Annotated in this window: 105 protein-coding genes and 1 tRNA gene (2 of these 106 cut by a window edge); 30 read left to right on the forward strand and 76 right to left on the reverse strand. The window is 32.7% G+C overall.

Annotated elements, in window-relative coordinates; all coding sequences use genetic code 11:
* The 4 genes from ACM55G_RS07530 to ACM55G_RS07545 all read right to left on the reverse strand — a co-directional run.
* Positions 1-295, reverse strand: the start of a protein-coding gene (locus ACM55G_RS07530) for an NAD(P)-dependent alcohol dehydrogenase (RefSeq protein ID WP_416843285.1). The gene continues 764 nt to the left of window position 1, outside the view; the window shows 295 of its 1059 coding nt (coding positions 1-295); the start codon lies at positions 293-295; its stop codon lies off the left edge, out of view.
* A 381-nt stretch (positions 296-676) separates the two neighbouring features.
* Positions 677-1759, reverse strand: coding sequence for an efflux RND transporter periplasmic adaptor subunit (locus ACM55G_RS07535; protein ID WP_416843286.1), 1083 nt, complete (start codon positions 1757-1759; stop codon positions 677-679).
* A complete protein-coding gene (locus tag ACM55G_RS07540) occupies positions 1749-5033 on the reverse strand; it encodes an efflux RND transporter permease subunit (protein WP_416843287.1) in 3285 nt (1094 codons plus the stop codon). The genes ACM55G_RS07535 and ACM55G_RS07540 overlap by 11 nt, the downstream gene beginning before the upstream one ends.
* A gap of 10 nt (positions 5034-5043) precedes the next feature.
* Complete coding sequence (locus tag ACM55G_RS07545) at positions 5044-6429, reverse strand: TolC family protein (protein ID WP_416843288.1); 1386 nt, start codon at positions 6427-6429, stop codon at positions 5044-5046.
* Positions 6430-6592: 163 nt separating this feature from the next.
* Between ACM55G_RS07545 and ACM55G_RS07550 the strand changes: the two genes are divergently transcribed.
* From ACM55G_RS07550 to ACM55G_RS07575, 6 genes are all read left to right on the forward strand, one after another.
* Positions 6593-7630 carry a sensor histidine kinase gene (locus ACM55G_RS07550; protein WP_416843289.1) on the forward strand — a complete coding sequence of 346 codons (1038 nt, stop codon included), beginning with the start codon at positions 6593-6595 and terminating at the stop codon, positions 7628-7630.
* Entirely contained in the window at positions 7630-8337 is a 708-nt protein-coding gene (locus ACM55G_RS07555; RefSeq protein ID WP_416843290.1) for a LytR/AlgR family response regulator transcription factor, read from the forward strand. Before ACM55G_RS07550 ends, ACM55G_RS07555 begins: the two co-directional genes overlap by 1 nt.
* 165 nt (positions 8338-8502) lie before the next feature.
* A complete protein-coding gene (locus ACM55G_RS07560; RefSeq protein WP_416843291.1) occupies positions 8503-8898 on the forward strand; it encodes a hypothetical protein in 396 nt (131 codons plus the stop codon).
* A 170-nt stretch (positions 8899-9068) separates the two neighbouring features.
* The gene (locus tag ACM55G_RS07565; RefSeq protein ID WP_416843292.1) at positions 9069-10151 is read left to right on the forward strand and encodes an efflux RND transporter periplasmic adaptor subunit; all 1083 of its coding nucleotides are present in this window, start codon (positions 9069-9071) and stop codon (positions 10149-10151) included.
* A gap of 114 nt (positions 10152-10265) precedes the next feature.
* Complete coding sequence (locus ACM55G_RS07570; protein ID WP_416843293.1) at positions 10266-13436, forward strand: efflux RND transporter permease subunit; 3171 nt, start codon at positions 10266-10268, stop codon at positions 13434-13436.
* A complete protein-coding gene (locus tag ACM55G_RS07575; protein ID WP_416843294.1) occupies positions 13429-14859 on the forward strand; it encodes a TolC family protein in 1431 nt (476 codons plus the stop codon). Before ACM55G_RS07570 ends, ACM55G_RS07575 begins: the two co-directional genes overlap by 8 nt.
* 106 nt (positions 14860-14965) lie before the next feature.
* Here the strand turns inward: ACM55G_RS07575 and ACM55G_RS07580 are convergent, their stop codons facing one another.
* The gene (locus tag ACM55G_RS07580) at positions 14966-16072 is read right to left on the reverse strand and encodes an NADH:flavin oxidoreductase (protein WP_416843295.1); all 1107 of its coding nucleotides are present in this window, start codon (positions 16070-16072) and stop codon (positions 14966-14968) included.
* Between the two features lie 7 nt (positions 16073-16079).
* Positions 16080-16379 (reverse strand): ArsR/SmtB family transcription factor, encoded by a 300-nt coding sequence (locus ACM55G_RS07585; protein ID WP_416843296.1) that lies wholly within the window; start codon positions 16377-16379, stop codon positions 16080-16082.
* Positions 16380-16679: 300 nt separating this feature from the next.
* Here ACM55G_RS07585 and ACM55G_RS07590 point away from each other — a divergent pair, with 300 nt between their 5' ends.
* The gene (locus tag ACM55G_RS07590) at positions 16680-17252 is read left to right on the forward strand and encodes a hypothetical protein (protein WP_416843297.1); all 573 of its coding nucleotides are present in this window, start codon (positions 16680-16682) and stop codon (positions 17250-17252) included.
* 919 nt (positions 17253-18171) lie between these two features.
* Here the strand turns inward: ACM55G_RS07590 and ACM55G_RS07595 are convergent.
* From ACM55G_RS07595 to ACM55G_RS07615, 5 genes are all read right to left on the reverse strand, one after another.
* Positions 18172-18245, reverse strand: a tRNA-Arg gene (locus ACM55G_RS07595).
* Positions 18246-18466: 221 nt separating this feature from the next.
* A complete protein-coding gene (locus ACM55G_RS07600; RefSeq protein ID WP_416843298.1) occupies positions 18467-18607 on the reverse strand; it encodes an SsrA-binding protein in 141 nt (46 codons plus the stop codon).
* Positions 18608-18716: 109 nt separating this feature from the next.
* Positions 18717-20522, reverse strand: coding sequence for a M56 family metallopeptidase (locus ACM55G_RS07605; RefSeq protein WP_416843299.1), 1806 nt, complete (start codon positions 20520-20522; stop codon positions 18717-18719).
* A 68-nt stretch (positions 20523-20590) separates the two neighbouring features.
* Positions 20591-20959: a BlaI/MecI/CopY family transcriptional regulator gene (locus tag ACM55G_RS07610; protein ID WP_416843300.1), complete on the reverse strand. Its 369-nt coding sequence runs from the start codon at positions 20957-20959 to the stop codon at positions 20591-20593.
* 298 nt (positions 20960-21257) lie between these two features.
* Positions 21258-22475 carry an MFS transporter gene (locus tag ACM55G_RS07615; protein ID WP_416843301.1) on the reverse strand — a complete coding sequence of 406 codons (1218 nt, stop codon included), beginning with the start codon at positions 22473-22475 and terminating at the stop codon, positions 21258-21260.
* 96 nt (positions 22476-22571) lie between these two features.
* On the opposite strand from ACM55G_RS07615, the gene ACM55G_RS07620 reads away from it, so the two are divergent.
* From ACM55G_RS07620 to ACM55G_RS07640, 5 genes are all read left to right on the forward strand, one after another.
* Positions 22572-23174, forward strand: a complete 603-nt coding sequence (locus ACM55G_RS07620; RefSeq protein ID WP_416843302.1) for a DUF1684 domain-containing protein — start codon at positions 22572-22574, stop codon at positions 23172-23174.
* A complete protein-coding gene (locus tag ACM55G_RS07625; protein ID WP_416843303.1) occupies positions 23174-23827 on the forward strand; it encodes a TatD family hydrolase in 654 nt (217 codons plus the stop codon). Before ACM55G_RS07620 ends, ACM55G_RS07625 begins: the two co-directional genes overlap by 1 nt.
* A 78-nt stretch (positions 23828-23905) precedes the next feature.
* Positions 23906-24622 (forward strand): tRNA threonylcarbamoyladenosine dehydratase, encoded by a 717-nt coding sequence (locus tag ACM55G_RS07630; RefSeq protein ID WP_416843304.1) that lies wholly within the window; start codon positions 23906-23908, stop codon positions 24620-24622.
* Between the two features lie 47 nt (positions 24623-24669).
* The gene (locus ACM55G_RS07635) at positions 24670-25344 is read left to right on the forward strand and encodes an HAD family hydrolase (RefSeq protein ID WP_416843305.1); all 675 of its coding nucleotides are present in this window, start codon (positions 24670-24672) and stop codon (positions 25342-25344) included.
* Between the two features lie 51 nt (positions 25345-25395).
* Positions 25396-26241 carry a DUF2911 domain-containing protein gene (locus ACM55G_RS07640; protein ID WP_416843306.1) on the forward strand — a complete coding sequence of 282 codons (846 nt, stop codon included), beginning with the start codon at positions 25396-25398 and terminating at the stop codon, positions 26239-26241.
* 65 nt (positions 26242-26306) lie between these two features.
* Here the strand turns inward: ACM55G_RS07640 and ACM55G_RS07645 are convergent, their stop codons facing one another.
* The 13 genes from ACM55G_RS07645 to ACM55G_RS07705 all read right to left on the reverse strand — a co-directional run bounded on the left by ACM55G_RS07645 (position 26307) and on the right by ACM55G_RS07705 (position 39908).
* Complete coding sequence (locus ACM55G_RS07645) at positions 26307-28034, reverse strand: sodium:solute symporter family transporter (protein WP_416843307.1); 1728 nt, start codon at positions 28032-28034, stop codon at positions 26307-26309.
* A 123-nt stretch (positions 28035-28157) separates the two neighbouring features.
* A complete protein-coding gene (locus ACM55G_RS07650; protein ID WP_416843308.1) occupies positions 28158-30689 on the reverse strand; it encodes a PIG-L family deacetylase in 2532 nt (843 codons plus the stop codon).
* 164 nt (positions 30690-30853) lie between these two features.
* Positions 30854-31381, reverse strand: coding sequence for a hypothetical protein (locus ACM55G_RS07655; RefSeq protein ID WP_416843310.1), 528 nt, complete (start codon positions 31379-31381; stop codon positions 30854-30856).
* 166 nt (positions 31382-31547) lie between these two features.
* Complete coding sequence (locus ACM55G_RS07660; RefSeq protein ID WP_416843311.1) at positions 31548-31865, reverse strand: hypothetical protein; 318 nt, start codon at positions 31863-31865, stop codon at positions 31548-31550.
* Between the two features lie 239 nt (positions 31866-32104).
* On the reverse strand, positions 32105-32602 hold the full coding sequence (locus tag ACM55G_RS07665; RefSeq protein ID WP_416843312.1) for a hypothetical protein: 498 nt from the start codon (positions 32600-32602) through the stop codon (positions 32105-32107).
* 171 nt (positions 32603-32773) lie between these two features.
* Positions 32774-33091: a hypothetical protein gene (locus tag ACM55G_RS07670; protein ID WP_416843313.1), complete on the reverse strand. Its 318-nt coding sequence runs from the start codon at positions 33089-33091 to the stop codon at positions 32774-32776.
* A 168-nt stretch (positions 33092-33259) separates the two neighbouring features.
* Entirely contained in the window at positions 33260-34930 is a 1671-nt protein-coding gene (locus ACM55G_RS07675; protein ID WP_416843314.1) for a BamA/TamA family outer membrane protein, read from the reverse strand.
* 195 nt (positions 34931-35125) lie between these two features.
* Entirely contained in the window at positions 35126-36325 is a 1200-nt protein-coding gene (locus ACM55G_RS07680) for an AI-2E family transporter (RefSeq protein ID WP_416843315.1), read from the reverse strand.
* Between the two features lie 185 nt (positions 36326-36510).
* On the reverse strand, positions 36511-37041 hold the full coding sequence (locus ACM55G_RS07685) for a mechanosensitive ion channel domain-containing protein (RefSeq protein ID WP_416843316.1): 531 nt from the start codon (positions 37039-37041) through the stop codon (positions 36511-36513).
* Positions 37042-37054: 13 nt separating this feature from the next.
* Complete coding sequence (locus ACM55G_RS07690) at positions 37055-37639, reverse strand: Maf-like protein (protein ID WP_416843317.1); 585 nt, start codon at positions 37637-37639, stop codon at positions 37055-37057.
* Positions 37632-38552: a geranylgeranylglycerol-phosphate geranylgeranyltransferase gene (locus tag ACM55G_RS07695; RefSeq protein WP_416843318.1), complete on the reverse strand. Its 921-nt coding sequence runs from the start codon at positions 38550-38552 to the stop codon at positions 37632-37634. The genes ACM55G_RS07690 and ACM55G_RS07695 overlap by 8 nt, the downstream gene beginning before the upstream one ends.
* A gap of 71 nt (positions 38553-38623) precedes the next feature.
* Positions 38624-39151, reverse strand: a complete 528-nt coding sequence (locus ACM55G_RS07700; RefSeq protein WP_416843319.1) for a KdsC family phosphatase — start codon at positions 39149-39151, stop codon at positions 38624-38626.
* Positions 39135-39908 carry a Rossmann-like and DUF2520 domain-containing protein gene (locus ACM55G_RS07705; RefSeq protein ID WP_416843320.1) on the reverse strand — a complete coding sequence of 258 codons (774 nt, stop codon included), beginning with the start codon at positions 39906-39908 and terminating at the stop codon, positions 39135-39137. Before ACM55G_RS07705 ends, ACM55G_RS07700 begins: the two co-directional genes overlap by 17 nt.
* A gap of 198 nt (positions 39909-40106) precedes the next feature.
* Between ACM55G_RS07705 and ACM55G_RS07710 the strand changes: the two genes are divergently transcribed.
* Positions 40107-43250: a cytochrome c biogenesis protein CcsA gene (locus ACM55G_RS07710; RefSeq protein WP_416843321.1), complete on the forward strand. Its 3144-nt coding sequence runs from the start codon at positions 40107-40109 to the stop codon at positions 43248-43250.
* 305 nt (positions 43251-43555) lie between these two features.
* Here ACM55G_RS07710 and ACM55G_RS07715 read toward each other — a convergent pair whose 3' ends face one another.
* Positions 43556-44341, reverse strand: a complete 786-nt coding sequence (locus ACM55G_RS07715) for an anti-sigma factor (protein WP_416843322.1) — start codon at positions 44339-44341, stop codon at positions 43556-43558.
* Positions 44341-44871: an RNA polymerase sigma factor gene (locus ACM55G_RS07720; protein ID WP_416843323.1), complete on the reverse strand. Its 531-nt coding sequence runs from the start codon at positions 44869-44871 to the stop codon at positions 44341-44343. The genes ACM55G_RS07715 and ACM55G_RS07720 overlap by 1 nt, the downstream gene beginning before the upstream one ends.
* 239 nt (positions 44872-45110) lie before the next feature.
* Between ACM55G_RS07720 and ACM55G_RS07725 the strand changes: the two genes are divergently transcribed.
* The 5 genes from ACM55G_RS07725 (at position 45111) to ACM55G_RS07745 (ending at position 50684) form a co-directional block, all read left to right on the forward strand.
* Complete coding sequence (locus ACM55G_RS07725; protein WP_416843324.1) at positions 45111-45761, forward strand: DUF4331 family protein; 651 nt, start codon at positions 45111-45113, stop codon at positions 45759-45761.
* Positions 45762-45787: 26 nt separating this feature from the next.
* Complete coding sequence (locus ACM55G_RS07730; protein WP_416843325.1) at positions 45788-46339, forward strand: DUF4331 family protein; 552 nt, start codon at positions 45788-45790, stop codon at positions 46337-46339.
* 97 nt (positions 46340-46436) lie between these two features.
* Positions 46437-47732, forward strand: a complete 1296-nt coding sequence (locus tag ACM55G_RS07735) for a tetratricopeptide repeat protein (RefSeq protein WP_416843326.1) — start codon at positions 46437-46439, stop codon at positions 47730-47732.
* A 7-nt stretch (positions 47733-47739) separates the two neighbouring features.
* Positions 47740-49953 carry a TonB-dependent receptor gene (locus ACM55G_RS07740; RefSeq protein WP_416843327.1) on the forward strand — a complete coding sequence of 738 codons (2214 nt, stop codon included), beginning with the start codon at positions 47740-47742 and terminating at the stop codon, positions 49951-49953.
* 143 nt (positions 49954-50096) lie between these two features.
* Positions 50097-50684 carry a glutathione peroxidase gene (locus tag ACM55G_RS07745; RefSeq protein WP_416843328.1) on the forward strand — a complete coding sequence of 196 codons (588 nt, stop codon included), beginning with the start codon at positions 50097-50099 and terminating at the stop codon, positions 50682-50684.
* A gap of 77 nt (positions 50685-50761) precedes the next feature.
* On the opposite strand, the gene ACM55G_RS07750 is transcribed toward ACM55G_RS07745, so the two are convergent.
* Entirely contained in the window at positions 50762-51712 is a 951-nt protein-coding gene (locus tag ACM55G_RS07750; protein ID WP_416843329.1) for a tRNA dihydrouridine synthase, read from the reverse strand.
* Between the two features lie 89 nt (positions 51713-51801).
* Positions 51802-52299, reverse strand: coding sequence for a GNAT family N-acetyltransferase (locus ACM55G_RS07755; protein ID WP_416843330.1), 498 nt, complete (start codon positions 52297-52299; stop codon positions 51802-51804).
* 92 nt (positions 52300-52391) lie between these two features.
* Here ACM55G_RS07755 and menD point away from each other — a divergent pair, with 92 nt between their 5' ends.
* From menD to ACM55G_RS07815, 12 genes are all read left to right on the forward strand, one after another.
* Positions 52392-54053: a 2-succinyl-5-enolpyruvyl-6-hydroxy-3-cyclohexene-1-carboxylic-acid synthase gene (gene menD / locus ACM55G_RS07760; RefSeq protein WP_416843331.1), complete on the forward strand. Its 1662-nt coding sequence runs from the start codon at positions 52392-52394 to the stop codon at positions 54051-54053.
* Between the two features lie 88 nt (positions 54054-54141).
* A complete protein-coding gene (locus ACM55G_RS07765) occupies positions 54142-54483 on the forward strand; it encodes a DUF2853 family protein (protein ID WP_416843332.1) in 342 nt (113 codons plus the stop codon).
* 109 nt (positions 54484-54592) lie between these two features.
* On the forward strand, positions 54593-55447 hold the full coding sequence (locus tag ACM55G_RS07770; RefSeq protein ID WP_416843333.1) for a CvfB family protein: 855 nt from the start codon (positions 54593-54595) through the stop codon (positions 55445-55447).
* A gap of 414 nt (positions 55448-55861) precedes the next feature.
* The gene (locus ACM55G_RS07775) at positions 55862-56692 is read left to right on the forward strand and encodes a 1,4-dihydroxy-2-naphthoyl-CoA synthase (RefSeq protein WP_416843334.1); all 831 of its coding nucleotides are present in this window, start codon (positions 55862-55864) and stop codon (positions 56690-56692) included.
* A 172-nt stretch (positions 56693-56864) separates the two neighbouring features.
* The gene (locus ACM55G_RS07780; protein ID WP_416843335.1) at positions 56865-57380 is read left to right on the forward strand and encodes a PH domain-containing protein; all 516 of its coding nucleotides are present in this window, start codon (positions 56865-56867) and stop codon (positions 57378-57380) included.
* Positions 57380-58894 carry a PH domain-containing protein gene (locus tag ACM55G_RS07785; RefSeq protein ID WP_416843336.1) on the forward strand — a complete coding sequence of 505 codons (1515 nt, stop codon included), beginning with the start codon at positions 57380-57382 and terminating at the stop codon, positions 58892-58894. Before ACM55G_RS07780 ends, ACM55G_RS07785 begins: the two co-directional genes overlap by 1 nt.
* Positions 58895-58970: 76 nt before the next feature.
* Positions 58971-59921, forward strand: coding sequence for a 1,4-dihydroxy-2-naphthoate octaprenyltransferase (gene menA, locus ACM55G_RS07790; RefSeq protein WP_416843337.1), 951 nt, complete (start codon positions 58971-58973; stop codon positions 59919-59921).
* A 33-nt stretch (positions 59922-59954) separates the two neighbouring features.
* Positions 59955-60632: a metal-dependent hydrolase gene (locus tag ACM55G_RS07795; RefSeq protein ID WP_416843338.1), complete on the forward strand. Its 678-nt coding sequence runs from the start codon at positions 59955-59957 to the stop codon at positions 60630-60632.
* Between the two features lie 181 nt (positions 60633-60813).
* A complete protein-coding gene (locus ACM55G_RS07800) occupies positions 60814-62022 on the forward strand; it encodes a tetratricopeptide repeat protein (protein WP_416843339.1) in 1209 nt (402 codons plus the stop codon).
* A gap of 152 nt (positions 62023-62174) precedes the next feature.
* Entirely contained in the window at positions 62175-62468 is a 294-nt protein-coding gene (locus tag ACM55G_RS07805) for a type II toxin-antitoxin system HigB family toxin (protein WP_416843340.1), read from the forward strand.
* A 5-nt stretch (positions 62469-62473) separates the two neighbouring features.
* On the forward strand, positions 62474-62830 hold the full coding sequence (locus ACM55G_RS07810; RefSeq protein WP_314897053.1) for a helix-turn-helix domain-containing protein: 357 nt from the start codon (positions 62474-62476) through the stop codon (positions 62828-62830).
* A gap of 42 nt (positions 62831-62872) precedes the next feature.
* Positions 62873-63919 (forward strand): o-succinylbenzoate synthase, encoded by a 1047-nt coding sequence (locus ACM55G_RS07815; RefSeq protein WP_416843470.1) that lies wholly within the window; start codon positions 62873-62875, stop codon positions 63917-63919.
* A 1-nt stretch (position 63920) separates the two neighbouring features.
* Here the strand turns inward: ACM55G_RS07815 and ACM55G_RS07820 are convergent, their stop codons facing one another.
* The 48 genes from ACM55G_RS07820 to uvrA all read right to left on the reverse strand — a co-directional run.
* Positions 63921-65009 carry an AI-2E family transporter gene (locus tag ACM55G_RS07820; protein ID WP_416843341.1) on the reverse strand — a complete coding sequence of 363 codons (1089 nt, stop codon included), beginning with the start codon at positions 65007-65009 and terminating at the stop codon, positions 63921-63923.
* Between the two features lie 773 nt (positions 65010-65782).
* Positions 65783-67816, reverse strand: a complete 2034-nt coding sequence (locus ACM55G_RS07825; RefSeq protein ID WP_416843342.1) for an outer membrane beta-barrel protein — start codon at positions 67814-67816, stop codon at positions 65783-65785.
* A gap of 4 nt (positions 67817-67820) precedes the next feature.
* Complete coding sequence (locus ACM55G_RS07830) at positions 67821-69512, reverse strand: Ig-like domain-containing protein (protein ID WP_416843343.1); 1692 nt, start codon at positions 69510-69512, stop codon at positions 67821-67823.
* A gap of 400 nt (positions 69513-69912) precedes the next feature.
* The gene (locus ACM55G_RS07835; RefSeq protein WP_416843344.1) at positions 69913-70224 is read right to left on the reverse strand and encodes a histidine kinase; all 312 of its coding nucleotides are present in this window, start codon (positions 70222-70224) and stop codon (positions 69913-69915) included.
* 316 nt (positions 70225-70540) lie between these two features.
* Positions 70541-70870: a hypothetical protein gene (locus ACM55G_RS07840; protein ID WP_416843345.1), complete on the reverse strand. Its 330-nt coding sequence runs from the start codon at positions 70868-70870 to the stop codon at positions 70541-70543.
* Position 70871: 1 nt separating this feature from the next.
* Complete coding sequence (locus ACM55G_RS07845) at positions 70872-71219, reverse strand: hypothetical protein (RefSeq protein ID WP_416843346.1); 348 nt, start codon at positions 71217-71219, stop codon at positions 70872-70874.
* Between the two features lie 55 nt (positions 71220-71274).
* Positions 71275-71607 carry a YtxH domain-containing protein gene (locus ACM55G_RS07850; RefSeq protein ID WP_416843347.1) on the reverse strand — a complete coding sequence of 111 codons (333 nt, stop codon included), beginning with the start codon at positions 71605-71607 and terminating at the stop codon, positions 71275-71277.
* A gap of 35 nt (positions 71608-71642) precedes the next feature.
* Positions 71643-71795, reverse strand: a complete 153-nt coding sequence (locus tag ACM55G_RS07855) for a lmo0937 family membrane protein (RefSeq protein WP_416843348.1) — start codon at positions 71793-71795, stop codon at positions 71643-71645.
* Between the two features lie 150 nt (positions 71796-71945).
* Positions 71946-72584: a porin family protein gene (locus tag ACM55G_RS07860; RefSeq protein ID WP_416843349.1), complete on the reverse strand. Its 639-nt coding sequence runs from the start codon at positions 72582-72584 to the stop codon at positions 71946-71948.
* Positions 72585-72994: 410 nt separating this feature from the next.
* Positions 72995-73177: a hypothetical protein gene (locus ACM55G_RS07865; RefSeq protein ID WP_416843350.1), complete on the reverse strand. Its 183-nt coding sequence runs from the start codon at positions 73175-73177 to the stop codon at positions 72995-72997.
* A 205-nt stretch (positions 73178-73382) separates the two neighbouring features.
* Positions 73383-73775 carry a low affinity iron permease family protein gene (locus ACM55G_RS07870; protein WP_416843351.1) on the reverse strand — a complete coding sequence of 131 codons (393 nt, stop codon included), beginning with the start codon at positions 73773-73775 and terminating at the stop codon, positions 73383-73385.
* Positions 73776-73852: 77 nt separating this feature from the next.
* A complete protein-coding gene (locus ACM55G_RS07875; protein WP_416843352.1) occupies positions 73853-74071 on the reverse strand; it encodes a hypothetical protein in 219 nt (72 codons plus the stop codon).
* A gap of 176 nt (positions 74072-74247) precedes the next feature.
* Complete coding sequence (locus ACM55G_RS07880; RefSeq protein WP_416843353.1) at positions 74248-75018, reverse strand: DUF4382 domain-containing protein; 771 nt, start codon at positions 75016-75018, stop codon at positions 74248-74250.
* 143 nt (positions 75019-75161) lie between these two features.
* Positions 75162-75833 (reverse strand): ferredoxin reductase domain-containing protein, encoded by a 672-nt coding sequence (locus tag ACM55G_RS07885; RefSeq protein ID WP_416843354.1) that lies wholly within the window; start codon positions 75831-75833, stop codon positions 75162-75164.
* 35 nt (positions 75834-75868) lie between these two features.
* Positions 75869-76759, reverse strand: coding sequence for an MlaD family protein (locus tag ACM55G_RS07890; RefSeq protein WP_416843355.1), 891 nt, complete (start codon positions 76757-76759; stop codon positions 75869-75871).
* A gap of 31 nt (positions 76760-76790) precedes the next feature.
* Positions 76791-77567 carry an ABC transporter ATP-binding protein gene (locus tag ACM55G_RS07895; protein ID WP_416843356.1) on the reverse strand — a complete coding sequence of 259 codons (777 nt, stop codon included), beginning with the start codon at positions 77565-77567 and terminating at the stop codon, positions 76791-76793.
* 2 nt (positions 77568-77569) lie between these two features.
* A complete protein-coding gene (locus ACM55G_RS07900; RefSeq protein ID WP_416843357.1) occupies positions 77570-78328 on the reverse strand; it encodes an MlaE family ABC transporter permease in 759 nt (252 codons plus the stop codon).
* 738 nt (positions 78329-79066) lie between these two features.
* The gene (locus tag ACM55G_RS07905; RefSeq protein WP_416843359.1) at positions 79067-79279 is read right to left on the reverse strand and encodes a hypothetical protein; all 213 of its coding nucleotides are present in this window, start codon (positions 79277-79279) and stop codon (positions 79067-79069) included.
* Positions 79280-79505: 226 nt separating this feature from the next.
* Positions 79506-81908 carry a glycosyltransferase gene (locus ACM55G_RS07910; protein ID WP_416843360.1) on the reverse strand — a complete coding sequence of 801 codons (2403 nt, stop codon included), beginning with the start codon at positions 81906-81908 and terminating at the stop codon, positions 79506-79508.
* The gene (locus ACM55G_RS07915; protein ID WP_416843361.1) at positions 81901-82041 is read right to left on the reverse strand and encodes a hypothetical protein; all 141 of its coding nucleotides are present in this window, start codon (positions 82039-82041) and stop codon (positions 81901-81903) included. Before ACM55G_RS07915 ends, ACM55G_RS07910 begins: the two co-directional genes overlap by 8 nt.
* A gap of 30 nt (positions 82042-82071) precedes the next feature.
* Positions 82072-82236 (reverse strand): hypothetical protein, encoded by a 165-nt coding sequence (locus ACM55G_RS07920; RefSeq protein WP_416843363.1) that lies wholly within the window; start codon positions 82234-82236, stop codon positions 82072-82074.
* Positions 82237-82546: 310 nt separating this feature from the next.
* Complete coding sequence (locus ACM55G_RS07925; RefSeq protein ID WP_416843364.1) at positions 82547-82966, reverse strand: OmpA family protein; 420 nt, start codon at positions 82964-82966, stop codon at positions 82547-82549.
* 241 nt (positions 82967-83207) lie between these two features.
* The gene (locus tag ACM55G_RS07930) at positions 83208-83375 is read right to left on the reverse strand and encodes a hypothetical protein (protein ID WP_416843365.1); all 168 of its coding nucleotides are present in this window, start codon (positions 83373-83375) and stop codon (positions 83208-83210) included.
* 28 nt (positions 83376-83403) lie between these two features.
* Positions 83404-83877 carry a Dps family protein gene (locus ACM55G_RS07935; protein ID WP_416843366.1) on the reverse strand — a complete coding sequence of 158 codons (474 nt, stop codon included), beginning with the start codon at positions 83875-83877 and terminating at the stop codon, positions 83404-83406.
* A gap of 335 nt (positions 83878-84212) precedes the next feature.
* Complete coding sequence (locus tag ACM55G_RS07940) at positions 84213-85274, reverse strand: class I fructose-bisphosphate aldolase (RefSeq protein WP_416843367.1); 1062 nt, start codon at positions 85272-85274, stop codon at positions 84213-84215.
* Between the two features lie 49 nt (positions 85275-85323).
* On the reverse strand, positions 85324-86412 hold the full coding sequence (locus ACM55G_RS07945) for an alkene reductase (RefSeq protein ID WP_416843368.1): 1089 nt from the start codon (positions 86410-86412) through the stop codon (positions 85324-85326).
* Between the two features lie 167 nt (positions 86413-86579).
* Positions 86580-86915 carry a DUF892 family protein gene (locus ACM55G_RS07950; protein WP_416843369.1) on the reverse strand — a complete coding sequence of 112 codons (336 nt, stop codon included), beginning with the start codon at positions 86913-86915 and terminating at the stop codon, positions 86580-86582.
* Positions 86916-87313: 398 nt separating this feature from the next.
* Positions 87314-88306: a 2-hydroxyacid dehydrogenase gene (locus ACM55G_RS07955; RefSeq protein WP_416843370.1), complete on the reverse strand. Its 993-nt coding sequence runs from the start codon at positions 88304-88306 to the stop codon at positions 87314-87316.
* A gap of 567 nt (positions 88307-88873) precedes the next feature.
* Complete coding sequence (locus ACM55G_RS07960) at positions 88874-89068, reverse strand: hypothetical protein (RefSeq protein ID WP_416843371.1); 195 nt, start codon at positions 89066-89068, stop codon at positions 88874-88876.
* Between the two features lie 98 nt (positions 89069-89166).
* Positions 89167-89352: a Thivi_2564 family membrane protein gene (locus ACM55G_RS07965; protein WP_416843372.1), complete on the reverse strand. Its 186-nt coding sequence runs from the start codon at positions 89350-89352 to the stop codon at positions 89167-89169.
* 339 nt (positions 89353-89691) lie between these two features.
* A complete protein-coding gene (locus ACM55G_RS07970; RefSeq protein WP_416843373.1) occupies positions 89692-90144 on the reverse strand; it encodes a ferritin-like domain-containing protein in 453 nt (150 codons plus the stop codon).
* A gap of 290 nt (positions 90145-90434) precedes the next feature.
* Positions 90435-91082, reverse strand: a complete 648-nt coding sequence (locus tag ACM55G_RS07975; RefSeq protein WP_416843374.1) for a hypothetical protein — start codon at positions 91080-91082, stop codon at positions 90435-90437.
* An 816-nt stretch (positions 91083-91898) separates the two neighbouring features.
* Complete coding sequence (locus ACM55G_RS07980) at positions 91899-92732, reverse strand: ice-binding protein (RefSeq protein WP_416843375.1); 834 nt, start codon at positions 92730-92732, stop codon at positions 91899-91901.
* Positions 92733-92901: 169 nt separating this feature from the next.
* The gene (locus tag ACM55G_RS07985; protein ID WP_416843376.1) at positions 92902-97083 is read right to left on the reverse strand and encodes a CheR family methyltransferase; all 4182 of its coding nucleotides are present in this window, start codon (positions 97081-97083) and stop codon (positions 92902-92904) included.
* A 203-nt stretch (positions 97084-97286) separates the two neighbouring features.
* Positions 97287-99737 carry a response regulator gene (locus ACM55G_RS07990; RefSeq protein ID WP_416843377.1) on the reverse strand — a complete coding sequence of 817 codons (2451 nt, stop codon included), beginning with the start codon at positions 99735-99737 and terminating at the stop codon, positions 97287-97289.
* 93 nt (positions 99738-99830) lie between these two features.
* Positions 99831-103691, reverse strand: coding sequence for a response regulator (locus ACM55G_RS07995; RefSeq protein ID WP_416843378.1), 3861 nt, complete (start codon positions 103689-103691; stop codon positions 99831-99833).
* 5 nt (positions 103692-103696) lie between these two features.
* Positions 103697-104269 carry a chemotaxis protein CheB gene (locus ACM55G_RS08000; RefSeq protein ID WP_416843379.1) on the reverse strand — a complete coding sequence of 191 codons (573 nt, stop codon included), beginning with the start codon at positions 104267-104269 and terminating at the stop codon, positions 103697-103699.
* Between the two features lie 2 nt (positions 104270-104271).
* Positions 104272-105096, reverse strand: coding sequence for a CheR family methyltransferase (locus ACM55G_RS08005; protein WP_416843380.1), 825 nt, complete (start codon positions 105094-105096; stop codon positions 104272-104274).
* 95 nt (positions 105097-105191) lie between these two features.
* A complete protein-coding gene (locus ACM55G_RS08010; protein WP_416843381.1) occupies positions 105192-105629 on the reverse strand; it encodes a response regulator in 438 nt (145 codons plus the stop codon).
* Positions 105629-106015 (reverse strand): Hpt domain-containing protein, encoded by a 387-nt coding sequence (locus ACM55G_RS08015; RefSeq protein WP_416843382.1) that lies wholly within the window; start codon positions 106013-106015, stop codon positions 105629-105631. The genes ACM55G_RS08010 and ACM55G_RS08015 overlap by 1 nt, the downstream gene beginning before the upstream one ends.
* 181 nt (positions 106016-106196) lie before the next feature.
* Positions 106197-106751 carry a helix-turn-helix domain-containing protein gene (locus tag ACM55G_RS08020; RefSeq protein WP_416843471.1) on the reverse strand — a complete coding sequence of 185 codons (555 nt, stop codon included), beginning with the start codon at positions 106749-106751 and terminating at the stop codon, positions 106197-106199.
* Between the two features lie 495 nt (positions 106752-107246).
* The gene (locus ACM55G_RS08025; RefSeq protein WP_416843383.1) at positions 107247-107720 is read right to left on the reverse strand and encodes a hypothetical protein; all 474 of its coding nucleotides are present in this window, start codon (positions 107718-107720) and stop codon (positions 107247-107249) included.
* Between the two features lie 3 nt (positions 107721-107723).
* Positions 107724-108401 carry a peptidoglycan DD-metalloendopeptidase family protein gene (locus ACM55G_RS08030; protein ID WP_416843384.1) on the reverse strand — a complete coding sequence of 226 codons (678 nt, stop codon included), beginning with the start codon at positions 108399-108401 and terminating at the stop codon, positions 107724-107726.
* A 101-nt stretch (positions 108402-108502) separates the two neighbouring features.
* Entirely contained in the window at positions 108503-108766 is a 264-nt protein-coding gene (locus tag ACM55G_RS08035; RefSeq protein WP_416843385.1) for a hypothetical protein, read from the reverse strand.
* Between the two features lie 143 nt (positions 108767-108909).
* A complete protein-coding gene (locus ACM55G_RS08040; protein WP_416843386.1) occupies positions 108910-111318 on the reverse strand; it encodes an alpha-ketoacid dehydrogenase subunit alpha/beta in 2409 nt (802 codons plus the stop codon).
* Between the two features lie 185 nt (positions 111319-111503).
* The gene (locus tag ACM55G_RS08045) at positions 111504-114251 is read right to left on the reverse strand and encodes a gluzincin family metallopeptidase (RefSeq protein ID WP_416843472.1); all 2748 of its coding nucleotides are present in this window, start codon (positions 114249-114251) and stop codon (positions 111504-111506) included.
* A 186-nt stretch (positions 114252-114437) separates the two neighbouring features.
* The gene (locus ACM55G_RS08050) at positions 114438-115166 is read right to left on the reverse strand and encodes an LOG family protein (protein ID WP_416843387.1); all 729 of its coding nucleotides are present in this window, start codon (positions 115164-115166) and stop codon (positions 114438-114440) included.
* A gap of 141 nt (positions 115167-115307) precedes the next feature.
* On the reverse strand, positions 115308-115343 hold the final stretch of the coding sequence (gene uvrA / locus ACM55G_RS08055; protein ID WP_416843388.1) for an excinuclease ABC subunit UvrA. Its footprint extends 2796 nt past the window's final position; the window shows 36 of its 2832 coding nt (coding positions 2797-2832); its start codon lies beyond the right edge, outside the window; it ends in the stop codon at positions 115308-115310.

Here is a 115343-nt window from a genome sequence, read left to right on the forward strand (position 1 = left end):
AGGTCTTACAAGAATCTACCAAACACCCTACTGCAGCAAAATCACCCACTTTTAGTTTAGTAACTTCGTTTCCTACTTTGGTCACTTTTCCCACAATTTCGTGACCAGGAACAGCAGGATAGATCGTGTTTTCCCAGTCATTTTTTGCAGTATGTAGATCAGAGTGACAAACTCCGCAATACAAAATTTCTATTTCAATATCTTTTGCCGTAATGTTTCTGCGTTCGATATTCATTTGTTTTAAAGGGGCATCCGCTGCTACTGTACCGTAAGCTTTTACATTTGTTGTTTCCATTCGATTAAATTTTAAAGTTGTTATGTTAAATAATTTTTTATGATTCTCCGTGACAATACCCTTTTTATTTGGGCGTGACCCTTCGTAAAACTACGGGTCGTGCTGTACGTTCCTGCTTTTTTTTGAGAGGTGAAAAAAACCTCTCAAAAAAAGAGCTCCACTTCCATCACTCACGCAAAACAGAAAACGATCTCTATAATTTACAGGAATAAAAGCTATAAATTGAAGCTCTATTATTGATTATTATATATTTTCGGTTGACTGATTTTTCGGCAAGGTCTTTTTTTGACCTTGTAGGTATTTAAATTTAAAAGCCATGTTACAGGATGATAAATATTTGTGAATTACAGAATGAGCCCTTTTTTGTTGACAAAATATGACCTAATTGATAGTGGCACCTTCCTTAATCTCCTCATTTGCTTTGCTAAGCAAAATATCATTTTGCTGCAATAAATCACTGAAAACTTCGATTTGGTCATCAACTTCAAGTCCAAGACTTATTTTGATATGTTGCGCTTTATTGTTGACCACTTTTATCAAAAAGATACCTTCAGCACTGTTTACAACTGCCGATTTAGGGACTACAAAAGTTTCTTTTTTGCTATTAAGTGGTAGGAGTACTTCAGCTACCATTCCAGGGAGTAATTTTCCGTCGGAATTTATCACATCCAATTCGACACGTTCAGAACGGAGTTTGAGGTCTAGCGCTCCGGACATTCTGCTGATTTTAGCCTGAAATGTTTCTCCTCGCAAAGATACTACATTAAAGGTAATTACTTCCCCTACTTTGAGATAACCTGTAAACGCTTCAGGTACAGATACTGATAAACGAAGTTTCTTTTGGTCTTGTATCGTCAGTAGCGGAACTTGAGCTCCTTGTCCTACATATGCGCCAGTATTGACGTTACGTGCTGTTACTTTACCATTAAATGGAGCTCTTATTTGTAAATAATTTTGCATGATCTTAATTTCCCTTTGTCCAGCACGAGCCGCAGCTAATTGTGCATAGTCTGATTTTTTTTTGGATAGCGCCAATTCTAAATCATTTTTAGAAATCGTTCCCTCTACTTTACTCGTTTCAAGCAATCGTTGATACGTGCTGTTGCTGGCAGTATAAATGGCTTCTTGTGAATGCAGGCGCGACTCCGCTGCAGCTAATTGCGAACTGATCTCTGGTGCCTCCAGCTCAATAAGGAGTTGTCCTTGTTTTACATCAGAACCAATATCTACTTTAAGGTTTTTTACATAACTAGTCACTTTAGCAAATAAATCCACTTGACTAAAACCGGATAATTCGGCTGGTAAACGCAAGTCGGTGGTCAGTTTTGCTTTTGCCAAAGAAAAAGTTTCCATTTTAGGTTCTATTTCAGCAACAGGCTCTACTTTTTTATTGGAATTACAACTGCTTAGAAAAAATAGTGCTGCAAAAAAAAGCGCGGTCGATTGTAGTATTTTAATTTTCATTTTGTGATTTTAATGTTGAGATATAATGGATGCTTTCTTCGTCTTCAGGGTCTAAAGAAATAGATTGTGTACCTGCTTTTTCTTGTGCCCAAGCAAAAATTAAAGGCAATATTAGCAATACGGCAAACGTCGAAAATAATAATCCGCCAATAACCGCTCTTCCTAATGGAGAAACTTGGTCGCCTCCTTCGCCATGACCAATCGCCATAGGTAACATTCCCGCAATCATAGCCACACTGGTCATAATAATGGGACGAAGACGTAACGCTGCGGCTTCTCTTGCCGATTCTAATGCATTCCCATTTATTTTTCGCAATTGCTCGGCATTGGTAACCAATAAAACAGCATTGGCTATCGAAACGCCAACAGACATGATGATTCCCATATACGATTGTAAGTTTAAGGTAGAACCCGTGATGGTTAGCATTAATAACGACCCTAAAACTACTGCGGGAACTGTGGTTAAAATTACTAAAGAAACTTTGAACGATTGAAAATTAGCAGCCAACATTAAGAAGATTACAAAGATGGCAACTAACAATCCGACTTGTAAACTGCTTAATGTTTCGCTCAATACTTTGCTCAAACCAATAGGTTCGATAAATAAACCACGTGGCAGTTCGCCCAATGAATGTATCGTTTTAGCCACATCTGTTGTAGCCGTACCTAAATCGGTTTGGTGGATGTTAGCGGTAACTGTAATGTATGGCATAGCTCCTAAATTGTCATTTTCACCGCTTACAAAGCCAGGTGTAATTTTAGCGACATCGCTTAAAACAGGACGCAATGAATTTTTCAATACAGGAATTTCACCCATATCGGTTCTACTTTTCATTTTATTCAAAGGAACTTGCACCTGTACGGCAACCGATAAACCTGTTTTTTCATCGATCCAAGTGTTTTTCTCCGTATATCTGGAAGAAGAAGTGGAAGCAATTAACGAGCGCGAAATATCATTCATATCCACACCCAATTCGGCAGCTCGAGTTCGGTCAATATCGATATTCATCGCAGGATAATGTATTGGTTGCCCAATTTGTACATCTCTGAAATAAGATATTTTCTGAAGTTTCTCGACAATTTGATTGGCGTAAATTTCATTTCGTTTTTTATCTTTTCCAGCAATTCGGATTTCAATAGGCGTTGGCGATCCTTGACTCAAGACTTTATCCGTAAGTTCAATAGGTTCAAAAGTGACTTTTACATCAGGAAGATTTTTTTTAATTCGAGCTCTAAGATCCTCTTTAAAATCATCCATATCGGTTTCATAATCTTTCAAACTCACTTGGAAAACCGCTTCATGCGAACCCGCCATGAATAAATAGATTGGATTAATGGAGAATAAAGAAGGGTGTTGTCCCACATATACCGATGAAATTCCGATATGCTCTTTACCTACCATTTTATTTAATTCTTTCAGTACTAAAATCGCTTTTTCTTCAGTACGTTCTAAGCGTGTTCCATCGGGAGCACGCATTCTAAGCTGAAACTGACTCGAATTTACTTTTGGGAAAACATCTTTTCCAATAAAAGTAATAAACACCAGTGCAAGCAGTGTAATTCCGATAAGATACCCAAAAGTAGCGGCTTTTTTATAGGGAAAAAGACGGTCTAAGGTTTTCATAAATCGGGTTCTGAATCTTTCAAAAGCACTTATTTTTCCATCCCCATTAAAATCATTTTTTTCAATCATTACTTTCTTCTGACTGATCAAATCTTTTTCAGATTCAGGAGTTAATCCGCAAGCATTAAACTCGGCTTCATCATCTGTAATTGTTGGTTCATGTTCCGCTTTTGGATGTTCTTTCATCAACCAATTTGCCATAACGGGCACAAAAGTTTGTGACAATAAAAACGAAATCACCATCGAAAATCCAATTGCTAATGCTAAAGGTAAAAACAAGGCTCCAGGAATTCCAACCATTGTAAAAGCGGGTGCAAAAACGGCAAGGATGCAAAGTAGGATCAATAATTTTGGCAAAGCAATTTCTTGACATGCGTCCCAAATAGCCAATGCCTTGGGTTTTCCCATGTCTAGATGTTGGTGGATATTTTCTATGGTTACGGTACTTTCATCCACTAAAATTCCGATTGCCAATGCCAATCCACTCAATGACATTAAGTTGATGGTTTGCCCGAATAATTTCAAAAATAAAACTCCAGAAATAATCGAAATCGGAATGGTCAAGATTACGATTAAAGCCGCACGTCTGTCTCCAAGGAATAATAAAACCATTAATCCCGTTAACACCGCTCCGATAATTCCTTCCGTAACCAAACTTTTAACGGAATTGATTACATAAACCGATTGGTCAAATTCGTAAGATAATTTTACATCTTCAGGAAGAGTACTTTGAATTTTTGGCAATTCCGACTTTAATTTCTGAACCACATCCCAAGTCGAAGCATCTCCCGCTTTGGCAATACTAATATAAACGGAGCGTTTTCCGTTTACCAAAGCATAACCAGCGGTAATATCGGCACCATCTTTTACAGTGGCGACATCACCAAGGGTCAAGTTTTGAACACTTCCTTTAAACAACGGAATTTTCTCAAAATCTTTAACTTCTTTAATCGTATTATTGGTTTGTGTAATGTAGTTTTTATCCCCAATTCTCACGTTTCCGGAAGGAGCCGTTTGATTGTTGAGGCGTATCGCTTCCACAATTTGGTCGGGTGTCATGTTATGGGAGCGCAATAAATCAGGATCTACGTTAACCTCAATGGTTCTTGGGCTTCCGCCAAAGGGCGCTGGCGATAATAAACCTGGAATGGAAGTAAAAGAAGCCCGAACATAGACGTTTGCCAAATCTTGTAATTCGTTGTTAGACCTAATTTTACTACTCAAAACCAATTGCCCAATTGGTAATGACGAAGCATCAAAACGAATGATAAATGGCGGTTGTGTACCTGGAGGGAATACCGCTTGAATCCTATTGGAAAGCGCACTCAATTCGGCAGCTGCTTGCGCCATATTGGTGTTTTCATAATAGGTCAATTTCATAATCATCAATCCTTGGATATTCTTGGTTTCCACTGATTTTACGCCATTGGCAAAAGGAAGAATATTGACATAGTTTTTGGCAAAATATGCCTCCATTTGGTCAGGAGTGTATCCCCCAAAAGGATGTGCAATGTAAATTACAGGCAAATTCATTTTAGGGAGAATATCTATTTTAATATCTCTTATGGCACTAATTCCGAAGAAAAATAAACCAGCAACCAGTACCAATATGGAGATGGGTTTGCGGAGTGCAAAACGTATTAAATTCATATGGGTTTAATTAAAATTCATTTATAAATAAGTCAAAATTACCTGTTGCCGCTACTTTTAACAAAAACGATTGCCATACATTATTGTTGACAATATCACGATCAATTTCGGCACGATTTAAAATAAACAAGGTTTGTGTCAAATCGGTTAAAGTAGTCAGTCCGTTTTTGTATAAAGTCCATTTTTGTAAATAGGCTTGAGCTGCCGCATTTACCTGAATCGGCGCTTCGGCATAATTCTCTAATGTGATTTTGATTTTATCATCGGCAAAATTCAATTGCGATTTCAATTCTCTGTCAGCCTGTTTGTACTCTTCTTGCAAAGCTTGTGAAACAAATTTTTTAGCACTCACTTGTTTACTCATTCGAAACGGAGTAGTTAAATTCCAAGTAATTCCAACTCCAACTAAATAATTGCTGCGATCTGGATTTACACCATCCCAATAATTTCTATTGAAAGCGGTTTGGTCAGTAGCATACGACGAATCAAATCCGGAAGCTCGTGTTTGCAAAACGCCAAAAGCACTCATCGTTGGATAATAAAAACGTTTGTATAATTTAACTTGTTGATTGCTGTAATCAATCTTCGTTTTGTAAAATTGAAGTAAAGGGTGTAAACTGTCAGAAGCTTTATCAGCTACTAAAATTGCTTTAGGAATTTGATTTACAAAAATCGTATCGGTTAGAAAATCTTGTGGCGCAATGCCCATTAAATCAATCAATTTATTGTTTTGCTCTTTGACGAAATTTTTAGCCAGATTTAGCGCCATTTTGGCTTTCGAAACTTCGGCAGTGGCTAATGTAGAATCCACTCCGGCAAGTAGCCCGCTTTTAACACGAGCTGCAGCAGTTCTTTTGAAAACGTTTGCACGATCTAAATTCTTTCGCTGAGAAATCAATAATCGTTGACTAGCTAATAAATTAAGGTAAGCAGCTGCGATTTTTATTTCCTGTTGGAATTTTTCCTGTTGCAAATCATTTTCACGGCTTTGAACATCGATTTTGGCCAAATTGATTTTTTCCTGAGTTTTACCAAAAGTAAAAAAGTCCCAGTTCATGTTGACTAAATACAAGGCGCCAAAAGCAGAATTCCAGTTTTGGTCTGGAAGCGGAAGTCCGGAAGAAGCAACTCCTAGTCCTCCAAAACCGTAAAGGGGTCCATTTTGTCCGTTGACAGTTCCATAATCTTGCTGTGCAGACAAATTAAGATTAGGTAAATAATCGCGGCGAGCTTGTTTAAGCGTTTCACGGGAAGCCTTGCTGTAATTGCTTTTTGCTTTTATAGAACCATAGTTTTCTAAACCTATTTTTATAGCTTCTTTTAAAGACAAGGTTTGTGAAAAACCAGTTGCGGCAAAAATCAAGAAAAATAATAAAGTAATTTTTTTGAAATACATAAAATTGGTTGTGAAATAGTATCGCCAAAATTATTTCACTTTAACCGATATAAGGCTTCTTAAATGATGTAATGCTATTATAAATGACCAATTGAATTTGTCATTTATTGGAAATAAAGATTAAATAATTGTAGTTAATTTGCATATTATTTAAGTATTAGAAATGAATAAAAAATTTGACAACATAATGGATAACAAATGGTGGCAAGAAATTGCCGTTGTTGCCTTTTCATTTACGCTTTTTACCTTAAAAAACGATTGGATGTTATTTAGTTCTTTAGCTTCCATTTTGATGGGTGTTTTCCTCTATTTCATTTTGTACATGCACGCTCAATTCAATCGGTTTTTTTTGTTGCCAATACTATTTAAGAGACAAAGACCATTAACTTATCTATTTCTGACGCTATTAGTAGTACTAGTATTTTCGGTAGTTTTGTATGAAATAACGACTTTCGAAATGTTTAGTAAATGCCATTTGTATCAAAACTCGCATCAAAGAAGTTATGTATACCAATTAGCAAGTGTTTTGGGTACATTGGTGTGTATTTTGAGCCCGATAATAGTTTTTAAATTTTACCGTATTCATAAAAAACAAACCGATGAAACTTTATTGTTCAACCAAATGCAATTAAATGCGCTTAAAGGGCAATTGAATCCTCATTTTTTATTCAATACCTTCAATACACTTTACGGAATTAGCTTAGAATTTCCTGAAAGAACATCCGATTTGATTATGAAAGTTTCGCAATTGATGCGGTATCAACTGGAGAGTAATAGCAAACAATGCGTCTCTCTAGAAGAAGAACTAGAATTTATAAACAGTTATGTGCAACTTGAAAAAGAGCGGGTTTCCTATCGTTGTGACATTACCTACGATAGTAAAATTGATAACGAAAATGCTTATAAAGTATCTCCGATGTTGTTGATTGCTTTTATCGAAAATGCTTTCAAACACGGAACTTGTGCTATTGAAAAATGTTTTGTCAGGATCATTATTACTGTCGAAAACGGGTTGTTGCATTTGCATGTTGTCAATTCAATTCCAAAGAAAAAAACAGATGTTGTCTCGACTAAAATTGGTTTAAAAAACACCATTGAACGTTTGAAACTAATCTACGGAGACGACTATAAATTAGACATTCAAGACGATAAAAATACGTATATTATAGATTTGAAATTGCAACTTAAAAAGTTTGTATAATGAAAGAACCAAAAAAATGTATTATTATTGATGATGAGCCTGCTGCACACTATGTTTTGGTGAATTATATTAAACAAAATCCACAGCTAGAATTGGTTTTTCAGGGGTATAATGGCATTGAAGCGATGGATTATCTTCGAGAAAATAAAGTAGATTTGATGTTTTTGGATATCAATATGCCAGAAATTACAGGACTAGAATTACTTAAAATTATTCCAATACATCCTAAAACTATTTTAACAACAGCTTATTCTGAATTTGCTCTCGAAAGTTATGATTTTGGCGTAATTGATTATTTACTAAAACCCATTTATTTTCCTCGTTTTTTAAAATCCATTGAGCGGTTTTTTTCAACTGAAAATACAATCAATGAGAAAGAATTTACAATCAATTCGGTAAGCGTAAAAGTGGATGGTTATTTTATTGAAATCGAATTAGACCAGCTTTTGTTTGCACAAAGTTTTGGTAATTATGTAAAATTGCATACTATTAAAAGAACCTACTTGGCTTCAATTACCACTAGTGAATTTGAGAAATGCCTTCCAGAAAAAAACTTCATACGCATTCATAAATCCTATATCATTGCTTTGGACAAAATTGATGCGGCGGAAAAAGATTTTGTCATTATCAAAAAAGAAAAACTACCGATTGGAATTACGTATCGCAGAGAATTAATCGATAGATTGAAGAATAAAGTAATTTTATAAAAAAAGGAGAGAATTGCAGGAATTTCTCTCCTTTTTGGTTTGACAATTTATAAAATATTTTAAATTTCAGATTAATTAATGAAAACGTTTTCGTTATTTTTACTTGTTAAATCCAGCACAATTTCTTCCTTTTCTTTCAATTCTTTTATTACTTTTGGCTCCCAAATGAGAGTAATTGTATTTTTTGTATATATGTGTATCCATCTGCTAGGCGGAGGGAGTTATCTTCATGCAGATACAAATCATAGCCACATAGGCTACTCTTCAACTCCAAATCTTGAAAAAAACCAGCAAGTAAAACTTCAAAATGAAAATCAAGGTAGCATCTTAATTGAGTATATCGACTTAGATTTAGATGAGGAATACTCCAAGGGTGGCGCTATTAAAAACGGAGTTGCAAATAAATTTTTTCCAGGAAAAGACAGTTTACTTGATAGCTGGTATTTGCCAGTTTCTCAATGCTTCATTTCAAATTATTACTACAAGTGTTTTAAAATTTTCATGCCCTTTTGCGGCAATTCATCTGCTATTTATATAACAAACAGAGTTTTAAGAATTTGATATATATCCATTGGTTACCAAAGGTGTGTTTCTAAATACCTGATGTGGATGTACAGTAACCTTATCCCCTCCTGCTTGACAGTTTAGGTCTCGCCCTGACAATCTATGCCTTTTTCCATCCAATATTTTTTGAATTCACTGCGTTAAATCGCACCAATTTTATTTATACCATGAACAAAAATGCCGTTTTCACAGGCTTTATTGCCCTGTTGTGTCTAATAAGCTGTACAACAAAAAAAGAAGAAAAAGAAGAAGCCGGTAAGTTTACCGTTACCAATGCTGTAAGTATTGACACTTCGTTTACCAAGGAATATGTTTCACAGATACGTTCTGTGAGAAATATCGAGATTCGAGCTCAAGAGAAAGGATTTTTACAAAACATTTATGTTGATGAGGGGCAATTTGTAACTGCCGGTCAGTTGCTATTCAGAATTATGCCAAAAATGTATGAAGCAGAATTGCTAAAAGCAAAAGCTGAAGCGAAAGCTGCCGAAATAGAACTACAAAATGCAAAAACGCTAGCCGATAAAAATATAGTTTCCAGAAGTGAACAGTTTATCGCTCAAGCAAAGTTAGAACAAGCAAAAGCCGAAGTAGCATTAGCAAAACTTCATTTATCATTTACTGAAATCAGAGCGCCATTTGCTGGAACTATCGATAGAATTCCAAAGAAATTAGGAAGTCTTATTGAGGAAGGAGAACTATTAACCAGTCTTTCTGATAATAGTAAAATGTTTGCTTATTTTAATGTTTCGGAACCTGAATATCTTGACTATCAAAATAATGTGAAGGGAAGAGGAAACAGTACGGTACGTTTACTTTTAGCGAACAATCAACCATTGAAATACAAAGGTAAAGTTGAAGTTATAGAAAGTGAATTTGATAGTGAAACGGGTAATATTGCCTTTAGAGCCAGTTTTCCAAACTTGGATAAACTATTGAAAAATGGCGAAACAGGAAAGGTGTTAATGACTGTGCCAGTTAAGAATGCCTTAGTTATTCCTCAAAAAGCGACTTATGAAATTCAAGACAAAAAGTATGTTTTTGTAGTGAACAAAAATAATGTGGTGAATTCAAAAGAAATTACTATTACTGGTGAAATACCTGATTTATATGTGGTAGCCAGTGGTATTACTGAGAATGACAAAATTATATTAGAAGGTGTTCAAAAAGTAAAAGATGATGAGAAAATCAAATTCGAATACATAGCGCCTCAAAAGGTTATCAATCATTTGCGATTAAAAGCGGAATAAATTCAAGGGGTCAGTTTTCAGTATTAAGTGGTGATTTATTTGCTGAAACTAAAAAAAATATTAAGCTGACAACAACAAATTCCAATTTGGTTTAATCATTAAAAAATAAAATAAATGTTTAATAAATTTATTCAAAGACCTGTTCTTTCGATAGTAATATCGCTTATAATAGTCTTTTTGGGAGTCTTGGCCGTAACTAATTTGCCAGTGACACAATTTCCTTCTATTTCCCCACCAAAAGTAAATGTTACAGCTGATTACCCTGGATCGAATGGAGAGCTTATGATCAAATCTGTAATCATTCCTTTAGAAAAGGCGCTAAATGGTGTTCCCGGAATGAAATACATGACTTCGGATGCTGGTAATGATGGGGAAGCGAGTATTCAAGTAGTATTTAATTTAGGTACAGACCCAAATCAGGCTGCAATAAATGTTCAAAATCGTGTTGCTTCTGTAGTTAATAAATTACCGCCATTAGTGGTTAGAGAAGGGGTGAAGATTACTCGGGAAGAATCGAGCATGCTGATGTATGTGAATCTTTATAGTAATGATAAAAATACAGACCAAAAATTTCTTTTCAACTTTGCCGAGATTAATATCCTTTCCGAATTAAAAAGGGTAAATGGAGTAGGTTTTGCAGATGTTTTGGGTACCCGTGAGTACGCCATGAGAATTTGGTTGAAACCCGACAGAATGTTAGCTTATAAAATTTCGACCGATGAGGTGATGGAAGCATTGGCAAATCAGAGTTTGGAAGCATCTCCGGGCAAAACGGGGGAAAGCTCTGGGAAACGATCTCAGGCTTTTGAATATGTGTTGAAATATTCGGGACGATTTACAACAAAAGAGCAGTATGGAAATGTAGTTTTAAGAGCTAGCGCCGACGGTGAAATTTTACGATTAAAAGACGTTGCCAATGTTGAGTTTGGAAGCTCAATGTATGATATTTATTCGAACCTAAACGGTAAGCCTTCCGCCGCCATTGTATTGAAGCAATCATACGGTAGTAATGCAAGTCAGGTGATTAAAGATGTAAAGGCAAAATTAGCTGAAATTAAGAAAAATTCTTTTCCGAAAGGAATGGATTACGAAATCAGCTATGACGTTTCTAAATTTTTGGATGCCTCTATCGAAAAAGTAATTCACACTTTGATTGAAGCTTTTATTCTGGTGGGATTAGTAGTATTTCTTTTTTTAGGAGATTGGAGATCCACTATTATTCCGGCAATTGCAGTACCTGTTTCACTTATCGGAACGTTTGTTTTCATGCAATTCTTCGGAATTACGTTAAACCTGATTACCTTATTTGCATTGGTATTAGCGATTGGTGTCGTGGTCGATGATGCTATTGTTGTGATCGAAGCCGTGCATGCTAAAATGGAAGAAGAGCATCTATCCCCTATAAAAGCTACCAAAAAAGCGATGCATGAAATTGCGGGAGCTATTATTGCAATTACCTTTTTGATGGCTGCGGTATTCATTCCAGTTGCGTTTATGTCAGGTCCTGTGGGGATATTCTACCGTCAGTTCTCTATCACTATGGCCACTGCAATTATTCTCTCTGGTATTGTAGCGTTAACTCTTACCCCTGCACTTTGTGCAATAATGTTGAAAAACAATCATGGTAAACCTAAAAAGAGAACTCCAGTAAACCGATTTATAGATGGTTTTAATAATAAGTTTAATAGTACGGCTGGGAAGTATCAAAATGCTCTGAGGTATATTATAAATAGAAGAACAATTACTTTTATCACGCTTATAGGTTTCTGTGTAGGAACATGGATAATAAGCAGCAACGTGCCTTCTGGATTTATCCCAAATGAAGATCAAGGGATGTTTTATGCTATTATTCAGACTCCACCCGGCTCCTCATTAGAGAGAACCAATAGTGTTGCAGAAAAACTTCAAAAAATCGCAGAAACTGTCGAAGGTGTTCAATCGGTTTCGGCGTTGGCGGGTTATGAAATTCTTACAGAAGGTACGGGTTCTAACGCGGGAACTTGTTTGATAAACCTTAAAGATTGGAACGATAGAAAACATTCTGTGCAACAGGTTATGGCAGAATTAGAAGAAAAAACGAAAGACATTCCAGGGGCTAATATTGAATTCTTTCAGCCGCCTGCTGTGCCAGGATATGGAGCCGCAGGAGGGTTTGAACTTCGTTTGCTTGATAAAGCGGGTTCAGGCGATTATAAAAAAATGGAAACGGTTAATGCTGAATTCGTAAAAGAATTGAATAAACGTCCGGAACTATCTTCTGTATTTAGTTTTTACAGTGCTAGTTTCCCGCAGTTTATGATGAAAGTTGATAATGATTTAGCACAACAAAAGGGAGTGTCCATTGAGAACGCTATGAATACGCTATCTACACTGGTGGGTAGTAATTATGAAATTAGCTTTATTAAGTACGGATTTAATTATAAAGTAATCGTGCAGGCAGCTCCTGAATATAGAGCTTTACCGGAAGATATTTTAAAATTATATGTAAAAAATAACCGTGACGAAATGGTCCCTTTTTCCGCTTTCATGAAGCTAGAAAAAGTATATGGACTGTCGGAAATTACACGACACAATATGTATAATTCTGCTGAAATTAGTGGAGCCGCAGCCGAAGGATACAGTAGTGGTGAAGCCATTAAAGCGATTCAGGAAGTGGCAGAGAAAAAACTGCCTAGAGGTTTTGGTATTGACTGGGCTGGTATTTCTGCCGATGAAGTAGCACAAGGGAATCAAGCCATTTGGATCTTCCTTATTTGTTTAGGTTTTGTGTACTTAGTTTTAGCAGCACAATACGAAAGTTTTATTTTGCCATTGTCGGTAATTCTTTCTTTGCCAGCAGGTATTTTTGGAGCTTTTCTTTTATTGAAGTTAACAGGCTTAGAAAATAATATCTATGCTCAGGTTGCCATGGTAATGCTTATTGGTTTATTGGGTAAAAATGCCGTTTTGATTGTCGAATTTGCTATTCAAAGGCATGCAGCAGGGAAATCAGTTCTAGAAGCAGCAATGGAAGGGTCTAAAGCTAGGTTTCGTCCTATTTTGATGACTTCGTTTGCCTTTATTGCAGGTTTAATTCCTTTGGTGTTTGCCTCTGGGCCGGGTAAAATTGGTAACAGAACTATTGGTACTGCCGCAGCTGGTGGTATGCTTATAGGAACTATTTGCGGTGTATTTATTATACCAGGATTGTACTACGTTTTTGCTAGAATCGCAGAAAAATATAAGCTAGTAAAAAAAGAAACAGAAAATCCATTAACTGAAGAAATTGATAATAACCATGTATAAAATCAAGCTACATAAATATAGTATCCCGTTAAGCATTTGCTTGGCGGTGGTAAGTTGTACTCCGGCTATTGCACCGTTAACTGCAAGCAAACCGGTTCCTGACTCTTTCGATAAGAGTATCGATACGAACAACATTTCAGCAACTCCTTGGCGTACCTATTTTAAGGATCAGAATTTAGTAAATTTGATCGATACAGCCTTGAAAAATAATCAGGAGTTGATGATTACTTTGCAGGAAATTGAGATTGCAAAGAATGATATCCGAATCAGGAAGGGTGCTCTGTTGCCAAAGGTTGGTGTAAGAGCAGGCTCTGGAGTTGAAAAAGTGGGACGCTATACCAGTCAGGGAGCAGGCGATGCTTCTACCGAAATAATGTCCGGCAAAGAAATGCCAGATCCGCTGAGCGATTTCAAACTCGCTGCTTATGCGAATTGGGAAGTAGATATTTGGAAAAAACTGCGCAATTCTAAGAAAGCTGCAGTGAGCCGATATTTATCAACTGTCGAAGGTAAAAACTTCGTGATTACGAACCTTATCGCTGAAGTTGCTAGTTCTTATTACGAGTTATTAGCTCTAGACAGCCAGTTGGAGATTGTAAGAAAGAATATAGAATTGCAAACGAGCGCCTTGGGCGTTGTGAAAATTCAGAAAGAAGCCGCAAGAACAACCGAATTAGCTGTTCAAAAATTTCAGGCTGAAGTAATGGCTTCCAAAAGTATGGAGTTTGATATTCTTCAAAACATAAAAGAAACGGAGAATAAAATCAACTTTTTGCTAGGGCAGTATCCACAGGAAATAAAGAGAGACAAAAGCAATTTTATAAATTTGATGCCATCGATAATCAATTCGGGAATTCCTTCGCAATTGTTGGCCAATCGTCCGGATATTAAACAGGCCGAACTTGAACTGCAAGCTGCAAAGCTGGATGTAAAAATGGCCCGTGCAGAATTTTATCCTGCATTAGATATTTCAGCCGCTGTAGGATTCAATGCGTTTAAACCATCGTATTTGTTTACGTTACCTGAGTCGTTGCTATATTCTTTAGCCGGAGATATTGCTGCACCTTTGATTAACAGAAACGCGATAAAAGCAGAGTATAGTTCTGCCAATGCACGACAAATTCAAGCTTTGTATAACTACGAGCGTTCTATTTTAAATGCATTTCTGGAAGTTTCTAGCCAGCTTTCTAAAATCAGTAATCTAGAAAAAAGCTATGATCTGAAATCGCAACAAGTGGCCGCTCTAAACAGGTCGATTACTGTTTCAAATGATTTGTTCAAGTCAGCGAGAGTCGATTATTTCGAAGTTCTAATGACGCAACGGGATGCGCTAGAATCTAAACTGGAATTAATAGATACCAAAAAAGAACAACTTAATGCTGCAGTTCATATTTACAAGGATTTAGGTGGCGGTTGGAAATAAAATAATATGTAAAACTAAAGAGCCAGTCAATTTTTGACTGGCTCTTTTTTATTGATGCTAACGATAATTATTGGATGTTTGTTTTGAAAATCGTTGGTCTTTACATTTATTCTAATACTAATGCACTCAAAGCTTCTTTGCTAAAACCTTTAAGCTGATCGTTTTTTCCTGCTTTTATTTTGGCGACCCAATTTGGATCGGATAAAAGTGGTCTTCCGACAGCTACAAGGTCAAAATCGCCTCTATCCATACGTCTTGTTAATTCATCCAAAGAGGTAGGTTGTGAACTTTCACCCGCAAAAGCGCCAAAGAAATCTCCAGAAAGTCCAACAGAACCTACTGTAATAGTTGGTTTACCAGTCAGTTTTTTAGCCCAACCTGCAAAGTTAAGATCATTGTCTTCAAATTCAGGTTCCCAAAAACGACGTTGTGAGCAATGTAGAATATCGACACCGGCATCAACCAACGGACTAAGCCAAGCTTCCATTTCTTGAGGTGTTTTTGCCAGTTTAAAAGTATAATCCGATGGTTTGAACTGAGAAAGTCTCATAATCACTGCAAAATCTTCGCCTACTTGTTTTCTAATTTCTTTAATCACTTCTACGGCAAAACGACTACGTTCTGCTAAGGTTTTACCACCGTAGTTATCGGTACGCTGATTTGTTGCATCCCAGAAAAACTGATCGATTAGATAATCATGAGCACCATGTATTTCTATACAGTCAAAACCTAATCTCTTGGCATCAGCAGCAGCTTTTCCAAAAGCTAAAATGGTATTTTCGATATCATTTGTTGTCATTGTAGTACCATTGCTAAACCCGGGTCTGTTTAATCCAGATGGGCCTTCAAAAGGAACTGGAGGAACCCAACCGGAATGATGGTTGTCCATGATTCCCATATGCCATATTTGCGGTCCCATCTGTCCACCTGCTAAATGCACACTATCAATTACTTGTTTCCATCCTGCCAAGGATTTATCGCCATGAAAATGCGGTACATTGGCATCATTTGATGAGGAAGGTCTGTTAATAACAGTTCCTTCAGATAATATCAGACCTACTTCACCTTCAGCTCTTTTTTGATAATATGTAGCTACTTCATCAGTAGGTACTCCATTTGGAGAGAAAGAGCGCGTCATAGGCGCCATTACAATTCTATTTTTAAGATTTAGCGTCTTCAAGGTGAAAGGCGTAAATAAACTGTTTGTATTCATAAATTGTTTATAGATTAGATTCGATTATTTTACTAAGTGCTGTAAATGCTTTTTCGTTGCGCTTGTAATAGGTCCATTGCCCAACACGAGTAGATTCGATGAATCCTGCCCGTTGCAGTATTGATAAATATTCGGAAACAGTTGATTGTGTCAGTCCTGCTTTTGCCTGAATTTGTCCTACGCAAACACCATGGTCAAAACCTGTAGCTAATTGTTCAGGGAAATTTATTTCAGGTTCTTTTAGCCATTCCAGCATTTGTAATCTGGACTTGTTTGATAATGCTTTAAATAGTTCTATATTATCCATGATGCAAATATATCGACTTTTCTCGATATATCTATTTAAAGAAGCTTATTTAAGATATATTTAAGATAACATAAATACAAAATTTAAGAAAGCGAGCCTATATTTAAATATGTTTGATAACTTTAAATTTAGGTAATTATCTTTTAGTGAGTTGTTTGTAAAATAAATCTTGAAAACGGTTTTGATTGAGCAGACTATTGTTTGAATTTGTAAAAAATATTTACTCATTTACGGGAAACCTCAAAGTAAATGATTTTTTATAGGTTACGTTTGAATAATATTAATTTAAAAATATTTAAAATGAGAAAAATTATATTATTATTGATACTGGCCGTTTTATTGTTTAACTGTAAGCAAGCGGAAAAAAAATATACATCTCAAGAGCAACAACAAATTGATAATATTAAAACATCAATTTTAAAAGAAGTAGAAAATAAAGTTTATAAAGATAGTATTGACGGATGGAAGTATGAAACGGTAATAAACAAAATGACAAGTGTCAAAGATAAATTTTGTAGGGTACAGAGTAATGAAAGTTTGAACCTCAACGCACCTTATGACGGTGTTAATTATGGTAGTTTGACCGTACGCAGAATGAATGGCGAAATGGATATAATAATATCAATAATGAAAGGCCAAATCTCTGGGGGGTATGAAAATGATTATTTTAAAGCTCGTTTTGATGATGAAAAACAAATAACTTTTTCATATTTAAGTCCTTCAGATAATTCAAGTGAATCAATTTTTGTAGAGAATAGAAGTAAATTTTTAAAAAAGTTAAGAACATCAAAAAAAGTATTAATTCAAATACCTTTATATCAGAATGGCAATCAAATATTAGAATTTAATACTGAGGGTTTAAAATTTGAATAAAAAATGAATGAGGAATCCGAAATAAAAAGAAAGAGCAATTGTTATAGTTGCTTTTTTTTGTTCAAATAGTCAACCACAGTCAAGCGAAAAGCCTTAAAAACATAGGTTTATTGCTTTGAATTCGTTATATTTTAGGTTCATTATTCCTTAATAATTTAGGTTTAAATCTTGTGAATTATGCCACGATACGCCAATTACCCTACTACCGTTGAAGACTGTTTGAAAATATCAATCACAAAACTAAAAGAATGAAATTATCTTTCTTTAGGTACTAAAAACGGAACTATTAGCTGGAGCAGAAACGGTGAGGTTCATTCTAAAATTGATATTAAAGTAAAAAATACATAATACAGTTCTTTTGTGATTTTAGATTATAAGTGCAATGGAGAGCCGATAAATTACAAAGTTAATATAATCAGCAAGCCGACCAACATAGGCAAAGGAGAGGTTTTATATTTTGTTTGTCCTAGAACTGGAAAACATTGCAAAAATTTATATTTAAATAATAGCTACTTTTTGCATCGGGAAGCTTCAGGAGGTTTAATGTATGCTAATCAAATAATTTCTAAAACATCACGTGCTATGTATTCAATTTTTGATAGGGCAGTTTTAAAAGATGAGGTTTATGATGAACTTTACAGTATATTTTAAAAGTCACTACAAGGGTAAAGAAACAAAACGCTACAAAAGAATCATGATTAAAATTATTATTTCAGAAAGGTATCCAAATGATACTCTTGAAATTATATTAGTGATGTAGTCATAAAGTGCAAAACGTGAAGCTAAAACAAAACATTTTTTTTTCTTGAAGAAGTTTACTTTTTAAGAAATTTTTAAACCACCGTACGAAAATCGTACAAATACATAAATAAAAAATCCTTAAACTACTGATTAACAGTGTGTTTAAGGATTTTTAGAGTGACCTTGACTGGATTCAAACCAGTAACCTCTTGAGCCGTAATCAAGTGCGCTATTCAGTTGCGCCACAAGGCCTTATTGCGGGTGCAAATATAGGGTTAATTGTGTGAATTGCAAGTCAAAATTGATAAAAAAATAAAAAAATTTGCCAATAAAGAATTACATACTTGATATTCAATATTTTCCAAAAGAAGGGATTTTGTTTGAATACATTATTTCCGTACAAATTCACCCCAAGCAAGGAATAAATGCCTTGAAATATTAAAAGGTAAAGAGTCGAAACAATCAAAATTTTTTTAATCAAGTGCTCTTGAGGTTACATAATAGCGATAACCAATAATTGCCATTTGCCATTTTTTTGCTTTCGCCAAATCCAATCGCTGTTTGGTGAAACTTGGAAGAATGACTTTGTTGATTTGAGCTAAGATTTTAAACATAGGTAAGTTTTTTCAAAGATATAAAAAAAGACGATCTTGATAAAAAACGTTTTTCTCAATGATTTTTAGAGAGATGAAATTAATTATTACGCTTTTCCATAGCTTCTCTTTACTTTTTCATGGCTTCTTCGTATTTAGCCATTTCTTTTTCAAATATTTTTTTGCGTTTAGCCATTACTTCTTCCACTTTTTTTTCATAAGCAGTCATGTCCGGTTCGAAAAATTCCATCTTTTTTTCGTATTCTTTTATCTTTTTCTCAAATTTAGCCATTGCTTTTTTATCATCTAAGTTCGATGGATGAGTAGGTGGCGCAGGTATTTGTGACAGATCAGGCGCCGGAGCTACCGGCATTGGTCCGTCTGGAAATTTTGGAGGAGTAGGAGGAGTTGGAATATCTTTATCATTGAAAGTTTGAGTATTAGTTTTGGTAATGATTCTAATTGTTTTTTCTTTTTTATTGACATCCATTTTGTCAATTGTATTTTGGTCTAATTGTAATAATTCATTTTTATCTACTTTTTGGCCATTGATATAAATGTCATTTTCAGTGAGTGTTTTATGGAATTTTTTTGTTACTATTCTGATTTCTTGTTGATCATTTTTTTTATTTACATCCATGCGTTCAATTTCATCAGGATCTAATTTATCCATATCATTTTGAGTTACTTGTTCTCCATTAATGAAAATTTCTTTGTCAATAGAAAGTGTTTTATCGGATGATGCCGTTATTTTTTCATTTTTAATTTTGGCATCGATTTTGGCATCACTGATATTAATTTTGCCACTTTCATGCTTGATATAAATATCTTTAATTGCGCTGGTGCCATGTTGTTTATATGTTCCATTACCATATAAATTTCCATTGTAATTGATTGTTATTCCTTTGATTTCATTACTTGAATTGCGTTCTATTTCAGAGAATATTAAATCGCAATTAAATTCTTTTTTGAAAAATTCAGTTTTCTTTTTTAATTCTTCATCTGAAAAATTCTTGTTAATCGTTGTAACGACATCCAGTACACTTTTTGAAACATTCTGATTCGTTTTTTCCTGCGCAATAGTTTTAATTTGGAATAAGAATACAAACGCGACTAATACAGGAAGCACTAAAGCATACTTCCAAGAATTCCTTTTGTTTGATTGATTTTTGTTTAACATAACGATTCGTTTTTTGATTAATGATTGATAAAAATGATTGGTAATGGCAACACAATTTTCCTGTGTTGTTATTTTTAAAAGTGTGATTTGATAGGCTTTTTTGTCGGATATTCTTTTGGAAGCTTCGTTATCTGCAATGAATTCAAGGTTTTGTAAAATTGCTTTTTGGTATAGCCAAATGAATGGATTGAACCAAAATACAGTACAAAACAATCTCGAAATTAGTACATCAACGGTATGGTTTTGTTCGCTGTGTACTTTTTCATGCTCCAAAATGTTTTCTAATTCGGAAGCGGAGTATAAAGCTGAATTGTAAACGATCGTATTGAAATAGGAAAATGGCGCTACATTTTCTTTGATATCTATAAATTTAAAATCAGCTTGTTGTTGAATAATTTTTCCTTTTAGTACAGCATTTAAACTATAAAAATCAAAGGCAAATTTGGCCAGTAAAAGTAGTACTCCAATTCCGTAAGCAAGAGCCGTAAGGATTGGTAAATAAGCTTCGAATGTTTTTTCCTCGGTATAATTCGTAATACGGACATTTGACCAATTTATAGGAGTTACAGTTGGTTCTACCCAGATTATTTTTGTGATAAAAACAAATGGTAAAAGAACTGAAGTGATTAATCCAGCCAATAAAAACCAACGATTATTGTTGAAAAAGGTTTCTTTTCGCAGCATTAAAAAATAGGCTAAATAAAATAGGACGATTAGTCCACTTGATTTGATGAGATAAATAAACAGTGCTTCCATACGCTATATATTTTATTCTAGGTTATTACTTTTTTTTCTGCAGTTACAAAACTGCTCTTTATAAAGAATTATTTCTCTTCTTCCTGATTTTCTATCATGGTCAGAATCTCCCGTAATTCGGCAGCAGAAATTTTCTCTTCTTTGGCGAAAAAGGAAACCATGTTTTTATACGAACTATTAAAGTAATTATCTATTGCCGTATTCATGAAACGCTTTCTGTACTCTTCTAAACTAACGATAGGGTAGTATTGATGGGTGTTCCCAAAGGCATTATGAGAAACAAACCCTTTTTCTTCCAGATTGCGCACAATGGTAGAAAGCGTGTTGTAATGAGGCTGCTCTTCGGTGATTTCGGCCATTACTTCTTTTACAAAAGCTTTTTCTAGCTTCCATAAAATGTGCATGATTTCCTCTTCTTTATTGGTTAACTTTTGCATGAGTTTTTTATTTGAATCAAATGTAAAACTATATTTTTAGTTACGCAACTATAAATATAGTTATTTAACTAACTTTTTAGTTTTAAGATCGTGTTGTCTTTTTTTTAACGTTAATTTGGAACGATAAAAGCTCTTTCTTGCAGATGTGTTATTCTGAAAACGAGGCTGCGTGATGGATAGCAGCAAGCTACCAAAGTAGCGCGTATAGCCCGACCGCCTTGATAAAAGGGGCAGTATAACCAGCTAATTAGTTTGCCCCTTTTATCAAGGCGGTCACGCCCAAAATAGTAATATAGACTTATTTTTGTTCGATTTGAACGAGTTTCTGCAGCCAAATACAACCTAAAACGGAAAGAACTCCTAAGCTGCCCATGAAAAACCAATTGGTCTGGTAGCCAAAATGGCCAATAAGTTCGAGTCCGGTTTTGGAACTCGCAATGTGCGCTAAACTAAAACTCATGGTGAACAACGCCATGTAACGACCTTCATGCCCATTTGGGGCTCTGCTTAACGCAAAAGAATTGGAGAAAGGAAAGATGAACATTTCCCCAAAAGTGATTATGATGATGCTGATTACTAATATTCCCGCCCAAGTGTTGATCAAAAGGAGGTAAAAACTGATGGACATGAGTACGCATCCCCAAAGGATAATTTTGAGTTTTTCAATGCCTTTTCTTTGGCTGAAACTCACAATGGGCATTTCTAAGAAGAAAATTAATAATCCGTTCAAGGATAATAAAAGTCCGCTTTGGAATTCCGTAAGTCCAAATTTCTCATTATGATACAAGGGTAAAGTGGTGAAAAGTTGGAAGAATAGCATGGCTGTAGCAAAACAAACAAACAGGAATATCCAGAATATTTTGTCTTTGAAGACGGAAGCAGGTATTTCGGTTTCACTATTAAGGGTGTTTAAATCAGCAGGTTTTTTGCGTTCCTTTACCAATAATGCAAAAATTAAAATGGAGACAATACAAGAACTTCCATCGACCCAAAAAAGTCCGCTATATCCTAAATTCATGATAATTAAACCTCCCAAAGCAGGTCCGGCAGTAAAACCCAAATTAACCGCTAGTCGAACTAAAGTCAAAGCTCTGGTGCGATTTTCAGGCTTGGCATACGTGCCTAGTGAAACGAACATTGCGGGACGAAACATATCGGCGACGGTCATGATAACAAACATTCCAATACACAATCCCCAAAAAGTACGGATGTATTGTACGAGAAATAATAGGATTCCGCTGGTAAATAAACTGAAAACCATGATTTTATAAAATCCAATTTTATCTGATAATTTACCACCAAGCCAAGAACCTAACATGGACCCAAAACCAAAAGCGACCATAATCCATCCTACTTGTGCGTAGGAAAATTGTAAGTCTTCTTTCAAATATTTAGATAAAAAGGGCAAAACCATCGTTCCGGCGCGATTGATAAAAGTAATCAAGGTAAGAATCCATACTTCTCTTGTGAATCCTCTAAAATTATTAATGTAGCGTTGGAAAGCGGTTTGGATCATATATAAAGTTCTAATTTTACAAAGGTAGAAAACTTTGTACCGATGCGTCTTTGTAGCATTGTAACTTTTAAACTATTTTTGCTTAAAATTATAAAAATGAGAATGCTATTCGCTTTAGTTTTTTTAGTGCAGTTTAATTTTGGCTTTAGCCAAGACAAATTTGATGTTTCGGCTGTTGCCAAATTTCAAAAGGATTTAAATACAGAATATGCCGATGCTAAAACTAGTCCATTGACAACCGAAGATTTGGCGGTATTCAAAGCGTTGGATTTTTATCCTGTTAATGAAACGTTTTTTGTGAATGCTAAATTTGTCAGAACAAAAAAAGAAAAACCATTTGAGATGAAAACCTCCACGGATAGAAAACCGTTGTATGTAAAATATGGGGAAGTTATTTTTACAATTGAGGGAAAAAAACTAAAATTGAATGTGTACAAGAATATTGAACTTTCGAAAAAACTAGGCTATAAAGACTATTTGTTTTTACCATTTTCCGATTTGACTTCGGGGAATGAAAGTTATATAGGTGGCAAATATATCGATTTGAGAATCCCCAAAGGAGATACAATTGTCATCGATTTTAATACTTCGTACAATCCGTATTGTGCTTATAACCATAAATATTCCTGTCCAAAAGTGCCTTTGGAAAACGATTTGAATATCGAAATAAAAGCAGGAGTTAAAAAATTTAACGACTAATGCAGTACTTTAATTTACATACCCATAAATTTACGAATCAACCTGATATTTTAGAGTTAGTCAATCAATATCCATGGGAATTTGATGCTACGATTCCATTTTATTCTATTGGAATTCATCCTTGGCTTATTATTGAAGAGCGTCTTGAATCTGATTTTGCAATAATCGAAAGTAAATTGCAAGAACCGAGTTGTCTTGCAATGGGCGAATGCGGACTGGACAAACGAATAGAAGTTCCCATGGAATTACAACAATTGGTTTTCGAAAAACAGTTGCTTTTGGCACAGAAATATCAAAAACCAGTCGTGATTCATTGTGTTGCCGCTTTTCAGGAATTGATTGAGATTACCAAAAAATTAAAGATTACCGTTCCAATACTTATTCATGGATTTTCCAAAAGCGAACAATTAGCGAAACAATTATTGGAAAATGGATTTTATATTTCGTTTGGGAAATATTTATTGCTAAATCCAGAGCTGGAAACGGTTTTTAAAGGCATGCCAAATGATCGATTTTTCTTGGAAACGGATACTGCACAAGAAAGTTTGGCGACAGTTTATGCTTTGGCAGCAAAATATAAAGGAATTTCGGTAGAAGAAATTCAGAAACAAGTGAATAGTAATTTCTTGGAAGTATTCAAGATTGAACTATAATTGATTTAAGAATGCAGATTAACGATTGTTGATTTCAGATTTTTTGATTACAACAACTATAAACTTAAAACAAAAAAAATGGCAGAGTGGACAGAAAGAGCCGAACTTTTATTTAAAAAGGAAGGTTTAAATAAATTGCAAAATGCAAATGTACTAGTCGTAGGACTTGGAGGCGTGGGTTCCTTTGCAGCCGAATTTTTGGCGAGAGCAGGAGTGGGAAAAATGACAATTGTAGATGGCGATGTTGTTGACATTACGAATATAAACAGACAATTGCCTGCCTTGCATTCTACAGTAGGACAACCAAAAGTTACAGTTGTAGGGGACCGATTAATGGATATTAATCCCGAATTGGAATTAACCCGGGTGCAGGAATTCCTTTCTCCGGAGCGTGCTTTTGAAATTATTTCGGAGGAATTTGATTATGTTTTGGATTGTATTGACAGTGTAACTCCAAAATTGAATTTGATTATTGGAGCCAAAAGAAAAAGAGTAAAAATTATAAGTAGTATGGGTGCTGGCGGTAAGATGGAAGCTTCCAAAGTAAAGGTGACCGATATTACGAATACGGTCAATTGTTTCTTCGCAAAAACAATCAGAAGACGATTAAAAGAAGTGAAAATTGACAAATTGAAAGTGGTATTTTCTTCTGAAATTCAGGATGAATCCAGTTTAAAAATGACCGATGGTTCTAATTTTAAAAAATCGTTTTATGGAACGAACAGTTATATGCCAGGATTATTTGGTTTATATGCTGCAGAAACCGTGATTCGGTATTTACTTAAAAAAGAGTAATCAGGAGCATATAACACAATGCAGATTTCAAAAAACTAAAAAAAAAAATGATACAAACAGTAATTTTTGACATGGATGGTGTAATTGTCGATACAGAACCGGTACACCGTTATGCCTATTTCAAACAATTTGATGAATTGAATATTGAAGTCACCGAAGACTTGTATACATCATTTACAGGAAATTCTACTCGGAACATATTCCAGAAATTAAAAGAAAAATTTAATCTTGACCAAGATGTAGAGGATTTAATTCTGAGAAAAAGATCCATTTTTAATGATGCTTTTGATAGCAAAGAAGATTTAGAATTATTAGAAGGTGTTGAAAAATTAATAATAGAATTACACAACAACGGAATCCAATTGATTTTAGCTTCCTCAGCTTCAAAAGTTACTATCGAACGTGTTTTTCGTCGTTTTAAACTCCATGAATATTTTACTCATGTTGTAAGTGGAGAAGATTTTCCTAAATCAAAACCACATCCCGCCATTTTTGAGCACGCTGCGAGTTTATCTATAGCTCCAAAAGAAAACTGTATTGTAATTGAAGACAGTACCAATGGGATTAAAGCTTCAAAAGCTGCTGGTATTTTTTGTGTGGGTTACAATAGCATTCATTCAAAAGACCAAGATTTATCGGAAGCAGATGTAGTAATTAATCATTTCAATGAATTAGGTTTCGATGAAGTGAAAAATATTGATTCTAAATTAAGTAATAATTAACATTTAAGAATACCTGAATTTGTAAATTTGAAAATATAAAAAAACGATACTATGAAAAACATTCTAATTGCATTTGCTATTATTATTGCAAATTTTACCATTGAGGCGCAGGTTAAAACACCACAGTCGAGTCCTAAAGCTACAGTTATACAAGCAGTAGGTTTGACAGATGTAGAAATTAATTATTCAAGACCAAGTGCAAGAGGAAGGGCTGTTTTTGGTAATTTAGTTCCTTTTGGAAAAGTATGGAGAACGGGAGCTAATGAAAACACAACGATATCATTTAGTGATGATGTAGTTATCGATGGTAAAATTTTGAAAAAAGGAAAATATGCTCTGTATACCGTTCCAAAAATTGAAAGTTGGGATGTATTGTTTTATTCAACTACTGATAACTGGGGTAATCCCGCAGAATGGAATGAAGCTAATGTAGCGCTTAAAGTTACAGTTAAGCCGGAAACTTTATCCAAAAATGTAGAAACATTTACTATAGGAATAAGTGGTTTAGATAACAATTTTGCTTTTTTAGAAATGTATTGGGAGAATTCTTATGCAGCTGTAAAATTTGAAGTTCCTACAGAGAAAAAAGCAACGGCCAACATAGAGAAAGCATTAGCAGGGCCAACTGCCGGAGATTATTTTTCTGCAGCACAGTTTTTATTTCAGTCGAACGGGGATAATAACAAAGCATTGGTTTATGTAAACAAAGCGTTGGATATGAATACAGAAAAGCCGTTTTGGTATAACAGATTAAAATCATTAATACAAGCTAAGCTTGGGGATAAAAAAGGCGCTATTGAAACCGCTAAATTATCACTTGCAGCAGCGGAGATTGCTAAAAACCAAGATTATATAAAAATGAATAAAGACAGTATAGAAGAGTGGAGTAAAAAATAATTCTTTAACTTTTTTAACAAAAAATTCCGTCTTGAATCTTTCAAGACGGAATTTTTTTATTTGAACTAACCAATAATTAAGTCTTTTTGTTTTCTGAAAATCGTCCATTGCAACAGCAACGAAATTACAATCGTTAGCAACGCCCCGATGAAATTGAGCCATAAATAACCCAGTTTTTCTTCTCCGCTGGGGTAAATATAAATGGCAAAATAATAGATTATAAAAATGGTTATTTGGCTTATTACTGCGCTGCTAAAAATGGCCTTTCCATGAACTTGTTTGATATAAAAACCTACTAAGAAAATTCCCAAAACAGTTCCATAGAAAATGGATCCTATGATATTTACTAATTGGATTAAATTTTCGAATAGCGTGCCAATAGACGCAAATAGAATAGCTATTATTCCCCAAACCAGCGTGAAAAATTTCGTAGCGTTGAGGTAATGCTTTTCTGATTTTTCTTCTTTAAGATTGCGTTTGTAAATGTCAATCGCTGTAGTGGATGCCAATGCATTCAGTCCGGAAGCCGTAGATGACATGGCAGCCGAAATAATTACCGCGAGCAATAAACCAATAAGACCTTTGGGCAAATAATTAAGGATAAAGTGAAAAAACACATAATCTTTATCGTTGGTTTCACTATTGCTGTCTGCCTTTAGGATAATTTCTTTGGCACGATCTCTCAAATCTTTTTCTTTGTTGGATAATGCAATTAGTTCTTTTCGAAGAATTGGATTATCATAATCCTGATTAAGTTGATCGATGTACAATAGATTAATCACTTTTTTATCTTCGGATAGCGCATCCAGTTTATTTTCTAACGCATGATATTCCGCTTTGAATTTGGATTTTTCAACGATTATTTTATTGTTGGGATTAAAATTTAAAGGAACTGGATTGAATTGAAAAAAAACAAAAACCATAACTCCAGTAAGCAGAATGAAAAATTGCATCGGAACTTTTAGGAGTCCGTTCATTATCAATCCCATTTGGCTTTCTCGAACTGATTTTCCGGATAAATAACGTCCCACCTGAGATTGATCCGTACCAAAATAAGCCAATGCTAAGAAAAAACCACCTGTTATTCCGCTCCAAAAAGTATATTTTTCTTCTGGATCAGTCGAAAAACTAACAATATTCATTTTATCATTTGCTCCAGCAATATGCAAAGCATTAGTAAAAGTCATATCATTTGGCAAATAATGTAAAATCAGGAAAAAGGTGATTAACATTCCGGACATAATCACAAACATTTGCTGTTTTTGAGTTACGTTTACCGCTTTCGTCCCTCCGGAAAAGGTGTAAATAATTACCAACAATCCAATAATAATAATCATTACAGTAATGTTCCAACCTAATAGTGCTGACAAAATAATAGCTGGAGCATAAATGGTTAACCCAGTTCCCAAACCTCTTTGAAATAAGAAAAGTATGGCTGCAAGGGAGCGCGTTTTTAAATCAAATCTGTTTTCGAGGTATTCATAAGCGGTATATACTTTGTATTTGTGGTAAATTGGGATAAACGTGACACAAATTACTACCATTGCAATAGGCAATCCAAAGTAGAATTGTACAAATCCCATTCCGTCATGATATGCTTGTCCAGGAGTTGAAAGAAAAGTTATAGCGCTGGCTTGTGTGGCCATAACCGAAAGTCCAACAACATACCATGGCGTTTCATTACCGCCTAAAATAAAGTCTTCAACATTTTTACTTCCTTTTGTTTTCCAAGCACCATAAACTACAATAAATAGCAATGTGGCTATCAATACGACCCAGTCAAATAGTTGCATAATTTAAGAGTATAATTTCATTATTAGATAGAAAACCAAAATATAAATAGCATTGGCTACAAGAACCCATGTATAGTTTTTTTTCCAAGTTTTTATTTTTTTTGTTTCCATTTTTGGATTGTTTTAATTCTTGATTTTTTGTACAGCAATGGTTACAGGTGCTTTTAGCGAAATCATATTGGATAACAACCTAAATGCGCCGGAAACGCCTTCAGGTAATTCCCGGAACAAACTTAAACCCGTATAAATATAATATCCTTTTCCGTAAGGAGCGACTAATAAAGCACCATTCTTAGGCGTTTCCCCTTTATCATTTGAAGATAAAATAGGAGTGAAGGCTTTATCAAATTCATTAGGATAATAGAGACCTTGTTCCTGTTTCCAACCTTCAAAATCTTTTGAAGTGATTTTGTTTGGGAAATTCATAACTGGATGATTTGGTGCTAAAAATCGAACTTCGGCATTTTCTTCGGTAACTCGGTCACGTGAAATTTTGAGGGAAAACGGAGCAATAGTAGCCAAAGCAATATCATCCGGAGTATTGTATTGTACCAGCATTGTTTTTCCTCCTTTTACAAAATCAAAAAGAATACTTTGCTTGTATGCCAATGTTTGTACTGTATTGTAAGCTCGAACTCCGGTAATAATTACATCAAAATCAGCTAATTTTTCAGGACTTATTTCTTCGGGTTTTAGCAGCGTTACTTTATACCCCATTTGCGTTAAGCTTTTAGGGACTTCATCGCCGGCTCCCATGATATAACCAATGTGTTCGTCTTTGGTTTTTAAATCCAGTTTCATGAATTTTGCTTCAGCAGGCTTCAAAACTTGTTGCTTGGTAATATGACTGTAATCGATGATGATTTGGTCTTTATCGTAATCTATATTGTCAATGACCGCAATACTTTTGGCGACAGCTTCATCGGGATTATTTGGCGGAGTTACTTCAAAATAAACGATTTGTTCCGTTCCCTTTTTTTCTAAATTAAAAGGAATGGATTTTGGAGAAACCAACCAATTACTCGGTAATTCCAATTTTAAATTACCTTTCACCGCATCTTTTCCAGCTTTGATTTTTACAGCTACACTTTTGTTTTGGTTATCCTTAAAAAGAGCTACTTTGTCTAGAATACTTGTTGTTATCTCAGGAACTATATCCAAATAATTATACATTTCACCTTTTACATCATCATTGTATTTATAGACAACGGTTCGTTCAAAAGGAATTTCAATTCCATTGATTTTGATGCTAAAAAGTACTTTCACTTCCCGAATGATATCAGGAATTCCAATATTTTTTTGATCATCTACCGTGTACATTCCTACCGTTCCATTCTCTTTTAACCAATACGGCTGTGTATATTCTATTGTTTTAGGCAATTGTAAATCAAGGTTGATATTTTTTAAAATATTAGTATTTAAAGCTGTATTTTGAGAAGTGCTTTTTTGTTCTGGCAAAGTGGTGACACTCATTAATTGCATCGGAATAAGACTTCTATTTATGGCCTCAAGTTTTAGTTTTACAATGCTGCCGGGAGTAGCTTCCTGATTTTGGGCAACTGCTTCAAGATACAATCCGGAACAAGCTGCAATAATTTCTTTTATTGCAGACGTTTTTAATGTGGTCCAATGTTTCTCTTCCAATGCTTGCATCATGGTATAGGCTTTCGCCAAATTTGGAATACTGGCCGAAGGATTTGTATAATCAAACTGAGCAGCGATGGTTGTCAATAATTCACCGATAGGTTTTCCGCCTTTTACTCGGTTCCAACTTGTGTCAACTCCTTCAAAAATGGAAGATTTATTTTTTAATGGTTCGCCATTTATAAATTCTAAATATTCGGTTTCCTCACCACGACTTCCGGTACTTCCAAAACCCTGAGACTGATGACGACTGCGGCTTAAAGCTGCAATTTCTTGATTTGATTTTCCAATACCAGGAAAATAAGCGCCTATTTGAAGCTCCATCAAATTTGATTTGTCTGCGGCATCAAATTTTTCTTTGCTGCCATAAAACCACCATGAAGTATTAAAAAACTGGCGTTTGGGTTGCCAAGGCTGAACTAATTTTAATTGTTCTGGAAAAATAGTGGGATTATTGGCTAAATCAAAACTTTCTGCGCTCAGCATTGCCGATGCGGTATGATGACCGTGCGTAGTTCCCGGAGAACGATGATCAAACCGATTGATAATTACATCAGGTTTAAATTTTCTTATGGCCCAAACAATATCAGAAAGCACTTTTTGTTTATTCCAAATTTCTAATGTTTCAGTTGGATTTTTAGAAAAACCAAAGTCATTGGCACGAGAAAAAAATTGTTCACCACCATCTATTTTTCTAGCTTCTATAAGTTCTTGAGTCCGAATTACACCTAATAATTCGCGCAATTGCGGGCCTATTAAATTTTGTCCGCCGTCACCACGCGTCAACGATAAGTAGCCCGTTCTGGCCTTAGTCTCATTTGATAAAAAAGAAATTAAGCGGGTGTTTTCATCATCAGGATGAGCGGCTATATAAAGAACGGAGCCTAAAAAATTAAGCTTTTGAATTTGATTGTAAATTTCAACAGAATTTAGTTTTGGAGGTTGTTGCGCTATTGTTATTTGAAAACAAAAAAGAAATAGTATAATCGCTTGCAGGAGTTTTTTTTGCATTATTTTAAATTTAATTTGCAATAGCTTCAAATGTAAGAATTAAATAATTTTTCTTGAAATGTTTTTGGTTTTCTTTAAAATAAAAAAATGATTTAACAAAAAAGAGAGAAACCAACTTTGGCTCTCTCTTCCGCATTATTATTTGTTATATTTAATTTGGGGTATTAGTCTCTTCCATGACCCTTTCCGTTTCCTCTTCCATGCCCATTATCATGATTATCATTTCCTTTTCGGTTATCATTGTCTCTTCGATTATCGTTTTCTCTTCGATTGTCAAATTCTCTACGGTCATCATTTCCTCTGCGATTATTACTATAACCTATGTTTCTTTGTTCCCTACCTTGGTAACCTCTATAATATCTAACTCTATCATTATTGAAGTTTCTGTAAGGTCTTGAACCATGATAATCATTCATTACGACTTTGTAGCCACTGTATAAATCATAGTTTCTATATTGTCCGGGCAAATATCTTGATCGGATCCATCTTCCTCCACCAAAATAAATAAATTGAGTCGCTCTAATATCATAATAGGCTTCAACATCCGGCAAATAATAATAATCCGCTTCTGCATATCCTACGGGACCCCAAGAAGGTGGTGAACCTATGTTTAAACTTACTGAAACTTGTGCATGTATTGTACTAGATGCAAAAAGTATAATTCCTACGGCGATTAATTTTAATGTTCTCATTTTTTAAATATTTAATAAATTTATATTTACTCTTTGCGATAATACTTTTTTTGTAAAAACAACAACTGTGCCATTATAAAATAATTAACATTTAATTAAAATAGTTATGTGTTTTCCAAAAAAAAAGAGAAGCAAAAAGCTTCTCTTTTTTTAATAAGAAATTGGATTATAACAAAAGAATCAATAAAAGAATTACAATGATTATAGCTCCAACAGATAAATAAATACCATTTCCAGTTGACCTTAACTCAGCATTAATAGCGCGTACTTCTTTGCGAAGTGTTTTTTTCTCTGAGGATTTCATAGATGATCTGTCCATTGCTTTGATTTCGTCTAAGCGAGAGAGCATTTTCTTTACATTTTCAGGAACTTCTTTTGTATTGCTTATTACTGTAATTGGATTTTTTTCAGCAGCAATAACTGTGGTTGGAATACTAGTTAATGACAATACCATCATCATTAAATAAAAGCTAACTTTTTTCATCTTGGTTGTGGTTTTATGGTTTAACATTGTTGTTACTGTAAATATAAGAAATAATTGATGATAAATTTCATACAATTAAATGTCAGAACAATGTTGTTGAATTTTAGAAAAAAACAGTAATTTTAATTTGGTAAAAAGATACAACCACAAAATATTTTAACCCATTTTATTAAAAGTTATAAATTAAAAAAAGAGAGTTCCATTTCTGAAATTCTCTTTTTTATTAGATAAAAAACGTACTAATGTTTTCCATGACCACCATTTCCTTTTCCTTTATCATGACCGCCATTTCCTTTATCATGACCACCATTATCGTGATTGTCATTCTTTTTAGATTCTTTGTAATTGTTATTCCCTTTTGAACCTATTGATCTTTGAGGTGCACCGTGGTATCCTTTATAATATTTTACTTTATGATTTTTAAAGTTACCGTAAGGTCTTGAACCATGGTAATCGTTTAATACAACTTTATATCCACTGTACAAATCATAGTTTCGATATGGTCCAGGCAAATATCTTGAACGAATCCATTTTCCTCCACCAAAATAAATAAATTTTGAAGCTCTTATATCATAGTAGGCTTCTACATCTGGTAAATAATAATAGTCTACATTAGAATATCCTACAGGTCCCCACGATGGTGGTGCACCTAGGTTAACGTTAACAGAAACTTGAGCGTGTATTGCACTTGATGATAAAAGGATAATTCCCGCGACGATTAATTTTAATGTTTTCATTTTTCAAAAATTTAATTAATAATTTATTTAATTGTAACTCTGTTTACTACTATTTCTTTTGTAAATCCAACAATTATGCCAATTAATTTCTTTATCATTTAATTGGAGATTTGTTTTCATAAAAAAAGAGAAGTGTATGGCTTCTCTTTAAATTTTATTTTGGGAACTTTATTACAATAAAAGAATCAATAAAAGGATAACGATAATGATTGCTCCTACAGATAAATAAACACCGTTTCCTGTTGATGCTAGTTCAGATTTAATAGCACGAACTTCTTTACGTAACGCTTTTTTCTCAGATGATTTCATGGAAGATTTGTCCATAGCTTTTATTTCATCTAAACGTGAAAGTAAAACTTTAACTTCTTCAGGTACTTCTTTAGGATTGTTTGTTACTGTTGTTGGATTTTTTTTAGCAGCAAAAGTTGTTGTTGGGACAACAGTTAATGACAATACCATCATCATTAAATAAAAAGAAATTTTTTTCATCTTGTTTTTTTAGTATTAGTTAATGTTTTTTCATTACTGTAAATATAAAAAAAACTTTAAAAAAGTACTTATACAATTACTGGCTAAAATTATATAATTCACACCTTATCATAAAATATTGAATTAATTGCAGTTTTATTCTAAAATAGAAGATTAAAAATCGCTTTTTTATTTATAAATGACTGTTCGAGGCTTAGCTAATTCAAAATCCTGAAAACCAAAATCGGTGGTTTCAAATGAATTGGTTTTAAAAACATTTTCACCAACACGAGGAATGGAAGGGTAATAGGATAACGATATTTGGAATGAACTAAATACTAAATAATCATTATTTATAATACATCCGATGCTAATTTTAGAATAGGCCTTACTTTCACGAAGTCCTATTTGAGCAGTACCCAACATTGCAATTGAATAATTAAAATAAGGATTAACTCGGAATCCCCATAAATCCCAGGGAGAATAGGCTTGAGTTTGTAAAGTCAATACCGTTTTATCTGTTCCATATTCAGCACTGTTAAAACCTGAAATTCCAAAATCTTCGTTAATTGTAAGTCGATCACCTATAGAATTTAAACGGTTTCTACCCAAAATAAATTGAGGCTTAATAAATTGTCTTAATTTCCATTTTCCAATAGTAATTAAATTAGTAAAATAATTTGCCTGAAAAGACAAAGTAGTCTGGTTTGTATTCGATTCATAAAAAAATGAGCCTAATTCAAAATTAACACTTAGAAATCCCCATTTATAAAAATTTCCAAATGTAGCCCGACCACCCAAATAATAGCGTCCTATATTATTCTTATATTGATAACCTCCTGTTATTCCATAAATTTTTCCAATTGGGACATCCTCTATTATCCCATTTTTAAAAATGTATTTGTCTTCCACAAATTTTCGTGAGGTGACACCAATTCCGGTAAGAAAAAATTTCTCTCCGGAGTAGAAATCAATAGGATCATATACAGTGGTTGGACTTTCAATGTATTTAATATTTAAAAATCTACCAGACAAAATTAGATTTGTTGTTCGGTCTCCTTCAGTATTTCCTTTAAATAAACGAAAAGCATGTCCTACCCATAAATCTTGTGAATTAAATTTAAAATTTTGATTGGCATATATCAAATTAGAATCCTGTAATGTGTCTTTTCTAAATTGTTGATCTACGTAAATTCCGGCCGCCCATTTTGCAAAAGGGGAATAAAAAGGACGGTCAATATTGATGCTTTTTGCATAATAATTATCTAAATCAATATGATAATTCAATGTTGTTTTGATAAATGTATTTTTGATGTTGGGAATGCTATAGGCTATACTGTAAGCATTTTTCCCATCGTTGAATCTGTTTTTAAATTTATTATCAATTTCATGTCCTGAGCCCAAAAAGTTACGTTCATTTAATTCAAAATTCAGTCTGGTATTTGAAATCGACCCTTTTGGAATAATACTCCACGTATCTAATACCCTTATATTGACATCAACGGAATCTGGATTATTTTTAATTAATTGAGGTGTTATACTAACTCTGCTCACGAATCTTTGAGTTCTTATTAAACGCTCTGATTCTTTTACTAAAAGGGAATCCAGTGGTTCATTTTTTCGTATGAGCAATAAATTTTTTATAGCCAATCTATTGGTTTTAATGTGTATTCTGTTTCCGCTTCTTTCCGCCCAATTTCTAGGTCCTCTAGTAGTATCAATTTCTGAAAATCCAAATGGGTCAAGCGTAACTATATTGATATTTCGGATAGTTCTTCCTTCAAAAGCGAGGTATTTTTTTCGAACTACTTTTTCCTTTTTAACTTTTAAATTAACAGGTCTAAAAATTAACTTATGCATTAACTTAGTGAATTTCCTTTTTTTGGAATAGGTTTGAATATTCTTGTATACTTCAGTTGAATCTTTTTTTGGCTTATTTACCTGAGAAAAAGAAATCTGACAGCAGCAAAAGAGTAAAAAAAATAAAATCAGTTTTTGTTTTTGAAACATGTTAAAAAATTAGCTTTGAAAGATAGATTTTTAAAATTTAAGTAATTAATTTTCACCACCATTCGTATCATTTTCGGTAGTTGTTTCTGTGAACATAGGCACCGTTATGTCTGTTTTGATTATGATTTTTTTTGCTGATGTTTCTGAATCAAAAAGAGGTAATTTAATACTACGCCAGGTATATGTTTTTGGTAAATCATCACCCATTAAATACCCCCAAGGCTCCAGAGATTCTATTCTGTCAAAAATTACTTTAAGGATAGCAATTATTGGAATAGCTAAAAACATACCAGAAATGCCACAAATTGCCCCTCCTATAATGATTCCAACAATAGAAACAAATGCATTTATTTGGACTTTTGAACTAACAACTAAAGGGACTAAAACATTGTTGTCAATTAACTGTACAATTATGTTAACCACAATCACACCGATAATTATGGATAATTCGGGTGTACCAGTTAGCGATGCTATTATACTTAAAGCACCTGCAAACAATATTCCAACATAAGGGATCAAATTTAGAATACCCGTTATAATTCCTAATAAAACAGCATATTTAACCCCTATTATCATGAATCCAATTGTTGTCAACACGGAAACCAGAATCATTTCTATAATTAAACCAACAATATAACTTTTTACGGCTACTTTTATTTGACTCAAAATATCTTGCAATTTAGCATGGTATTCTTTTTTAATCAATTTAGAAAAGAACAACATAAAATGGGTTCTGTACAAAAGGATTAAAAAAGTATAAATAGGAATTAAAATAATATTTAAGAGTGTATCGGTAAAGGAAGCTAAGGTTGTACCGAGTAATTCTTTTCCTTTTTCCATAGAATCTTCCGTAGCTGTATCAAGATATTGTTTTTGTTCTCTTGAACTTATGTTGAAATGTTCGCGGATATATTGTTGAATATTATGAATGTGGATGGAAATGTTTCGCTCGATTTTATTAAAATCATTAGCCATTTCACTAACCTGAATGGATAAAAATGTAAAAAGCCCAATAAAGAGTAATATAAAAAGCAAAACAGTAATCATAACCGCAATAACATGTGGAAAACGGAGTGTATGTCTTATAAAATGAGCAATTGGTCTTAATATTATAGCAAATATAAAAGACAGCAGAATTGGAATTAAAATTTCCTGACCGATATAAAAAATATATCCAAGACTAATCAAGCTCAATAAAATCAATGCAAGTTTTGCGTAGAATGGAAGTTTTATGGTGTCATTCATATTTTTCGTTGTATTTATAGTGTATTAAAATCTAAGCACAAATAATTTAAAATTTAACAAGCAAATATGATCGAATAAAAAATCTAAACCGTTATATGTTTTCAAAAAATAGTTATATAATTTCCACTTATAAAAACTATAAATTGAACCATAGATTGAATAAGATGGAGTACTCAAAATAAAAATTAATCTATGAATTCGGTATCATTAAAATGATTTTTCATAATTGAAATTCCTTTTTGTAAAAGCAGATTATTAGGAAAGATTACTATTTCGCCATCATGGGTTTTTAAGTACACATGAAAAGCACCAATATCTTCAACCTCAGCTTCAATAGGGAAATCTTTGTCATGAATTTTTATTACATCACCAATTTTAAAAGGAAAAGAAAAGAACAAAATAATACCTGATGTAATGTTACTCAAAATTGACCATTGAGCAAACATGGCTACACCTACAACGGTTGTAATAGAGGATAATGCAATAAAAATATCTTTAGTCTGAACGCCCCAAATTATGATTAAAGCAGTTACTGCCAGAATATTAGTGAATAAATGAATGTATTTGATGACTAAATTAGTTCGATGCTCAATAGTGTAACTTAATTTAGCATAACGTCTTACTAGTTTTGAAGTAATAATTCGCAATAAAATGAACAAAATAATTAGAATTCCAGTTGCAATTAGTTCTCTTGTGTATTGTTGAAAAAAAGCCATATTCATAATTTAATTATGCTAATTTACTCAAATATTCATAAACTTTATCAGTTGGCATGCCCATAACATTAGCATAAGATCCTTCAATTTTTGAAACGCCTATAAAACCAATCCATTCCTGAATCCCGTATGCTCCCGCTTTGTCATAAGGTTTGTAATTTTCAAGATAATATAAAATGGCTTCATCGCTCAGTTCATTAAAGGTAACTTTAGTCAGTTCATTAAGCACAGTGGTTGCTGAAGTAGTTTTAAAACAAACCGAAGTAATCACTTCATGTATAGTATTCGATAATGATTTCAGGATTTCAAAAGCATCCTGTTGGTCTTTTGGTTTACCCAAAGCTTTGTCATTGTGCCAAACAATAGTATCACTTGTTATGAGGATATCATTGGGTTGCAATTCGTCTTCAAAAGCGTTAGCTTTCAATTCAGCCAAGTAATCGGTGATTGCCGACGCTTTTAATTCCGGAGGATAAATTTCCTCAATTTCTTTTAACTTGATTTCAAAATCCAAATCTAAATCTTTGAAAAATTGTTGACGTCTTGGAGAACCTGAAGCTAGAATCAGATTGTATTTTTTTAATTTATTTTTAAGCATTATATTTCATATTTATAGTGATAACGACAATGGAGATAATCCCGAAAAGAAGAATCCATTTCAATAATACGCTCAATTTGTGAAAGTCATTTTTTGTTTTTGCAGTCCAAATCTTTAAAGTAAAATAAAGAAGTGGCCCTAATACAAAAAGCATCAAATAAAGTGTAACAAACTGCAACTGAAAAAGATAATTGTTTATGTAAAAAACAATGGCAGCAATAGGAATAAAACTTACTGTAAAAACTATTTTTGAAGTTCGGCTAATTCCTATTGCAATAGGTAATGTATTCATTCCTTGGCTGTAATCACCACTTACATCCTCTAAATCTTTGACAATTTCCCTGATGAAATTAAGGATAAAAGTGAAAAGCGCATAATCCAAAATAATGGAGAAAATCAACGCCATTTCCTGCTGATTGCCTACATAAGTTACAGGATATAAATCGAAAATCCCAATGATAACCACACTAAATGCAAGTAACAAAGCAACAATAATATTCCCAAGAAGGATCATTTGCTTTAGGCTTGTAGCGTAAAAATAAAGTGTCGCGGCTATCAAAATAAAAACAGAAGCAAACCCAGGTTTCTGAATAACATTTGATAAATAAAAACCATTACCAACGCCAATGCAGGTAAGGGCAACATATATATTGTAGGCCTTGGCTTCTGAAATGTTTTTGCCTACAATTGCGTTGTTGGGTTTGTTTACAGCATCCGTATCTTGGTCAAATATATTATTAATAACATAACCACCAGCTGCAAGTAAAACGGTGGATGTGACTAATAATAAATATTGAAAGTCATTTAAAGCCAGAGGAATATTCTGAAATTTAATAAATCCGTACCTGAAAACGAGTTGCATAAAAGCAAGCATGAGCAGGTTTTGGTATCGAATGAGTTTTAGGTACTTCATAGTATTCAGTATTCAGTATTCAGTCAAAGTTTTCAGTATGAATGTGACTGAAAACTGTGACTGAAAACTAATCAATCGTGTTTCCCATCAAAATATGCCATCCATTTTCCTTGAGCTTTCATGACTTGTTCAATTACATCACGAGCAGCACCTTTTCCTCCGTTTTTATGCGAAATATATCTTGAAATAGCTTTGATTTCCGGACTTGCATCTTGTGGACAAGCAGGTAATCCTACTAATTTCATCACATGATAATCAGGAATGTCATCGCCCATATATAACACATGTTCAGGATTTATTTGGTAAACATCGGTATATTCATCGAAGGTTTCCACTTTATTTGGCGTTCCTAAATGAATGTCAGTAATTCCAAGATTTCTTAGTCGAACTCTTACGCCTTCATTGCTTCCTCCAGAAATAATGCAAACATTATATCCACTTTCTACAGCTGCTTTCATGGCATAACCGTCACGAATATTCATGGTTCGCAGAATTTCTCCCTCATTGGTTATAAAAACGGAGCTGTCAGTAAGTACGCCATCGACATCAAAAATAAAAGTGGTGATGTCGTTCATTATTTCTTTATAACTTTTTGCCATTATGCTGTATAGATTGTGTTAGTGTTTTATAAATGGTCAGGTAATTTTCATTGGATAAAAAGGCTTCGTGCGCTTCAATTATAGCCCTATCATTGCGTTTTGCCGGCCCAGTCTGTGATTCTTCTGGCGAAAGTACCATTATTTTTTGGGCAGTCTCTGCGATTAGAGGCTTTAGAATTTCAAATGGAATTTGATGATCCTGACAAATTTCGCTTCCTATTTCGTATAAATGATTTACAAAATTATTGACAAAAACCGCTGCGACATGCAACGCTTTTCGTTGTTCCGAATTGATAGCAAAAATTTTTTCAGAAATCGCTTTTGCCACTTTATCCAATAATTGAAAATCAGTTGCATTTTCACTTTCTAAACAAATTGGAATAGTTTTAAAATCGACGGATTTATTTTTAGTGAATGTTTGCAAGGGATAAAAAACCCCTTTTCGGTTATTATCATCCAAAGTGTCCAAAGTAGTACTTCCGGAGGTATGAACCACTAAACGGTTTTTAAAAGGAAGTTGTGAAGAAACATCTGCAATCGCATCATCCGAAACGGCTATGATATACAAATCAGCTTCTACTAAAGCATTCCAATCATTAGTGATTTTGTCATAATCCAGTAAGTGTGATAGATTCGCAGTTTGCCTTGAAAAGACTTGAGCCAATTCGATTTCTGATCCCAAATTCAGGGAATCTTGAAATGCCGCAATCAAATGTTGCGCTACATTTCCAGAGCCAATAATTATTACTTTAATCATTTGACAAAATTAGCAAAAAAATATTAAGAGTTTAATTCATTTTTTCGACGAAAAACAAACTGAAATTAGCAATGAAATATGCTTTTTTACTAGAAAATAGAAAGGGGTATTTTTGGATTTAATTAACAATTGTACGAACATAGAAGTCAAGATTTTTAAGTACTTTTGTCGCACTTTTATTAAACGCAATCCTTACAAATGATTAAAAAAATATTCTCGATTTTGTTTTCTACACGATTAATGGCTATGCTTTTCTTAACATTTGCAATCGCTATGGCTACCGGAACTTTTATCGAAAGCAAATACAATACTGATACTGCAAAAATTTTAGTTTATAATGCTTGGTGGTTTGAAGCCATCATGGTGTTTTTTATGATTAATTTCATAGGAAATATTAAACGATACCAGTTGTTGAAAAAAGAAAAGTGGGCTACTTTATTGCTTCATTTGGCTTTTATTTTTATTCTTTTGGGAGCATTCGTAACCCGATATATCAGTTATGAAGGAGTAATGCCTATTCGCGAAGGCGCAGCAGAAAATCAAGTTTTCTCAGACAAAACCTTTCTTACTGTTTTTGTAGATGGAGAGTACAAAGGAGAAATGAAACGCAGGGTTTTTGAAAAACCATTGTTACTTTCACCGGCCACCAATAATAATTTTACTATTTCAGATAAATTCGCCAATACTAATTTTGAAGTAAAATACAAAAACTTCATCATGGGCGCTAAAGAATACATAAAACCGGATCCTAAAGGTTCTTTATATTTTAAAATTGTAGAAGCTGGAGATGGCGGACGTCACGAACACATGCTTAAAGAAGGGGAAGTTCAAAATATTCATAACGTTTTATTTGCATTGAATAAATATACCGAAGGAGCAATAAACATCACTATTACCGGGAATACGAATACTATTCAAACACCGTTTGAAGGTAATTTTATGCGTATGGCTGATAAAATGCAAGGAAAGGTGATAAAAGACGATGCACAACCATTGATGATGCGTTCTTTGTATACTATTGGTGAAATGCGATTTGTATTTCCTGATCCAGCCGTAAAAGGAGTGATTGATTATGAGTCTAAAAATGATTTCAAGGCTAAGAATCAGGATGATGCTTTGGTTTTAAGTGTGACTGCCGACGGAAAAGAAAAAGAAGTAACAATTGTTGGTTCCAAAGGTAAAGTTGGGGAATCAAAAACGGTAAAAATAGGCAATATTGATTATACTTTTTTCTACGGAAGTAAAGCGTATGTGTTGCCATTCAAGATAAAACTGAATAAATTTATTGCTCAAAAATATCCAGGAACAGAAAAAAGTTATTCTTCATTTGAAAGTAAAGTTACGGTTCAGGATTCGGCAAACTCATTTGATGCTCGAATTTTTATGAATCATGTTTTAGATTACAAACAGTTTCGCTTTTTTCAATCTTCATTCGATCCTGATGAAAAAGGAACGGTCTTATCAGTGAATCACGATTTCTGGGGAACTGCAATTACGTATAGCGGTTACTTCATGTTGTTCTTTGCAATGATGTCGATTATGTTTACCAAATATTCTCGTTTTGCTGATTTGAAAAGAAAATTGGAGGCGGTAAAAATGAAGAAGGCTAATCTAATGACTATTTTGGTTTTGTTATTTAGTTTTAATGGTTTTGCTCAAAGCCATGAGGAGCATCAACATCAAGTTCCAAACGAGAAACAGATTGATTCTTTATTGAATAAATACAAAGTTACTGAAGAGCATGCAGCTAAATTTGGGCGATTGATTATTCAGGATGCAGGAGGAAGAATGAAACCGGTGAATACTTTTTCATCTGAATTGCTTCGAAAAGTAAGCCACATGGAAACCTACAAGGGAATGAATTCTGATCAGGTTTTGCTGTCTATGACGCAATATGCCAAAGTTTGGATTGAAGTTCCTATTATTTACATTAAAGCTGGAAATGATAGTATCCGTAAAATTATTGGAATTGATAAAGAAGCAAAATATGCTCCTTTTATAGCCTTTTTTGATGAAAAGGGAAATTATAAATTGTCACCCTATCTTGATGGTGCTTTCAAAACTGCGAATCCAAATCAATTCGAAAAAGATTTTATCGAAACGGACAAGAAAGTGAATTTAATGGAATCTGCTTTGAGTGGAAGAATTTTAAAGATTTTCCCTATTCCGAAAGATGCGAATAACAAATGGATTTCCTATTTGGAATTAAACGAGTCAGGAATGAAAGGAATGGATGCTACATATACTAAAAGTGTACTGCCATTATATTTTGGAACCTTGACTAATGCGGCTGATACTAAAAACTATAAAACGGCCAACGAATTATTAGAAAGTATAAACGGTTTCCAGAAAAAATTTGGAGCTAAAGTAAGGCCTAGTGAAGACAAGATTTCTTTGGAAATATTATATAATAAATCCGATGTGTTCAAGAATCTTTTCATGGCATATTTTACGATTGGCTGCCTGATGCTGGTGTTTACAATACTTAACATTATTTTTGAGAAAAAAATATTGCGTATTGCGATTAATTCCTTTCATATAATCATTGGAATATTATTTGGTTTGCATACCCTTGGATTAATAGCCCGTTGGTTCATTTCGGGTCACGCACCATGGAGTAATGCTTACGAATCTATAATTTATGTGGCTTGGGCAACGATGTTTTTTGGTTTGGCTTTTGACAGAAAATCAAAACTTACCATTGCAGCGTCGGCTTTTGTTACTTCTATGATTTTGTTTGCGGCATTTATGAATTGGATTGATCCTGAAATTGCTAATTTACAACCCGTTCTTAATTCCTATTGGTTAATGATTCACGTAGCGGTTATTGTTGCGAGTTATGGACCATTTGCGTTAGGAATGATTTTAGGAGCGGTTTCTCTTTTGTTGATTTTGTTTACCAATGAAAAAAACAAAGCCAAAATGGATTTGAATATCCAGGAAATCACATACATCAACGAAATGGCACTGACGATTGGTTTAATCATGCTTACCATTGGGAACTTCCTTGGTGGACAATGGGCTAATGAGAGTTGGGGACGTTATTGGGGTTGGGACCCTAAAGAAACCTGGGCATTAATTAGTATTATGATTTATGCCTTTGTAATTCACGCCCGATTTGTTCCGTCTCTGCGAGGAAAATGGGTTTTTAACCTGATGAGCATGTTTGCTTTCGTATCGATTTTGTTTACCTATTACGGAGTTAATTTCCATTTGGTAGGACTGCATTCTTACGCAAGTGGTGAAGCGAAATCATTGGATTGGATTTGGTATTCTTTAGGAACAATAACTTTATTTGGAGCTATTTCCTATCCAAAATATAGAAAGTATTTTAAGAAATAATAGCTTAGTTATGTTTAGTCCTGAAATAGCGATAGAGGATTAATGAAAAATAAATGTACAATTTTTAAACAGTAGTAAGCTCAGGTTTACTATTGTTTTTTGTTTTATAGGTTCTCATCTTAATTAGATTCTGACTGTGCATCTGATTCGGAGTACGCATATAATTTGAATAATGAGGTCTGTCATTATAAATACGAATAGTGCATGTGCAGTCAAAAATTGCAGTTTAATTAACAACTATAAAAAAGGCCCAACTTTGCGGTTGGACCTTTTTTTATTAGACAATTAAGAAGAAATATTGCTCTTTACACTTTTCCTAAAGTATATAATTGTTCCATTGTAGGGGTTAAACTTCCACCTTTAGGTTCTAAGGTTATCCCAAAAGCTTCCGCATCAGCTGCATTATCTACCGCAAACATTTTTTGATCGTTAGCCTTGAAATTGTCTAATAGTCCAATGCTCGTAGGAGTTAATGGATTCAATTTTAAGGCCCAAACCTGATATATCATTCCTTCAGGTGGTTCCGGCAATCCTGAGGCATCGACATAAACCACTTTGGTTTCTTTATTCCAATATACTTTGGCAGAGGATTGTGGAGCAACCGCTTGTCCACCAAGTGCTACAACGGTATTATTTGTATCTCTTACCACTGCTAAATTGGTTTCGCTTGCTTTATTTTTTAATTTTAAAGCATTCAAATCTTTTTCCATTTTTGATTTCTCCACCTCGGCATTAACAACCTGAGTAGTGTTTTGCTCCATCTGATTGTATTGGTAACCTAAGCCAACTAACAATAGAATTGCAGCAGCCCAACCCATGTATTGCGACCAATTTCTTGATGGTTCTAATTCAATTACTTTAGTCTGTTTTAGTTCTAATTTGTCTTTTATTTTTTCAAAATTTTCTACAGAATGAAATGGTGAAAAGCTGGAAGACAACGCTATAATAGCCTTTTCTATAGCAATAATTTCATCGTTTATTTCTGGATTGTTTTTTGCCATGGCGTTCACTTCTTCATTCTCGATTTCAGTGAGCAAACCATAAACGTAGAGTTCTAAAATACCTGATTCTATATATTCTTTTGCTTTCATTATACTTTCAAATAATTTCTTAAATCATTAATACAGTTTCGATTGTGAGTTTTAACGGTTCCCAAAGGAATTTCCAGTTCATCTGAAGCTTCTTGTTGGGTATACCCTTTAAAAAACAGTAAATCTATTATTTGAATACACTTGGGTTTTAGTTTTTTTACAAACTCTTGAATTCCAATAGTATCAATTTTATTGACCAGTTTGTTACTGTCGTCTAATAGATTTACGAAATTATCTGAAGAAAGGTTTTTTTGACTGTTATTAAAATTTTTCGAACGCAGTTTATCGATTGATGTATTTCGGGCAATATTTAGAATCCAAGTATAGAAACGCCCTTTGCTTTCATGGTAGGAATCAATATTTTTCCAGATTTTGACAAATACATCTTGAAGTACATCTTCGGCTTCTTCTCTATTTTTTACAAGAACATTGATTACTGCAAATAAGCTTTTTGAATACATATCATATAGATGTGTAAAGGCCTTTTCATCTTTCTTATAAATTAATACTAATAATTCATCTTGTGTCATAACTTTCTATTTTGCTATTACAAACTTATACATTCTTATTTACAATTGGTATATTATATCAATAGCTGCTTTAAATAAATTTTAAATAAAAATAATTGTATTTTATTTTAGTAATTAAATAATTGTAAATCAAATGATTGTTAATTAAATTGATTTATTTTTTATTTTTTTTATGATTTTTAAAACCAAAGCGAATGTAACGCCGTAAATGCTTCTATAACCTTTTAATTTTAAACAAAATGAAAAAAACAAAAATGATATTAGGTCTATCGCTAGTTGCGGTTTCGGGCTTAATTTTAGTAGCAGCTGATCACGTTGATGCTCCAGCAGTAACAGGTAATGCAGCAGATATTACTGATGTGTACACATTTCAAGGACAAGATACAAACAATCTTGCATTTGCAATAAACACACAAGGATTGTTAAGTCCTAATGCTACAGCAGCGGCAACATTTAATGAAAATGTTATGATTGAAATCAACATTGATAACACAGGTGACAAAGTTGAAGATTTAGTTATTCAAGCCATTAAAAGAGATGACAAAATGTATTTCTTTGGGCCTTACGCTCCAACTGCTACTGGAACTTCTAGTATGATTAAAACGGCAGCTGCTTCAGGAAGTGTAACTATTTCTACTTATGGTTCGACTCCTCTAATAGCGGAAAAAAATGGAATGAAATTTTTCGCAGGGCCAAGAGACGATCCTTTCTTTTTTGACTTAGGTCAATTCAAAGCAATCCTTGCCGGAACTGCTTCTGGATTTAATAATCCGGGTACAGATACTTTCGGAGGAACAAATGTACTTTCACTAGTAGTTGAAGTTCCAAAAGCAATGTTAGGTACTTCAAGTACATTGAATGTTTGGGCAGAAACTAAGAAAAAACAATAATTAATTTTATTTTAAAACATAAAGACATGAAATCTAATAAATTCAAATTAATAGCTGTAGCAGTAGTTTGTGCAGTTGTTTCAGTAAATTGTGATAATAATGATTCGACAACAGATCCTGTAGCAAGTCTTGATTTTTCAGGAACTTTTGTTCAGCAAGATCAAATGGCCAGACCAGCAATAAATACCGTATTTATTGCATCGGGAGCGCCAAAAGATGAGTTTAATGCCGCTATTCCATCAATGATGGGTGCTAAATACCAACCTATTTTTAAATCTAGATTATTAGCTTTAAATGCGGGTTATACTACTAATGCATTAGGACAAACAGCAGATGTATTAACAGGTCTTTTGTCTACCGATGTTTTAGGTGTTTCAAAAACTGCAAAAACAACTTTTTTTGATGGAACTAATGTTCTTACAGGTAGAGCTTTGGCTGATGATGTTATTGATGTAGAGTTGTTATTGATTTTTGGAGGACCAATGGGAACTTCAAACGCTGCACTTACTTCTGACCATGTAAATGCAAATGATAAAGCATTTGGAACTTCTTTCCCTTATTTGGCAACAGCCTGGTAATACTCATAAAAAAAACAGAGTTCGAAAATGGGTAATTTCAACTCTGTTTTTTTCTTTCAAAACAAACAAACAAACAAACAAACAAACAAACCAGATTATGAAAACTTTCAAAATAATTCCATTATTGGTTTTTACAATCCTATCTCTTTTAAGTTGCGAGAAAAAATCAACTCAAATTACCAATACTTCAGATTATGATAAATATCTGAATGTAAAAGGGAATAAATCATTGACTTTTGCTACTAACGAAATTGATTTCTGGCAAAAAAAATTTGATGCAGCTCCTAATCAAATTAGTTATTTAAGTATGATAGCCTCTAATTATGCAACTCTTTTTGAATATACTGGCGACATTAAAAATTTATATAAAACAGAAGAATTATTAACACAATCGAATAAAGCGTATGATTATTCAAAAGTTTCTACTATTCGATCATTGGCAAGAAATTACATTGCGCAACACCGTTTTAAAGAAGCGTTAGTATTGGCCAATAAAGCTTTGGTAATAGGCGAAGGCAAAAAAGAAACACAAAAATTACTCTTTGATGTTCAAATGGAATTAGGGAATTTTCCAGAAGCCTTACGAAATTTGAATGCCATGCGAGATATGAAAGATTATGATTATCTCATTCGTTTAGCAAAATGGAATGATCACAAAGGCGATTTGAAAACGGCCATAACTTTTATGGAAAAAGCCAGAGATATTGCAGAAAAAGAAGATAATAAAGTACTTAAAATCTGGTCGTATTCTAACTTAGGCGATTTTTACGGTCATGCAGGAAGGATCCAAGAATCTTACGACAGCTATTTAAAAACACTCGCAATAGATCCCAATTATTCGTATGCTTTGAAAGGAATTGCTTGGATTGTTTTTTCTCACGAAAGGAATACAATAGAAGCAAAAAGAATTGTTGAAGCGGTTGAAGTGACGCATAATACCCCTGATTTTTATTTATTGAAATCTCAAATAGCCCAATTTGAAGGGAATAAAAAAGAAGAAATCAGCAATAGAAATGCCTATTTCTCTATGTTGCAAATAAATAATTATGGTGCGATGTATAACAAATACAACGTTTTAATTTATGCGGATGATAAACAAACGGCTGCTAAAGCATTAGAAATTGCAAAAATAGAAATTGATCACAGACCAACTCCTGATTCCTATGATTTATTAGCATGGTCTTATTTGAATTTGGGTCAAAATAAAAAAGCGTTGGAAATCGCTCAAAAACATGTTGTTGGACAATCATTTGAACCGAAAGTGCAATACCACTTGGCCATGATTTATAAATCAAATAAAGAAGCTGATAAAGTCTTGTCCATCAAGAAGGAATTGCTTTCTAGTGTGTATGAATTAGGACCAAATTTAGAGAAAAAGGTAAATCAATTATAAATTTCTAATGAAGAATTTTTTTATAATCCTGATAACTTTTGGGGGTTTAACTACCTATGCCCAAATTCAAAAAGGTATTGTAGTTGATAGCGATGGAAATCCTGTAGAAAATGCATATATCAATAATATAAGCTCCGAAAGTCATGCACATACTAATGAATCTGGGATGTTCAGTATTGATAAAACAGTTGCAGGTAACGTTTTGAAAGTAAATTCGCTTGGGTTTAAAAAAATGAATTATACCGTTTCTGGTTCTGAACTTAGAATTGTTCTTGATGATGATGTTTTTAGACTGAATGAGATTGTAATTCAAGCAAAACTTTCGGCGATGAATGTGATTTCAAAAATAGATTTACAAACGACACCCGTAAATTCTTCACAGGAAATTTTAAGAAAAGTACCAGGATTATTTATTGGGCAACATGCAGGTGGTGGTAAGGCAGAACAATTGTTTTTGAGAGGTTTTGATATTGACCATGGTACTGATATTGCTATTTCAGTAGATGGAATGCCGGTAAATATGGTTTCTCATGCGCACGGACAAGGCTATGCCGATTTACATTTTGTGATTCCGGAAACGGTGGAAAAAATAGATTTTGGAAAAGGAACGTATTTTGCGAACAAAGGGGATTTTGCTACAGCAGGGTACGTTGCTTTCCAAACTAAAGATAAAATTGAAAAAAGCAGTATTGGTCTTGAAGTAGGACAGTTCAATACGCTAAGAACAGTAGGATTATTTAATCTTTTGGGTAACCAAAAAACGCAAAGCGCTTACATTGCAACGGAATATATCCTGACAGATGGTCCATTCGATTCCCCCCAAAATTTTAATAGGATCAATCTGTTAGGGAAATATTCAGCTATTTTGGCCGATAATAGTAAATTTTCTGTTTTAGCCTCTCGTTTTTCTAGTCGTTGGAATGCTTCTGGTCAAATACCACAACGATTGGTTGATAACGGAACAATTTCTAGATTTGGTTCAGTGGATGATACCGAAGGAGGAAGCACATCAAGAACAAATGTGAATGCATCCTTGAGTAAACCAATTGACGAAAATACATTCGTGAAAGCCAATGCTTTTTATTCAAAATATGATTTCGAATTGTATTCTAATTTTACTTTTTTTCTTGAAGATCCTATAAATGGCGACCAAATTAGACAGAAAGAAAATAGAACAATTTATGGGATTAATGCGGAGCTGAACAAGAAAATGAAATTGAATGATGTCAATGTGTTGATGCAGTATGGAATAGGTTTTCGCGCGGATGCTACAAAAGATACGGAACTTTCACATACTTTAAATAGAAGGACTACTTTGCAGCAAATTAAATTAGGGGATATTGATGAGTCCAATTTATTCTCGTATGTAAATTCAGAGTTCAGTTTTGGGAAATTAATGATTAATCCTGCAGTGCGAGTGGATTATTTTAAATTCAATTACCAAGATAAATTGGCTACTGATTATAAAACACAGTCGGAATCTAAAGTAAAAATTTCGCCAAAATTGAATTTTATTTATTCCCAAAATAATAATTTGCAGTTTTATATAAAATCAGGAATGGGATTTCATTCGAATGATACCCGTGTTGTGGTTCAAAATAGTGGTAAACAAATTTTACCCACAGCGATAGGAACAGATATTGGGACGATTTGGAAACCATTTCCAAAATTAATTGTCAATTCGGCTTTATGGTATTTGTATCTGGAACAAGAGTTTGTTTATGTGGGTGATGCCGGAATTATTGAACCAAGTGGAAAATCGAAACGTATGGGATTTGATTTAGGATTGCGGTACCAACTGAATGATTGGTTTTATTTGGATACGGATGCCAATTATACTTATGCCAGAAGTATTGATGAGCTAAAAGGACAAAATTACATTCCGTTAGCACCTGATTTTACTTCGACGGGAGGTTTAAGCTTTCAGAATTTAAAAGGTTTTTCGGGAGGAATTCATTATCGTTATTTAAAAAGTCGTCCAGCAAACGAAGATAATTCGATAGTTGCCAAAGGCTATTTTGTTTCTGATTTCAACATTAATTATAAATATAAAAATATTTCTTTCGGAATAGCAGTTGATAATTTATTTGATACAAAATGGAATGAAACGCAATTTGCTACTGAATCAAGATTAAAAAATGAGCTAACAAGTGTGGAAGAAATACATTTTACACCAGGAACGCCTTTCTTTATGAAAGGGAAAATTACATATACGTTTTAATTTACTATAAAGAAGATTAGTTTGTTTTGTTTAGAAGCCTGGTATTTTGTTTGATATCAGGCTTCTTTTTATTTAACTTGTGTTTAACCAAAATAAATTTTTAAGCAACAATTAATTGTTTTAATTTTATAAAAAATATAATTATGAAAAACCTATTATTCTTATCATGTGCTATCCTATTTCTTTTTAGTTGTCAAAACCAGGCACAAACTAAAAAAACAAAATTAAATAAAAGCAATACCACTATGGCCAAGGAAACTATTTATCAATTTAAAGTAACCGATTTATCAGGAAATATTTTCGATTTTGCATCCTTGAAAGGCAAAAAAGTAATGATTGTGAATACCGCTTCAAAATGTGGTTTGACTCCTCAATACAAAGACCTTGAGGTTATCTATAAAGAATACGCAGCTAAAGGTTTTGTTATTGTAGGCTTTCCAGCCAATAATTTTGCTTCACAAGAACCTGGAACGAATAAAGAAATTGCTACTTTTTGCCAATTGAATTATGGTGTGACTTTTCCTATGATGGACAAAGTTTCAGTAAAAGGAGATGATATGTGTGCAGTATATCAGTTTTTGACTCAAAAATCAAAAAATGGTTTACAAGATTCAGAAGTGAAATGGAATTTCCAGAAATACCTAATCAACGAAAAAGGAGAACTTGAAAAAGTTATTGATCCAAAAACATTACCAACAGATGCTTCAATCGTAGATTGGATTAAAGCATAGTTAATTATAAATGTAAATAAAAAAGCGATTTTCGGAAAACTGAAAATCGCTTTTTTTATTTTAGAAACTGTTAGAAATTAAATTTTTTCGTTCTTGAAAATTGCTGCAACTGCCGCTTCGTAATTTCTAATACTTTGTGCTTTTTTTATTTGTTTCAATACTTTATGTGGATTTGAAAACGTAGCAGAAAAATACTCCCATAAATGATACATCTTCAGTAAAATATGAGTAGAGCCGGATAGTGACTCACTATATATTCCGTAAAGGGTGTCGTGAAAAGCACTGAACAATTCCATTTTGTTTGCAGGATATTCCATGGTATTGCTTTTTATCATACTTGGTAAAAAAGGATCGGAAATTAGTCCTCGCCCAATCATCCAGTGGTCTATAGAAGGAAAACGCTCTTGCATTTCATGAAATTTAGCCACCGAAGTGATATCGCCATTGTAATACAGTTTGTGAATCGTGTTATCGATGCATTGTTGAAACGCATCAAGATGTACGCCACCTTTATAGAGTTGTTTGCCAATGCGAGCATGAATGGCAATGTTTTTAATAGGATACGTATCTAGAATGGGCAAAACATCTAGAATTTCTTCGCTATTTTCATATCCCAAACGCATTTTCATAGACACAATAATGTCAGATTCAGAATGTGCCCTGTGAAGAATACTATTAATTTTCTCAGGATTACTGATCAAACCGGAACCCATACCAGATTTTGTAACCATGGGATAAGGACATCCTAAATTCCAGTTTAATTCTTTATATCCTAATTCTCGAACATATTTGGCTACAAATAAAAACTCATCGGCATCGTTTGTTATAACTTGTGGAATTACCTCCAAACCAATATTGTTTTCAGGAAGTAGGTCTCTTTCGTAAGACGGTTTAATGACTAACTTCCCGTTTAAACGGATGTAGGGGGAATAATAGGTATCAATCCCGCCGAAATATTTGTTTAAAGCATTTCTAAATCGAAAATCGGTAAATCCTTGTAGAGGTGAGGAGAGTAAGGTGTAGTCCATGAAATTTTTAGTTGGGCAAATATACCATTCTTTAGATAGTTAGGGTTTTCTTAGAGCAATTATGTTTTTTGTTTAATGAAAGCACTTATTTATTTTAGAATCAATTGCATAAAAACCAAATCGAGCCAATGATCAAATTTGTAACCTACTTCACGAATTGTACCCACCACTTTGAAACCAAATTTTTCATGAAAAGCAATGCTTCCTGAATTTTCAGCATCAATAGCGCCAATCATAACATGGTAATCTTGCTCTTTTGCCAATCGAATGAGTTCAGCCAATAATTGTTTTCCAACGCCTTTTCCTATAAACTCCTGGGCGACATAAACGGAATGTTCTACTGTGAATTGATAGCCTATTTTTTGTCTAAATGGACCGTAGCTTGCAAATCCAATTGCCCCATTTTCAAATTCGGCTACAATTATCGGTAAATTTTTTTCCAATTTGTCTTCAAACCATAATTTTTGGGTTTCAAAATCACGTGGCTCATAATCGTAATTAGAAGTACTATGAAGTATTTCGTGATTAACGATTTCTAGTATTGTGTCAATATCGGCAAAAACAGCAGGTCTTATCTTAATTTCCATGAAAAGTATTTTCTTTCAAATTTAAGAAAACTATTTAAGATTAAAGAAAAACCTTTGCAACTTTGTATCTTTGTTTTTTTGAAACGAAAACAATGATTTACCCCAAAATACCTTTAGCGCAAAGCATTATTCAAATTTGTTTAGCCAAAGGAATCACCACCATAATAATTTCCCCAGGTTCTCGAAATGCTCCGTTAACGATTGGTTTTGTGAGTAATCCTGCCTTTAAATGTTATAGTATTGTTGACGAGCGTTGTGCCGCTTTTTTTGCACTTGGAATTGCACAGCAAACAAAACAGCCAGTGGCTTTGGTTTGTACATCGGGTTCCGCATTACTGAATTATTATCCTGCTATTGCGGAAGCTTTTTACAGTCAGATTCCTTTAATCGTAATCTCTGCGGACAGACCTCAAAGCAAAATCGATATAGGCGACGGACAAACAATCCGACAGGAAAATGTGTTTATAAACCATTCTTTATACAATGCGAATTTAAATGAAGCTGTTTCAAAAGCAAATGATTTCAAAATAAACGAAGCGATAGATTTGGCCTTGCATAAAAAAGGACCCGTTCATATCAATGCACCATTTGAAGAGCCTCTTTACGAAACCGTTTCAGAACTTTTAGTAGATGTCATGGTTAATAATTTTGCAAATTTGAATGCATGGAACACCTTAGAAAATATTTCGGAGTTTGCGACTATTTGGAACAATTCAACTAAAAAAATGATTTTAGTTGGCGTGAACGAACCAAATTTGATTAGCGAAAAAACAATCGATTTATGGGCTCAAGATGAATCAGTTGTTGTTATGACCGAAACTACATCTAACGTGAATCATCCTTCATTTATAAACAATATCGACACCATAATTACCCCTTTTACCAATGAAGATTTTGAGGATTACCGACCGGAAATATTGATAACTTTTGGCGGAATGATAGTTTCTAAAAGAATCAAAGCTTTTTTGAGAAAATACAAACCAAAACACCATTGGCATATTGACACTTTAAGGGCGTACGATACTTTCAATGCATTGACGAAACATTTTGAAGTCAATCCGAATACTTTTTTCGAAGCCTTTTTGCCTTTAACGGAAATAGTAAAAAGCGATTATTTTGAGAAACTACAAGCAGTGAAACTTTTGCGAAAGCAAAAACATGAATTCTATTTGGCAAAAATTCAATTTTCAGATTTTAAAGTTTTCGAAAAAGTAATTCAAAGTTTACCAAAGAATACTCAATTACAAATCAGTAATAGTTCAGCGATTCGTTATGCGCAATTAATAGACATCGATCCTTCGATTGAAGTGTATTGCAATCGCGGTACCAGTGGAATCGACGGAAGTACCGCAACGGCTATTGGTGCGGCTATTGCCAATGAAAAACAAACGATTTTTATAACGGGAGATATTGGGTTTTTATACGATAGTAACGCCTTATGGAATAATTACATCCCAAAAAACTTCAAAATTATTTTGATCAATAACGGTGGTGGCGGGATATTTAGAATTTTGCCCGGACATGAAGAAACGCCTGTTTTTAATACTTTCTTTGAAACATCACATAGTCTTACCGCAGAACATTTGGCTAAAATGTATGGTTTTGAATATAGTATTGCCAATGATGAAAAGGGTTTAGTAAAGGAACTGGATGTTTTTTATAGTCAAAATGAAAAACCAAGTATTCTGGAAATTTTCACACCAACATTAGATAACGACAGAATTTTGTTGCAATATTTTAAAGAATTAGTTTAATTATTTTATTTATTCGTTTAAAAATATAATTAAATGTTTAAATTTGAGAGAGTTAAAAATCTATTAATCAAATGTTAAACTTTTATTTATGAGTGCAAGAGACGAATTGATCGTAAAGTATGTTGCCGATTTGAAAGACAAATGTGGCGTTAATCCTGATATGGATTTGTTGACCAAAGTAACTGTAGGTTGCGGACCGTCAATTTATAATACAGATTCGGCTACAGTTGCCGGAAGCCAACAATCTGAATTGGACACGATGAAAAATAATTTTCTAATTAAGAAATTAGGACTTGCTGAAAGTGCTAATTTAGATGCGGGAATTGATGGTGTAATGGAAAAATATGGTCGTTCCAATAAAAATAAATACCGAGTTGTAGTGTATTATTTATTGGCAGTTCATTTTGGGAAAGAGAGCGTTTACAATTAGTGATAAATATAAAAATGAAAGGCGCCTTTGTTGGCGCTTTTTTATGAAGTGATTTTTCGTGCTACTATTTTCAAACTTCGTACCTTTGCGCTTTAGAAATTGAAAGAAAATGATTGAAATAGGAAAATACAATACGCTTACCATTTTACGCGACACCAAAGTGGGTTTGTTTCTGGGGAATCCAGAAAAAGATCCTGAAGGAATACATGATATTCTTTTGCCTAACAAATACGTTCCAAACGAATTTGAAATAGGGGAGGAACTGATTGTTTTTGTGTATCGAGACCACGAAGAAAGACCCGTTGCCACAACATTAGAACCTTATATATTATTGAATGAGTTTGCACTTTTGCGTGTGAATTATACCAATCAGATTGGTGCTTTTATGGATTGGGGAATGGAAAAAGATATTTTGGTTCCGTTCAAAGAGCAAGCGCGTCCTATGGAAAAAGGAAAACGCTACTTGGTGTACCTTTATATGGACGAGCAAACCAAACGATTGGTAGCTTCAAGCAAAACCAACCAGTTTTTGAAAAACGACAATCTTACGGTCGAAAAAGGAGAAGAAGTTGATTTAATCGTTTCTCATATCACTGAATTGGGTATCAATGTTATTATTAATGAGCAACACAAAGGCTTGATGTATAAAGACGAAGTGTATGACGATGCGATTCGCACGGGAGACCGTATGCGAGGTTACATCAAAACGATTCGTCCAGACAATAAAATCGATGTTTCTTTGCAAATACAAGGATATCAAAGTATAGAACCGAATGCCGATAAAATCCTGGACGAATTAAGAGCCAGTAGAGGTTTCTTACGTTTAACGGATAATTCACATCCGGAAGACATTAAAACGGTTTTGAAAATGAGCAAGAAAACCTTCAAGAAAGCCATTGGTGCTTTGTATAGGGAAAAATTAATAGAGATTAAGGAAGATGGAATTTACTTGGTTAAGGAATAAAAGAGAAAGACTAATCAGAACGATTAGTCTTTCTCTTTTTATATTGTTTTGAATTCATTAAATTCAAAACAAAAAATAAATTAAATTTATTCTCAAAAATATTCATTCCAATTTATAATTAGCGCAAATTACTTTTTAAAATGGGTTTGTTTTTAAGTGTCCAAACGCTTGTTTAGTAGCTAAAATTAATTTTCACATTAAAGCTATTGGTTTATTATAAAGTTGTATTATCTTGACTATAAACACTTAAGATCTTAGATTATTTTAATGGACAACTGTTGATATTCTGTTTTTATTTTTTTTGTTTTTCGATTGTTTAATTTGAGGAAGATTACCACAAGCTTCTATAAAATAGAATAGATAAAATGTAAAAAATGATTTAATTTTACACTGAAATAATTTAAATCAATTGTAATGGATTGGATCACTGTTAAAGAATACGAGGATATAACTTATAAGAAATGCAATGGCGTTGCCAGAATAGCTTTCAACAGACCGGATGTGCGTAATGCTTTCCGACCAAAAACAACTTCGGAATTATATAATGCATTTTACGATGCCCAAGAAGATACTTCTATTGGGGTTGTTTTACTCTCTGCAGAAGGACCTTCGTCTAAAGACGGCGTGTATTCTTTTTGTAGCGGTGGAGATCAAAACGCACGCGGTCATCAAGGCTATGTGGGCGATGATGGGCAACATCGTTTGAACATTTTGGAAGTACAACGTTTAATCCGATTCATGCCTAAAGTTGTTATCGCCGTAATTCCGGGTTGGGCTGTAGGTGGTGGACACAGTTTACATGTAGTTTGCGATTTAAGTTTGGCGAGTAAAGAACACGCAATTTTCAAGCAAACTGATGCTGATGTAACTAGTTTTGATGGTGGATACGGTTCTGCGTATCTGGCTAAAATGGTAGGCCAGAAAAAAGCGCGTGAGATTTTCTTCTTGGGACGCAATTATTCGGCTCAGGATGCCATGGATATGGGAATGGTCAATGCCGTGATTCCACATGCCGAATTAGAAGATACGGCTTACGAATGGGCGCAGGAAATATTAGGCAAATCGCCAATGGCTATCAAAATGCTAAAATTTGCAATGAATCTTACGGATGATGGAATGGTAGGGCAACAAGTTTTTGCAGGTGAAGCGACACGTTTGGCTTATATGACTGAAGAAGCCAAAGAAGGCAGAAATGCATTTTTGGAAAAGAGAAAGCCGAATTTTGAAAAAAAATGGTTGCCATAATTTAGTAATCAGTGTTCAGTCTCGGCACTTCGGGATTAGTGTTCAATTGGTATAAAGAGCAAAGTCGCAATTTGTCCTCATTAAGAGGGGGGCTTATGAGCGTCTCAAATAATAATTTAGCGTCTTTGTTGGCAAAATAAAGTCTTTAAGTTAAAAAAAATAAACAGTCTAAATGGAAAACTTCAGCAACGAAACTATAGATATCACTCAGCTTCCTAAATTTGAGGAAGTACCTTTTTTAAGTTTGAAAAAATTGTATTGGAAAGTGATATTGATTAATATGTTTATAGTGTTTCTGTTGTTGGCAATTGGTTTAGGTTTTGCGATGATAAAGATTGAGGAATTAGTAGCGTGTCAATTAGAAATTGGGATTGCTTTTGGACTCTTAATCCTGATTTTTATTTTCTTTTCATATCTAAGTTTCAATAAAAAAGGCTTCGCTTTCAGAGAACACGATGTGCTTTTTAGATATGGAATTATTGCTACAAATACAATTGTAATTCCTTATAATAGAATACAACACGTTGCATTGCATGAAGGAATGATTTCACGTTACTTTGGATTGGCTAAAATTGAAATTTTCACTGCAGGAGATAGTTCCAGTGATATAGAAATTCCTGGAATTGAAAAAGAACAGGCCGAAAATATCAAACAACTCTTGATGGGTAAAATACAAAAACAACTTTAATGCGAGCGGATTTTAGTCAACCACAAAGGCAGTCTGTGGTTGGTATTTTGGTACTTTTTTTTGATACCATTCGTCATTTTGGTAAAGCGCTTTGGCCGATACTTGTCGTTTGGATTTTTAAATTCAAAGAACTCAATCCGTTATATTTGATACTGGGGATACTCAGTGTTTTGTTAGTTTTTGGAATTATTGCCTATCTTAAATATTTGAATTTCACTTTTTTTTTAGATAAAGAAAATCAAGAGTTCGTTATTACAGAAGGTGTTTTGATTAAAACAAAAACAACTATTCGACTTAATAAAATTCAGCAAGTAACGATTAAACAGTCCTTTATTCAAAAAATTATTGGAGTGCATGCGCTAGATGTCGATACTGCTGGAGCTAATAAAACGGAAGTGGCAATCAAAGCCATTTCGCATGATTTAGCTTTAGAGTTGAAAGCGCATTTGTTAGAAAATGAAACGAACAATAGAATAGTAGTTCCGGATGAAATTGATGCAGAGATGCAAGCAAATCCGGTTCATATTGAAGAATTACCTTTTATAAAAATCAGTTTTTTGAGTTTGTTGAAAGTTGGGATTTCCTCTAATTATGTGAAGAGTTTCTTTATTTTGTTAGCTTTCTCTATTACGTTTTATGATAATGTAAAAAGATTTTTTGGCGAATCGACCATCGATGAATCTAAAATTGATTCGTATTTAAAGGAAAGTGCCATATTAGAAATGGTTCCAATATTGATCCTCCTTCTTTTTTTTGTGATTTTGGTTATGAATGTCTTCAGAATGGTTTTTAGGTATTTTGATTTTAGAATTACAAAACAAACCGGTTCCTTGTTACTTTCCTTTGGGTTGTTAAATACAAAAAGTACGATTATCAAACTAGAAAAAGTTCAAATCGTAGCTGTTTCCAGTAATTACTTTCAAAAGAAAATGAATATACTCGAAATGAAAATCAAGCAGGCGACCAGCGGTGAGAAAGAAGAACGAAAAGCTGGAATTGAAATCCCTGGCTGCAATGAATTCGAACAGAATGAAATTTTGAAATTACTATTTAATAAAATCCCTGAAAAAGGAGTGGTATTAAAGCCTAATTTCCGAAAACTTGGATTTTCTATATTTCTTACAATTGGGCTACCTTTGTTTGTGTTTTATTTTTTGCGTGATGAGGTAGTTTCACAGTTTCCTACTTTAGATATCTTGGCTGCTTTCTATGTAGTGTTTGTTGGAGTTGTTCAGTTTTTTAAATATAGAAATAACCGTCTTTTTGTCAATGATCATTTTATTATTAAACAAAGTGGTGCATGGGATATTAGTAATGAAATTATAGAGCCAAGTAAAATTCAAGCAGTTACAACATCGCAGCTTTTTTGGCATAAAAAATTAAATATAGGTTCGGTAACGCTACATACCGCTGGAGGAAACATCGCTTTTCAGTTGGGAGATTATATAAAAATTAAACAGTATGTCAACCTTTGGTTGTACGAAATAGAAACGTCCGATAGTAATTGGATGTAAATAAAATGGGTTAAAATTTAAAGTTGTTTTTAAGACAAACCTTAAGTTTTTAACTTCAAACTTTTAAATAAAAAATATGAAACATTGGATTGAAGCCGCACGTTTACGAACATTACCATTATCTGTATCGGGAATAATTGTTGGAAGTATGTATGCTTTGGCACACCCAACGGATGCAATATTAACTCCAACAGAAGTTTTCAATTGGCGGCTTTTTGGCTTTGCCATAGTAACTACACTTGGCTTACAAATTCTCTCTAATTTTGCCAATGATTATGGTGATGGGATGAAAGGAACGGATAATGAGGACAGAGTAGGTCCAAAACGCGCCATACAAAGCGGTGTGATTACTCCGGAAGCCATGAAGCGTGCTATTATCATTACATCGGCACTGACGTTACTTTCAGCGATGCTGTTGATTTATTATGCATTTAAGGATACTAATTTGTGGTATTCCTTGTTTTATTTAGTGTTAGGAATTCTTTCAATTGTGTCTGCAATTCGCTATACAGTTGGAAATACGGCTTACGGCTACCGAGGATTTGGTGATGTTTTTGTCTTTGTCTTTTTTGGGTTGGTAAGTACTTTAGGGGTAAATTTTTTATATTCAAAACAACTCGATTTTGAATTGGTTTTACCTGCAATAGCCATTGGATTATTGAGTGTCGGCGTTTTAAATCTAAATAATATGCGTGACGAAGCTTCGGATCGAAAATCAAATAAAAACACGATTGTCGTAAAAATTGGCGGAGCCAAAGCTAAAATATACCATTATTTTCTGATTGTTACAGCAATGGTTTTGGTACTTGTTTTTGCAATTGTAGACCATTTTCACTTTGATCAATACCTGTTTTTACTGGCTTATATCCCTTTAACTAAACATTTAATTACCGTTTATAAAAACAACAACCCTAAGGAATTAGATCCTGAATTAAAAAAATTAGCGTTAAGTACTTTTGCACTTTCTGTGTTGTTGGCGTTGTGCATGATTTTCTTTTTTTCGGATTTGATCGTGAATAATTATTAAACTCAAATTAGTCTATTTTAAAATTTAATTCAAATGAAAATAACATTTTACGGTCACGCGTCTTTAGGGATAGAAGTTGGCGGCAAACACATTATTGTAGATCCTTTTATTTCTGCTAATCCAAAAGCAGCTCTTATTGATATTGATACCTTGAAAGCCGATTATATCTTGATAACGCATGCACATGGAGATCATATTCTTGATGTCGAGGCGATTGCCAAAAGAACCAATGCAGTAATTGTTTCCAATGCTGAAATTGCAGGTCATTATGGGGCAAAAGGCTTTCAGGCGCATCCCATGAATCACGGTGGTAGCTGGAATTTTGACTTTGGAAAACTGAAATATGTAAATGCCATTCATTCCAGTTCTTTTCCCGATGGCAGTTACGGTGGGAATCCGGGCGGTTTTGTCATTGAAGGCGAACATAAAAATATATATATCGCGGGTGATACGGCACTTACTATGGACATGAAACTCATTCCTCTGCGTACCAAACTAGATTTGGCGATTTTGCCAATAGGCGATAATTTCACCATGGATGTCGAAGATGCTATTGTTGCTTCTGATTTCTTGGATTGCGATAAAATTCTTGGGTATCATTACGACACTTTTGGTTATATCGAAATCGATCACGAAGCCGCCATTCGTAAATTCTTCGATAAAGGAAAAGATTTGATGCTGCTGGAAATAGGAAGTTTCATCGAATTGTAATTTTATTTGGAGCTAATCCAGCTATTCGTTGCAATCTTTTTTAAAGCTTTCAAACTTTTGTAGGCTGAAAGCTTTAAAAAAGGATTTTCACTTCTATCTGGGCTAGGGCTATCGTTGACTTGACACCTTGCGAACCTTGCGAAAAACTTTGTGGACTTCGTGTTTAAATTTTAAATCAATCATGCAAAAAAAGAATTTCATTGCTTTAATTTTATTTCTAATTACAACAAATACTATTTTTTCTCAAAAAGACGGTTATTGGGATAAATCTCGTGCTACAACCGAAGAAATTTCAGTTTCCGCCAGAGACAGGATAATTATTAAAACCCAAGATTTCCCTGAAGGAACCACTGAAGTAGTTTACAGAATAACGCTTCTAGATAAAAATCAGCAAATGGCGGGTAGTTTGGTTTCGGTTTTAAAAGCCATTCCAGACCCAACAGGAATTAGTCAAGGTTCAGCAGGAGCAGTTTTTATCTTATCTAAAATATCAGGAGATGATAAATGTACGTATACCGTTTTTTCAAGCAGTGATTTAGCCACAAAATACAAAGAAAACGGAAAAACCGATGACGCTTGTTTGGTTCAGGATGCGCCGGTTAGTAAAGATGCTAAACGACTTTCTACAGAGAAATCGGCTTGTATGAAATCGAATTCTGGGAATTTATGGTTTGGTTTCGAAAGTAAAAACTGGATCATGAATCAAAAAATCATTCTTGAAGTGGTGCCATGGGTCGATAATAAACTCAGTCGTGGTTGGACTCTAGAAAACAGAAAATCAATCATTGATCAATGCAAAACATCGAATATGGCTCAGAAAATGACTAATTCAGATGATTTTTGCGTTTGTATTCTCGATAAAATACAATTTAAATACAAGTTCAAGGAATTCCAAAAATTATTAGCGATAGAGCGTTCTAAAGCTTTTAAGGATTTTGGGAATAGCTGTTTTAACGAAACGGGTGCTTCTGATTTGGTTTACAATGGTTTGCGTAAACAAGCAGCGGATTTATTGAAACAAGGGCTTTATGGCGCTGCAATAGTCAAGCTGAATACGGTAATTAATAACAATAAGGCAACTGCTTTGGATTATAATGCAATTGGAAGCAGTTATATTCTAACGAAGCAATACGGTAAAGCGATTAAATTACTAAAAGAAGGCGGGAAGCTTGATGATTCGGAGTTATTGATAAAGTTGAATTTGGCGCACGCCTATTTATTGAATAATAACTATTCATCAGCGAAAACTATTTATAAAGAATACCAATCTCAAAACGTAACCGATAGTTTGGGTTGGACTGAAAAAGTAAAGCAAGATTTTGAGGCTTTCAAAAAAGTAGGTATTAAAAATGATGATTTTGAAAGAGTTTTGAAGTTAATCGAAAAGTAATTTAGAGGTTAATAACCTTATGTTTTGTTGAATTTTATATGGTTTGAATAAGTTATTTTTTACCATATAAGAAATATAAAGGCATTTAAGTTTTAATAAAAATAATTTCCCAAAATGGGAACTTATTTTTATCTTTGTAAAATAAATAAGCTTTGAGAGTAATTGCAAAAAAAATATTGAGAGATTTTTGGTTAGCTCATGCTGATTGCGAACACCAATTAAAATCTTGGTTTCAGGAAACAAGTAAATCTGAATGGAAAAATCCCAACGAGATAAAAAAGGAATATCCAAGTGCTAGTATTTTAAATGACAATCGATTTGTGTTCAATATCAAAGGAAATAATTATCGATTAATAGTTAAAATAAATGTTGATTATCAAATGGTTTGGATCCGGTTTATTGGAACGCATGCAGAGTATGATAAAATTAACGCCAACGAAATTTAATTAAAATGGAAATTAAGCCTATAAAAACAGAAAACGATTATAATCAGGCTCTTGAAAGACTTGAATTTATTTTTGATGCTAAAATTGGCTCGCCTGAAGGTGACGAATTGGAAGTACTAGGTATTTTAATTGACCAATATGAGAATGACCATTTTCCTATTGGTATGCCGGATCCAATTGAGGCCATAAAATTCAGAATGGAACAAATGGGGTATAATCAAAATGATTTGGCCAATATTGTTGGTTTAAAAAGCCGAGCAAGTGAAATTCTAAATCGCAAACGAAAACTTTCCTTGGAAATGATTCGTCAACTGCATGAGCGGTTAAACATTCCTACAGACGTTTTAATTCAAACATATTAAAACTGGTGATTGAGACTATATCAATTCATAACTCATAATTTCTTGAAAGCAACTTATCACAAATACATTCTTAATTTCAAACGCCCTTCAGGAACTTCCCGTGGCGTCATGACCGAAAAAGAAACTTGGTTTATTGTCTTGGAACATGACGGTAAAAAAGGAATTGGAGAATGTGGAATTCTTCGTGGATTGAGTATTGATGATCGACCGGATTATGAAGAAAAATTACAATGGACCTGCGATAATATTCACCTTGGACAAGAGCAACTTTGGGAAGCTTTATTAGTCTTTCCATCCATCCAATTTGGATTGGAAATGGCATTCCAATCTTTAGTAAGTGAAACTCCTTTTTTACTCTTTCCTTCGGACTTTACTAATGGTACAAAATCGATATTGATAAACGGCTTGGTTTGGATGGGTGAGGAGTCGTTTATGAAACAACAAATCGAGGAGAAATTAGCGCAAGGTTTTCGATGTATAAAGCTTAAAATTGGAGCGATAGATTTCGATAAAGAACTGCAATTATTACGGTTTATTCGGGAGCATTTTACTCCGGAACAAGTCGAAATTCGTGTGGATGCAAACGGTGCTTTTAATGAAAACAAAGCTTTAGATATGTTAATTCAACTATCTGAATTTAAATTACATAGTATTGAACAGCCGATACAAAAAAATCATACTGACAGGATGGCAGAGTTATGTAAAACTACTCCTTTTTCTATTGCTTTGGATGAAGAGCTGATTGGTGTGTTTTCTTTGGCCGAAAAAGAACAATTATTGGAGAAAATCAAACCGCAATACATTATTTTAAAACCTAGTTTTGTAGGTGGTTTTAGAGGTACCCAAGAATGGATTTCATTGGCTGAGAAGCATAAAATTGGGTGGTGGATTACCTCCGCTTTAGAGAGTAATATTGGACTTAATGCGATTGCGCAATGGACCTTTTTACAAAAGAATTCCATGCCGCAAGGATTAGGAACCGGAGCATTGTATACGAATAATTTTGACTGTCCTCTCGAAGTTTTGCAAGGGCAATTGTGGTACAAAAAGGAGTTGGATTGGAAGTTTGATTCTGCTCTTTTGAAATAGATTATTTCGAAGATTTCTTTTGTTCGCCATCTCCCAATAAAACTGATAGCGTCTTTAGAGTTGGTGTGCGGTCCGCAATCAGTTTTACAATGCTTATGAACGGAATAAACAATATCATTCCTGCAGCGCCCCATAAAATGCCTCCTACAAGTACCACGATAATAATTACAAGTGTGTTTATTTTCAAACGGCTTCCCACTGCAAACGGAAATATAATATACGCTTCCAGTGCTTGAACAATAGAAAAGACTACTATGACACCTAACGGATACCAAATTGAATTATAGGTTATCCAGGAAACTGCAATGGGCAAAAGCGAAGAGATCATTATTCCTACATAAGGGATAAAAGTTAGAATGGAGGCTATAAAACCAAACAAAAAGGGGTGTGGCACTCCAATAATCAATAGTCCAATACTGTTTAAGAGTCCAACGATTAAATATACCATCAACATCCCTTTGATGAAATTATAATAGGCATGAATGGTTTCAACGAGGATTTCATGAATGGTACTTTTTTTCTCCGGAGGAAAAAGTTCATAGAGCGCAATCGATAACATTTGACGGTGATAGAGTATAAGCGCAGAAAAAACAGGAATCATTAATAGAATAAATAATGATTCTGATAGGGAATAAGCCGTGTTGCGTAATATGGAGAATGCCTGTGAACCAGAATTATCGAGCGTGTTCTTTATGAATTCTGATTGTTTTTCAATACTGATGTCAAATTTTTCGAAAATAAAAATACTTAATTGATTCATGGTGTCCGAAAGTTTTACGCGTAATGATTGCCATTCCTGCAGGAAATCAGAGAACTGTACGAACATTAAATAAGCTATAGATCCAACGAGAAGTGTTATTCCTAAAATGCAAATAACAATAGCAATACCTTTACTAATACTTTTTGTTTCCATCCATTTACAAATGGGATACAGAATAAAACTGATGAGTAATGAAAAACTTAACGGAATAAAAAGCGTTTTACCAAAATACAAAATCAAACAAGACAATACTATAAATTGTAGAATTTCTAAAACAGAATACTTTCTGCTGGATTGAAATGGAACGGGTTTTTTTGAAGATTGTACCATACAAACTTGTATTATAACTGTTGTTTTCTTGCCCTTATTTAACTTTTTATTCTAAACATTGATTGTGATTATAATATTAATTAAAACGAATAGAATCAATGAGAATTGTTTGTTGTTTTTAATTTAACAGTCCATTAATCGCCTGTGGTAACTTATTTGCCCTAAATGATGCTAGGTGAGTGGACAAATGTGTCAGAGTTGAAATCTTGGTTTAGCTCCATTTATACTTTTAGACGATTTAAATCGCTCTTAAATCGCGATTTTAAAATTTCAATAAACGTGTTTGGTTTTTTTATACTTCTTTAATGATAGCAACGCTTGTTGTTGTATTTTATTTTGGAAATAACCAGTCCACCCAAATAAATAACCTTTGATTCCGAATGCTTGTTTTGACTATTCCCAGATGTCAAAATGATCAGTATGTTTGAAAATTAAACCATCTTTAAACTAACATTCACTCATTGTTGAAACATCACCATTTTTAAATGCAGTATAAAACTTGATAAGGGTTTTCTAGTTGGGAGTCATATTTACGGAGACTGAATAGTAAATATAATATTTTTTCTGTTAAAATTCAGATTTTTAAACGGTATGATAAAAAAAAACAAATGCGATAATTACTAATTAAGAAAAAAATAACAATGTCGATTGCTCTTGATTCATTGATTTACACTGACAGATAGATTTTAAATTTAAAATAAAAAAGAGGATAGACCTTTAAGTTTCTATCCTCTTTTTTAATTTATAAAAAGTGAATTCTCTATTGTTTTGAGTTATTTAGCAACAGGAATAATATCAATTACTACGGTACGATTGTAAAAACGTTCTTCTGGAGTTTTATTTTCAAAAGGAGATTTGTTTTCATTCTCACCATATCCAAGTACTTCAAATTTCACGTCGTTTCTACTTGCTTTAGATAAGCCGCTTTCGATAATGCTTTTTACATCATTGGCTCGTGCAAGAGATAAATCTTGATTGTGAATTTCTTCACCAATAATATCAGTGTGACCATGAATAATTACTGTTGCTCCAACAGGAATTTTTGGGGTTACTACTTCCGTAAGATATTTTTCATAGATAGCTATCGCTTTCGCTTTATTAAATTCATAAATTATGCTGTATCTAATTCCTTCTTCCATTTTTGAAGGTGTCCAAAGTACCATGTGTACCGGAGTTTCTTTCTCTACTATTTTGCCGCTTTTAGTTTGACCGATCATTTTTACTTTATAATCACCTTCTGGTCTGCTACCTAAAATGGATTTCCCAGGAATACTTACTTCGTCTTGAGTATAAGGTCCAAAAGAGTGTACTTTTCCTTGTTCATCGGCTATTTGTAAAGACCAGGTAGATAAAGCTTCATTTGCTCCTTTATTAGTAAAGGTAACATAACTTTCAACAGGAGCTTCTTGTCGCGGAACAATTTGTACAGGTTTCAATTGAGCATCAGGACCACTTTGAAATTCCATTAATAAATCTGAAGAAGTACTTTCGATAGAAACTCTGCGATCTCCTTCACGTAGTAATTCCAATTCTAATGTTGCACCTGGTTGTTCTGAGGGGATATTCGGTTTGTTTTGACCTTTAGTAGTAATTCTAGAAGGATTTATTACAAATACATTTACTAAATAGGTTTTGATTGATTCTGCCATTGCAACACCATCTTCAGGACCTTTCTCTGATGAACCTACCAAAGTAATAGTTGAAGAAGGATTTTTTTGCATGCGGTCTCCCAAAATGTTTAGAACATTATAATAAACAATCATTTGTCTTTTTGAGCGATCGGATAAGTTTTTTGGAGCAAATACTTCCAATTGATCTTCTTTAAAGTCTTTTACTTGATTTTTAGTCAATAAAACATAACGACTAGGGATTTCAGTTGATCCAGCATTGAAAAATACATAGTTTCTAAGTGGGAATATTTCAGTAATTCTTCTTTCTCCAGGAACATTACTAGGAGAATTTACAGAAAATTGAACTTCGCGATCTACTAACATATCTGTAGATTCTTGAATGTTATGTCCTTGTCCCATTTTAAGTGCAATACCAGCTCTAAGGGTAGTTATATTCCAAGTTTCTGTTGAACGTGGATTTTGACCAAAATAAGGTTGAAAAGCAACAAAAGGAGACAATACAAACTGTATTTTATTACTATCTGAAGAAAGTGGAATATCATATCCAGCTCCAATTTGCATTGAAAAAATAGTTTTTTTGACATCACTTAAATCACCTGTTACTGCAGGACTAGGTGCTTGATCCGGATAAGCTGGATTGATACCTAATTGATAAGTAAATGATTTATCCATATTGAAAGCCAAACGAGGACCACCATAAAGATAAAAATTATTTTTGAAAGGAGCGAAACGTAAACTTGGTTCCACTGTGATATAACTTACATTCGTAGATAAATCTGCCGGACAGTCACATGGAGTAACTACTTGGTCAAAAGTACCTTTGCGATTATCATATCCAGCTTGAAGCATTACACCCCATCTTGAATCAGCAGGGCGATATTCTAAAAGTGGTGCTATGAAAAGTCCAACACCATCTCCATCATGAAAAGTAGCCGGAGGAGTAAAACCGGCATTCAACTGATTAGTAGAACCTCTGTAAAAATTAAAATTAGCTCCACCCGCAACACCAAAGTACCAAGAAGGTTTTGTGTATTTAACTTCTATTGTTTGCTGTGCTTGAACTGGAGTTTGAATAATTAACCATCCCAAAGCAATTATTGCAATACTTTTAATAATCAGGTTATTATGGGACCATGCAACGCATGATCCCAATTTAAAATTAGTTTTATTTTTCATTTTTTTATGGCTTATTGATTATGTTAGTGTGTGTCATTACTACAGCTCCATTTCGAGCTAACATTCTCCCTCTTGCAGTGGAATGTGATCCCATAGTTATGGATTGCAAGGCTAATATGTTCCCTTCAAATGAAGTATAATCTCCAATAGTTGCAGAACTTCCCGTTTGCCAAAAGACGTTTTTAGCAAGGGCTCCACCAGTAAGTTTTATATTTCCACCAGCCCCACCTACAGTGGTGAAGGCTGAGGCTACTTGGAAAATCCAAACATCTGTTGCACTACCGTTAAGAGTCAAATCACCATTTTGTACTAAAAGTGTAGATGTTGATTTATAAATACCTGCAGCAAGAGTTTTCCCACCTTGATCACCTGATACCGTTATTGGGGCACTATAAGATGCTCCTTCTACAAAAAGATATGCATTGGTAAGGTCTAGTTTGGCTTGCGTTAACATGGCTGGAACACCTGGGGGAGCAATATCGTCAGAAGCATAAATTGCGCCATTCACGATAATTGCAGGAGGAAACCCTGTAATTGAAGAACGAACTCCTGGACTTATACCAACATCCATATTATTAATTATACTAAAACCAGCGTTGTTACTTACACCTACTCCTGATAAAATTCCAAATCGTTCAGCTGATCCAAGATTTACCATATTTCCAACTACAGCTGCATTAGTATTAAAGTTCCAAACATAGTCATTTGCTAAAGTAACACCAGCAACATTTTTAGCACTAGTTGTAATTGTAGCAGTATAAGTAGTTCCTGATGATAGATCACTATTTGGATTAAATGTAGCTGTTGTGCCTAAGTAAGAGACAGTTCCAGGAATCAATGTCGCCCCATTTTTTAAAGTAAATGTCGAAGTGTTAATTGTCAAAGGATCCATTGACATACTAAAATTCGCTGAAATATCTTGATTAAGCGCAACTCCTCCAATATTGTTAGCGGGGTCAGTTGCTGTTACAGTAGGAGCCGTAACAGATCCTGTGGTAAAGGTCCATGTATAGTTACTAGCTATAGTTGTACCTTGGATATTTTTGATTCCAGTTGTAATCATACCTGTATAAACAGTATTAGCTGTCAAGGGATTATTTGGACTAAAATAGGCTGTCGTTCCATTGTATGAAACTGATCCTGCAACTGATGTTGTTCCTTGTTTTAATGTGAAATTTGTTGTGTTAATAGTAGCTTGATTCATTATCATATTAAAATCTGCAGAAACTATTTTGTTAAGAAATACATTTGTAGTATTGTTTGCTGGATCTGTTGAAATCACCATAGGAGTTACAGTAGAACCGGTACTAAATGTCCAAACATAATCAGCTTGTAAAGCATTACCCATGATATCTTTAACAGATGTTTTAATTCGGCCGGTATAAGTAGTATTTGTTGCAAGAGGATTTGTAGGTACAAATAAAGCAGTTGTACCGCTAAATGAAACTGTTCCCGCTACTAAACTTGACCCTTGTAAAGTAAATGAAGATGCGTCAAAAGTAGATGCATCCATTTCTTCATTAAAGATTACTGTAATAGTTTTGTCCAAAGGAACGTTAATAGCGCCATTATCCGGGCTTGTTGATAATACAATTGGGCACACACCATCGATTTCTACGAAATCGTCTTCTGCACAACCAGTGATTGATGCAATAAAGAGTATTGCAAATGTCAGTAGTAGATTTTTAGTTTTCATTTTGTTGAATTTAGGGGGTTTATTATTTTATTCCACAAAGATTGTTTAGTTATCAGCTGTAAGTGTTACATAATTAAAAATTGAAGTTGTAATATTCACGTATTTAAAATGTTATTTTTTTATTAATATATTGTAAATTAGTGTTTTGTATTTAAAATAGGTGTTATGTACTTAACTTTTTTTTCTAAAAAGAGTAGAAATCGCTAATTTTTTTGTGCCAAAAAGCATTATGAAGAAATACTTTTGAAGAAAAGGAATAATATAAATACTGACAAAACTGCTGTAATAGTTGATGCAACTATATTTTAGGATTAATTTCCTATTCATTTTAAATATATCCATTAACGGATATTATTGTCGGTAATATTTTGCTTTTAAGAGCTAATTATACTTAATGGTTTTAATTAGGCATATTTTTTATTTTACCTTTTTGTTCCAAATGGGAAATAAATAGCATTAATTCTTTTGTGAAATAATCGAGCACCAAATCAGATTGCTTTATGTGATTTAGGAGTTGGATATGTTCATCAGGTGAATTTATTGTTTGATCCAGTAAATCAGATAAACCTAAAATATTGGCTACAGGCTGTCTAACTTTATGAGAAGTCATAAACATCATTTCCTCCAAACCTTTTATATTTTTTTTGTATTCTTCTGCTTTTTTAAGATCCAAGTTAGCCATGATTAACTCAGCTGCCTGTTTTTTTTTCATGGTTTTGAAAAGCAAGTTCATTATTGGCAATAATTAATTCAGCAGCACGTTTTTCTTTTTCTTTTTTTTGAAAAATAAGTTCCTTATTCGTAATTATAAAGCTCTACCTTTTTTATTTTCGTGTTCATTATCTTTCGACTCAAAGTTTTAAGGAAAATTTTCGCAAACTTTTAAAATACAAATTACTTTATTTAGAAAGTCTATTGATTCCTTAGAAAGTAAAAAAGTAATTAATAGTTTTTCGGTCTGGCTATAAAAAATAAACTAAATTATTTATTACCAGAATTAAATTTGCAATCAAAATAGTTATAAACGTTTAATAATTAGAATGTTTTGTGGTAACATTAGTTACAACGAATTGTAAAAGTGTTCCTAATATTTTTTTTATTGGATTACGGGTTGATCCTACTAATACTCTTCTTGTTAAGTATCCTATTGCCATCCCTACAATATTATTGACTATATTGCCTTTTATATTTGGGGAAGTAGTCATTTCGGTAAAGACACTTTTGATGAGGTTTATAGGTTTTATGCTTTCATAAGTCAATTCAAACTGCTGTTTTAAGGCGTGTAATTCTAAAGCTTGTTTGTCTTGTAAATAAAGTATAGTTTGTTCTAATGAATTGGTTTGGTTTATCTTTTCCATATTATTTTTTTTTAAGTAGTTTAATAATAATAAAGTTACTGATAGGGGTTTTAATCCACTGATCCTTAAAATAATATAGTATTATGGAAACGGCTAAATAAATACTGGCTACTATAAAAAAGCCCAAATAGGGTTTTCCTACAATCTCACCGATCCACAATGAAAGTCCAATATTAAGAAGTAGAACAAACATAACAGCAACAATAGCAATGGTTAATCTGGAGAGCAGAGAAGATAAAACATCCGCTGATTTGTCTATTGCTTTTAGCTTAACTAATTCGGCGCTTGTTCTGGTATAATCTTCGGCTCTTTCAAAAAGCGTTTCTATTGATGCTGTAAAGTTGTCCATAATTTAATTTTTAATCGTACTTAAAATTGAAATTTTAATATTGGCGTACCTATTTTTAGATGCTTGTATTTTTGATTTCATTTTTCGCATCATAAAATTTTGATTTCCCTTCAGCGATTAAATTTTCACCTTCGTTTTTTGCATCATAAAATTTAGATTTTCCTTCAGAAATCATATTTTCACCTTCACTCCAAATTTTTTCATATTTTTTGTTTATGCTACTCAATAATGTATCTAATTTGTTTTTCAACTCATCAGCATAGTCATTACTTTTATCCATAATTCTCTTTCTTGTTTTGTCGCCTTTATCTGGAGCCAACATTATTCCTAATATTGCACCTACTGCAAGACCACCTAAAACTCCTAATACTATTTTATCTGTTTTCATAATTGTTTTTTTTAATGTTCAATTTTTTAATTAATTTATAATCTTCGCCCTTGAATAAGTCTTAATATTATTGCAATTACTGCAATAACAAGAAGTATGTGTATAATAGATCCTGCACTGTATGCAAAGAATCCAATTGCCCAAAAAATAATTAAAATTACTGCTAATGTGTAAAGAAGATTGCTCATGATATTTACGTTTTAATGATTAGATTATTTAAAGTAATAATTAGTAAAGTTAAAAATAAAATATATCATACGATACTGTTTTACAGTATTTTGTGATGTAAAAAGTATGTTTATTTTAATTTTTTAGGAAATTTATTCAGTTGGGTTTAATTAAAATGCAAAAGCAGCATAGAAACTCAATACACTATTTTTAGCATCTGGGGAAGTAAAATTGTTTGCTGAATTATCATCTTTTCCAATTTTAGTTAATCCATAATTGTATCGTACTCCAAAACTAACAGGTTGTAAATCTAAACCAAGACCACCAGCAAGACCTGCATCAAATCTGTTGAAATTATCTGTGTTGATATTGTCTTCGAAGTTATAATTACCATTATCGGACTTATTTGTAGTTTTACCACTAATTAAATAAGCAGCATATGGACCAGCATGAATATTGAAATTCTTTGTGACATTTACCACCAATAAAAGTGGCACTTCAATATAATCTAATTTAAACTTTGCAGTTCCGCTTATAAAAGCGTTGTTATAAACTAGTTCCGCCCCTTTTCCGGTATAAGAGATTTCCGGTTGCAAAGAGATATTATTTACAATAGGGACTTTAGCATAAAGACCCACGTTAAATCCAGTTAAAACATTATTGTCATCTACATTATCAGAGTATAAGTTAGAGAAGTTTACACCACCTTTTAGACCAAATTTTGCTACACCTTCTTGAGCTTTAGAACTATTAAAGGCCATAAAAGTCAATACTAGAGAAGCGTAAATTAGTGTTTTTGATTTTTTCATTATTTTTAATTTATTGTAGATTTAATACTTTACAAAGTTGAGAAAGATATGGAAGAAAAGTGTTACAATACTTTTTGTAAAATTTATATTATTCACACTTTTTTGCTATTTATGTCAGTTTAATAAATTGGTTTATGTAAAAAAAAGAGGTTTAACAAAAAAAGACGAGTTAGAAAACTCGTCTTTTTAAATATTTTTAGTATTTAGCAACTTTATCTTTTGCAACTTCTTCTTTTTTAGTCGAAGTCTAACATCCTATTAGTATTGTTCCTTCTATAAACGTTAATAAAGCAAGGATATAAATTGTTTTCTTCATTTTATATGGGTTTGATTTTTTGAAGGGGTTAGAAATTTTTTCTGTTTTCTAATTTAAGCTAACACAATTTAATAGTTATAAATAAAAGGAATATTTACAATGCAATAATTTTAAGTAATTCCTCTTTGGTTTTACCTAATTTGATTTGAAGTTTTTCAATCATTTCTTCTTTTTTGCATTTTGTGAAAAATAAATCATTTTCAGTTAAAGCTGCAAATTTTTCTTTTAATTTTTTTTTTTGTTCTTCCCAATTTTCTTCTGGTTCTTTGCTATTCATTGCGGTATTATTTATGTTATAAAAATATACTCACTACACTACAAAGTTGAAGGAAAATGTTTTAGAATGCCTTATAAAATTTATGTCAAGACTTGTGTTATTCACACATTTGAAGAAAATAAAATCCTTTAAGGAAGTACAAAAAACAGTAAAATAAATATTCGGATAGAAATACCCAAGTAATTTTTTTTAAAAAAATAATAAATTACAATTCCTCGTCTAATTCTTTTAATTTTTCCGCTAGTTCGTTGTATTCTTTTGAAAGTTCAGTTATTTCTCTTTCCGTTTTTACATCGGCGTTCAATACGGAATTATTGGCTGTTTCATGCGATGATACCAGTTCGTTTACTTTTAAATGCAATGAGGCCGAAAACCGGTTAAATGATTTTTGAATAATAAATAGACTTAAAAATGTAACTCCAAAAATAATATCTCCAATGATTTGATGTACATCCCGGGTTGTAAATAGATTATTAATCCACCACCAAAGGACTAAAAACACCGCGAAAATAAAGGTAATAGGATTACCAAGTATAACTGTTGCAGTTGAAGCTATCTTTTCAAAAATTCGCTCTAAAGTGCTGTATAGCTTTGTCATGAAGAAATTATTTTAGATTCATTTATTAAAAATAATAATTTAATTGGATTAAAAGTAGTTTTAATAAATGAATATTATTAATCTTCTATGATAGTATGATTTGGAGCATATTTTTTTAATATTGAAATTAATGATTCATAAAAATCTTTCAATATTTTAATGTTAATTTCAGGGCTATTGATGTCAGGAATTGTTACCGGCATCTCTACCAAATATTTTGAAAGTTCAGGATATTCATTTTGTATTTTCAAAGTTAATTTTAAGATAGCATCGTTAAGCTCTTTTTCTGTTTCCATGATAAAATTATTTTTTGTTGATTTAATAGTTTAGTTTTTCATATTAAAAAAAATTAAACTATTAAAAGTGTCACTCAATGAAAGGATACTTCTAATAATTTAATTTTAATGATCTTCTAATACAGGAGCTTATTTTTATTAGAAAATCGAGTGGCCTAAAAACGTGGTCAATCTTTTTATAAAAGAATTACAGTTCCTAAATCGGTTGTGTTCCCTGTTGTCACTACAATAGTGCTTTTGGTAACTGGGGCTAAAGGCAACACAGGAGTAATAGTTACATTATACGTTCCGGAAGGAAGTCCCATAACTAAAAATTCACCACTTGTATTTACGTTTGTTGAATAGGATAAATTTGTAAGAACATCAACAGCTGTGATTACAGCCAAGCTTCCTACAGGCGTAATTTTACCTTTTATAGAACCACTTATTGCTGCTTCAATTGTTCGGATAACTGGTTTCAATTTATAGGCTCCATTACCAGTGTTAACAATAGATTTGTTTGCATCAAAATCAAGAAGAACACTATACAATATTCCTTGTTGAAGCGTTTGATGTACCTGAAGTTTTAATCCAGATTGATCTGCACTTGGAGTGCTTAAAGGATAACTTACATTATTAATTACTACGGTATTGTTTGTTCCAAGGATAAGTCTTATTTGCCCGACTTTAGAAATCTCTAATGAATCAGTAGCAATTAATGTACTCACTCCGTTAGTAAAATCAAGTAAGTTATAAATACCCTTCTTTACATTTAATGTTACGGTTTGTCCAGCATCTCCAGTTATTTCGACCCCTTGTATGTCTACATTTACTTTTTCATAGGGACCAGGAGCATCAGTCATTCGCACAGCATAAGGATAACTGGATTTTGTGTCATCATTACTATTACAGGAATTTATTAAAAATCCAAGCATGACGAAAGATAGAATAATACCAATTTTTTTCATTTCTATTTTTTTTAAAATTTATATTTAAAATTTATTGCTTAGTAAAGATACAATTAACTATTGTAAGGAATGTTATAAAATTTTAAGGTAAAGTTATAGTATTCACATATCAAAAATTTTAAAAAAAAGTGTTTTCTTATGGTTTAAAATTTTTCTTTAACTATTGATTTTGTACTGACATTTAAGTCTATTAATTGCTTTTCTATTGCTTCCATCATTGGTGGGGGTCCGCATAAATAAAATAGTTGATCACTTGTATTACTGTTAGTTTTAATGAAATCCTTAGTGATTTGTCCATTGGCATATCCATCTAATTTTTCTTCAGATAATATATTAATAAAATTAATACCTAATATTTTTTTGAATTCGGATTCTAATATGATGTCGGCTTTCGTTTTATTTGCAAAAATGAGGGTATTGTTTCCTATTTTATTTTTTGATTGAAGATCTCTGAAAATAGATATGAAAGGAGTAACTCCTGCACCACCAGCAATAAATACTCCTTCCCCTTTATAAGTGATATAGCCAAAAATTTCGTGTACAATCAATTCATCGTTTTTTTTTAGTTTCAAAAATTCATTAGTTACACCTTTGTGGGAAGGATATGTTTTTATGGTGAATTCTAGATAATCGTTCTCAGGCAAACTAGTAAAAGTAAAAGGATTTTTTTTATCCTTCCAGTCCGTTTTATTTATTGAAATTTCAGTGGCTTGACCTGGAGAAAAGGCATAATTTTCTGGCTTAGTTGTAACAATTTGTAATACATCAGGTGTTAGATTTGTTACAGATTTTACTTTAACAATATGCTTTTCCATAGCTGTTATATTTTATTATTATGTTGTTATTAAAATTATTTTTTGGCTGCGGCAGCACTATCTTCAGCCATCTTCATAGCCTTTTTCAATTCTGCTTCTTCTTGATTGTCTAATTCTTCCTGTTTTTTATTTTCTGCTTTTTCTTTTTTCTTAAAATAACCTCTCAATAAAAAGTTATGTTTTGCAGCTTCAGTAATTTCGGTAAATCCTTTGGTAGTTTCTTGAATGTTTTTCATTGTCGAGTCCACCATTTTACCCATTTTTTTATCCGTCACTAATTTTGATAAAGCGCCATTTCCATTATTCATTTTAGTGGTGAAATTGGCAAATTCATTTGAGCTGCTTTCTAAGTTTGCCATTGTGTGTGTGATACTGTTAGCAAATGCCTTATCCGTCATTAATTTAGATACCATACCATTTTCGCTATTCATATTGGAACTAAATTTTGCGAGTTCGGCTGTAATGATTCCGGCATTATCCACGCTTTTTTTCACACTGCCCATTACATCTTCCATATCGATAGGTTTTCTTGAAGCAATGATGTCATTATCTTCAACAATTTTAGTGGATTTAGTTCCCGGAGAAATAGTCAATACTTTATCTCCCATTAAACCATCCGAGCCAATACTGGCTATTGCATCGGTTTTAATAAACTTACGAACCTCATCTTTGATTAGAATATTCACTACCACAGAAGAATCTGTGATTAATTCGATATCGCTTACAGTACCAATATTGATTCCTGAAAACCGTACATTATTTCCTACCTCAAGACCGCTTACGGATCTAAAGTTTGATCTTAAATGAAATGTTGAACCAAATAAATTTTTCTGTTTTCCTACGAAGTATATTGTAGCAACAAAAAGGACTAATCCGATTATAACAAACATTCCCAATTTCCATTGGAACCCCGGTTCTTTATTCATAATTTTTAATTTATTTTTTTAATTTTCTTTTTTAAATAAAAAAAGAACGTACCCATTCGTCGTCACTTTTTTCTAATGTCTCATAACTTCCTTCAGCATGAATTACACCCTCTTTTAAAATTACTACTCGGTCACCAGTGTATTTTGCACAAGCCATATCATGAGTAATAATGATAGAACTTGTTTTGTTTTTTTTCTGAAGTTCTAATATCAATTCGCTAATTTCTCTTGATGTAATAGTGTCTAAACCAGTTGTGGGTTCATCATACAATATTATTTCAGGTTTTAAAATAAGTGTTCTTGCAAGTCCAACTCTTTTTCGCATACCACCGGATAATTCTGACGGCATTTTATCAATGGCTTCAGCTAATCCAACGCTTTCCAATACGTCCACAATTTGAGTTTCTAACTCTTGTTCTGATATATCTTTTACATGCCGTTTTAAAGTAAAACCTAAATTTTCACGAACACTCATCGAATCATATAAAGCAGCATTTTGAAAAAGAAACCCAATTCTTACCCTGATTTCATTAAGTTCAATAATATCTATTTTAGTAATATCAGTATCAAAGACATTTATTTCGCCTTTATCAGCAATTACTAATCCCACGATGCATTTGATAGCTATTGATTTTCCAGATCCGGATTTGCCTAACACCACTAAATTTTCTCCTTTGTTTACAAAGAGATTAACTCCTTTTAATACTTCATTATCACCAAAGGCTTTATGCAAATCCTTTATTTCAATTATGGGAGTATTTTTGGTTGTTCTTTTATTAGAATCTATATTTGTTTTTTCTTGTATCATTTCTAAAAGAATAAATCAGTTAATTGTACCGCAATCATGTCTATAATGAATATAGTAAGTGATGCAGTTACCACTGCGGAGTTTGCCGCTAAACCTACGCTTTCTGTACCATTTGCTGCGGTGTAGCCTTTATAACATCCTATCATCCCGATAAAAAAGCCAAAGAAAAATGTTTTAATAGTGGCTGGTATAATATCTAAAAAGGCCAGTGATTCAAAAACTTGGGCCGTATAACGCGTTAGGTTAACATCACTATGCATATTTACGCCTATAAATCCTCCAAAAATTCCAATACCATCTGCGAAAATTACTAAAACCGGAACCATAAGTGTTGTAGCTAAAATCCTTGTAACTACTAAGTATTTAAAAGGGTTGATTGCTGCAACTTCCATGGCATCAATTTGTTCTGTTACTTTCATAGACCCTAATTCGGCACCAATTCCAGAAGAAATTTTTCCCGCGCATATTAAGGCGGTAATCACTGGTGCAATTTCTCTAATCAAGGAAAGCGCAACCATCCCCGGTAACCAGGATTCCGCACCAAATTTAGCTAATGTTGGTCTGGATTGAAGCGTTAAAACTAATCCCATTATGAAACCAGTTATAGCTACTAATGGTAAAGATTTATAACCAATCTTATAACACTGCTTAATAAACTCTCTCATTTCATATGGAGGTTTAAAAACTTCACGAAAAAATTGTGCCGCAAACAGCGTCACTTTGCCAACATCGTTAAAAATATTTTTTAAGTAAATAATCAAAATAGTATGTTTTAATTTAGATTAATGAATTGTATTCTGTTGATAGATTTTGGAGTAGAATAAAATCACACTTCTGATTTTTATAGTTTCTAGGTTATCTGATGTAAGAGTAGTTGTCTAGGAGACACAGCTAAAATGTTAATTGGTCAAACTAACTATTTTATTTTTTATTGGAATTAAGTCCCTGAAAAGAATCATTATGTTTAAAACAACATTTTTTTAACTAATTTATTTATAGCATATTTAAAAAGAGAACTATGACCTTATTTAAATACCATTTAATGAAAATATTTATTTTCTAACAAAATAATACTCAAAAATCCGTAAATTACTATTGTGTAAATTGATTAGAATAAAGAGATTTTAAACATTTTCTGTTGTTAAAACAGGTTTCTAAATTTATGAATTAAGCCATTATTATTATTATTATTAATTTAGCCCCGCTTTCGATTCATTACATTCATATGAATTTAGATTTTTACAAATTCAAAAAACAAGTTTTTTAATCTATATTTCTTTTGCTCTTGAAGCCCTTTTATAACTTTAGATTCTATCGTTATTAATTTCGATAATTGTATGTATTACTTCAATTAATTTATCTATATTATTTTTTTTAATTTTAAATTATTGATTGTCAATTTTATACATTCTAATTAAAACATAGTAAAGATAAGAAGATAGAAAATAAAAAGATTACATAACTTTATAAAGAAATTATATTATTCACGGTTTTTTTAATTACTTGTTTTTTCGGAGAATCAAAACAACGCCAATTACAGCGAGTATCACACCTATGATAGGTGACCATTCCAATGGATGATTTACTTCTTTATTTACTTGGATTGGTCCTAAGTCAACTACCTTTTCTGTAGTTACATAATTGAAACTATTGTATAACAGCATAATTATTCCTATTACGGTCATAATTATTCCTATGGTTCTTGTTTGCATTTTGTATTGTTTAAAAATTAGTTATGTTTAAAAGTGATTTTGTAAAAATGAAATCAGGCTCCTGACAAATATTTTTTTTACAAATTCATGTTGATTTTTAGATATAGATAGTGTATTGTTTAGTGAGTAATTATAATAATTTATTGTAATGTTCTAAATTTCAGCAATATATTGATACAGATTATTGTCTTACTTTAGGTTGTATTTATAAAATTTTTCAATTGGATTAATTAGTAAGATTCATTTTTAAAGAAGGAAATTTTGTTAACTTATTTTTATTTCCAATGTGTATAGGGCTATTTTTTTCTTCTTTTTTTAATTTTTTTTCTAATGTTAATCTGGCCATCAAATAACTTACTGTTGACTCCGCACCTTGATTTAGATTTATATAATCCTCTTCTAATCCATCATAACATCCACCGGTACAAGGATTGTAAATAATCTTGTGTAAATGATTGTTTCCCAAAAACCAATCAAATGCAATTTCCATTTTTTCTAGGTATTGCTCATTTTCAAAAACAGTTGCAAATTTGCTTAAAGCAAGAATTGTATACGCCACATCAATAGGTTGTTCGCCGCCTACAGGACTTGGAGCCAATTGATTTCCTTTGTCAAGCCATCCTTTATTGGAAATTACCTGAATCCTGTCTTCTATAAAAATTTTAGAAATAAGAAAGTCAAAAGATGTTTTTGCAATTTCCTTATAAATTAATTGTCCGGTAGCTAACCAGGCGCAAAGCATTGCTTCTGGAACAATACTGTTGCCATAAGTAAGATAACTTTCAAACCAAGCCCATTCCTTCTCCGCTTCATGCTTATACATCTGTACTAACCTGTTAGCTAGTTTTTTAATTGTAGAAGTATTTTGTTCTGAGACTCTTTTTGTATTATAATAATAAATCCCTTTAATAATAAACGCCATAGCTCGCGTAGAATGAATTTCGAACACTTTTAGTAGGGCATTTTGCATGGTATCATCGGCATCTTTTGCTAACTCTTCGGGAAGAATAGCACTAATTGAATTTAGATAACCTAAAGCCCAAATCGCTCTTCCATTTGAATCTTCTAGGTTTGTAGTGTTATTTTGTGCCGTAAAATGGTACTCTTCATTTACATAATTCAGAAAGTATCCTTCCTTTTGCAAACAATATTTTATAAAATCGAAATAGATCTGGATGTATTTTAAATTTTCTTTGTCCTTTGTTAATTCATACTGTTGGCATAGAGATACCATAGCTCTTGCATTGTCATCTAGAGTATATCCTGAATCTATATCCGGTTGATTAATTTTAGAAAATTGAATCATTCCAAAAGAAGTGGTTAGTTTCTTTATATGATCAAGATTAATTTTTGGAAGTTTATAATGCAAGCGGAAGTTTTCTTCTCCAATTTTTTCAAATAACCGGGCATGAGCAATTGCCGCATTTTCCCAAGCGGTAGGAGCAATTCTATGCAATCCGTTTAAGCCCATGTTTTTTCTTAACTGCTCGTCAAGCAATAACCTATTTGTTTTCTTGGCTAATTGTTTGGAATCGTCAAACTCAATAATAATTCCCACATCATTCTTCAATACTTCACAGGCATGGGGAATAGGGGTTGAAATAATTGGGCAACCGCAACTAATAGCATACGAAAAAGTTCCACTTACTGCTTGATTTGGGTCTTTGGAAGTAAAGAGATATATATCAGTTAGTTGTAAATATTCTAAAAGATCAGGTAAAGGCAAAAAATGATTTACAAATTTTACATGCTCCTGAAGTTGCAAGTCTTTAATCTTATCTTGAAGCATCAAACGGTATTTTTCACCTTCTTGTTTTACCACACAGGGATGGGTTTTACCAATAATTAAAAAGAGCACATCTTTATTCTCTTTTACTATTTCGGGTAATGCTTCCAAAGTAGTTTCAATGCTTTTTCCAGAGCTTAATAATCCAAAAGTTGAAAGTATTTTTTTTCCTTCTAATTGGTATTTGATTTTCAATTCCTCTTTATCAGAATGAGGAACTAAATGGGTTCCGTGCTGAATTATTGTAATTTTATCCATGATTACACCATATTCTCTAACTAATAGCTCCGCAGCTGAATTTGTCATTACAATAATAGAATGTGCTTCTCGAGCTATTTCTTGAACATTTGCTTGTAATGATGGATTAGGTCTGGGTAATACGGTATGGAAAACAATAATAACAGGTTTATGAAGTATATTTATGAACTGTCTTAAATCGGCTTCATTGTTTTTAAATAATCCAAATTCATGCTGAATCAACACCATTTCTAAATTGACATTCGTATTAATTTGATCTGCCAAATTGATAAAGGCATTCGAATGATCTGTATTGAGAATATATTTTATTGCATTATCATAAGCATGTTGCTCATTATTCGATTCCAATGGACAAATTTTTATTTTAAAAGAATTCTTGAATTTGTTATTCAGTGCTTTAAGCAAATCCTGAGAATACGTTGCAATACCACATTCTCTTGGAGGATATGTTGTAATAAATAAGATTTGAGGCAACTCTTTTTTTGTTTCTGGATGCCCTAAATTATTTAATTTATTCACATAAGTATTTTTTGGAATACTTACAGATTGGATATTTTGACGTTCAACGATGATTTTATTAATCATGATCTGTTGTATTTAACATTAATTTATTAAGTAATTCTGATTGATTAAGTGAGGCACAGCCTACACCTTCATCTGTAGCACCATAATAGATGTACAGCGTATCTCTAAATAAAAAGTACCGAATAGGAAACATACATTATTAACTCTCCTTTTAATTCCCTACTTAGTTCAGTTTTAAATAGGGAATAGGCAATCGTTCAATTTCTTTCTTGGAATCATGTAAGCCAAGTAACGATGCACAGGTACAATAAACATATCCTTTAATGGTATCTTTTACACCATGATAGATTAATAGCCAACCCAATTCTTGTTTTTTAAAAGCTATCATGGCAAATGGCCTGAAAAGATTATTTTAATTATTTTTAAGTAAAAACAATGTTTTTAAGTATTACATATGATTGATAAATAATATAAAGGTCGATTTCTTTCCGATAAATTTGTTATATAAATTGTTAAATTAGTTATACTATTCACAGTTTTAATACTAAGGTTCTTTTTATTATGCTACAGCTAGCTTTAATTATTGAGCATAAAAAAAGGGCTGTTGTCACCAACAGCCCTTATAACCAAACAACCCAACTTAATCTTATTATCTTTAGTAGTTATTTTTAACTCTACTCTTTTGTTTTTTGCACGACCTAAAGCGGTTTTGTTACTAGCAATTGGTTTGATTCACCATAACCCGTCGCTGTCAATATAGAGGCAGCAGTACCTTTTTTCATCAAATAATTTTTAACGGTTTCAGTACGTTTTTGAAATAATTCTAAATTGAATGCATCACCACCATTGCTATCTGCATGTCCTTCGATAACCAAGTTAGAAGCTTGATATTTATTGATTAAGGTTCCCAATTCGTCCAATTGTACTAAAGAAGCAACTTTTAATTTTTCATTATTATTATCGAAGAAAATTTTACTACCTAAATAGGTAATTCTTTGTACATCTTGTTTTGTAATTTCAGGGTATCCTTTATTTTCGATAGTTCCTTTCACAGTAGGACAACGGTCATCCATATCAGCTACACCATCCGATGTACAAAGTAGTAGGATTTTTTCCATTTTAATTTATCTTTTCATTAATTAATGCAAACATGGCTATGATGGAATCCCTTAATATTATAGAATTGTATTAATAAGTTGTATCATTTCCACATTCAGATTATTGTGCTTTTATTTATAAAATTAGGACTATTAAAAAATTAATTTTCGATTAACTGCTCTGGTAGAGAAGTTAATAAGAAAGTTTTTTAATAGTCCTAATTTTATAAATAAAAAAAAAGAATTTGAATTAAGTACATAACTACAGCTTTTTTTTATATAAAACGCCATCATATTTTTCAATATTTGCTGTTTTAAAATCAGTTTCTGGTATTAATTTATCTTCTTTAATATGTTTTTTGGGAGTAATTTTTCCAACTTTACAATAACTATTAGAGGCTAAGTAAACTTTGTTTCCTGATTTTTCCATTTTGTTTTGGGTTAATTTTTAATTTAAATTAGTCTAAATATCTTCTTAAAGTCCAGGACATTGTTTCGTGTAGTTCCATTAAACCTGTTAGGAAATCAGCAGTTCCCGCGTCTTTATTTTCTTGAGCACTTAGGTCTATATCTTTTCGTATATGAACAATAAGCGTTTCATGATCTTGTAATAATTCCTTTATCATGTCTTTTTGAGCAGGATATTGATGTGGAGATTCTTTAAGTATGGTTAAATCTGAAAACTCTTTCATTGTTCCAATAGTTTTCCCCCCTAATTTGCTCACACGTTCCGCAATTTCATCGATTGATTCTTCTAATTGTCTGTATTGTCCTTCAAATAATTTATGAAGTTCCATGAAGCTTTCACCTGATACGTTCCAATGAAACTTTCTTAATTTGATATATAGTGTCATTTCATTTGCTAATATTGAAGAAAGAATTGCAATACTTTTTTTTAAATGATCATCTGTAATTCCAATTTGTGGTTTCATGTTTTTTTAATTTTATTTGAATTAATATACTTTTTTAGTGATCTCAATCAAATTTGATGTTTATAATTGTCAAAGCACTGGAGGATAATAAAAAAAAATCTTATTTTACAAAGTTCATTTTATTTCTTCCGACAAGTATTATAAAATTAGATAAATAAGTTACATCATTCACACCTTTTTATTTGTAATTGTTTAATAATTAATTATTTAATTTATTTTTAGATTTCTGTTTTACAATTTTTATATCTTTAAATACAAACATCCTAGATTAGTATCAGGCTTTGTTTTGGCAATAATCGAAAGGATATAAATATGAAGTATTAAGAAATGAAGCACTATGCTATGAAGACTTCTTTACACAGGTAAATTTCCTGTACAGCGTTTATAAGATTTACGCCTTCACTAAAGGGACGCTGGAAAGCTTTTCTCCCCATAATCATTCCGGCTCCACCAGCACGTTTATTTATAACGGCTGTTCTTATGGCTTCCGCCAAATCCGTATTACCTTTTGATTCTCCGCCTGAGTTAATCATGCTAATACGTCCAGAATAACAATTCATTACCTGATAACGGCATAAATCTATAGGATGGTTACTGGCTAATTTGGTGTACATCTCAGGATTTGATTTGGCAAATTTTATCGAAGTAAAACCTCCGTTAAGCGTTGGTAGTTTTTGCTTAATAACATCTGCTTGAATTGAAACACCTAAATAATTGGCTTGACCCGTAATATCAGCAGCCGTATTATAATCGATACCGTCTTTTATAAAGCCATCATTTCTGGAATAACACCAAAGAATAGTCGCCATGCCTAAATTATGAGCTTCTTCAAAAGCTTTTGCTACTTCTATGATTTGCCTGTCAGACTCGGCTGAACCAAAGTAAACGGTTGCCCCTATAGCGACTGCTCCCATATTCCAAGCGTCTCGGACACTCCCGAACATAATTTGATCATATTTATTAGGATACGTCATCATTTCGTTGTGATTAAGTTTTACAACAAACGGAATTTTATGGGCATATTTTCGGGATAACATTGCCAGTCCGCCCATAGTAGAAGCGACTGCATTACAACCCGCTTCCAGGGCTAATTTTACAATATTTTCTGGATCAAAATAAATAGGATTTGGAGAAAATGAACTTCCTGCAGTATGCTCAATCCCTTGATCTACTGGTAAAATAGAAATATAGCCCGTACCAGAAAGCCGTCCGTAATTGTATAACTGTGACAAACTTCGAATCGTTTGTCCATTTCGATTACTTTGCAAAAAAACACTATCTAGGTGAGAAGGATTAGGTAAATGAAGTTGATCTTTCGTAATAGTTTTACAGATATGATTCAACAAGGAGTCTCTTTCATCACCTAATAAAGCTAATAATTGGGATATATCTTTCATTTTATTGGATTTCTAAAACGTCGTTTTTAGCAGGTAAAGCCTATTTCAATTAATCTTTATAAACGGGGTAATCAGTATATCCTTTTTCATCTGCAGTATAAAATAAATCCATATTAATATCCTGTGACAAAGGCCAATTGTTTTTAAATCTTTCCACCAGATCTGGATTATTAATAAAAGGACGACCAAAAGTGATGAGGTCGGTAAGTCCGCTTTGGATTTCCGCTTCAGCACTTTCCTTGTCATAGCCACCACAAAGAATCAAAATATTTTTAAAATTATGGCGTATCAATTTTTTAATTTTCAAAGGAACTGGTGGCGCTCCCATAGCGGAATGATCCACAAGGTGGATGTATGCGATATCAAGTTTATTGAGCTCTTTTGATAAATAATCGTAAGTAGCATCGATTTCAGGATAGTGAGGCATATCACTAGCCACTCCATATGGGGATAAACGAATACCGATTTTTTCTTTTCCAATAGAATCCGCAACGGCGGCTACTACTTCGATGACAAAACGACATCTATTTTCAATACTTCCACCATAATTATCGGTTCGGATATTGCTTAAAGGCGAAAGGAATTCTTCCAATAAATAACCATTAGCCGAATGTAATTCTACACCATCAAATCCTGCAAATAAAGCATTTTCGGAAGCAGCTACATATTCTGTTTTGGCATGTAAAATTTCTTGAGGTGTCATTTCTTTTGGAACAATAAAGTCCTGTAATCCTTTCAAGTCAGTCCACATTTGTCCAGCTGCTTTCACTTGGGAAGGGGCAAGGATTTGTGCATCTTTAGGCATATTAAGCGGATGACTAATTCTTCCGGAGTGCATTAATTGGACAAATATCCTTCCTCCGTTGTTATGAACTGCCGTTGTAGTTTTTTTCCAGCCTGCTACCTGAAGTTCACTAAATATTCCAGGGATTCGGGCATATCCAAGACCATTAGGGGAGGGTGAGGTACCTTCAGTTATTATTAATCCAGCGCCAGAACGTTGATTATAATATTCCGCCATAAGTTCATTAGGAATATTGTCAATCGCCCTGCATCTTGTCATGGGTGCCATAACAATTCGATTTTTCAATGTTAGGGAACCCACTTTTTTAGGTATAAATAGTTCGGATGTTTTCATGTTTTTTAGTCTTAGATTGCTATTATGAAGGTAATTAGATTTAACGACCCAGAAAAGATACGCCTAATAAATTTTTATGATTGTTGGCGCTACCAAACCATTCCTAATGCTCGCTTTTTGCTTTGTCAATGGTTTTGATAAGCATGTTTATTGTTATTTAGAATAATTTATTTTTCGGGTGTAATAAATCCATACATCGCTTGGTATTTTAGTATAATATCTGCTTCCCCAATCGAAGTAAAGAAAAATTCTAAGAATTTTATATGTTCTTGTGTAAATTGTAAATGTACTTTAAGCGCATCTACTAATTCATCTGTTGCTGCATTTTTAATCATTATTGGAATGGAGATAATTAATGCTTTTTCAGAAAAGTAAATTTCTTTTAGTTCCTCTACAAAAATATTGCGACAATCTTGTTTTGTCTCTGATATAGTGTTTTCTGAATTTCCTTTACCTTCTTGCAACTTTACTTTTTTATCGGTTTTGGTGGCTGTACTTTTCATCAGTTTCTATTTAATTGTTTCGTAAAATTCTACTAGTGTAAAGTTGCGGTTTAATACTTTTTAATCTCTTACAGAATTTACAGTATGACTTGTAATTTTTACATATTTTCATAAAAAAAGTCCGTAAAAAAAAGAATTTATTTTTTATTACACATAAATCGCTGTCATTCGTAAAGTTTATAATATTCTGATTTTTAGTAAAAACGCTATAAGCTTATTGAATTGCATTACTGATTTGTGATCACATTCTCTTTTTAACAACCACTTTGAAAAATAAAGAGTTATTTTATCTGCTACTTTCTTCCCAAGGATCCAAGTTGCGATTTTTGACAATTACTTTTTTTGGCCACGTCAGTTATTTTGTGTTCTTTTAATAATATTATTTAAAATATTTAATTTTAAAGCTTCACCTCATTTTCTAATGGTAATCCATTTTCAAAATCGGTAAAATTTTTTAAAGTTGTTAGTGCAATTTGGTTTAATGCTTCATTGGTAAAAAAACCTTGATGTGGAGTAATCAACACATTATGAAAAGACATCAGTCGTTCTATTAAATCATCTTTAATGACACTTTCAGACAAATCTTTAAAAAATAAATTTTCTTCCTGTTCATAAACGTCAATTCCTAAATAGCCTAATTGTTCATTTTTTAATGCTTCAATTGCATCCGATGTTTTAATCAGTGCACCTCTGCTCGTATTAATTAGCATAGCTCCTTTTTTAATTTTAGAAAATGCCTTTGTGTTAAAAAGATGTTTTGTATTTAGATTAAGAGGGCAGTGGAGGGAGATAATATCAGAGTTTTCTAATAGTTCATCCAATGTTTTATATTCAACCCCTTTTGCTGATAATTTCTCAGATTCCTTAACATCATAAGCGATTACTTTGCATCCAAAACCTAACATTATGTGGCAAAAAGCGGCACCTATTTTTCCTGTCCCAATTACACCTACCGTTTTCTCATAAAGATTAAATCCGGTAAGATTTTCCAAAGAAAAATTACTCTCTCTAACTCTATTGTAGGCTTTATGCGTTTTTCTGTTCAAGGTCAAAATTAATGCAACGGCATGTTCTGCAACGGCATGTGGAGAATAAGCAGGAACTCTCAATATTTTAATATTCTCTTTTGAAGCAGCCTCTATGTCTACATTGTTAAAACCTGCACAACGTAAATCAATAAGTTTAATTCCAATTTTCGATAATTTATCAATAGTTTTTTTATCAATTTTGTCATTTACAAATATACAAACGCCTTCAAATCCTATAGCCAAATTTGCAGTGTCAGCATTCAAAGGAGCTTCAAAATAGATTAGTTCGTGTTTACTTTCAATATTAAACTTGTCAAGATATTTGCGATCATAGGTTTTAGTACTGAATACGGCTATTTTCATAGTATAATTTTATATTTTAGTATCTTAAGTGCCATCAAGTAGTCCTTTTTAATTTGAAACATTTTCTGAATTAATATCAATCTATTTTGGCTTTTAGTATATAAATATTTTCAAAAGTGGATAACCAAAATATACGGGAAAATTATTTCTTTCTTTCCTTTTAAGGAAAAGTATGTTTCCTTTCGGGATGTTGATTATTTTTGCAATTATCTTATAGTCAGTACACTAAGTTATTGATAGTTTTTGTAAAATGTATTATATAATTTCTATAAAGAGTTATAGGGTTCACGTCTTTTGTTTGAATGTTTTTTAGGAAAACTTCAATTGATAGCGGCAGGAATAAAATGAAGTTTTTCAGTAACAAATTTGACAAAGAATCAAATTATTTAATAATTTCTCTCTGAATTTAAATGAGTTCAGAGAGATTTATTTGATACAAAATCCATAAAATTACAGCATGTCGCTTTACAATAGTTATGGCGAATTTTTTCCTGTAATTATATCATAATTTTTTATGCAAGTCTGCTACGATACGTTTTTGCATTAGTAGAACAAGATAGGTAAAATTTATGATTCGTCTTTTGTTGTACGAACTAAACTAATTCCAGAAACGAAGAAAATAATACCAAGTACACCATAAATAATTAAGGATTTAACGTCTCTCATTTCTCCTGATGTGCTGGAAAATAATACAGCGGTATAAATAAGGCCACCAATTCCGAGGGCAGTAAGTAATGCCCCAAAGATTCTTTTAAGATTCATAATTTAGTTTTTAAAGATTTATTAATATTAATTTAATTTTCTGTAAGGATTATTATTTTGAAGGATATTCGATTTAGAACCAATATTTTAATAATTTTTTAAACATGTATCCCCATCAAATCATTGAAAAGCCCAAAAACCTTGAGAAGCCAAATAATCACAACAATCACAACAACAATGTTAAATATTTTTTTGATTGTAGCATCCATAGGAACGTAAGTATTGACAAGCCAAAGAAGAAAGCCTACAATAATTAGGACAAGTAATACGATGAATATTGACATAAAAAATAATTTAGAAGTTAAGTAAAAGTATTTCAATTAGTTCCAAAAAGCATTACATAATTTTAAAAATAAGTTGCATTATTCACGGCATTAATTGCAGTATGATAATTTGGTTTTAAATAAATCCATCATATTTTTCCTAGAAAGACAAGGAGTAGGTTGGTACTGAGGAATGTTATATTATTATTAAAATAAGTTGGTGCACAGATAACATTTAAAAAGAGGAGGTTAATGTTATTATTTCAAATTATTCTATTAATTATTTAGGGAAGTAATAGTGGCAAGAGATAAAATCATCTCACGTCACTATTTAACCCTATTTCACAAAATTTATTAATGCTAAGATGACATATCTCGTAATTCTTTTACTTTATCATGGTCAGCTTTTATTAATGTATATTGTACTTTTAATAGGTCTTGTTGTTCGGAAGTTATATCTTCAATATCATTTTTTAATACTTTAGCATAAGTAGAAACAGCTACATCCTCACCAAATTCACATGAATTGAGTATTGCTTTACGATCCTTACCGGTTAATGCGGCCTTGACATCCATCCAAACTCTAAAAAACTTTCCAGTTGTTCTGGTTCCTTCAACAGGTGTTCCTCCCATTTCCTGAACTTCGCTCACAAGTTCCATTTTGCATTTCTGACTAGTTTTCATTAATTGAGAGAACAAACTTTTTAAATCTTGTTCTTCGGTCTCATCTGAAGCGGTTTCGTACCCTTCAATTCTGTCGTTGTTGATTTCGATGAGTGTGTTTAACACGTCAATTGATTTTTCTTTGTCCATTTTACTTGTTTTAAATTGTTAAGAATAATTATTAAAAAGCAATAAGATCTCTTTTGTGGTCTGAAATCTGCTCATATCTCTTTGTGAAGAAAGGTCCCACTTCTTAAATTTTTGTACATTTTTCATAATTAAAAGATTACAAATAATATTAATAATAGATTGTAAGGTATATAAGGTTTGAGAAGAATATTAAAACTTAAATAATAGAATTATACGCAAAGGATTAGCATTAGAATTATGATTAAGTTAAACAGGTTATTATTATTATTATTATTAGTTTATAATTTCGTTTATTTTGCCCCGGTTTGTTTCATTCCTTTCATTACATCTTCTTTAGTCAATCCTGTGGTATTCATGTCGGGGTCGGCGGTGTTTTCCTGTGTTGAAAAAGTTAACTTTTGCATATATATTGGGTTTCCTCCATTCATTTTCTCTTTAACAATATCTCCATATGCTTTTCGTGCTTCTTCAACAGATTTTTTACCTGTAATAATATCATGAGCAAGATTTAATGCTAAAAAGTTATTTCCTTCTTTATCGCAACGAGCACTCATAGTTCCTTGGGTACGGTCAAAGGTTACACTGCCGTCAAATTTACCAAGTTCGTCCATTATATCAACGGGCACTTTGTAACTTATGGTGGTCTGCATCATATCGGTATGCTCAATTGGAAAACTATGTTTGGTTTCCTTTTTATTGATACAGATTTTTTTCCATACTCCTTTAGCCATCCAAATTAGCTCGTTTTTTGTTATGCCATCAGGTTTGCCGTATTTGTCTGTGATTTCTTTTACCGCCATTCGTGAAGCTTCAGGCCAGCCGTTTAAATCGACCATCATCATAGTTTTTTTATCCTTAGACATTTTAGTATCCTGTGCGGATAAATTTCCTAATCCTGTTATAAGAATTAAGAAAAAAATTGTGACTGTTTTTTTCATTTTGTTGTTTTTTGGATGTTTATACAGATTATTTTAAAATTATTAACGTTTATATTTTGTGAATTTAACTGAAATATACGTAGTTGTATATTTATATTTTCTTCGTCGGTACTGCTACTTTTGAATTGATAAAACTTCTGCAATTTTATAAAACACAGGATTAAAGTGGTGCGATAATTTTGTTTAATTCATCTTTATTAAGCTCCATTTGGGGATCTCAAGCGTTTCTAATTTTTTAAAATAAGTTGGAAGTCAGTCAAGATTTCAAATTTTTGTTTCAACTTATCTTCCTGCTCATTTCAGTTTTTTTACTGCCGTATTTTTTTTGAAAATTAAAATTACGAAAAATAAATAAACAAACATTTGATTATCAAGTTGTTAGTAAAAATTTAACTTTAAATGTAGTATGCTGTAATTTTTTTTAAATAATAAAAAAGAGCACCGCCTTATTAAATCAACGCTCTTTTTATATTATTTTTTTCCATTCTGATATAGCTATTATAGTAGTCACTTATATAGGAATGGAATAGGGAAAACAAAAAAAGGCTATTCCAAAAGATAGGAGTGGTCGGAGCGATTCAGGATTAAAATCTAGCAGCTCACTTATAGGTACTTTGTGGCCTTTAAAATTAGTTGTAAATTCCTGATTATCAATAGTAAAAACAAAAAAATTCAATAAGATAAACAAGAAAAATTTTGTTAAAATATATAAATAAAATCAATCGTTTTTGAAATATAAAGCAAAAAAAGTCGAAAGAAAAATCTTTCGACCATAACTATCCTCACGAACAGCTCATTGAAAATTATTTTTTTAATCTATTGTGGTTGCGTCACGGCATTCATTTGTAGCGTTACTGCAGTTTGTGCTAACAGCCTCCCGTTTATTGTAGCCTCAGTCTGTAAATTAATACCTGTCATTCCTAATATGTTTCCTTCAAAATGACTAGTGGTTCCGCAGGTAACAGCATCTGAAACTACCCAGAAAATATTTTTGGCTTGTACGCCTCCTGTTAATGTCATTCGAACAGCAGAACTTAATTTAAGCGTTCCGGCTATTTGAAAAATAAAAACATCAGTTGGACTACCAGATATAGTTATATCAGTTGGAATATTTAGCGCACTGGTCCATTTGTATAAACCTGGGGTAAGCGTTTTTCCACCAATATTTCCAGCACCTATATTTATAAAATCAGGATTAGTTCTTCCAGCTGCATCAGTATATGCGGTTTGCATGTCACCTATCGCTGCAGTCAATCTCGTTGCATCAATTACACTACAAGGAAGGGGACCTGCAGCATCAACTGTATATATTGTTCCTGTTACTTCTGTACAGCTAACTAATATGGCGGCTCCTGTAATTGGGCTTGAACCAATATCACCTGTAATCGCGGATTTGTAAACATCTGTAATTCCTGTTTTTGATAGAATCGCAAAATCTCCTGAAATACCAAGATTTACTGTAGTGATTGAACTATTTTTTGGATCTATATTGTAAGTTTCATTAACGGCATTTATATTTGAAGAGGAACCATCTGATTTTTCAACTGACGACACATTAGAGTTTAAATTCTCATCTATTTCGTTACTGCAACCAGACATAAAAACTACAAATAGTATAGCTAAAGTGGGTAATGTATTTTTAAATTTCATCTCTTTGTTTATTTAATCAGTGACTTATTTGTCACTAAACAAAGATGAACTCTTGATATTTAAATATGTTATAAGATTAATGACAAAAGTTATAGCATTAACCAACTGTAAGAAAAAGAAATGGATTATTTATATAAATTGGGGTTCTGTTATATTCGTCAGACACTGTTTATTCAGATGCTTTTTTAGTTAACTCAACAATTTTACTGAATAATAATTCCTCATCAATGGGTTTAGCGATATAATCATTCATTTCCACAGCTTTACATTTTTCCAAATCCACTGTTGTAACATCAGCAGTCAAAGCAATAATAGGGATATTTAAATTCAAAGTTTTACGAATGTATTTTGTAGCTTCAAATCCATTCATTACGGGCATTTGGAGGTCCATTAAAATGATATCATAGGATTTGTTTTGGAGCATTTCGATAGCAATTTTTCCGTTTTCAGCAATTTCACGTTCAAATCCAAAATCATCTAATATTGTTTTCATCAATAGTTGATTAAGTGCCATGTCTTCTACAACTAATACTTTTATTTTTCTCTGAAACATATGTATTTCGTTTGAATTAGTTTTTAACTCAGTAGGGTTTTTTGTTTTCAGAAAAGGCAAAGTAAAACTAAAAGTAGAGCCTTCATTAATTTTACTTTTAACACGAATACTTCCTCCTTGAGATGTTACTAGCTGCTTGACAATAGCCAGCCCTAAACCTGTTCCTCCATAAAGACTGGAAGCCCCGTTAGTCGCCTGTTGAAAGTTTTCAAAAATTAAGTCGATATTGTCTTCTGGAATACCAATTCCGCTGTCTGTAATTGCAAATTCTATAATTACTTTTTCCTCATCTTCAAACAATAAATTGGTACTAACCACAATTTTACCTTCAGAAGTAAATTTTACTGCATTACTTACTAAATTTAAAATAATTTGGTGTAATCGAATTGAATCCCCTAATAGGACATCAGGTATTTTTGTGTCATAATTTGTAACTACTTTTAAATTTTTTTCCTGAATTTTTGTCTCAAATAATTGAAGCATTGAAGCTATGGAAACGGCCATTTTGAATGGTTTTTTTTCAAAAGTCATTTTACCGGCATCCACTTTTGCTAAATCGAGTATGTCATTAATCAATGCAATCAGGGTATCTCCACTCAATTTAATTGCATTTAAATATTCTTTTTGTTTTTCTGATAAATCGGTTTTTAAGATCACTTTGGTAAACCCAATAATAGCATTCATAGGAGTCCGGATTTCATGGCTCATGTTTGACAAAAATTGTTGTTTTGCTTTCATAGCATCTTCAGCAGTTCGTGTAGCTTCTTCTGCTTTACTTTTTGCTTCTTCCGCTATTAAAGTGGCCAACTCAGCAAATACTTTTGCTTCTATCAATTCGGATTCAATTCTTTTCTGATCCGTTATATCTCGGGCAACAATAACCACACCCAAAACATTTCCATTATCATCCTTGTAAACGGATCCATTTAATAATACATCTGTCAATCTACCGCTTTTGTGACGCAGTTTGAGCGGGGAATTGGTAATGAAGCCTTTGGCAAATACTTCCTGATAAACAGAACGGGCTTTTTCTGGTTCCGTAAAATACCCAAAGAAATCAGAACCTTTTAATTTTTGACGGGCAATACCTGTAATAGTCACAGTTGCCTGATTCATGTCGGTAATTTTTCCTTCATTACTTATCGTTGTCAAGGGATCAAGACTTGCTTCAATAAGACTAAGTGAATATTTTTCTTTAAGATAATAACGTGAACGATCTGTTATGTCTTCAATAGCAAGAAGAATTAATTGTTCTTTATTTGTTTTTTGAATAATTAAATGAGCGTTAAGTAACATTATTTTTTCTCCAATTCCAGAAAAAGTGTGGGTAGCTTCGAAATTTTCGAAACTATTATTTTTGGAAATTATTTCATTTAGTACTTCACGTAGTTTTGGAATATTCCATTGTTTATTTCCTAAATCAAATAATAATTTACCTTCGGTTTGCTCTTTATCAACCAGAAATTTTTTATAAAAAGATTTATTAGCTGATATTACATGAAAATTTTTATTCAGAATAAGCATTGGCTCATGAATAGTAGCAATAATTGCTTCTGAATATTCATGTGATTCTGTTAACAAATCATGGCGCATTTGTAATTCCTGGTTAGTAGAGATAAGCTCTTCATTAGTGGCTTCAATTTCTTCTTTTGAGGTCTCAAGCTCTTCATTCAATGTTTGGAATTCTTCATTTGAGGAAACGATCTCCTCGTTTGCGGCCTGCAATTCCTCATAAATAGTTTCTTGCGTTTCAATAATAGCTATCATCTCTGATCGCGTAATATTCAGCTCCTCAGTTAGTTTTTTTATTTTTAAGTCTTTAAGGGTATCTTTTTTATTTGAATCTGATTCAATAAATTTTTCGATTTGTTCCTGAGGTTTAAAAACAATAAGCAGTAGTGGTTCTTCCCACTCAATTTTCAAGGGGCAAACTTCAAAAGACATTAATCGTAAAACAGATTCGATTTTTATTTCAATACCCGATTTGTATACGGATTGCTTTGTTTCGATTGCTTTATTAATAGCATTACGGAGTTCAAAAGCAAATTCTGGCCGTGCCATTTTTAAAATATTAAGGCTGGCTTTACCAGATGCATGCTCTAGATAAGAGGATACCGGACCTCTAAACTGAAGGATTTCCATTTCTTTGTTGACTACTGCACATGCAGGCATATAACTGGATAGAAGCGTTGAATCAATAGCGTTTTCAAGATTTTCTTGATTTACACTTATGTTTTTAGAAGGAGTATTTGTTTTTTTACTTGACATGTTTGTACGTGTAAAACGAGGTGTTAATTCAAGTATTTTTCTCACTCCCAAATTATTTTTTCTGGAATAGATTTTAAATTTATTATTTATTAAAGTGAAAAGTTGTGATGATGTCCCGATACTTTCTGCTTTGCCAAGCATTAAATATCCTCCATCATTCAATGCAAAATGTAGGGATGCAAAAACTTTTTTCTGGGCTGCTGCATCGAAATAAATAAGAAGATTACAACAACTAACAAAATCCATACGCGAAAAAGGCGGGTCACGTAAAATATTGTGAGGTGCAAATATGCACATTTCACGAAGTTCTTTAATAATGCGATAATTGTCACCCACTTTAGTAAAAAAACGGGACAAATACTTTTTGGGAATAGAATCCAAATCATTTTGAGAATATTCTCCTTTGCGAGCATCATTGATTGCCCGTTCGCTTAGATCAGTTGCAAAAATCTGGACCGGTATTTTATTTGGTTTATTACCCTGCAGTTCGGCGATAAGCATTGCAATAGAATAGGCTTCCTGTCCTGTAGAACAGGCTGGTATCCATATGCGCAAGGTATCGTCGGTGGATTTACTATTTAAAAGCTTTGTTAAGAGATCGGTTTTGAGAAATTTGAAGGTTTCTGTTTCCCTAAAAAAACGGGTTACATTAATTAACAAGTCACTATAAAGAATTTCAATTTCGTTATTTTTTTTGATCAAAAGTTTTACATATTCCTCTATTGTTTTTATTCCATATTGCTCCATTTTATGGTTAATTCGCCTTTTAATGGTAGGCATTTTATAATGGCTAAAATCCACCCCGGTTTCTTTGAGTAAAAGTTCAAAAATGGTATCTATATCGAAGTTATTATTTTCAATGACAACTTCTTTCTTTTTTTCTTTTTCTTTACCATTAGTTCTAGGAAAACCATTTTTACAGAGACGAACTAATTCATAGGCAATTTCTTGGGGTGATAAAATATAATCTACAACTCCTGAAGAAATAGCCGAATTTGGCATACTACTGGCTTGAGCTGTTTCATCTTGTGCAAAAGTGATTCCACCGGCATCTTTAATGGCTTTGAGCCCAATCATACCATCACTGGCATAACCGGAAAGGACTATGCCAATAACATTTTCTTTATGAGTTTCAGCAAGTGAGGAAAAGAGTACATCAATGGTTAGATTAGGAATATTTTTTTTAATGCGGGGAAACAATCGAATGTGTCCGTTAACTACCTCAATAACTTTATTTGGTGGAATTACATAAACATTATTGGGTTCCATTTTTTCCATGTTATCAATTTCCTGAACCTTCATTTTAGTAATCTTGGATAAAATGGAAGTCAGTAAACTTTTATGGTCAGGACTTAGGTGTTGGACATAAATATAGGCCATACCGGTATCTGTCGGTAAATTTTTCAATAAAATGCTAAAAGCTTCGAGTCCCCCTGCCGAGGCACCAATGGCTACCACAGTAAAAGATTTTTTTTTGACTTCTTCTTCCTGTGTCAATGTATTGGGAGCGGATTTTGTAGCTAATTTCATAATATTAAATATGTATTTTAATTTATAGAATTTACTATAAATTTTTTGTTATATTAATGGCTTCATGATACCTAAGCAGAGGTGCGATAAAAATATTTGCTTAAAAGTAAGGAAATATGTTTTATAAATTTATTAATACAAATCATTTATGGCGCATTACGCCATTGAATATTGAATGTAAATTTGTAATATACTGACAACATTCAAGATATGAAATTTTTGATTATTTGAAGTTCTTCTTCTAATTCTGTACATGCCTGCAAACAAACTTCTTCAAGTTGCTGGACTAAGTCATGTATCCCATCATTTTTTTCTTGTGCTGTCGAAAATTCCTGAATTCTTTTCGCCATATTTTCAAAATCAGTACTGATTCCCATTATTGAAAAAGAGGGAATCATTTTATGTGCTGCAGCCCCTAATAATTTCCAATTTTGCTCCGCTAAACTTTGTTTTATTGTACTAATTAAAGGAGGGGTTTGTTCTAGATATAGTGAAATCATTTCCATCATTAATTTTGGATTTGATTTGGTTCTTTGATTTAAATAAACCAAGTCAATGCATCTTATTTTTTTCTTTATATTTTGTTCTTCGCCTAAAATTGCATTAACTTCTACAAGCTTAGGTTTCGTTAATATGTTTACTATTTTACTATATAGTAGTCTCTCATCAACTGGCTTTGCAAGGTAATCATTCATACCCACTGCTTTACATTTAGCTAAGTCAACAGTCGTGACATCAGCTGTTAAAGCAATAATGGGGATTGTAGAATTCAGGGTCTTTCTAATATATTCTGTAGCTTCAAATCCATTCATTTCTGGCATTTGCAAGTCCATCAGAATGATATCATACTCTTTTTCTTTAAGTTTTTTAATAGCTATTTTGCCATTTTCAGCAATGTCACGCTCAAATCCAAAATCATCTAATAGTGTTTTCATGAGTAATTGATTTAGAGCAATATCTTCAACCACTAATACTTTTATATTTTTCATTTCTGAATCTAACGCGATCAATTCATTTTCTAATTCTGGACCGGCATTTGTTTTTTGAAAAGGTAATGTGAAACTAAATATTGAACCCTCGTTAATAGTACTTTTTACACTAATGCTACCTCCTTGTGGTTCTATTAATTGTTTGACAATAGCAAGACCTAATCCAGTTCCACCATACAATCTTGAAGTTTCGTTGGTTGCCTGTTGAAAATTTTCAAATATGGTTTCAATTTTTTCATTGGAGATACCAATTCCGGTATCTGTTACAGCAAATTTTAGAATTACTGTATCATCATTTTCATGCAATAAATCAACGCTCACCGTAATTTTTCCTTTTAATGTAAATTTTACAGCATTGCTTACCAGGTTTAAAATGATTTGATGCAAACGAACAGGGTCACCCACAAGTACATTAGGGATTTTACTGTCGTATTCCTTAACTAATTTTAAGTTTTTTTCCTGAATTTTTGTTTCAAATAAATGAAGCATAGCTGAAATGGAAAACTTCATTTTGAAAGGTGTTTTCTCAAATGTCATTTTACCGGAATCTACTTTTGCCAAATCGAGGATGTCATCAATGAGCACAATTAATGCATCGCCACTTATTTTTATTGCGTTTAAATATTCTTTTTGTTTATAAGTCAAATCTGTTCTCATTAACACTTTTGTAAATCCGATGATTGCATTCATCGGGGTACGAATTTCATGGCTCATATTCGACAAAAATTGCTGTTTAGCCTTTACAGCATTTTTTGCTATGATAGTTGCGTTTTCTGCGTTTATCTTTGCTTCCTCTGCAATTTCAGTAGCAAATTCAGCAAATACTCTCGCTTCAATTAATTCAGTGGCAATTTTTTTTTGTTCAGAAACATCTCGGGCAACAATTACTACTCCCAACACTTTTTCTCGTTCATCTTTATATACAGATCCATTAAATAATACATCAATCAGCTTGCCTTTTTTATGACGAAGAATTAGTGGAGAATCAGTAACAGACCCTTTTTCGAATACTTTTTGGTATACCTCACGAGCCTTTTGTGGTTCAGTGAAATAATCAAAAAAATCGGTTCCAATTAATTTTTTGCGAGATATACCTGTTACTTTTACCGATGCATTATTCATATCGGTTATTTTCCCTTCGGGGCTAATTGCAAATAAAGGGTCATGACTTGCTTCAATAAGACTAAGTGAATATTCAGAAAGTAATTTTTGGGCGGTAAGATCGGTGTTAAGTCTTTTCAGTTGTTCTGCTTGAACTAATAATTCCTGATTTTTTTTATGTAAATCGACAAAAATAGCCACTTTTGCTTTTAATATTTCCGGTGAAAGCGGTTTAATCATATAATCTACAGCACCGGCTTGATAACCTTTAGAAATTTGTATAGAATTATCCATACTGGCCGTTAAAAAAATAATCGGAACATGTTTAAGTTTTTCAATTTGGCGAATTAGTTCAACAGTTTCAAATCCATCCATCATCGGCATTTGCACGTCTATCAATATGATGGCAAAATCTTGTTGGTGGAGAAGAATTTTTAATGCTTCATTACCGGAATTTGCTTTTACACATGAATAGTTTTCATTAGAAAGAATTACTTCTAAGGCAAATAAATTTTCGGGCAGATCATCTACCAATAAAATTTTAACAGGGTTATTTATTTTCATTTTCAATTGTAAAAGAAAAGTTTTGAATATTGAAATACCAATAAAAAAAGTTTAATTAATGACATTGGGTATAGCACCGCGTAATGAGGTCTATTATTTACTTAACCATACGCGCATCAATGATAATAATCTTTCTATATCAATAGGCTTTGTGATATAATCGTTGGCACCAGCATCAATACATTTTTGTTTGTCGTCTTTCATGGCTTTTGCGGTGAGTGCAATTACTGGTAAGTTTCTGAATTTTATCTGTGCACGAATCTGTTTCATTGCTTCATAACCGTCCATTTCCGGCATCATAATATCCATCAATACCATATCAATGTCAGTATGTATATCTAGCATTTCTAATGCATTTTTGCCATTTTCGGATTTTATGACTTCCATTCCGCGTTCTTGTAATATTTTGGACAATGCAAAAACATTACGCATATCGTCATCTACCAATAATATTTTTTTTGAATGAAATATCGCTTCTTTGTCATGCAAACTATTAATAATCATCTGTTTCGATTTTGGTAAATTACTTATTGTACGGTGAAGGAAAAGAGCGGTTTCATCTAGCAATCGTTCTTCGGATTTTATACCTTTTATGATAATACTTTCTGCATATTTGTGCAGTAGATTATTTTCTTCTTTTGTAAGTTCTTTTCCAGTGTAAATGATGATAGGGGGCATGTTATGGACTTTTATATCCTCCAGTTTATGGATAAGGTCAAAGCCACTCATGTCAGGCAATCCAATGTCTAGTATAATGCAATCAATGTGATTCTGTTCATACATGTCCAATGCTTCTTTACCAGTTGCTGCTTCTAAACATTTTACATCACCATTACCAATGAGAATTTTCATTGCTTTTCTGGAATTTTCATTGTCTTCTATAATAAGCAGGTTTTTTATTTTTCTATTGACAAAATTTTCAATTCGGTTAAAAGCTTCTTCCAGAGCATCTTTTGATATCGGTTTCATTAGGTATTCTACAGCACCTTCTCTAATAGGTTCCAGCGAACGGTCATTTGCCGAAATAATATGCACCGGTATATGCCTTACGGAAGGGTTTACTTTTAACTCATACAATACTTGTTTTCCTTTGATTCCTGGTAAACCCATATCAAGAATGATTGCTTGGGGCTTATATTTTGAAGCTAGCAATAGACCATCTTCTCCAGATGCTGCTGATAAACATTTGAATCCTTTTTTGTTAGCCTGCTTTAAAAGTATAGCAGCAAAATTTCGATCATCTTCAATAATAAGTACTACCTTATCATTTGTATCTATTGAATCTCGGTCATCTTCTATGGTGGGATAATTTACATATTTAGCCTCATTTTCAGAATGTGGCGCATACAAAACAGGTTTTACTGTTACTGTACTGACGGGCTCTTGTTCAGGATGTATTTCCAGCGGAATAATGAGTGAAAAAGTTGAACCCTGGTTTAGTTTACTATTCAACTTAATTTCTGCTTCTAATAATTTGGCTAGTTCCCGTGAAATAGAAAGCCCCAATCCCGTACCGCCATACTTTCTGGAAGTACCGCCCTCGGCTTGCTGAAAGGCTTCAAATATGGATGTTTGTTTATCTTCTGATATTCCAATACCTGTGTCAGTAACAGAAATGTTCAAAGTAGTGTCAGTATTTGGAGTAATACTTATAGTTACATTCCCTTTTTCGGTGAATTTTATGGCATTGGATATTAGGTTTTTCAATATCTGATTCAAACGTTGTGAATCGGTATAAATGAATTCGGGTACCGCATCAGTCAATTTGCAAACAAGCTTCAATCCTTTCTGTTCTGCCTGATGTCTAAAATCACGAAGGAGATTATCTGTAAAAAATTTCAGCGATACTCTTTCAATGTTGATAGACATTTTTCCTGACTCAATTTTAGAGAGATCCAGTACTTCATTAATTAATACAAGAAGGTCATGCCCGCTTTTATAGATTATTTCTGCACTTTCTACTTGAATATCATCTAGGTTTTTCTTTCTGTTTTCTGATAAATCTTTAGATAGAATAAGCAAACTATTAAGAGGCGTTCTCAATTCATGCGACATATTTGCAAGGAATTCCGATTTATACTTACTGCTAATTTCAAGTTGTTTTGTTTTTTGTTCAATGTCATTTTTCGAAGCTTCAACTTCTTTGTTTTTCTCTTCTAATGATTGAGTTTGCTCTTCCAGTTCTTCGTTGGTCATTTGTAACTCTTCCTGCTGTTGTTTAAGATCTTGTGCTTGTTGTTCTAATTCTTCATTCAGTTGTTTAAGCTCTTCCTGCTGTATTTGAAGTTCTTCCGCTTGATTAGAAAGCTCTTTGTTTACAAAACTTAACTCTACAGCTCTTTTTTCTTTCTCGTCATTTTGATAGGCAAGTTCTTTATTAGCAATTCCTAACTCTGCTGCTCTTTTTTCTTTCTCGTCATTTTGATAGGCAAGTTCTTTATTAGCAATTTTTAACTCTGCTGCTCTTTTTTCTTTCTCGTCATTTTGATATGCAAGTTCTTTATTAGCAATTCCTAACTCTGCCGCTCTTTTTTCTTTCTCGTCATTTTGATAAGCAAGTTCTTTGTTAGCAATTCCTAACTCTGCAGCTCTTTTTTCTTTCTCATCATTTTGATAAGCAAGTTCTTTATTGGCAATTCCTAACTCTGCTGCTCTTTTTTCTTTTTCATCATTTTGATAGGCAAGTTCTTTATTAGCAATACCTAATTCTGCTGCTCTTTTTTCTTTCTCATCATTTTGATAGGCAAGCTCTTTATTGGCAATGGCTAACTCTGCAGCTCTTGTTTCTTTTTCTTCAGCTTGTTGAACAGTATTAACGCTGATAGCTATACTGTTCATGGAAACATTGATAAATTCCTTCTCTGTTTCGTTGAAATCAGTAAGCTTGCCTATCTCGATTACGCCAATTGTTTTACCTTCAAGCAAAAAAGGAGTAATGAGCAAATTTTTTGGTTTTGCATTCAAAACGGCTGAAGTGATGCGTATTTGATCTTCGGATATATCGGTTAAATAAATTTGTTTCTGTTCCCAAGCGGACTGACCAATTAATCCTTCATTTAATTTAAAATTTTCTGTAGTGTCTTTAGCAGACGAAAAGGCAAATTTCCCACTAAGCATTAGGATATTGTCTTTTTCATTAAGTAAGTAAACGGCTCCTATATTGGCTTTAAGGTAAGTACATAAAAAACTAATGGTATTGTTTGCTAACTGTGCTATACTTTGGTCTCCTATTAATTTTTCATTAAGTTTTGAGTTACCTGTAAGTAACCAGTTTTTGTTGGCATTTTCTGACTCCGAACTTTTAAGGGCTTTTAAATTTTCAGTAATTATAGTGTATACAACGATAAGAATCATGACAATGATTAACAATAAAACAGCAAAAACAATATTGAATTTGCTGGCATCGTTTTTACTGATTACTATTCTTTCGGCAAGCAAAGTTTTTTCAGATTCCTGCGCTTTATCAATTATTTTTCTTAAAGTATCTTGTAATATTTTTCCTTTTCCTGAAGCAACTAATTCTCTGGCTTTTTCAAAATCCTTTTTGCGAAGCACAATACATTTGTTTAAATTATCAAAACGCATTTTGATTTGTTTCGCAAGTTCCTCAATGTTCTTTTGCTGATTGGGATTGTCTTTTGTTAATTTCTTTACTTTATCAAGCTGCTTGGTTGCATTTATATTAGCAGATGCAAAATGTTTCAAAAAATCATCATTGCCCGTAATTATATAACCTCTTACGCCAGTTTCGGCATCAATGGTAGACATCAGTATTTGTTCGAATTCATATAATACCTTATTGGAATTATTTACCAAGGCATTTGAAACCACAAATTTTTCACTGTTTTTAAAAGAGAAAATCGCAACACCTAAAAGAACAAAAGCACAAGCAATAAATCCTAATATTATTTTTCTGCCAAGGGTCATATTCGTTTTGTTATTTATAACGTTCATCCTGATTATTCTTTTTGTTGATCAATTTTTATTAGCAATGCAACTATATTCTCCAATGATATAATATAATCCGGTACAATCGCTGCAATTGCTGACTGTGGCATATAGGCGGATTCTGCTGTTTTCGGATCCTGAATAATAGCTAGACCCCCACATTCTTTTATTCGTTTTATACCTTTTGTACCGTCATGGTTAGATCCTGTAAGCACAATTCCAATTAATTTATTTTGATAGGCTTCGGCCGCCGATTCAAATAATACATCAATTGATGGTCTTGCAAAACTTACGCGTTCGTCTATCGTAAGGGAAAAGGTTTTATCCTTTTCAACTAGCAAATGATAATTAGGTGGAGCAATATAAATTTTGCCTTTTTCAATTTTATCTTTTTCATCTGCTTCTTTTATATCAAGATGACTTTTTCCATTTAAAAATTTTATCCACTGGCTATCGGAATGCGCTCCTACATGCTGAACTATGATAATTGGTATATTGAAATCTACAGGCAAGGCCGAAAATATAATTTTCAAAGCATTCATGCCGCCAGAAGAAACCCCTATTACTATTGCTTCATAATGCATTTTTAATATTTCTTTTTAAATATTCGTTGTTTTGCTTCCAATTCAATGTATTCCTCATGTAAATCGGTAAATCGTAAGCTTTCTTTGGATCCCAAACATAAGACGCCACCATTAATAAGACTATTGTAAAAAAGAGTCTGGACTTTATTTTGTAAATTTTTATCAAAATAAATCAGCACATTTCGGCATAATATTAAGTGTACTTCAGCAAATACGCTATCGGTTACCAGGTTATGATTGGCCCAAACAATATTTTTTTTCAATGATTGATTCATAATGACGTTATCATAATTGGAAGTATAATAACTGGAAAAAGATTCTTTTCCTCCTGACAATTGATAATTTGTGGTGTATTCTTTTATCATTTTGTTCGAAAAAATCCCATCTTTTGCACGGTTCAAAGCCATCTGATTAAAATCAGTAGCATAAATGGTAGTTCTGTCATACAAGCCTTCTTCTTGCAAAAGAATAGCCATAGAATAGGCTTCTTCTCCTGTTGCACAGCCAGCATGCCATATTTTTATAAAGGGATACGTTTTTAAAATAGGGATAACCTTTTCCCGTAATGCACTATAAAAGACAGGATCACGAAACATTTCGGTTACTGTTATTGATAAATCTTGTAAAAGTTCGGAAGCAAATGGTTCATCATTCAGAACCTTGGATTGCATTTGAGCAATATCTTCAAATCCTGATACTGCCATTCTATTCATAATTCTGCGTCTGATATGAGCTTGGGAATACTCTCTGAAATCATACCCATATTTCCTATAGATAGCTTCCAATAATAATAAAATTTCCAGATCTGATGTGTCTTTATACCGCATTTTTTTTAAATAAATTTGGTTTTAATTGTGACCAAATCAGAATTGATTAGTAGTATCTATTGATGAAATTTAAACAATGTTAGGTGTAAAATGGATTACATGCGATCCATATACCAACTTAATTCTTTTTCCATTTTTTGGTATTTAAAAATGGTAGTGATTATTTTTTGCAGGCGAACAAATGCAGTTTCACTTTTCACTACGTAATCAAATGCTTTGTGATGCATACAGTTTATAGCCACTTCAATTTTATCTTGCGAAGATAACATTACAACTGGAAATTGTGGATCGAATTCTTTTATTTTATCCAAAGTTTCAAGACCGTTCATGGCATTTTCTACAATACCATCAAGTTGATAGTCTAATATTACTACATCTGGATTATGAGATAAATTTGCAATACAGAGTTCCCCAGTTGGATAGGTTTCGATTTCAAAATCCCCATTTTCCATGAATTCAATTTCTAAAGATTTTAAAAATAATGCATCATCATCTACCAGGAAAATTTTTATTTTTGTTTCGTTTTTTGTCATTATGTGTTTTTAATTATATTAAGTTCTTCTTCTAATTCGTTGCAGGCCTGTAAACAAACTTCTTCAAGTTGAAGAACCAAGTTGAGTATTTCCTCTGATTTTTCTTGTGCATTTGCAAGTTCATGTATTTTTTTGGCCATGTTTTCAAAATTTGGACTAATTCCCATTATTGAAAAAGACGGAATAATTTTATGTGCTGCGGCACCTAATAAAGGCCAATTTTGATCTGCTAAACTTTGTTTAATTGTATCAATTAAAGGCGGGGTTTGTGCTAAATACAGTGCAATCATTTCCATCATTAAAGTTGGATTACATTTTGTTTTTTGATTTAAATAGGCCAGATCAATACATTTTATTTTTTTTGTACTATTATCTTTTTCTTCCAATTTCTCTGCTAATTTTTCATTAAGTTTTACAAGTTTTAATTGTTTTAAGATACCAACTATTAAGAGACGCCTCAGTAACAGCAGTAAGTTTCCCTTCGGAACTAATAGTTACGAAAGGACAAAATTGGCTTCAATTAAATTTCTGGTATATTGAGATTTCTGCATACTCGTTCTTTACAATTTATTCATTTAGATTTCCAATTTCTTCGATTGGATTTCGTCTTTTATCTTTCAATTGCTTAAAATGAGAAGGGGAGAGTCCCGTAACTTTTTTAAACTGACTAGAAAGATGAGCGACGCTGCTATAATTCATTTTCCAGGCGATTTCAGTTATATTTAATTCGCCATAAATGATTAATTCTTTTATTCGTTCCGTTTTATGGGAGATGATAAATTGCTCAATTGTTGTTCCTTGCACTTCCGAAAATAAGTTGGACAAGTAGGTATAATCGTGATTTAGTTTTTCACTTAGATAATCAGAAAAATTTACTTTTATGTTTTCAGTGGAATGGTGGACCATTTCAATAATCACATTTTTTATTTTCTCAATAAGCATTGCTTTCTTATCATCCATTAATTCAAGTCCTGAATTCAATAGTGATAATTTAAGTTTAACCCGTTGATCCATAGAAATATTTTCCATAATTTCAACTTCGCCTAAATCAACAACAATGAAGTGTAGTCCAAGTTTTTTTAATTCCTCTTTTACCGCCATTTTACAGCGATTACTTACCATGTATTTGATATATAGTTTCAAATTATTTTTTTTAAAAGATTATGTAAAAATCGAATAAAGACAATAAAAAAAATTATACAACTTTTAAAAAAATTTGTATAATTCACACATTATTAATTTAAATGTACCTTTAATAATGCGAGATCGGTTAAAAAAGAGTAACCAAAAAAAGGTCCGTTTTTAAGACAAATAAATGAAGTTACTATTTTTTGTATATAAATTTACGAATAAACTCGGAGAAATGGAAGCTGTTTTAGCATTTTATAAAAGTAGGAATGTTGTGCAATGGTACTTTATTGAAAAAATTTTAAAGCGATTGAACCCCCAGATTCCTCTGAATTATTTAGGCAGAAGAGCTGTTGAGTTATATAAATAATTAGTTTTAAATAAAATTCCAAGAAATAGTAGCTCAATAGGATTGGAACCTTTAAAAATGAATACTCTTGATTTGTTGCAGAAAATTTTGACTGATGAATTTCGTTCTATTACTTGAAATTATTTGTTTTGAAACGTATCGATCCAATCCAATGATTTAATAGCCGAAACCTTGTTTTCTTGATTGATCGAAACGCGGAGTTCTTTGTTGGCAACTTTTTTTGTATACAATGCCTTGTAACGAAAAATGGTTGTTTGATCACTATTGTTTTTGTAAATTTCAACTAACTGTAACTCTTTGAAAGTACCGTAATATTGACGAAATCGGGTACAGGTTTTCGTCAGTCGTTCTTCAGTTGTATTTTTAATTACCGAAGTAGTAGCTTCACTTTCGTTAAAAGGTTTAAACTTGGAAGTGTTACACGTCATTAAAACTCTTTTTCCTAATTCATACGATTTGTCTTTTTGAGATTCACTGACTTCAGAAAAGGCTAGTTTGACTATTTTAGCTTCTTCAGGTATAGAAACAACAACGGTTTTAGATTTACAACCAATGAGTAAAATGATACTTAGAATAAGAATTATCTTTTTCATAATTTATATAATTTTTAACAATAGGTTTGGGTCTGGACAGTTTTCTAAATAATAATCCAAATCGCTTTTGCTGCAAACTCCCGGATAGTCTCCAAAATTATCCTCGATATTTTTTATAATTTGAAAATGTAAATGAGGAGAATAATCCCCATTAATTACGAAATTTCCCAAAGTCGCTATTTGTTGTCCTTTTTTAACTACAGCCCCAATTTCAATTTCTGTAATACTTTCTAAAGAAAGATGACCGTAGAGTGTATAAAAAATCTGATTCTCTATTTTGTGTTTTAAAATAATTGTTGGTCCATAATCTCCTAGACCAACATTGTAATTAAAACTATGAATGGTTGCATCAATAGCAGCCAATACTCGAGTTCCTGCTCTTACCCAGAGATCTAATCCTATGTGAATATTTCTTTCATCCGTTTTTGAGTCATTAAAAACAGCACTCCTTTTGTACAAATTGCGTTCTTCATTATATCCTCCAAAAGCGACTTTGGCGTTGCTTGTGGTTAAATAATTTTCAATGTATTTTTCGAAATTAATTGAATTGCTAATGTCTAATTTTAATAATTCATGGTTGAAAATTGATAAATCTAAAGATATATAGTTTTTATAATCAATAGAATCATCTATCACTTTGACATTTTGTATGCTTTTTAAAATAGTTTCTAAAGCGTTCATTGTTTATTATTTTTTAATAAGTTTTAAATTTAAAAATTATAATGCCAACATAAAAAATTTCTATTAGCATTATAACTTTTAATTAAGAGAATAATGGAGTATTATTTTTTAATCTCAATTTTTGCTTCACCACCAGAAACATTAACACTAGTTTTAGTAGCTCCATCTTTGGTTGTTACATTTACCCCATCAGTGCCTACTTTTATGGAGGTACTATCTTTCACTTCTCTAGAAACTGCAGGAGTGGAAGGTGTTGTTGCGTTTGAAGTTTCCACTTGCGGAGGAAAAGGTTTATGTTCTTTTTTCTTGCAGGAAACAATTGCAAGAATTGATAATATTCCTAGAAATAGTGTTGCTTTTTTCATCTTGTTATTTATAATGGTGGTTGACTAATTAATTGACTCACAATTTACTATTTTAATTTTTAAAACAAACTATTAGTTAAAATAAAAAAAATCCCAATCTGAGTAAAACCAGAGTGGGATTTCAATTTATAAATAATTATGGTTTAATATAAACTCGGAAATTTAACTGGATTTACCTCATTCATCATTCCATATACTTTTTCAAATATATCTTCGGTAGATGGTTTAGAGAAATAATCTCCGTCTGTGCCATAAGCAGCTCGGTGTGCTTTTGCAGTCAGAGTCTGAGGTTTGCTGTCTAAATAATTATAAGCATCTTGGTCTTCTATAATTTGTTGCAAAATATATGCCGAAGCGCCTCCCGGCACATCTTCGTCTATTACTAAAAGTCGATTTGTTTTGATAATACTTTTTACAACATCTTGATTAACATCAAAAGGTAATAAAGATTGTAAATCGATAATCTCGCAATCAATACCTACTTCAAGTAATTCTTTGGCTGCTTGTTGTATTAATCTTAAAGTGGAACCATAAGAAACTAGTGTAATATCTGTGCCTTCCTTCAAAGTTTCAACAACGCCAATTGGGGTTTTAAATTCACCATAATTCAGCGGCATTTTTTCTTTTAATCGGTAACCATTTAAACATTCGATTACTAAAGCAGGTTCATCACATTCTAATAAACTGTTATAAAAACCAGCTGCCTGCGTCATATTTCTAGGAACCAAAACGTGAATTCCTCTTACCGCATTTATAATCATTCCCATAGGGGACCCTGAATGCCAGATTCCTTCCAATCGATGACCACGTGTTCGAATGATTAAAGGCGCTTTTTGCTTTCCAACCGTACGGTATCTCAATGTTGCTAAATCATCACTCATGATTTGAATAGCGTACAATAAATAATCTAAATATTGAATTTCGGCAATAGGACGTAAACCTCTTAATGCCATTCCTATACCTTGACCAATAATTGTTGCTTCACGAATTCCAGCATCAGCAACGCGAAGTTCTCCATATTTTTCCTGCATTCCTTCTAAACCTTGGTTTACATCACCAATGTTTCCAGCATCTTCACCAAAAATTAGTGTTTCAGGATATTTTGTGAAAATAGCGTCAAAATTATCACGCAAAATCATGCGTCCATCCGTATCTTCTTTTGCATTTTCTGAATATTCAGGTAAAACTTTCTCTGCTGAAAATACATTTAAATCCGTTTCCGAGAATAAGTTACTGCTGAATTTTTCTTGGGTTTTATTAGTGTAAGAAGTGATCCACAGCGATAGTTCATCTTTGCCTGTTTCATTCATTATTAAACGTAGTACTTTTCGAGCAGTTACAAGAATCTCCTTTTTCAAAGGTGATTTTATACTGTTTAAATCAGTAATCAGTTTTAATATTATTTCTTTATTTTTACTTGTTTCTGCTATTTTTTGCAATAAAGAAACCAATTCTTTTTGTTCTTCAACTATAGGTTCAATGAAAGCATTCCACGCTGCTTTTTTAGCTTCAAAAACGTCTTTCTTCGCTTGTAAATCAATTGCTTCAATTTCTTCTGGAGAGGCAATATTGATGGCAATCATCCATAGTTTCATTTGACGAAGGCAATCATAATCTTTTTCCCATGCCAGTCGATTCGAGTCTTTGTATCTCTCATGAGATCCTGAACTGGAATGTCCTTGTGGTTGCGTCAATTCATTTACATGAATTAAAACCGGAATGTGTTTCTCACGAGCAATAGCGGCCGCTTTTTCATAAGTAGCTACTAAGTCAGCGTAATCCCAACCTTTTACTTTTAATATTTCAAAACCATTCGTATTATTTTCTCGTTGGTATCCTTTTAATATTTCAGAAATACTTTCTTTAGTTGTTTGATGTCTTGCATGAACAGAAATTCCATACTCATCATCCCAAACACTCATCACCATAGGTACTTGTAGTACCCCGGCAGCATTTATAGTCTCAAAAAATAATCCTTCAGAGGTACTTGCATTACCTATTGTTCCCCAAGCAATTTCATTACCATTTACAGAAAAATTTGCGGCATTGGTAATTCCTGAAACTTGACGGTATATTTTTGATGCTTGCGCTAATCCTAATAATCGAGGCATTTGTGCCGCAGTTGGAGAGATGTCAGCACTTGAATTTTTTTGTTTAGTTAAATCTTTCCAAGTTCCATCTTCATTTAAACTATGTGTTGCAAAATGCCCACCCATTTGTCTACCTGCTGACATTGGCTCTTGTTCAATATCAGTGTGTCCGTATAAACCGGCAAAAAATTGTTGTATGGTTAATTCACCAATGGCCATCATAAAAGTTTGATCGCGATAATAGCCGGAACGGAAATCGCCGTTTTTAAAAGCTTTTGCCATAGCTAACTGCGGCACTTCTTTACCGTCACCAAATATCCCAAATTTAGCCTTTCCAGTCAATACTTCCTTACGTCCTAGCAGGCTACATTCCCTGCTTATAGTAGCTAGTTTATAGTCACTTAATACTTCAGTTTTGAAATCTTCAAATGTCAGGGTAGTATTGATTTTTTCTTTTATCATAATTGAAAGTATAACTTTGTGCTGCAAATTTAATTAAAAACTAGGTATTTTCATAATTCCTTAAAAGAAATATAATTTAATTATTACTAGTCAATTTGTGTTTAGAAGATGTATTATCTTGCTTTGTGTATGTAAATAACTATTTTTTAGAGAATAATGTAATTTATAGTGATTTTTATCTTGGATTAGAACCATTTTCGATTAAAAAGATTGATTAATGTTTTTGGAGAGAATGTAACTATAAATCGAATTTTTTCGTTGTAGTTATTTTGTGTAATTTCCCATCCATTGTTGGAATAAATTGGAAAATACAATTCGAAATAATCGGTTACTAAATTCAGACGAATTCCACTATCATAAACGAATCGCGCATTTTGGGTTTTATTTTTAATAAGACCAATGTCTCCATATACTTCCATCCAATTCCAAATATTAAAACTTCCGTTTAAGGTAGTAATCCATTGATTTGCAAATGGGGTGTCTAGTTTTGATTTAAAACCACCTTCTGCTAATATAAATTGTTGGCTATATAACCCTTTGCTTTCAGACCTACCATAATAGTTATAATCGAATAAATAATCGGTTGGACGGTCTAATGCAAAACTAAAAAAATCGGAAGCGGTTGTGTTGTATAAAAAACTACCGGCATACAATCGTAAATTAATCTGAAGATTGTTTTCAAATAATTTTCTGTATTCTATTTCACTTGCAATTTTTCCAAATTTACCTGATAGTTGTACGTCAGACATGAAACTAAAATGATTGGTTACCTCGGTTCTTGTATTGAAGTATTTGGCATCAAAAACCGAATAATTTTCAGTTGAATTATCAACAACTAAAGCACTTTTTTCTCTATTTACCAATACTTGACGAAGCATTATAAGCTGTTTTCTATTGTCTCTAAAGTTCTCTTGCCTGATCCGTAATTGTACCATAGGATTTATTCTAAGATAAGAAGCGTCCGGCGCATAATGAAAATAGGAGCCAGAGACAGAATACCTCACGTTATAAAGCGTACTGTTTCTATAATTTTGATTTGCTGAAAAAGCTGCAGAGCCAGAGAGATTATCAGTTTTTGTAGAATAAGCGGGATTGATATCAAATATAAAAGGTTTGTCCAAAATAGTTTTGTTATGAAGTCTTAACCCTGGACTAAGTCCGTCATAATAGTTGTAGGTAAGCGTAGGAACGTAAAGTACTTGATTGTAATAGGGATCTTCTAAATCCTTCATAAATACAAATTTAACAGGACGATTATTTGGAAAAAAGCCCTCTAATTTTTTCCAGTTATTTCTTAAATTGTATTCTGGAACTTCATTATTGTAATTCAAAACGATTTTATCTGCATTTTTCCTTTCAATTATAAAAGTGCTGTCTGTTTCATTAGCGTCAAGCCATTTTTTAAAAACTATTTCCCCTTTTTTTACTCCATAAACCGGAACTGGAACTAAAACATTGGTTTTGTTTTTTACTGAAAAAGTAATGCTGTCTTTCGTTTTTGAAACATTAGTAAATTTGTAATCAATGATATCACGAGAACCGACTATTGTTTTAAAAAACCAATTAATATCTTTATCTGCATTTGATTTTAGGATGGTTTCAATATCAGTTCTCGAAACTTGTTTTTCCTTATTTTCAGCGTAAAATTGGCGAATACTATTGTTAACTTTATCATGCTCCAGATAATCATCCAAAAATCTAAAACTCAATCCGGCACGATATTTACTGGCAATTTGTTCGTTGAATTTTATTAAACTATTTTTTGGATCACCAAGTGGCTGGTCTAAGTTTTTACGGGCCATAAGCATATAAAAATAGCTGTATTGCTGATTAAAATTTAAATTGGTTAAAGTAAAACTTTTCAATAATTGAAGCTTAGAAACACTGCCAAACATTTTGGCATCTGGATGGTTTTCATCAATATATTTCATCATAGCATACACTTGAATTCCATCATAAATCCAGTTGTCTTTTCTTGGATCTAAACGCAAACTAGTCTTTAAATAAGAATTCAGATAGGTTTTTAAAAATTTAATTTCAAATATAAATTCGTCTGAAAACGGACTTAAAAAAGAAGGCAATTGGTTTAATCCATAAAATGGATTTTTCTCATAATCAGTTTGAGAAACTATTATTTTTTCATGTGGATAGTTGCCAATAAGCGTGTTTACGTAATCCATTACACGATCTATAACAATTTTTTTTTCTATAGCACTTAGTTTATTTTCTTTCAGATTCGTCAGTACTTCAGTATTCTTGTTTTTAAAACTGATAAAACTGGATTTTGGTTCTACAAAAAGGCTAAAATCGGTTCGTTTATTTCCAGATAATTTATAGTTTAAAAAATTCCCGGTATTGTTTAGCAAACTACTATTTAAATCAGAAGTAATTTCTAAAGTTGCAGGTGTTTTTAGATTAATATCATAACTGGAAACACCATTGGCAATATCATCTAAATTATTGTTGCTGTTTCGAATAAAATCATGATTTTCATAACGGGCAGGAGTAAGGAACCAGTTTTTAAGATTCATTTCACCTTTATCATTAAATCCGTATTTTGTAAATTTATCACTTGGGATTTTTGTAATATAAGTAAGCTGTAATCTGGTTTTTTGATTTGGAAGCAATTTTTCTCTTAATTTAACTTCAATATAATCAGGATTTTTCTTCGTTCTTCCCCATGAAACGAATAATAGATTCGCATCAATAATGGTTAAATTATTCGTGCTTCCGCGTTCTTCTTCTTTAGCCAAATGAAAACCTCTGTAAAATTCATCCGAAAAACGTTTCGCCAAAGGTGTATTTTTACCAGAATACGCATTGTTCCAGTCATTCAAAACAATTGAAGTTAATGTATCATCCGATTGGTTGAAAAAAGTGATTTCTTGCTGAATATTCAATGTTTTGTTCTCGACATTCAACTCAACAATCATTTTGGAATGATGTTGCGCATATTGTTTTACTGAAACCAATAAAACAAGAGTATAAACGGCAATTTTATAGAATGATTTCAACTTTTGGGATCATATATTAAAAAAATAAATATACTTATTATTGAATGAAAATGGAATAAAATCTGGTAAAATATAAAAAAAGCTGTTGGTTAGACAGCTTTTCAATTAAAAATTCGGAGTTAAATCATATTTTTTATAGAATTTATCTAACACATCAACGACTTCATCTTCGGTGTCGACAATTTTGAATAAATTCATATCTGTGGCACTTACCGTACCTTCTTTTTCTATTAAAACCGTTTTTATCCATTCTATTAACCCCGCCCAAAAGCTGGTGCCAACCAATATTATTGGAAATTTTGCAATCTTTTTCGTCTGTATTAAAGTCATTGCTTCAAACAATTCGTCCATAGTTCCAAAACCTCCAGGCATCACGACGAATCCCTGAGAATATTTCACAAACATCACTTTTCGAACAAAGAAATAATCAAAATTCAAGTTCTTATCCCCATCAATATAAGGATTATAATGTTGTTCAAAGGGCAATACTATATTCAATCCTACAGAGGTTCCTCCCCCAAGATGTGCGCCTTTATTTCCCGCTTCCATAATTCCCGGACCACCGCCAGTTATCACACCATAACCGGCTTTACTGATTTTATAGGCAATTTTCTCGGCAAGTAAATAATATTTATCTTCCGGTTTTGTCCTGGCTGAACCAAAAATAGTCACACACGGACCTATGCGTCCCATGCTTTCATACCCATTCACAAATTCAGCCATGATTTTAAAAATCGCCCAACTGTCATTCGTTCTTATTTCGTTCCAAGTCTTTCTTTTAAGTCGGTCTTGGATAACTTTATCTTCGTCATTGTCAAAATCTTCTAATCTCATCTTCTATATTTTAAAGCTTATTTTTTGAAGCTATTTCCTGCTGTCCACTTTATCTTTCTAGTCCTGAACTTTTTCTGAATCCTGAAACAAGCTCAGGACTAGAAAGGATGCCGCTTCCATCAGGGCTAGGGCTTTCAAATACTAAAGTAACTCTTTTTTCAAAAACTGCGCCGTATA

This window comes from Flavobacterium algoriphilum, assembly GCF_048158655.1.
Lineage (GTDB): Bacteria > Bacteroidota > Bacteroidia > Flavobacteriales > Flavobacteriaceae > Flavobacterium > Flavobacterium algoriphilum.

Excerpts from the sequence above, each read along its gene's own strand:
- ACM55G_RS07535 (WP_416843286.1), bottom strand. The coding sequence starts at position 1,759 with ATGAAAATTAAAATACTACAATCGACCGCGCTTTTTTTTGCAGCACTA.
- ACM55G_RS07540 (WP_416843287.1), bottom strand. The coding sequence starts at position 5,033 with ATGAATTTAATACGTTTTGCACTCCGCAAACCCATCTCCATATTGGTA.
- ACM55G_RS07545 (WP_416843288.1), bottom strand. The coding sequence starts at position 6,429 with ATGTATTTCAAAAAAATTACTTTATTATTTTTCTTGATTTTTGCCGCA.
- ACM55G_RS07550 (WP_416843289.1), top strand. The coding sequence starts at position 6,593 with ATGAATAAAAAATTTGACAACATAATGGATAACAAATGGTGGCAAGAA.
- ACM55G_RS07555 (WP_416843290.1), top strand. The coding sequence starts at position 7,630 with ATGAAAGAACCAAAAAAATGTATTATTATTGATGATGAGCCTGCTGCA.
- ACM55G_RS07560 (WP_416843291.1), top strand. The coding sequence starts at position 8,503 with ATGAGAGTAATTGTATTTTTTGTATATATGTGTATCCATCTGCTAGGC.
- ACM55G_RS07565 (WP_416843292.1), top strand. The coding sequence starts at position 9,069 with ATGAACAAAAATGCCGTTTTCACAGGCTTTATTGCCCTGTTGTGTCTA.
- ACM55G_RS07570 (WP_416843293.1), top strand. The coding sequence starts at position 10,266 with ATGTTTAATAAATTTATTCAAAGACCTGTTCTTTCGATAGTAATATCG.
- ACM55G_RS07575 (WP_416843294.1), top strand. The coding sequence starts at position 13,429 with ATGTATAAAATCAAGCTACATAAATATAGTATCCCGTTAAGCATTTGC.
- ACM55G_RS07580 (WP_416843295.1), bottom strand. The coding sequence starts at position 16,072 with ATGAATACAAACAGTTTATTTACGCCTTTCACCTTGAAGACGCTAAAT.
- ACM55G_RS07585 (WP_416843296.1), bottom strand. The coding sequence starts at position 16,379 with ATGGATAATATAGAACTATTTAAAGCATTATCAAACAAGTCCAGATTA.
- ACM55G_RS07590 (WP_416843297.1), top strand. The coding sequence starts at position 16,680 with ATGAGAAAAATTATATTATTATTGATACTGGCCGTTTTATTGTTTAAC.
- ACM55G_RS07600 (WP_416843298.1), bottom strand. The coding sequence starts at position 18,607 with ATGTTTAAAATCTTAGCTCAAATCAACAAAGTCATTCTTCCAAGTTTC.
- ACM55G_RS07605 (WP_416843299.1), bottom strand. The coding sequence starts at position 20,522 with ATGGAAGCACTGTTTATTTATCTCATCAAATCAAGTGGACTAATCGTC.
- ACM55G_RS07610 (WP_416843300.1), bottom strand. The coding sequence starts at position 20,959 with ATGCAAAAGTTAACCAATAAAGAAGAGGAAATCATGCACATTTTATGG.
- ACM55G_RS07615 (WP_416843301.1), bottom strand. The coding sequence starts at position 22,475 with ATGATCCAAACCGCTTTCCAACGCTACATTAATAATTTTAGAGGATTC.
- ACM55G_RS07620 (WP_416843302.1), top strand. The coding sequence starts at position 22,572 with ATGAGAATGCTATTCGCTTTAGTTTTTTTAGTGCAGTTTAATTTTGGC.
- ACM55G_RS07625 (WP_416843303.1), top strand. The coding sequence starts at position 23,174 with ATGCAGTACTTTAATTTACATACCCATAAATTTACGAATCAACCTGAT.
- ACM55G_RS07630 (WP_416843304.1), top strand. The coding sequence starts at position 23,906 with ATGGCAGAGTGGACAGAAAGAGCCGAACTTTTATTTAAAAAGGAAGGT.
- ACM55G_RS07635 (WP_416843305.1), top strand. The coding sequence starts at position 24,670 with ATGATACAAACAGTAATTTTTGACATGGATGGTGTAATTGTCGATACA.
- ACM55G_RS07640 (WP_416843306.1), top strand. The coding sequence starts at position 25,396 with ATGAAAAACATTCTAATTGCATTTGCTATTATTATTGCAAATTTTACC.
- ACM55G_RS07645 (WP_416843307.1), bottom strand. The coding sequence starts at position 28,034 with ATGCAACTATTTGACTGGGTCGTATTGATAGCCACATTGCTATTTATT.
- ACM55G_RS07650 (WP_416843308.1), bottom strand. The coding sequence starts at position 30,689 with ATGCAAAAAAAACTCCTGCAAGCGATTATACTATTTCTTTTTTGTTTT.
- ACM55G_RS07655 (WP_416843310.1), bottom strand. The coding sequence starts at position 31,381 with ATGAGAACATTAAAATTAATCGCCGTAGGAATTATACTTTTTGCATCT.
- ACM55G_RS07660 (WP_416843311.1), bottom strand. The coding sequence starts at position 31,865 with ATGAAAAAAGTTAGCTTTTATTTAATGATGATGGTATTGTCATTAACT.
- ACM55G_RS07665 (WP_416843312.1), bottom strand. The coding sequence starts at position 32,602 with ATGAAAACATTAAAATTAATCGTCGCGGGAATTATCCTTTTATCATCA.
- ACM55G_RS07670 (WP_416843313.1), bottom strand. The coding sequence starts at position 33,091 with ATGAAAAAAATTTCTTTTTATTTAATGATGATGGTATTGTCATTAACT.
- ACM55G_RS07675 (WP_416843314.1), bottom strand. The coding sequence starts at position 34,930 with ATGCATAAGTTAATTTTTAGACCTGTTAATTTAAAAGTTAAAAAGGAA.
- ACM55G_RS07680 (WP_416843315.1), bottom strand. The coding sequence starts at position 36,325 with ATGAATGACACCATAAAACTTCCATTCTACGCAAAACTTGCATTGATT.
- ACM55G_RS07685 (WP_416843316.1), bottom strand. The coding sequence starts at position 37,041 with ATGGCTTTTTTTCAACAATACACAAGAGAACTAATTGCAACTGGAATT.
- ACM55G_RS07690 (WP_416843317.1), bottom strand. The coding sequence starts at position 37,639 with ATGCTTAAAAATAAATTAAAAAAATACAATCTGATTCTAGCTTCAGGT.
- ACM55G_RS07695 (WP_416843318.1), bottom strand. The coding sequence starts at position 38,552 with ATGAAGTACCTAAAACTCATTCGATACCAAAACCTGCTCATGCTTGCT.
- ACM55G_RS07700 (WP_416843319.1), bottom strand. The coding sequence starts at position 39,151 with ATGGCAAAAAGTTATAAAGAAATAATGAACGACATCACCACTTTTATT.
- ACM55G_RS07705 (WP_416843320.1), bottom strand. The coding sequence starts at position 39,908 with ATGATTAAAGTAATAATTATTGGCTCTGGAAATGTAGCGCAACATTTG.
- ACM55G_RS07710 (WP_416843321.1), top strand. The coding sequence starts at position 40,107 with ATGATTAAAAAAATATTCTCGATTTTGTTTTCTACACGATTAATGGCT.
- ACM55G_RS07715 (WP_416843322.1), bottom strand. The coding sequence starts at position 44,341 with ATGAAAGCAAAAGAATATATAGAATCAGGTATTTTAGAACTCTACGTT.
- ACM55G_RS07720 (WP_416843323.1), bottom strand. The coding sequence starts at position 44,871 with ATGACACAAGATGAATTATTAGTATTAATTTATAAGAAAGATGAAAAG.
- ACM55G_RS07725 (WP_416843324.1), top strand. The coding sequence starts at position 45,111 with ATGAAAAAAACAAAAATGATATTAGGTCTATCGCTAGTTGCGGTTTCG.
- ACM55G_RS07730 (WP_416843325.1), top strand. The coding sequence starts at position 45,788 with ATGAAATCTAATAAATTCAAATTAATAGCTGTAGCAGTAGTTTGTGCA.
- ACM55G_RS07735 (WP_416843326.1), top strand. The coding sequence starts at position 46,437 with ATGAAAACTTTCAAAATAATTCCATTATTGGTTTTTACAATCCTATCT.
- ACM55G_RS07740 (WP_416843327.1), top strand. The coding sequence starts at position 47,740 with ATGAAGAATTTTTTTATAATCCTGATAACTTTTGGGGGTTTAACTACC.
- ACM55G_RS07745 (WP_416843328.1), top strand. The coding sequence starts at position 50,097 with ATGAAAAACCTATTATTCTTATCATGTGCTATCCTATTTCTTTTTAGT.
- ACM55G_RS07750 (WP_416843329.1), bottom strand. The coding sequence starts at position 51,712 with ATGGACTACACCTTACTCTCCTCACCTCTACAAGGATTTACCGATTTT.
- ACM55G_RS07755 (WP_416843330.1), bottom strand. The coding sequence starts at position 52,299 with ATGGAAATTAAGATAAGACCTGCTGTTTTTGCCGATATTGACACAATA.
- menD (WP_416843331.1), top strand. The coding sequence starts at position 52,392 with ATGATTTACCCCAAAATACCTTTAGCGCAAAGCATTATTCAAATTTGT.
- ACM55G_RS07765 (WP_416843332.1), top strand. The coding sequence starts at position 54,142 with ATGAGTGCAAGAGACGAATTGATCGTAAAGTATGTTGCCGATTTGAAA.
- ACM55G_RS07770 (WP_416843333.1), top strand. The coding sequence starts at position 54,593 with ATGATTGAAATAGGAAAATACAATACGCTTACCATTTTACGCGACACC.
- ACM55G_RS07775 (WP_416843334.1), top strand. The coding sequence starts at position 55,862 with ATGGATTGGATCACTGTTAAAGAATACGAGGATATAACTTATAAGAAA.
- ACM55G_RS07780 (WP_416843335.1), top strand. The coding sequence starts at position 56,865 with ATGGAAAACTTCAGCAACGAAACTATAGATATCACTCAGCTTCCTAAA.
- ACM55G_RS07785 (WP_416843336.1), top strand. The coding sequence starts at position 57,380 with ATGCGAGCGGATTTTAGTCAACCACAAAGGCAGTCTGTGGTTGGTATT.
- menA (WP_416843337.1), top strand. The coding sequence starts at position 58,971 with ATGAAACATTGGATTGAAGCCGCACGTTTACGAACATTACCATTATCT.
- ACM55G_RS07795 (WP_416843338.1), top strand. The coding sequence starts at position 59,955 with ATGAAAATAACATTTTACGGTCACGCGTCTTTAGGGATAGAAGTTGGC.
- ACM55G_RS07800 (WP_416843339.1), top strand. The coding sequence starts at position 60,814 with ATGCAAAAAAAGAATTTCATTGCTTTAATTTTATTTCTAATTACAACA.
- ACM55G_RS07810 (WP_314897053.1), top strand. The coding sequence starts at position 62,474 with ATGGAAATTAAGCCTATAAAAACAGAAAACGATTATAATCAGGCTCTT.
- ACM55G_RS07820 (WP_416843341.1), bottom strand. The coding sequence starts at position 65,009 with ATGGTACAATCTTCAAAAAAACCCGTTCCATTTCAATCCAGCAGAAAG.
- ACM55G_RS07825 (WP_416843342.1), bottom strand. The coding sequence starts at position 67,816 with ATGAAAAATAAAACTAATTTTAAATTGGGATCATGCGTTGCATGGTCC.
- ACM55G_RS07830 (WP_416843343.1), bottom strand. The coding sequence starts at position 69,512 with ATGAAAACTAAAAATCTACTACTGACATTTGCAATACTCTTTATTGCA.
- ACM55G_RS07835 (WP_416843344.1), bottom strand. The coding sequence starts at position 70,224 with ATGAAAAAAAAACAGGCAGCTGAGTTAATCATGGCTAACTTGGATCTT.
- ACM55G_RS07840 (WP_416843345.1), bottom strand. The coding sequence starts at position 70,870 with ATGGAAAAGATAAACCAAACCAATTCATTAGAACAAACTATACTTTAT.
- ACM55G_RS07845 (WP_416843346.1), bottom strand. The coding sequence starts at position 71,219 with ATGGACAACTTTACAGCATCAATAGAAACGCTTTTTGAAAGAGCCGAA.
- ACM55G_RS07850 (WP_416843347.1), bottom strand. The coding sequence starts at position 71,607 with ATGAAAACAGATAAAATAGTATTAGGAGTTTTAGGTGGTCTTGCAGTA.
- ACM55G_RS07855 (WP_416843348.1), bottom strand. The coding sequence starts at position 71,795 with ATGAGCAATCTTCTTTACACATTAGCAGTAATTTTAATTATTTTTTGG.
- ACM55G_RS07860 (WP_416843349.1), bottom strand. The coding sequence starts at position 72,584 with ATGAAAAAATCAAAAACACTAATTTACGCTTCTCTAGTATTGACTTTT.
- ACM55G_RS07865 (WP_416843350.1), bottom strand. The coding sequence starts at position 73,177 with ATGAATAGCAAAGAACCAGAAGAAAATTGGGAAGAACAAAAAAAAAAA.
- ACM55G_RS07870 (WP_416843351.1), bottom strand. The coding sequence starts at position 73,775 with ATGACAAAGCTATACAGCACTTTAGAGCGAATTTTTGAAAAGATAGCT.
- ACM55G_RS07875 (WP_416843352.1), bottom strand. The coding sequence starts at position 74,071 with ATGGAAACAGAAAAAGAGCTTAACGATGCTATCTTAAAATTAACTTTG.
- ACM55G_RS07880 (WP_416843353.1), bottom strand. The coding sequence starts at position 75,018 with ATGAAAAAAATTGGTATTATTCTATCTTTCGTCATGCTTGGATTTTTA.
- ACM55G_RS07885 (WP_416843354.1), bottom strand. The coding sequence starts at position 75,833 with ATGGAAAAGCATATTGTTAAAGTAAAATCTGTAACAAATCTAACACCT.
- ACM55G_RS07890 (WP_416843355.1), bottom strand. The coding sequence starts at position 76,759 with ATGAATAAAGAACCGGGGTTCCAATGGAAATTGGGAATGTTTGTTATA.
- ACM55G_RS07895 (WP_416843356.1), bottom strand. The coding sequence starts at position 77,567 with ATGATACAAGAAAAAACAAATATAGATTCTAATAAAAGAACAACCAAA.
- ACM55G_RS07905 (WP_416843359.1), bottom strand. The coding sequence starts at position 79,279 with ATGCAAACAAGAACCATAGGAATAATTATGACCGTAATAGGAATAATT.
- ACM55G_RS07910 (WP_416843360.1), bottom strand. The coding sequence starts at position 81,908 with ATGATTAATAAAATCATCGTTGAACGTCAAAATATCCAATCTGTAAGT.
- ACM55G_RS07915 (WP_416843361.1), bottom strand. The coding sequence starts at position 82,041 with ATGTTTCCTATTCGGTACTTTTTATTTAGAGATACGCTGTACATCTAT.
- ACM55G_RS07920 (WP_416843363.1), bottom strand. The coding sequence starts at position 82,236 with ATGATAGCTTTTAAAAAACAAGAATTGGGTTGGCTATTAATCTATCAT.
- ACM55G_RS07925 (WP_416843364.1), bottom strand. The coding sequence starts at position 82,966 with ATGGAAAAAATCCTACTACTTTGTACATCGGATGGTGTAGCTGATATG.
- ACM55G_RS07930 (WP_416843365.1), bottom strand. The coding sequence starts at position 83,375 with ATGGAAAAATCAGGAAACAAAGTTTACTTAGCCTCTAATAGTTATTGT.
- ACM55G_RS07935 (WP_416843366.1), bottom strand. The coding sequence starts at position 83,877 with ATGAAACCACAAATTGGAATTACAGATGATCATTTAAAAAAAAGTATT.
- ACM55G_RS07940 (WP_416843367.1), bottom strand. The coding sequence starts at position 85,274 with ATGAAAGATATATCCCAATTATTAGCTTTATTAGGTGATGAAAGAGAC.
- ACM55G_RS07945 (WP_416843368.1), bottom strand. The coding sequence starts at position 86,412 with ATGAAAACATCCGAACTATTTATACCTAAAAAAGTGGGTTCCCTAACA.
- ACM55G_RS07950 (WP_416843369.1), bottom strand. The coding sequence starts at position 86,915 with ATGAAAAGTACAGCCACCAAAACCGATAAAAAAGTAAAGTTGCAAGAA.
- ACM55G_RS07955 (WP_416843370.1), bottom strand. The coding sequence starts at position 88,306 with ATGAAAATAGCCGTATTCAGTACTAAAACCTATGATCGCAAATATCTT.
- ACM55G_RS07960 (WP_416843371.1), bottom strand. The coding sequence starts at position 89,068 with ATGAATCTTAAAAGAATCTTTGGGGCATTACTTACTGCCCTCGGAATT.
- ACM55G_RS07965 (WP_416843372.1), bottom strand. The coding sequence starts at position 89,352 with ATGTCAATATTCATCGTATTACTTGTCCTAATTATTGTAGGCTTTCTT.
- ACM55G_RS07970 (WP_416843373.1), bottom strand. The coding sequence starts at position 90,144 with ATGGACAAAGAAAAATCAATTGACGTGTTAAACACACTCATCGAAATC.
- ACM55G_RS07975 (WP_416843374.1), bottom strand. The coding sequence starts at position 91,082 with ATGAAAAAAACAGTCACAATTTTTTTCTTAATTCTTATAACAGGATTA.
- ACM55G_RS07980 (WP_416843375.1), bottom strand. The coding sequence starts at position 92,732 with ATGAAATTTAAAAATACATTACCCACTTTAGCTATACTATTTGTAGTT.
- ACM55G_RS07985 (WP_416843376.1), bottom strand. The coding sequence starts at position 97,083 with ATGAAATTAGCTACAAAATCCGCTCCCAATACATTGACACAGGAAGAA.
- ACM55G_RS07990 (WP_416843377.1), bottom strand. The coding sequence starts at position 99,737 with ATGAAAATAAATAACCCTGTTAAAATTTTATTGGTAGATGATCTGCCC.
- ACM55G_RS07995 (WP_416843378.1), bottom strand. The coding sequence starts at position 103,691 with ATGAACGTTATAAATAACAAAACGAATATGACCCTTGGCAGAAAAATA.
- ACM55G_RS08000 (WP_416843379.1), bottom strand. The coding sequence starts at position 104,269 with ATGCATTATGAAGCAATAGTAATAGGGGTTTCTTCTGGCGGCATGAAT.
- ACM55G_RS08005 (WP_416843380.1), bottom strand. The coding sequence starts at position 105,096 with ATGCGGTATAAAGACACATCAGATCTGGAAATTTTATTATTATTGGAA.
- ACM55G_RS08010 (WP_416843381.1), bottom strand. The coding sequence starts at position 105,629 with ATGACAAAAAACGAAACAAAAATAAAAATTTTCCTGGTAGATGATGAT.
- ACM55G_RS08020 (WP_416843471.1), bottom strand. The coding sequence starts at position 106,751 with ATGGTAAGTAATCGCTGTAAAATGGCGGTAAAAGAGGAATTAAAAAAA.
- ACM55G_RS08025 (WP_416843383.1), bottom strand. The coding sequence starts at position 107,720 with ATGAAAAAGATAATTCTTATTCTAAGTATCATTTTACTCATTGGTTGT.
- ACM55G_RS08030 (WP_416843384.1), bottom strand. The coding sequence starts at position 108,401 with ATGAACGCTTTAGAAACTATTTTAAAAAGCATACAAAATGTCAAAGTG.
- ACM55G_RS08035 (WP_416843385.1), bottom strand. The coding sequence starts at position 108,766 with ATGAAAAAAGCAACACTATTTCTAGGAATATTATCAATTCTTGCAATT.
- ACM55G_RS08040 (WP_416843386.1), bottom strand. The coding sequence starts at position 111,318 with ATGATAAAAGAAAAAATCAATACTACCCTGACATTTGAAGATTTCAAA.
- ACM55G_RS08045 (WP_416843472.1), bottom strand. The coding sequence starts at position 114,251 with ATGATTGTTGAGTTGAATGTCGAGAACAAAACATTGAATATTCAGCAA.
- ACM55G_RS08050 (WP_416843387.1), bottom strand. The coding sequence starts at position 115,166 with ATGAGATTAGAAGATTTTGACAATGACGAAGATAAAGTTATCCAAGAC.